Genomic DNA, 90,188 nt, shown 5'->3' on the forward strand with positions numbered 1-90,188 from the left:
ACACTCGTATTGTAAAATATTTTGACATACGTTAATTTAAATATTAGGTACAGGAACATTTAATAAAAACTCAGTACTAAAATACCCTTTAAACGTTTCACCCTAAGAACTTTTCTCAAGCACACTGAAGTTCATCCTTTGTTTCTGTGCCTTATTAGATAAAAATAACACAATAAATTATTAGAATGTGATAGTTAAAATTGTATTTTTAAATCTTTTCTATTTTTAAACCTTTTCTCTTTTCTTAAACATTAACAATTTCTTGATAATCTGTTTAAAGTAAGGAAATACAGGATAGAAAATAGCTATTAATAAAGAAAATACAGTTAAGCTAGATACCTTAAGTTATTTTATAAGTAATTAAGCGTTAGTTTGAATTAGTAGGGGTATTATATGTGTTTTAACCTCAAGTGTATATGTTTAAGGTTAAAGAATTTGTGAGTGGTATAAAAGTAGCGGAAGTCTGGAAGAAACGGATATAATCGGTTTCTTCTAGACTTTTTTGCTTTTTGTAATATAAAAAATTTATTTTTCCTACATGAGGAATTTTTTTGTTTTAATATTTGAATTTTTTGTGAAATTAAATGAAGTTTTTATTCTTCTTTTAATACATAATGTTACAAAATTGCTTAATTGTATTTACTTTATTTTTATAGGAGATTAAAAATAATAATAAATGTACCAATTTATGAGAGATATTAATATATTAATTGACGATTTGTTCGTTTATCCCTATATTGCTATTATATTAGCGAAAGCAATATATTGGGGGGACAAAAATGAAATTGAAATTAACATCTAAATTGGAAAGATTAAGAACAAGTAAAAAGGGGATTGGTGCTTGTGTTTTGGCTGCAGGCATGACAGCAATCACAATGACTCCTCAAAGTGCGTATGCACACGGGTTTGTTGAAAAGCCGAGTAGTCGTGCTGCTTTATGTAGTCAGAATTATGGGGCATTAAATTTAAATTGTGGAAATGTAATGTATGAACCTCAAAGTCTAGAAGCACCTAAAGGGTTTCCCGATGGTGGACCGATTGATGGTAAAATCGCTTCGGCAGGAGGACTATTTGGAGGAACTCTTGACCAACAAACAACAAATCGTTGGTTCAAAAACACAATTAAGGGTGGAGAAAATACATTTACATGGAAATATACAGCAGCACATTCTACAAGTAAATGGCATTATTACATTACAAAAAAAGGATGGGATCCTAATAAACCATTAACACGTGCGGAATTAGAACCAATTGGAACTGTAAAACATGACGGTTCGGCCGCATCAAATAATTTAACACATACAATTAATGTACCAACTGATCGTAATGGTTATCATGTTATTTTAGCTGTATGGGATGTAGCAGATACGTCAAATGCCTTTTATAATGTAATTGATGTAAATTTAGTAAATAATGAAACACCTGATACAGTAGCTCCAAGTCAACCAACTGAATTAAATGCCTCTAAAGTTTCTGCCAATAGTGTTGAAATAACATGGAAGGCCTCTACTGATAATATAGGTGTAAAAGAATATCAAGTGTTACGTAATGGAGAAGTAATTAATACGGTACCAGGTACAACTTTTATTGATAAAAAACTAAAAGCAGATACGGAATATACTTATACAATAAAGGCATTAGACTCTGCTGGAAACATATCAAAAGAAAGTGAAAAACTAAAGGTTAAGACAACACATGCAATCCCAGATATAGAGGCTCCAGCTCAACCAAAAGGATTACATAGTATGGGTACAACGGCGACAACTGTTGATTTGATGTGGAGTCCGTCAGAAGATAATGTAGGTGTTGACCATTATATTGTATATAGAGAAAGCGCTGGGGTTATGAATAAAATTGGGACGGCGGCTAATACATCCTTTATGGATAAAGATTTGAAGGCTAATACATCGTATAAATATGTAGTGACGGCGGTTGATTTAGCTGGAAATGAATCTAGTAGAAGTGATGTTTTGAATGTAACAACAAAGTTAGAGGATTCCGCATATGAAAAATGGGATGCAAGAAAAGCATATACTAAAGGTGATAGAGTAATACATGAGGGGAAAGTGTACGAAGCGGTTCAAAATCATCAAGGAAATGGCGACTCAAATTGGATTTTTGCTTTATCGCTTTGGAAGCCAGTTTTGAATAAATGATAAGCTGAAAAAGGTAGTTAACAAATTTGGATTGCTCTTTAAAAATTAAGGGCTGTTTCAAATATAATTATCTAATGGATTAAATAATATGTTAATAAAGTGAAATTTTAATCAGTGAAGGTTTTGTTCATCCCCCACTGATTATCATCCCTCACCAATCGGGCTTTTACGGGCGCCCGTTAATGCGGGATAAAATTTAAACGCCATCCTAATGTTTACGAAATGAAATTAAAAAAGAATCCCAATGGAATTCCATTGGGATTCTTTTTTTTTAATTTGTAATAGCGTATATTTTCACTGTGAATTTTCTAGTGGCACCAATTGGACTTGCAATATAATATTTAGTATTTGTGTAAGCTTCAGTCCTAGATTCATGTGAAATATTTTTCCAACGAGTAGAATCTATTCCTAGGGAAACATCAATCATTACATTGAAAGAAATAGTAGAAGGATAATCTTTTTCTGAAGGCTCAATAACCCATTTTAATTCTTTGGTACCTACAGGTAAACTATCAATTTTAAAGTTTTGGCTGGATCGATTTTGTTGCCCTGATAAAGGACTAGATTCAGATGATATTTGTGAAATTAATATTTCTTTTTCATTTGAATGTATACCATTTAATTTAATGATACTATCAATTAAACCTGGACCGGGAAAATCAGCTGCGATGATACCAGAATGTTTAATTGCGCCTTGTTGTAAGAGTTCGGTCCCAAGTGTATTCATCCCCCCATAGTATACTTGTCCGTTTCTATCACGAGGGAAATCACTCCACGCATTAGTGGAATTCGTTTGAATCAATTTAGGACTACTGTCAGTATTCCTGCTCTCTTTTCCGCTTGCAACAAACCAAGGATATACATTATTTAAAAATGCGGCTGCGCCTCCCGTACCACTAAAATGGTTGAGATAAATTTTTCCATTATTAAAATTAATATTTGTATTTTGTAGATGGTTTTTTATCGCAATCCATTTTGTATATATTTCGTCTGGTCCGCTTCCAATTTCAAATTTATCTTGTATATTTAAACCTTCGTAATCAATCCCGTACAATTGAGCGGATGTAAAGTTTTGTAAGATTACAATTTTTCCGCGGGTATCTCCTAAAGTAGGGTTATTTCTATCTGAAGTTGGTACGGAATTAGGATCCCAAAAATATGAAGCATTAACGTTTTTATATTTTAAAAATATCTCCTCAAATGATAGAGATCCACTTTCAGGATTAGTTTCTTCTTTTAAGCGCATTAATATTGTTTCTGTTGGATGATCTTTTAAAAATTGAATGGTCTCTTTTAATACATCTTCAAACACTGCTTTTTGATTTACAACGCCATGATACATTGCAAAAGAATCTTTTACACGTTTAACACGCATATCTACATATCGAATTCCGGAATTTAATTGTTGGGATAAACTCATAGTTTGATTTCTTGTCAAATTTTCATCAAGAAAACTCGCCCCATGTAAAGCCATCGTACCGTGAGTCCCTGGAATAGATATTTCACTTATTTTTGTTGAACCTTCTATTTTCGACATCCACGATGGATTTTGATACCCTATATTGGATTCATAGGAGTAACCTGGATGACTATCAGCTAAAATAGTAGATGGTGTACTTAAACTTGCTAGTGTAATACAAGTAAGGATGCTAATTTTAAAGAAATTTCTCATTTTTATTTTGTTCATTTTTTCTCTCCTGACCTTTAAACAATTGTTAGATGATTTTTTACTATATTTATTGTTTTTCATTCTTAAGATAATAAATTTTTGTATTTAAAAATAATTAACAATAGGAGGAGTAAGTTATTTGAGACTTTAATAATTTTTTATTATAAATTGTCCCTAATAGCCAAGCGGATTCTTGAAAACTCGAAGTATAGCCTCCAAAAAACAACTGTTTATCGTATTGAATACAAACAAAACAGAAGTCCTAAAAAAGACTTCTATTTTGTGACATATAATGAATGATAAGGTGGTAAACAAATCAAGATAATGTGATTGAGTGGTAAAAATTTATTAATAGCTGTTTTAGAATCTCTTATAACAAGGCTGATTACAAAAAGCGGATCTCTACACTGCTAATAAAAATTGAAAAATTCTACTCATTAAAACTTAGACTAACTACAGTTGCAATTGATTGGGCTGCATGTTCCCAGCTTCCATCTATAACTTTACCAATCTGCTGACCAAGTGTATTTAAATCATTTGGATTAACTGGAATTCCATTATACGCAGCAAGAATTGATAAAAGTGGAGCAGCAAATGGTGTCCAACCACCTCTATCAATATTAAATACAGGTTTATCTAGTACCTTTCCATCTTGTACTGTAAACTCATAATAAAATTGATCATCTGGACGAAAACTTAAATGATGAGAGATTTGCCCCTTAACATATTTTTTTCCTGCACCTAGATTTACTACTTCTATTTCCTTTACATTAAATTCATGTTCAAATACTTTGATTTTTTTGACTTCTGGACCATTTAAGGCAGCTTGAACGGCTGTTTCCAAATTGTTTTGTGCAAAAGGTTGAATACTTAATTGTGCCTCTTTTTGTTGAATAGGAGCCTCCTTTTCTGCAGCAAACACCGAGGTAGTAGGTAGTGCACCTGTAGCTAACGTAGCTGCAAGTGCCGTTGTCATCATGATTTTTCGTTTCATCTTCATAGTTTTCCTTCCTCTCTTAAAGTTATGATATATAATTTTTTAAGATTGACACGGTACAATTTTTTTCATAATGCACGCAAAAAACTGGTTTAAGAACTATGTGAAAAACGTGTCGGAAAATTAAAATTAATTATATATGTATTTTAAATGATATATATCTACACGTATTTTTTCAATTTTTAGATAAATTAAACAGTAATTACTGCATAAGAGTCAATTTAGTACTTTATTTATCTATACACTTCCTATAAACACATTTAGTTCATAGTAAAAGTAATATATTTGATATTAAATGTCTTGCATAATGCGATAAAATTTCACAATTTTTTATCAATATATACAGAAAAAAAGTAACGAAACTTAAGTGATATTTAATACTTTTCATATTTGTGAAGTATGTGAATTTGCCTATTGTAACATCTAAGATGTTAGATGTTGTTTTTTAAACATTACTTATCCGGATTCATGAAAAGTATTTTAATATATTATATTTATTTTATATAACAATATATAGTTTTAGTGTTAAAACTAAAATATGGAAGTAACATAGGGGATTTACGCATATAGTAATGTTGATGGTGAAATTGACAAAAATTTCATTTAAATCAGATAAATCTATGATGTTTTTAACTTATAATAATGTTACTACGATGAAAAAATGGCTACTAATTAGTTAATTTAAAAATCAATTTTAGATAGGAAGAGGATAATGAAGACCAGAGATACTTATAAAATTATTGTAATTGGTGCTGGGACTGCAGGAATATCTTCTACTGCACATTTATTAAGAAATATCCCCCTATTGAAAGAAAGTATAGCGATTATTGATCCGTCAAAAAAACATTATTTTCAGCCACTATGGAGTTTAGTGGGGGGAGGAATTGTTTCAAAGGAAAGTACAATGCGTGATCAAGAATCGCTTATTCCAAAAGGGGCAACGTGGATCCCTAAAAGTGTTGTTAAGTTATTTCCGGATGAAAATAAGATACTGTTAGATGACGGACTGCTGCTTGAGTATGAAATTCTTATTGTAGCAGCTGGTATACAAATAAATTGGGAAGGTATTAAAGGCTTAAAAGAATCTATTGGGACTAATGGGGTATGTAGCAATTATTCTTATACATATGTTGATTCTACTTGGAGAGAAATCGAAAAATTTAAAGGAGGAAATGCGCTTTTTACCCACCCTAATACTCCTATTAAATGCGGTGGTGCTCCACAAAAAATTATGTATTTAGCAGAGGAGTATTTTTGTAATAGTGGTGTAAGAAACAGAAGTGAAGTAATGTTTTATTCTGCAAACAGTAACATCTTTCAGGTTCCGCGATATGCAAATACTTTAGAACAAGTACTAGAAAGAAAGCAAATTATAACGAACTATAATAAAAACTTAGTAGAGATTATCGCTGAAAAAAGAGAAGCAATTTTTGAAGATATGCAAACAATGAAAAGAGAAACAGTACCATATAGTATGATACATGTTGTTCCACCAATGGGACCACCTAACTTTATCAAAGAAAGTGAGATAAGTGATCATCAGGGCTGGGTAGATATAAGTCCTTATACTTTGCAGCATGTACAGTATAAGAATATTTTCGGACTTGGAGATTGTACCAATTTACCTACCTCTAAAACTGGAGCAGCAATTCGAAAGCAAATACCTGTCTTAAAACAAAATATTATGGACGTACTTAACGGAAGAGACTTGCAGGCTAAATATGATGGATATACATCATGTCCGATTGTTACAGGATATAAAAGTCTTATACTCGCTGAATTTAACTATGAACATGAGCCACAAGAAACGTTTCCATTTAATCAAGCGAAAGAACGGTATAGTATGTTTTTACTTAAAAGATATATGTTGCCATATATGTATTGGAATTTAATGTTGAAAGGGATTATGTAAGGAAAGATAGAGAGTAGTTGTAAAAATTGAAAAGTAATTTGAAATAAGTATTCGGAGGGAATAGTTATGCTTTTAAAATATTTTTATGATGAAAAATTAGCTCATGCTTCCTATTTAGTTGGTTGTCAGAAGAAAGGCGTAGCAATTGTTATTGATCCTAGCCGCTATATAGAACAATATATAGAATTTGCTAAGAAAGAGGGGATGGAAGTAATTGCTGCGGCTGAGACTCATATTCATGCCGATTTTCTTTCTGGGTCTAGAGAACTTTCTTATCTTTATCATGCAAATTTATATGTATCTGATGAAGGAGATTGTGATTGGAAATATCAATATCTTAACGAAGGTCGATACAAATTAGTTAATGAAGGCACAGAGTTTAAAGTAGGTCATATAAAATTTAATGTAATTCACACCCCAGGGCATACGCCTGAAAGTATCTCTTTTTTAGTAACTGATACAAGTCAAAATAATTTTACGAATGATAAACCGATAGGGATTTTCACAGGTGACTTTATATTTGTAGGAGATATGGGAAGACCTGATTTATTAGAAACAGCTGTTGGTATGAAAGATACAGCACAAATAGGAGCGAAACAATTATTTGATTCTATACAAAAAGTAAAAATACTCCCTGATTATTTGCAAATATGGCCATCACATGGTGCAGGAAGCGCATGCGGAAAAGCATTAGGAGCAATTCCAACTTCTACATTAGGTTATGAAAAGATGTTCAATTGGGCATTTCAATGTAATGAAGAAAGTGATTTTGTATCGATTTTATTGACGGGACAGCCAGAGCCTCCAAAGTATTTTTCATTAATGAAGAATTTAAATAAGTATGGTCCTCCAATTCGTAAGAAGAGAAAGATTACTACTATTAATACAGTAGAAGAACTCCAAGAAGTTATGAGGAGTGTTCAGCAAATAGTTGATATAAGGGATGTAGAGAGTTTTGCTTCTGGTCACATTGAAAAATCAATTAACATACCTTATAACAATTCTTTTACAACTTGGTGTGGATGGTTACTAGATTATAAAACAGAGACTTTAATCATTCTAGATGAGGAAAAGGTTAAAGTGGAGGAAGTCATTAGGGACTTTGAATCTATTGGGCTAGATAATATTGTTGCTTTTGTACCTTTAAAAGTAATAAAAAAATTTGATATATTAGAAAGTTACAAGGAAAAAACATCAATTGAATTATATCGGCATATAAAAGATAGAAGTGTTAAGGTTATCGATGTGCGTAGTAAAAAAGAGTGGGAGGAAGGACACCTTCATGATGCAATACATATTACTTTAGGTAATCTATTTGAGAAGATAGATTCTATACCAAAAGATTGCCCAATAGTTTTACAATGTCGAACCGGGTTGCGTTCAGCTATAGCAGCTAGCATTTTACAAAAAGCTGGTATAAAGGAAGTAGTGAATTTAAAGGGGGGATTTATTGCATGGAAAAAAGAAGGGCTTCCTTATACAACATGCAATCTCAACGCGTAGGAAAATATTATATGACAGGTAAGAATAATTAAAAGAAGTTATAGATGACGTGTTAGACAAGGAAAGCATAATTGTTGCAGCTTCAGGAAATACATTAGGATTATTAATTGATTATCCAGTTAAATATGAAAATGTAATGTTTGTTTCAGCATTAAAGAATTTGACATTGGATCCATCTTTTATCGAATGGCAGTGTTGGAAGTACTTAGGTATTATCAATAAGAACCCAATCAAAAATTCTCTTGGATGCAAGAGAATTTTTTTATTGGGAATAGTAAGGGGGAGGGGAGGTGCATTACATATGGGAAAAGGTAGAAGTAATAATGCTGGTAAAAAGCAACCGAATTTTGATGATTCATCTAATTTTGCTAAACAAAGCCAACCGACAGAAAAGAAGAAGAAATAAGAACAGGAGCTCTCTTGATAAAGGGAGCTCCTGTTAAAAGTGGATTGACGTTTCAGAATAACATATCGATGGATTAACCCAATAGCCATAAATACAAGGTTTTAATTTTTACGAAGGGCACCTAATTTAATATTATTGTCCCGCTTTTTTATACTTATTGATGCGTTAAATCCATTTGAGATGCTCCTTAATGGCGTTGGGCGTGACCTTAATTAAAATTTTTTAAACCTAATGGGACTTACCATTAAGAGGGCGAGGATTAAAGTAATCCATGCATTACTATATGAAAACAATGCCATACCAGCCAATGATAATCCTGCAGCTGGAATAGGTAATCCCTTAAAATATCCAATAGTTGGTTTAATACTAAATTTAGCTAATCTTAAAGCACCCATTGTTGGGAATAGGATAAATGCCAAAGAAGTTAAAATAGAAGGTGTTGCTATCGTATGAAATAAAAGCGCAGGAGCGACGCCGAAACTAACAATATCAGCTAAGGAATCCAATTCTACGCCAAACTCACTGTTCACTTTTAATTTTCTCGCAATTCTTCCATCAAGAAAATCTAAAACAGCTGAAAAGAAAATGAAAATGGAGGCTACTCCCAAATATTCATTCATATTCAAGGTGATTGAGAAAACGCCGCACAATAAATTTCCAATCGTAAATAAATTCGGTATGATTTTTACAAGCTGATTAAACAAGTTTGTTCCTCCTAAATTAATTAAACTTCACATTTCTGTAGCAATTTCTATATATTCTTCCGTTATTCTTAAAAATATATGACCACTGTATTACTGTAAGCTAATTAAATTTCGATAAGAGAAAAATTGATTTCTTAAACGTTCCGCTGGTTTATAAAAATGTTTAATCATTTTCAGTACGCGTTATTGAATATTAGCACTTGATAGTTGATATTTCGAGTAGTCAGGGATTTTCCGGTTCTGGTGCAAAAAATTCAAGGTAATTAAAAATAATCTCTAAAAAGGAGACATAATGATACTATTATTTTAAAAAGGTTCGTGGTTGGTATCGAATATAAAAAAATTGGAATTTTTATATAAAAAGCACCCAAAAGGGTGCCTTTTGTACCTCTTAAAATGACTGAAGATGCGTTTACTTGAGTTCATTAGATAGTTAGAGGTTGATAGACTATCTTTAACGAAAATGTTGCGTAGTTCATCTACATTATATATCGATTTAATAATGAACGGGGATTTAGAAAGTTCCAAGGAAAGTACATATCAACCTGATTGGAAGATTGGAAATTTAATAACTGGTGATACATTTTACTTAACGCAATATTTTGGTGCGCAAATGAAAATTTTTAAAGTCCACACAAATGGTACCCTAGAACGATTTCAAACAATAGAACCAGAATTAAAATAAAATTTTTGCAGGATCAATTAAATTCATTCCTTGTTATGCAAACACATTTTCAGCAGAAATAACTTCATCACTATTTTGCGCTAGACAGACTTTATAAAAAATGGTTACATTTCCTGATCTTGAAATAATCCTCTCAAATTGCAATTCTACTTTTTTTGCAAATTTTACTGCATCAACAATATTTGTAGAAGTAAATGCTACAAAAGTTTTTCAAATGAAATTTATAAAAGCTTGATAGGCAATACCAAGGGAAAAGACCGTAGCTACCATATGTGCAGTCCATTTAGGCATATTTAAATTTAATACGGTATTGTACAAGATTCCATATACGATACAAATGATTAATACAAATGCAATGAATTGAAGAGCTAACAAAAATAGTGGTTGATCCATTTATTCTCACTTCCTTTGTTTAATATATTAATATAATTTATTTGAAAGTAGAAGTTTTATTTCTATAAAGTTCCAAAAATGTGATGTGAAAGGGATATTAGTAATCACAAGAATTGATGCAACTATGATGTAACTAAAAATAGTATTACAAAATCAATAAAATAGTAAAGAAGGTCGCCATTCACGGCGACCTTCTTTACTATGCGTTATACCCAAATAATTTTAAATCTTCTCCAGACCCTGAAATGATTTTCTCAAAGCGTAATCCTACTTTTTCTAAAAGCTTTCCTGAGGCGATGTTATCTATAGAAGTAATTGCTACAATTCGTTTCATGCCGAGCTTTTGTACACCGTATTCGATTATTGCAGAAGCTGACTCGTAGCCATATCCTTTTGAACGGAATGTTTCTAAAAAGGCAAATCCGATATCAACGTCTTCTAATGAATCTCTTTTAATAAGGCCACACATACCAAGTGGAGTGAGATCTTCTTTTCGTTCTACTAAGTAAAGGCCAAATCCGAGTTTGTTATACATATCGATGGGACCGTTTACAATATAATTTTTTGCATCTTCTAAGTTTCTAACCCCTTTGTCACCGATAAACTGAATCCATGCAGGATCGTTTACTAACTCAAGAATAAAAGAAGCGTCTTTTATATCAAACCAACGAAGATTTAGACGTTCGGTTTCAAGAACTATCAATTATTACACCACCTTTAAAAAGTTATAACAATTAGTATGGATTGTGTAAAACAAAAGTGCAACATATTTTAATGGGGGTGTTTGTTCACATAAAGTTCGTTTGTTTTGTATAGAGAGATATTTTATAATTAGGATTGATTGTAAAGAGTGAGATACTTATACAATGACTCCTAGGTGACTAGGAGTTTTTACTATATAACTATCATTATTACTAAATATGACACACTACACATTCTACTCAAGGAGGTACATAATGAAGAAATTATATAATGCATCGTTTACGTATTTGATTATCGGTTTATTATCAGGGATTTTCGCTAGGGAGTATGGTAAGTATAAAGGGATTTTAGGATCTACTTTGTTAAATCTTTTGCATACACATACACTTGTACTTGGCTTTTTCTTCTTTTTAATTGCTTTAGGATTAGCAAAAGTATTCGCGTTTCATGAAGTGAAAGGGTTTAATAAGTGGTTTGTTTTACATAACATTGCATTAACATTAATGTTAGGTTCGCTAGCAGTGAGAGGGCTTCTTCAGTTAAATGGAGCTGACTTTAAAGGGTTAACTTATATTGTAGGGTTTTCTCATTCGTTGATGGCAGTTACTTTAATTTGGTTTATGTTGTTAATAAAGAAATCGTTTAAAATGTAGTGAAAAAGAACTTGTAGCGTGTGCTGCGGGTTCTTTTTTGTATGTTCAGGTTAAATAATCTTATTTTTCTAATTATTTTGTATAAAGATGGTATACTTGTTTTAAAATTAAAAAGGAGAGTTGATTATGGAAATAACAATTGAACATGTAGTAAATGAATTAAGAGGCATACTTCCTGAAGATCGAGTAGTAATAAATATGACAGTACGAGAGTTACATAGTAAAGATGAATCTTACCACGTTAGTAGTTTACCTGATGTAGTTGTTTTTCCAAAAACGACCGAAGAAGTTAGCACGATAATGAAAATAGCGAGTCAGCACGGAACAGCTGTCGTTCCATTTGGAGTAGGATCCAGTTTAGAGGGACATGTAATTCCTTACGAAAAAGGAATTACAATGGACTTTTCTCTTATGAACAAAATACTTGAAATAAGAGAAAAGGATTTTCTTGTGAGAGTACAGCCAGGGGTGACGCGCTCTCAGCTTAATAAAGAATTGAAAAAGTATGGATTATTTTTTAGTGTAGACCCAGGAGCTGATGCAACGTTAGGAGGAATGGCTGCTACAAATGCGAGCGGAACGACAGCGGTAAAGTATGGTGTAATGCGTGATCAAGTTCGAGATTTAGAAGTCGTTCTTGCTGATGGAGGAGTAATACATACCGGGAATTTAGCGGCGAAGTCATCATCAGGTTATCATTTAAATGGTATTTTCGTAGGATCAGAAGGAACACTTGGATGTTTCACGGAGTTAACTTTAAAAGTATACGGTATACCAGAACATGTTATGGCTGCGAGGGCATCGTTTCCAACTATAAATGATGCAGTAGAAGCTGTAATTAACATATTACAAGCAGGTATTCCAATCGCGAGAATTGAACTCGTTGATGAATTATCTATGAAACAAGTAAATTATTATAATGAAACAAGTTACAGAGAAGAACCGACACTGTTTTTAGAGTTTCACGGCAATGAAGCAGGGTTAAAGCAAGATATTGAATTTACGAAAGAAATCGTTCTTGATCATAAATGTATAGAAATTACGTTTGAGACGGAAACAGCAGCGAGAAATAAACTGTGGGATGCAAGACATAACTTAGCGTACTCTTACGTGCATAGTTATCCTGGTAAAAAGCTAATGAGTACAGACGTATGTGTGCCAATTTCGGAATTAGCTGGAGCGATTCAACATGCGAAAGAGGTATTAGATAAAGTAGGGCTTATTGGCGGTATTCTAGGTCATGTTGGAGATGGGAATTTCCATGTACTCTTAATGATTGACACAAATGATAAAGAGGAAGTAAAGAAGGCGGACGAAATAAACGAAAGTATCGTTCTGTATGCTCTTAAACGAGGAGGAACGTGTACAGGAGAACATGGCGTTGGAATCGGAAAACGAAAGTATCAAGAAGAAGAACATGGGGCGGCATTATTTGTAATGGAGAAAATAAAGAAAGCTCTTGATCCGCAAAATATTTTGAATCCGAATAAGGTGTTTCAATTAAAAGATAGGGGCTGATTGGATGAAAGTACTAGAAGCGATAAGTAATATAGCTGGAAAGTATTTTGCATTTTGGACCGGCTGCTGCACTCCCAAGTGTATTAGCGGCAGTATGGCATAACATTGCAGGGCCAATATTAGCAACCATCTGGTCAAAAAATGCAAAGAACACTTTCAGCGATGAAAATGTATCAATAAATATAGAAAAATAGGAATGATAAATAATGCAAAAACGTATTGTACATTTTGAAGGAATGGTTGTATTTTTAGCCACGATTTATATGTATTCGATATATGAGTTTAGTTGGATTATATTTTTTGTATTCCTTTTAGCGCCGGATTTATCCATGTTAGCGTATGGGATCAATAATCACGTTGGTGCGAAAATATATAATGTATGTCACACATATATCATATCCATATTAATTGTTCTAATAGGTGTCTATTTTAAGATAGATACCGTTATAATGATTGGCTTAATATGGACAGCACATATTGGAATGGATCGAATGTTTGGATATGGATTGAAATATGAGACGGATTTTAAGGATACTCATATTCAACGGTTATAATTTGTTTTGAGAAGAGGGGTACGTTGAAGCAGAGAATTGCTATCGAAGAATATAATGTCAAATGGGAAAGTGAATTTAATAAAATACACACTCTTATTAACAATGTAATGGAAGACAGCATTGTATCTATTGAACATGTTGGGAGTACATCTGTTAAAGGGCTTGCATCAAAACCAATACTAGATATTGATGTTATAATAGAAGAGTTCGAAATTTTTTATGAGGTAGTAAAAAAACTTGAGAAGATAGGGTACTATCATCAGTTAGAATGGAGATTTAAAGGCAGAGAGGCGTTTTGAAGAAAGGATGCGTTAGTTCCATGGAACGAGGGAAATACAGTTTGGATGGAACATCATTTATATGTGTGTGATAAAAATAGTGAAGAGTTGAGAAGGCATATAGCGTTTCGAGATTACCTTCGTGAACATGACGATGTTGCTGCTGAATATGGACGTTTAAAGGAAGAGTTAGCGAGAGAGACGAAAAATCGATCTAGTTATATTGAAGGTAAGACCGTATTTATTACAAATATATTAGAAAAAATAAACTAAGGCAGCATGGAATACATGCTGCCTATTCTTTTGAAATAGAAAGCTGCCATTATAAAACAAATACAAACTGGCCCTGTTGATTGATGCGGTTACTAAATATAATAGGAAATAAAATAGAAAAGAGTGGAAAAGAGGGAGCTTATGTACATACCAAAATATTTCGCAATACAAGATGAAGAGATGAAGTACGAAATAATGGAACAAAATAGCTTTGCGACATTATTTTCTCAACATAACGGAGAACCATATGCAACGCACTTGCCGTTGTTGCTAAATAGGGAAACTCTTACTTTACATGGTCACTTCGCACGACCGAATGAACAGTGGAAAGATATTGGGACTCAGCAAGTACTAGCTATATTTCAAGGACCACATAGTTATATCTCTCCGTCATGGTATGAAACAAACAATGCAGTACCAACATGGAATTACGTTGCAGTGCATGTATACGGTGAATTAGAAATTGTTGAAGATGAGAAGACATTAGTAGATTCTCTTCAAGATTTAGTAAATAAATATGAAGATCCAGAGAGCACCTACTCACTTAATGATGTAGATCCAAATTATATGGGAGGATTAAGTAAGGGAATAGTTGGATTCAAAATAAAGATAAATAAAATAGAAGGAAAAGCGAAGTTAAGTCAAAATCATTCTGTAGAGAGACGAAATTTAGTTGTGGAGAAACTTGAGAAAGTTGGTAGTGAGGGGAGTAAGAGGATTGCGGAGTTGATGAGAAAATAAAGTCTACATGAAAGGAAAATATTCTAAATAAGCGTATTTAAAAAGACCTTCTTAATTGAAGGTCTTCCGTTTTTTAAAGTGCTTTTTCAGTTGTTGTTGAGTTGTAGTCTTTACTTACGTCAACGGATTGAACAAGGTCAGGTCTTTGGGGTGCAGGGGTGTCCCCAATGTTTAATGCTACATATCCTAACTGTGTTTTCGGTGTTTCTGAGGTGAAGCTTAATCCAAGAGTTGTGATGCTAATAACAGCTAAGCCAATGATGCTCAATTTAATCTTTTTCATTATATCAAAGCTCCCTTTTCTTCATGTTTTTTTCTTGCTTGATTGGCCATGTAAAAGTATTGACTAGCTTTTATATGGTCTTCTTTTTCATAAAACATATTTGCTAGAACATCAGTGTACTCTTGTATACATTCCAAAAGGTTTTCTGTTTTAAAGTAAGAAATTCCTTCCAAAATTATCATTTCTAAATCATTTATAGAAGTTTTATTATTTAGTTCTCTTAAAATCATGAAACGATATTGAAACTCTTTGTTTTCTAGTTTATTTGAGATGTTTAATCCTTTTTTTATAAGTTCTTTAGCCTGGGTATATTCTCCAAGCTTGTAGTATTCACGTGCTTCAACAAAAAGTGCTTTAAAGTGATTTGGTTGCTTAGTTGTAACCTCTGAAATATGACGCATTGCTAACTCTGAAAGGTTTTGACTTGCATATAGCCAAGCTAAATTATGTCGTACTCTTAATGATAAAGTCTCCTCTGAATACTTCTGTAGAATATTTAATGCTGAATCAAGTCTAATTTCAGCTTGTTCAAACTGTTTTAAATCAATACAAGATAAACCAAAGATGTTATCACACAAAGCAACATTAATTTCGCAGTTTATATGTTTTGAAAAAATCGCTTTAGCTTCATTTGCAGATTGGATTGCTACTAGTGGTTGATATGTTTGATAATAATAGGAAGCTAAGCGGTAGTTAAATTCAGCATTCTCTAGTTCGTCAGATACGTGTATTAGCAGCTTTTTAGCGTTCTCGAAAAGGTGTTTTGCTGTATTGTAGTTTCCAATAATTGTATTGTGAATAGCCTTAAAAAAATGATAATAATAAGAAAATAGCCCATTCTCTGGAAGTGGGAAAGAATCAATTTTATTAAAATCATCTTTATTAATATTTAAACCATCTGTTAAAATTTTGTATCTGAAATTAAAAAGTGAATAATACAATTGTAGGTTTGTATCTTCTTCTGAATTAGAGATGATATTTTCAATATCTTTTTTTATTTTTGTTGCATGGGTAGTTTGATGTTGTAACATAGCTCTATACCAGTCATTAAATAATTTTGTAATTTGTTCATTACCTTGTAGTTGAACGTTCATGAAATCCCCTCACTTTTTGAATATTCTTATAAAATATAGTATCAAAAATAAAAATATTTAGAAATGATGTTTTATATTTCTCAATATTTGTTTAACAAGCTTACGAGTAATTCTATTGGAATAGTGTAGAATTTATTTTGGATTAAAGAAATGGCATCGGGGGATGTGCATTTTAAAGTTTTAGTTGAGTGGGGGGATATAAAAAGGGTGCGTTCACACAATTTATATGAACGCACCTTTTTACATATTAAACAATCAAGTCCCACAAAAAGTACGATAAGGGCGATTCGTCGGTGCAGGCGGAATGCAGTATTCTTCTTGATCTGTAGAATACGCATAAGGGTTTGATAAAGCTTCAAGAAGTTGCTCCATTACGCTATAGTCTTCATTTGTAACAGCTGCTTCTAGTGCTTCTTCTACACGGTGGTTCCTCGGGATGATTGATGGGTTATTATTTTTCATCATCTCGTAGGCGTTTTCTTTTGATTGTTCTTGTCTTTCTAATCGAGATTGCCACAGTTTGTACCATTCTTTAAATTCAGGACTTTCAAATAGAGCTGTATTTTCGATAGCATCAAGAGTTAATGAACGGAATGTATTTGTATAATCCGCTTTATATTTCTCCATCATTTTTAAAAGTTGCTCAATAAGTGATTGATCTTGTTCTTCGTTGCTAAATAGTCCTAATTTCTTTTTCATTCCAAGGAACCAATTGTTTTCATACTGTACGCTAAATTTCGAAATTTCGTCTTGAGCGATTTTTAGTGCTTCTTCTTCATCTTCGTGCAGAATCGGTATTAAAGATTCTGCTAGTCGTGCGAGATCCCATGCGGCCATATATGGTTGATTTCCATATGCATAACGACCTTGTGTGTCAATAGAGCTAAATACGGTTCCTTGGTCGTAATTGTCCATAAATGCACAAGGACCGTAATCAATTGTTTCGCCACTGATCGTTATATTGTCAGTGTTCATTACGCCGTGAATAAATCCAACAAGTTGCCATTTTGCGATAAGACTGGCTTGTCTTTTAATGACTTCTTGTAGTAATGCAGTATATCGGTTTTTATGAGATTCAATTTCTGGGTAATGCCTTTTTATCGTATAGTCAGCTAGTGATTTCAGGTCCTCTATTGAACCACGAGCTGCAGCATATTGAAATGTACCGACCCGTATATGACTACTAGCGACTCTAGTTAAAATTGCTCCAGGTAATTTTGTTTCACGATAGGTTGGTTCCCCGGTTGTAACAACTGCTAAACTGCGAGTAGTCGGAATATCAAGTGCATACATTGCTTCACTAATAATATATTCACGTAGCATCGGACCGAGTGCAGCACGGCCATCTCCTCGGCGTGAATAGGGAGTAGGGCCAGAACCTTTCAGTTGAATATCGAAACGCTCACCTGAAGGAGTAATTTGTTCGCCAATTAAAAGAGCACGACCGTCGCCTAACATATTAAAATGTCCGAATTGATGACCAGCATATGCTTGAGCTAATGGATGAGCTCCTTCTGGAAGTCCATTGCCAGCGAAAATGGCAATTTCAGCTTCCTTTTTCAGTTCTTCAGGGGTTAAGCCAAGAGATATCGCTAATGAATGGTTTAGTTTAACTAACTCCGGTGAACTTACGGGAGTAGGGGGGATTTCTGTATAAAATGATTGTGGTAAAGTCGTATAACTATTATCTAAATTCCAACCTGTTTCATTATTTTTAGTCATTGTATCTCCTCCTTTTTGTATTTTAAATTATGTATTTGTACGTATATATTCTTTGTAAAGTTAACTAAAAGTATAATATAATATTTCCCCTTGCAATCTATTGTAAGGACTTCATTGCACTATGTCTATTTAACAGTAAATACAAAACTCCATTTTAAAAAAAATGGAGTTTTTATTATTACTTAATTTTTACAATTATCTTTCCTTTTGCTCTTCCAGACTCTGAATATTCCATTGCTTTTTGCGCATCTTCAAAAGGAAAAACTCGATCGATTACAGGTTTGATTTGTCCAGCTTCAATATAGTTTGCAATAGTACGTAATTGATCCCCGCTTGGCTTCATAAATAAAAATGAATATTGAGCATTATGCTTTTTTTCAAGTGCAGTAAGTTTTTTGCTGGCTAATGAAAATAAGAGAGTTTTAAAGAATCCTGAACCAAATTCTTTACCGAAGCGAGCGTTCGGCATGCCTGAAACGGAAACAATGTTTCCTCCGCTTTTTATAATATTGAATGATTTTTCAAGTGTTGCACCGCCGATTGTATCAAATACGGCATCATAATTTTTTAGTATATCTTCAAATTTCTCTGTTTTGTAATTAATAATTTCATCTGCGCCAAGAGACGTTACTAAATTCGCACCAGCTTCACTAGCAGTCGTTGTAACAATGGCACCCATTATTTTTGCTAGCTGAATAGCGAAAGTACCAACACCACCGGATCCAGCGTGAATTAAAATCTTTTGTCCTTTTTGTAATTGCATGATGTCATGTAATGCTTGATATGATGTTAAGCCAACGAGTGGAATCGAAGCAGCTTCCTCAAAATTTAAATTTTTCGGTTTTAAAGCTATATCATCTTCATGAATGGCTATATACTCCGCGAAAGTACCAATCTTATTTTTTCTTGGGCGTGCATATATTTCATCATCGACTTTAAAGTTAGTCACTTTTGCCCCAACCTTTACGATGACACCGGAAAAGTCATTACCAAGGATTAGGGGCATCTCATATTTAAGCAACATCTTCACTTTTCCATCGCGTATTTTAAAATCAATTGGATTAATACTAGCTGCATGAATTTCTGCGAGCACTTCATACTCATTAATTTCAGGAGTAGGTACCTCTGCCATACGCATTGGGACTTTTCCGTACTTATCAATTATCATTGCTTTCATTTCTTATACCTCCAAGTTTTAATAAAAGTTTTGCAATAGCTTCTCAATATCTAATACAAGATTTTTTAATAAACCTAATTTTGTACGTATATCAATATAATAAAAATTCTTTGTACCTTCTTTTCTCATTAAAATAATGCCAGCTTCTCGTAAAATCTTGAGGTGATGTGATACGGCTGGACGGGAAAGGTGTGTTTGCTTCGTGATTTCTCCTACACGTAATCCTGTTTGACATTCCGTTTCCATTAGCACTAATAAAATAGCTTGACGTGTTTCATCACCAATTGCCAATAATACTTTTTGAGAATCAATAAAATCTTTTTTTATAATATTTAATTGTTCTTGTTTATTCATTTCAATCACTTTGCCTCCAGGTAATTAGTCGAAAGGTTTAAGATGATGAACCATTACTTCGATACGGTAATGCTACATGATTGTTGTACGAGGTGCAATATTGAGAAAGAAAATCGAGACGAATGAATTTTTTATTGTTGAAAATTATAGGGAGATAGAAAAGGGATTGGAAGGATTACATAACAAAATAGATGAAGTTTAAAAAAATGATGTAACAATAAAATAAGCTGTCGTAACCTTGTATAATCCATAAGGTTACGACAGCTTATAATGTTTGTATTATTTTTGATTTTTACGATAGAACATGGTTCAACGTAAAGTACATTCTTTTGTTTTACACTTTCATACAGACACAATTCAGGTGGATTATAGATGTATGAAAAGGTAAAAGGAATTTTGGGGCGTAATCTATCTATATGATAATTCAAAATGAAATATAAGTCTATATTTTAATGTTTTTTTTGATTATATTTATGTCACTGAGCTCAGAACAATGATGTGGAGGGGAAATATATGAAATCGAATTATGTACCAGTTTTAATTGTTGGAGGGGGATTATCTGGGTTAGCGTCTGCGTTATTTCTTGCAAAACATAACATTGAGTACTTACTTATTGAAAGGCATCCGTCTACTGCCATTCATCCGAAAGCAGGCGGTCTTACTTTACGTACAATGGAGTTATTTCGAGAATTAGGCTTGGAAAAAAGAATTAAATTGGCAGGTAAAGCATTAGAGAACTGCCGAGGAAGAATAGCAGTTCATACAATAGCTGAGGCGAATAAAGAAGAATTGGAACAAATGAGAGCGACGCAATACGGAAACGATGAAGAGTTACTTCAAAAAATAGAAAAGATTAGTCCATCAAAACAAACTGCTTGTTATCAAATTATTTTAGAAGAGATGATGTTACAAGAAGCGAAAACATTAGGCGGGCAACTATCTTTTTATCATGAATTAGTTTCATTTGAACAAAATGAAAACGGGGTAAAAGCAACGATTCGAAATCGTGAAACAGAAAAAGAAAGTGTCATACATTGTGACTATGTAATTGCAGCAGATGGAGCGAAAAGTAAAATACGTGAGCAGTTAGGGATTAAAACTGAGGGGCGTGGAACCATTGGTGGCTATTATATGAATATTTATTTTGAAGCAGACTTAAGTGAGTTTATACAAGGAGACGCATTCGGTTTTTCTATGGTACTTCATCCAGAGGTTCTTGGTGCACTGATCCCAGTAGATAACGTAAAAAAATGGATTTACCATGTAGCCTACGATCCATTAAAAGGAGAGGGGCTAGAGGACTTCACTATAGAACGTTGTAAACAAATTATTCAAATAGCAATTGGAAGTACAAATGTTGAATCAGAAATATTAAGTGTTTTACCGTGGGAAGCGGCCGAAAGTACAGCGGTGAAATTTCAAGAAAATCGAACCTTTTTAGTTGGAGATTCAGCACATATTATGCCGCCAACAGGAGGACTTGGTTCAAATACAGGAATACAAGATGCACATAACTTAGCTTGGAAATTAGCGGCTGTTATAAAAGGGAAGGCAAAACCAAAACTGTTAGAAACATATCATGAAGAGAGACACTCTGTTGCAAAATTAACGACAGCTTATGCAAGTAGTTTACTGTTTCGTGCTGCGAATAGAGAGGAAGGCAGTTTGAATAATATGGATGGTTTAGCTGTTACAGTTGGATATCAGTATTGTTCAGAGGCGATTATAGATAATTCAGTCACTCCACATAGAATGGATAGCATAGAGTTGAACGGAAGACCTGGAACGCGAGCGCCACATTTATGGGGAACGTATGAAGGGAAGGAAGTTTCTATATTAGACTTATTCGGTAACAGTTTTGTATTACTTACAAGAGTAGAAAATAGTTCTTGGGCTGAAGCAGCACATACTGTTTCAGCCAAATTAGGAATAAATATAAAAGGGTATCGTGTTGGCTTAAGTGGAGACTTTGTTGCTCCAGAAGATATTTTTAGCAAATTATATGGTATAGGGAATGGAGGTGCTGTATTAATTAGACCAGATGGCTTTATCGGATGGCGTTCGGAAAAAACGGTAGTAAATCCAGATATAGTATTGGAAGAGGTAATGAGAAATTTATTATGTGATTTTTAAGTAACTACAGAAATATTGTTTTATGTACTTCACCGTACTGAAAAAAATATTCACAAATTTCAATAGGTTTGATATGATTAAATTCGACAAGTTAATAGAGGCCGGAGATATTTGAGAAAAGCCATAAATTTATTTAGGGATACAGGAGTGTAGCCTAAATAATTTATGGCTTTTTTTATTGAATGAACCGTACAAAATAGGGAGTTACATGTGAAAAGGAGGGCTATAGGAATTAAATAGGATAATACTAGTTTTTTATATTAATAATATAGAGAAAGTATATTTGTAAGAGTGGAATTTTAATATAGGTTTATAAAAATAATGAAAGTATATCTTCTATTTCGTGTAAATCTCATTAACTTGTTGAAATTTGCAACGTAGGAAGGGTTAGAAGGATGAGAAAAATTATTAGCGTTTTAGTTATTTTCTTTATGACGGGAAGTATCTTTGCTGGGGGAGCTGTTCATGCGAAAGCAGAAGGGAAGCATGAATGGAATACGAATAAGTTTTTAAATATTGCACATCGCGGAGCAAGTGGACATGCACCTGAGCACACTTTTGCTTCTTATGATTTAGTGAAAAAAATGAAAGCGGATTATTTAGAGTTAGATATTCAATTAACAAAGGATGGCCAATTAATTGCAATGCATGATACAGCGGTTGATCGCACTACAAATGGAACAGGCGAAGTACGTGATAAAACGTTAAGCGAAATAAAGAGTTTAGATGCAGGATCATGGTTTAATAAAGCGTATCCAGAAAAGGCTAAGCAAGAGTATGTTGGGCAAAAAGTTCCAACTCTTGAAGAAATTTTTCAAAAGTATGGAAGAAGTATGAAGTATTATATTGAAACAAAATCACCAGATGTGTATCCAGGAATGGAAGAGAAATTGTTGGCGTTGTTACAAAAATATAATTTAGTAGGTCAAAACATGTCTTCTAGCCGTGTTATGATTCAATCATTTAGTAAAGATAGTTTGAAAAAGATTCATAGTATGAATGAAAATATTCCGTTAGTTCAATTGCTTTGGTATTATCCAAATGAAAACAATGAAATTGTCGAATGGTCTGGCATTACACATGAACCGAAAAGTGTAACGAATGATGATTTTCAAGAAATTAAAAAGTATGCAGCTGGTATTGGACCAAACTTACGTAATGATAACGGAGAACTAATTATTGATGAGTCATATATGAAAATGGCTAGGAAAAATGGACTGTTAATTCACCCTTATACAATTAACGAGAAACCAGATATGAGACTGTTAATCAAATGGGGTGCTACAGGAATGTTTACAAATTATCCGGATCGATTACATAGTGTATTGAAGGAAAAATAAGTGGAAAAGGGTATACCAGTGTTTTAGGTATACCCTTTTTAATTTAATTCCCCGATAAACAGAATCTCTTTTTCATAGCATTCATCTTCATCATAAATAATTTCTTGAAAGCGAAGTGTTTGGAAGGAATGATAAACTGAAATTTCCCATGTCTCCCCAAAATCAATTTCATTTGAAAGAAGGATCCATTTTTGAAATTCACTATTTCTATTAAAGAAATTATGAAAATAGTCCTTATTTTTAAATATAATGATTTGCGAATCCCATAAATTATTTATAGAAATCAAAACAACAACTCGATATGTATGTGTATCGCTCGGTTTCATAGTTATTAAATGATTTGCTTGATTTAATAAGGTTTGAATACATAATCGTTTTACTTTTCTAGGTGTTTTACAAGAGGCAATAAAAGCTTGCGAAACTGGCAATAGCATATTCCAATATTCATCGTTATAGAAAGTAGAAGGGAATGTTTTTGTATGTTCCTCAATTCGCTTTATCATAGTGTTTGTTTTTCGTTTCATACCACGTATTTTCTTTTCACGCATTGAGAGTCATCTCCATAAATTTTTGTAATGCAGCAGAGTGATATATATCTTTTCTAGTAATAAAAGTAGTAGGAACTTTTTTGAAGCTATTTGGCAAAGGATTGAATGATATGTCATGTTTATGACCATTTAAAATAGACTTCATCATAATTGCTACGCCCATACCTGATTTTACACATGCGAGTATCGCTTCAATTGTTCCAAACTCTAATACTCGTTTAGGTGAAATTCCTTCTTCTTGAAGCCAATCTTCTAATAAATTTCTATAATAGCACCCGTGACTAAATGCAAGTAAATTCATGTCTCCTATGTCTTTAAAGGAAGATAAAGGCTTTTTGCTAATGAGAACTAATTCTTCTTCATGAAATATATTTGTATGAAGTTCAGCATGCTGAGTGGTTCCAGCGATAAACGCCCCGTCTAGTTTTCGTTCTAATACAAGTCTAATCAATTGTTCCGTCGTATTTGATTCTAAAATCAATTCGACTTTTGGGTATTCCTCATAATAGGCCGTTAATATAGATGGAAGTCTTACAGCTGTTGTAGATTCTGTACATCCAATTTTTAAAGTGCCCCTTGGTTCGATCTCATTACTTTGAACTGCTTTAATAGATTGATCCATTAAGTGGATAATTTGTTTAGCGTATGTTAATAAAATCTCACCGTTAGAAGTTAAAGTTACACCTTTTCCGTTTCGGTAAAATAAAGGTACACCTAGTTCGTTTTCTAGTTGTTTCATACGCATTGTTACGCCAGACTGTACATAGTTTAAATTTTTAGCTGCGTGAGATATGTTTTTTTCTTTCGCAACTTCGTAAAATACAGTTAAATCTTTTATATCCAAGTATCATCCCTCCATAAAAGGTATCATTTTTTTTGATGGATTACATGATAAATCTTTATTTTATATGATATCAGAACTTTCATACAATGGAAGGGGATGGAGGGATTATTGTGTTAATGGAAGAAGGGATGAATGGTACTTATAAGTGGGTTATGTTAATTTTTGCGACAGTTGCTCAAACAACAGCGACACTTATAACGTATGGTATTGGAGCATTTGCTTTATTTTGGAAAGAAGAATATGCACTTACGAATACGGAGAGTGGATTGTTAGTAAGTGTTGTAAATATAGGACCGCTATTTTGTATGCTTTTTGTTGGGCGGCTACTTGATCAATACAATGAAAAGTTGTTAATTTCGATAAGTTTATTTTTACTAGGGGGTTCGTTTTTACTGACTAATATGGTCAATGGATTTAATGGGTTACTCTTTGTACTTTTATTAGTAGGAACGTTTTATAGTGTTTCGCACCCAGGAGGAAGTAAGGTGATAATGAAGTGGTTCTCAAAAGAAAATCGCGGGTTAGCGATGGGGATTAGACAAGCCGGTATACCGATTGGTGGTACATTAGCGGGAGTATTGATCCCGTTTCTTACAATAAAATATAATATGGCCTATGCGGTAAATAGCATTGCATGCATTTGTATAATTGGAGGGTTTTTATTTTTTATATTTTATAAGGAACCATATATTCAAGAGAAAGTTAAACAAGAACGTAGTAAACTTTCTTTTTGGATGCAGTTAAAAGAAGTGATGTGTAAAAAAGAGTTGTATGCAATTTATATAACTGGCATTTGTATGATTTCATTGCAAATGGTGTTAGTTGCACACTTTATAAAATTTTTAGTATTGGAACAATCAATCACGCCAATTTTAGCTGGAAAAGTATTTTCCGTTATGTTCTTTTCTGGAATGGTTGGTAGGGTTATATTAGCAGCTACTAGTGATTTATTTTATAAGGGGAATAGGCGTACCCCCTTATTTATAACTGTTTGTATTTCTATTTTCTTCATTCTAATATTAGTAATGAGCATACATACAATAACGAATGTATTGTATGGCGTAAGTGCATTGTTAGGGTTCTTTTCAATTGGATGGTTTAGTCTTTTTATAACTGAAGTTGCGGAATCAGCAAGTGAAGAATCGGTAGGGATGACAGTGAGTTTTGCACTTACATTAAATCAAATTGCTATTATTGTTGCGCCTGCTTTATTTGGTTATATTGTAGATAAGAAGGGATATACCTACGCGTGGTTATGCATAGTTGTATTACTAACTATTTCAGCGGTTAGCTTATATAGGAAGTATAGAAAATGAAGGAATGTTAGCAATGTAAATTTTTTATGAAGAAAGTCTAAAGAAATGTTGAATGAGCGACATTTCTTTTTTATTTGTTGTATAATCAAAATGTAAATGAGATTCGTTTTCAATTTCGTTCATTACCTCTTTTGAAATTACCTGTAATTTTAGCCATAATTAGCTGTTTTTCTTTATCGTTATTTGCATGATTTATTTTATTTAAAAATTTTTCAGCATCATTTCCTTTTAATACCATAATCTGTTTTCTGTAATATTCAATTAATACCATGTTGTTTTTTATTATCCGATAATGAAACATTTTATCATCTAAACGATTGCGTTTATCGGTATTTTTCATATTACATCTCCATTCTTTTTAGTATGTAACAAATGTTACAAAAGAATTTGAAATTATAGTTTAATGCATCCGATTGTATGTTGGAAATTTTGCAAGAAAGAAATACAATAGAGAGTAGTAAAAATTGAAAATGAGAAAAAGGAATCTAGTTTTAACAGAGTGAATATTAAATAATATTATAATATACTTGATAATTAAAAGATATAAAATAGAATGGATGTACGTTAAGTGAAACTAGATAAAAGAGGGTTCCTAGTATGTTAAAGAAATGGTTAATCGTTTTCTTTATTTTTGCTGTTTTTTGTGGAAGTGTTGTTACACTAATACATGCAAATAAAGGAAAAAAATATGATACAAAGGCATTTTCTAATGTAAATAGTAAGCAAAAAGATGTTAAGCAGGAAGTTGATGCGAATGAGAAAAAGCGTTATGAAATTGCAGCTGGAAAACTAGATCAGTACTTAAAAGATAAAGGATTTAATGGGAGTGTTCTTGTAGCAAGTAAAGATCATGTCATTTTACGAAAAGGCTACGGTTATGCGAATGTGAAAGATCAAGTATTAACAACGCCAAGAACGAAATATCGCATTGGGTCTATTACGAAAACAGTAGTTGCAATATCTATTATGCAACTAAAAGAAAAAGGGAAGTTGAACATTGAAGACAATGTAAATAAATATATCCCATCGTTTCCAGCAGATAAAAATATTACGTTACGAAACTTGTTAACACATACGTCTGGATTACCAGAACAGGGACAAGGTAGTGTTGACGCAGCATCACGGTTAAAATTAGTAACGTGGATTGGGGCACAAACGTTACAATTTCCAGCAGGGACAGGATGGAAATATACAGATTATAATTATATGGTGCTTGCATATATTGTAGAAAAAATATCGAATAAACCACTTGCTGAATATGTGAAAGAAAATATTTTGACTCCTGTTGAAATGAATGAATCTGGAATGGGCGCAACACTCCCAGAAGATATTTTCTTAGCAGAAGGGTATACGAAAAAAGATAATAAGTTAATAGCCACGCCTCGCTTAAAAATGAACTGGCTGTATGGTTGTGGTGAAATGTATACGACTGTTGAAGATATGAAAAAGTTAGATGAAGCTATTATGGATGGTAAACTACTTTCCAAACAAAGTGTATCAGATATGTTTTCTGCATCACCTGCAAGAAAATATGGATTTAGTTTCTATATTTACCCAGATTATTATCATAACCACGGTGTATTAGCTGGCTGGAACACTTTTAATAATTTTAACTGGGATAAACGAACGTTTGTCATATTATTTTCTAACGTCCAAAATGGTATGAATGATGCATTTAATCAAGAATTTAGGAAAATGGCGAATGATTTAATAGAAGGAAAGTAATTATAAAAAAATCGGTATTGATATGTAATTATCAATACCGATTTTTTTATTTTGTAAAGTTTTACTTACTGAATAAAGTGAAACTTTAATCAGCAGGGCCCCACCTAACTTCTTTGCTTTCGCTGAATTTTGAGGTGGGGGTCTTACTGCCCACAAATGGCGGGATAAATAGGTAAAAAAGGTGATTGGCATTTGAATAAATCTAAATAGGTCGTTAAATGATAAGTAATGCAAAGAACAATTGGTAATTTTTACATTGATAAAAAAGCTTGAGCTTCACACTATGTGAAGCTTTACAGTATTGGAGACAAGAACAGGAGGTTGGAAAAATGAAAAAAGCAATAAAGTTTTGTTTAATAGCTACATTATCTACAACGATTATTAGTGGATGCTCTTTTGAGGGTAACAATGAAAATGTTAAAGGGAAAGAAGGAGAAAAAGTAGAGGTACAGAAAAATGCTGGGAAATATACGATGCCAGATGAAAAAGATAAACATGAAGGTACATGGCTGCAATGGCCACATGAATACACATATGGTGAAGAGTATAAGCAGGAAGTTGAACCTATTTGGGTTAAGATGGCAAGTGCTTTAACTGAGGGTGAGAAAGTTCACATTGTTGCATATGACCAGGAAGAAAAGGAGAGAATCAATAAGCTTTTAACAAATGAAGGGTTAAATATGGAGAAGATTGATTTCTTTATCGCGCCTACTGATGATGTATGGGCAAGGGATAGTGGACCAATTTTTGTTTATGACAGCAATAAAAATCTCAAAATATTAGATCCAGCATTTAATGGTTGGGGGAAGAAAACACCTTATAAAAATGATGCTCAAATACGTAAAAATGTTAGTAAACAATCAGGAATTGAAAGAATTGATTGGGGGAAATTTGTCCTTGAAGGCGGCGCAATTGAATTAGACAGCAATGGGACTGCGTTATTAACTCGAAGTTCGGTAACGAATAAAAATAGAAATCCTGATTTATCAGAAAAGGAAATTGAAAAATATATAAGTGACCTAGGGGTATCAAACTTTATTTGGTTAGACGGAGTACCTAATTTAGATATTACGGACTTTCATATTGATGGATTTGCTAAATTCCATAATAAATCTACCATTGTAACGATGAAAGAAGATGACCTAGCCGAATGGGGTTTATCTAATAAAGATATGGATACATTGTTAGATGCAAAAAATGCTTCAGGACAGAAATATAAGTATGAATACTTGCCGCTTAGTAAAGAAAAGGTTGCTTTAGAAAATGGAAAAACTCTCGATTATAAGGGATCGTATATCAATTATTATATCGGGAATACAGTTGTATTAGTGCCTAATTATAATGACTCGAATGATAAAATCGCAAACGATACGATTCAGAAGTTATACCCAGATCGTAAAGTAGTCGGTATTGATGTGAGAGAGTTGTATAAAAACGGCGGTATGATTCATTGTGTGACACAACAACAACCAATTGCATTGAAGTAATTAATTGTAATTTCGTTGTGCTGCTATATGGACAAAATAGGTGAAATCTTATCTTTACCTATTTTGTCGTTCCTTATTATTTGTAAAAATAAAATTTAAATATGATGATAATTGAATTGTAGTGTATGTTCGCTTTTCGTTTTATATGGTAAAGGAGAAAAATGTTTGTGTTAAAGAATTTTAAAATAGTGTTTTCGTATTTCCCTATCGTTTTACAGTACATTTTAAATGTAGCTTTAATTTGCTTAGGAGTTGTTCTAAGTGTGTTTCTTATGAAAGAAGTTATTCAGTTTATACAAGAACTGAAATTGGATGGTAATGAATCTAGTTATCATTTAATTGATAGTATCGTCGTATTCTTTTTGTACTTTGAATTCATCGTAATGATTATAAAGTATTTTCAAATGAATTTTCATTTTCCATTACGATATTTTATATATATAGGTATAACAGCTATTGTTCGTCTTATTATTATAGATCACGATAGTCCGTTAGATTTATTGTTATATGCCTGTGCAATCTTTGTATTAATTAGTGCGTTATTCATTGCGAATTCTAAAATGATGCGTCGGGATTTAGAATAGTGAACATTTGTTGTTGAATTAAATAAGATATTTTATCTTTTTGCCAAAAAGGAGTAACGGTATTGAAAGAAATAATCTTAACCAGCCTCATAATGATAGGGTTTATGATTCTATTATTTAATTGTATACTTTCGTGATTTAAAAGAATAAAAGGTTAATAGAGAAAGAGGTTTTTGTAAATATGGTTCATTACAATAATCAAAATAGTTTACATTTATAAGTTTTACATTCATAGGTATTGAAGCAATAGGGGTTGAAATTGAAGATCCCTTTGGTCAGGATCCAAATGATCTTCCGCTAGAAGGAATTTGTATAGGAGTAGAAGCGCATTTAGTGAATTTATATAATCAAAACGATCTATTAGAAGTAATGGGTTTGAATCTTGATAAAAAAATCATTTAATCATTTATTGTTGTTTTAAAATATGGTATTTAAAAAACTTGTCAAGAGTCAATTTAAGGCTTAATGTCAGCTTTATATTCTTTATATAAATATATAATATTTCTCCATGCTATAATCCATTCATGAAATATACGCGGTTCATGAGTTGTAATGAAAAGAGAAATGAATTGAGGAATAGTTGGCTTTGTGAAATCAGTTATGTAACTACTATTAAAAAGCGAGGTAAATAATATGGAACAAAAACATAATGGGATTATTTTTACTGCAATACCAGACGAATCGAATGAATATTATCAACCATTTTATGAAGACTTGATTTACTTTAATGAATGTTTAAATGAAAAGAAATCAATTGCGGATCAACTTATATCTTTATCTGTTGAAGAACAAGACTTTCATACGAGCTGTTTTGAGTATGATGATATATGGCTAAGAGATGTTGCACCGGTTGTCACAACTCATCTAGTTAAATTTAAATATAGACCCAATTATTTGCCAGATGATCAGGGGCGATATTTAGATCAACAGTTTAATAAATGGTTGAAAAAGAATGACTTTGAATATGTGAAATCCCCATTAATATTAGATGGTGGTAATCTTATTTGGAATAAAAAAGATACCGTAATATTAACAGAACGTATATTTGATGATAACGATGATTGGACAGAAGAGGAAATTATTGAGCAGTTAGAATGGGATTTAGATGTGAGCCGAGTTATTATTATTCCTGCTGAAGAAGGGGATGTACTAGCACACGCAGACGGAATGGTTAAATTTATTGATGAACATACAATGTTTATTAGTGATTTTTTAGGGGATCATGAATTTAGATATAGTGTTCAAGAGATTATTCAAGAACAAATGCCAGAAGCTGAATTTATAGTTGTTCCTTCATCATATACAGAGAAAGGACAATATGATCAAGAGATAGCATCAGCAAAAGGGTTGTATATAAATATGTTAGAATCATGTGATGCTCTTTATGTTCCTAAGTTTGGACTAGCTAAAGATGAGGAAGTTTTACGATATATTCAACAGTATACGGAGAAGCAAGTTATTCAAATTCATGTAGGAGAAATATCAACAATGGGAGGCGCAATGAATTGTTTAACGTGGTATTGTCCAAGCCATTTGTTACCTTCGAAAATGAGAAGATTGAAAAATCAGAATGAAGATTTTTCAATGAAGAAGATTTTTGATTGGTTTTAATAAATAAGTAATGAAAAGAAAATATATTCAAGGAGTATTGATATGTATACCATCGCTGAGTTTTCTCGGATTTGTAAAATGAGTACGCGGATGTTAAGACATTATGACAAAGAGGAGATATTAAAACCGGCATATGTGAATCCGGTTAATGGGTATAGGTATTATGAACAAGAGCAGCTGGAAGTAGCATTGAAAATAAAAAAGCTAAGGGAGTATAAATTTCCTCTTCCAAAAATTAAAATTGTTTTGCAGTCATCGGATCAAGATTCGTTTGTTCAACATATACAATCACAAATTATCGAGTTGTCTCATGAAGTGAAGCAAAATTTACAGGTTATTTCAGAAATGAATGAAATGGTAATGGTGAATAGTAGTCTAAATATTGCTCGCCATAGAAGTTACGATATATTAATGGGAATGAGGAACGAAGTAACGATAATTACTCAAAGAGTAAAAATAGATATAGATGATATAGATGATTATTTTTATGACTTATATGAAGAGGTACAAAAAAATAACTTTCAAATAGTCGGTTCGCCATCTGCAGTCTTTTATGATGAAGAATATATTCCAAGTAACAGTGATATTGAATTAAGAATCCCGGTTATGCAGGGGAATGATGAAGATGTAGTACAAGAATATGAAATGAAAAAACTAAGTCCACATCAAATCGTTACTACTATGCATTATGGAAGTTACGACTATATAGGTTACGCTTATATAGCGTTAGAAGAATGGGTTGAAAAAAATGGGTATGTAATAGTTAATTCGCCATATGAGGTTTATATAAAGGGACCTGAATGTGATTGTTTAGCAGAAGAGTATGTGACACAAATTTGTTTTTTAGTTACGAAAATAGAATGAGAATAAGGATTGACATTAACATTATGTCAATCCTTATTCTATGTACGAAAGCAATTTATCATAATAAAAAGGCGAAATAAAGAGTCACCTTATAAAGTTGCTACAAGTAAATGAAGATATTCCTGTTGACCTTAACACGATGTCAAAGTATAGACTGTACGTACATTCATATAAGGGGTGAACACGTATGAGAAATATAGAAAATAGTTTGTTTTATATGCCTGCGGAATGGGAGAAACATGAAGGTACATGGCTCCAATGGCCACATGATAAAGCACATAGAGGTGAAGGTTATAGAGCTAAGTTAGATGATATTTGGATATCGATGGCAAAGGAGCTTCACTATGGAGAAAATGTCCATATTGTTGTATGTGATGAAGAAGAGAAAATACATGTCCAATCGAAGTTAATGGAAGCTAATGTAAATATGGATAAAATTGATTTCTTAATTCAAGAAACTGATGATATTTGGATAAGAGATAACGGACCAATCTTTGTAACGGATAAGGAAGGGAATCGCTGCCTAACGCACTGGATATTTAATGGTTGGGGAAATAAATATCCGTACGAAAAAGACGCTAATATTCCGAATAAAATAAGTGAAATGTATCGCATTCCAAAAGTTGAATCTAGTGTCTGTCTAGAGGGCGGGGGAATTGAGATAAACGGAAACGGGACCTTAATGGCGGCGAAAACGTCTATTATAAATGAAAATCGAAATCCCACACTAAGTCAGAAAGAAATTGAAATGGAATTAACGAAATATTTAGGAGTAACGAATTTTATATGGATAACTGGTATACGCGGAGAAGATAATTATGATGAAGATACGGATTATCATATTGATGGCGCGGCACGGTTTGTAAATGAAAATACGATACTGTATGAATATGATCCTTTCGGTGAAGGAGAGCCATACCTTTTGGAGGCGTACGAAAAGCATTATCAAGAATTGCGACAAGCGAAAAATATAGATGGAAAGCCATTTCAGCTCATTCCAGTACCAGTAACAAGAAAAGTGGTAAAAGAAGCAGACTGTAAGGGTTCATATTTGAATTTTTATATTGGTAATGAAGTCGTATTAGTTCCTGTATATGGTGATGAACATGACAAGTTAGGGCTGCAAATTATTGAAGGTCAGTTTCCAGGAAGAAGAATTGTCGGTATTTATGTGAATGAATTGTATGCGTATGGTGGTATGATTCACTGTGTGACGCAGCAGCATATAGAATAGAGTAATTCAAATGAAAAAGCATGCAGAGCATATACTCTGCATGCTTTTTATAATGCTGAAAACTCCTCAACAAGTTGAGTGAATTGTTTCAATGCACTTTCAATCGGTTCTGGCGTAGTTAAATCAACACCAGCTTTTTTCAATAGGTTTAGTGGATAATCAGAACTTCCACCTTTCAGGAATTCAATATAATTTTTCTGAGCATTCGGATCACCGCTTAATAGTTTATCAGCGATTTGAATGGCAGATGCGAATCCAGTTGCATATTTGTATACGTAAAACGGGCGGTAGAAATGAGGGATTCTAGCCCATCCGTACTTTACTTCTTCATCAAATACAAGTGAATCACCGTTATATTCTTTAAATAGTTTTTCATAAATTTCACTGAAGACTTGTGCATTTAATGGTTTACCTTGTTCCGCCATTTCATGTGTGATTTTTTCAAATTCTGCAAACATAATTTGTGTAAAGAAAGTACCTTTGAATTTTTCAATAAAATGGTTAACTAAATGGTTACGCACGTTCGTTTCTGTTGCTTCTTTTAATAAATAGTGAATTAATAACACTTCATTTACTGTAGAAGCGACTTCTGCCACAAAGATAGAATAATGTGCAGAAATTCTTGGTTGGTATCCATGTGAATAGTGCGTATGCATACCGTGCCCGCATTCATGAGTAAGAGTGAACAGGCTATTTAAATCATCGTGATGATTTAAAAGAATGAAAGGATGAACACCATATACACCAAAGTTATAAGCGCCAGAACGTTTTCCTGGTGTTTCTCTTACGTCTATATATCGTTTATCTTTAAAACTTTTTAATGTCTCAATATATTCTTCTCCTAAAGGAGCTAGTGATGCAATCATAATGTCAAATGCTTCACTATATGGGATGTCTTGTTTTGCACCTTCTACTAAATCGACGCCTAAGTCGTATTGTCTTAGTTCATCTACGTTTAATTTTTCTTTTCGAATTTCATTGTATGTATGTAATGTTTGAATGTTTTTTTTCGTTGTATCAATAAGGTTTTCATATACTTCTTTCGGAACCATATCGCCAAATAATGATTTCTCTAGCGCTGATGGATAGTTTCTTAGCTTCGAAACGGTAACATTATTTTTAATAGCAGCGGATAAAGTAGATGCGATGGAATTCTTTAACTGAACATATGGTTTGTAATATGCTTTATAAGCTTCTTTACGCTTTTCACGATTCGTATCTTCTATTAACTTTGCATACATTCCGCGTGTTAAGTTCACTTTTTCTCCATCGTCAGTCGTCACTTCACCAAATAATATATCTGCATTGTTTAACATACCAAATGTGTGCTGTGGAGAAGAAAGAGCTTCACCCATCTGTGATAAAATTGCTTCTTGGTCCTTATTCAATACGTGTTTTTTATAACGATATAATTCAAATAAGTCTTCTTTATAATATTGTAAGCCTTCTGTTTCTTCTATGTAAGAATGTAATGTGCTTTCGTCTATGCTAAGTAAGAAGGGGGAAAAGAAAGATTTAGCTGCACTTACTTTCACGTGTAATTGTGATACTTTATCGACAAGAGATTGCGCGTCAGTATCGCGTGTATCAAGGTCAGATTGTAATCGTGCATAAGCGAACATTAAAGATATTATGCTAGAAATTTCTTCACTCTTCGTTAAATAAGCTAATAAACTATTGCCATCGTGAATATTGCCATTAAACTCGTGTAATTCCTTCGTTAATACTTCAATTTTATGAAAATCACTTTCCCAATCTTCAATTGTATGGTAAATGTCTGTTAAATCCCATTTTTCTATATCAGCTACTTGTAATCGATCTTTAAGTTCTGTCATAATCATTTCCTTTCTAAACATGTAGTTATATTTCTATATAACTATGAAATACAACAAATTGCAAAAAATCCCTGCTGAAAATTGAAAAGCCTTGCTAAAATAACAAGGCTTACATACTTATAGTGTAATTCCAAATTTTGAATGTAAAAGGTTTGTAAATTGCATGTCTGTAACGGTTTCTTTCGTTTTTTTACCATTTTTCGCTACTGTAAGGCTATCTTTCGTTAAAGAGGCATGCCCATCTTCAGTTAGTTTTACAATAAGAGGTAGTTTATTAAAGGGTGACCCTTCATGTTCAACGATAATTTTTTGTGCTGTATTTGCTTTTTCTTCATCCACTTCTTCTATATAAAATGCATAGCCTAACGTCCAATCATCAGCAGAAGATTGATCCAAGAACTCATTGTTTTTCCGCATCTCTAAAATGTAGTTTCCCTTTTCGGTCATTTCTTTACGAATACGATAATCTCCTGTAACAGAGTGAATGACTTCACCTGAGAAAGGGACAGGGGCAAGAGGTAAGTATGATCCGAATCCTACTTCAATTAAATAAAGTTCAGTATGATGTGTTAAAACGGTTGCAATATGGCCAGAATCAACAGCCCATATGGAGTTTGTAGCGTTATAAACTGTTCCTGAAACGAGATGAACATCGAATCCAGAATCTTTCAGGAAGTAATACATAGTAGGATTGAGTTCATAACAAAGACCGCCACGGTTATTTACTAAAATTTTCTCTTTCAAATTTTCTTTTGATATTTCTTTAAAATTCTTTTCGAGAATATTTAAGTTTTCAAAAGGAACAGTTTGTGCCATTGCGTACATAATGTTAGATAAATCTTCAAATGAAACTGTGTCTTTTTCTTCTATATATAATCGTGCGAAAAATTGTTTTTGAAAGTCTGTCATAGAAATCCCTCCGTTATGTTTTTATAGGTAAATTGTAAACAATCTTGAATAGGATGTGAAATTAAAACTACGTTGAATATTTGAAGTGAGATTAAAAATAATGTGGGAGAGTGAGAGATTGCTACTTTACTAACGGTGGAACGAATATTATAATAATTCTGATAAACTATGCAAACGCTTTCTTAGAAAGGGATGGTGTACAGATGTTTAAAAGAGTAACAATAGTCGGATTGTCAGTTGTTATGTTTTTACCTAGTATATATGAGGGGAGTAAAGCATATGCAGATACAGTTAACAATGGAACGTTAATGCAGTATTTTGAGTGGTATGCTCCGAATGATGGGGATCATTGGAATCGTTTGCGTACTGATGCTGAAAATTTAGCGCAAAAAGGAATTACATCTGTTTGGATACCACCTGCATATAAAGGAACTACGCAAAATGACGTAGGATATGGAGCATATGATTTATATGATTTGGGGGAATTCAATCAAAAGGGAACAGTGCGGACGAAATATGGGACGAAAGCACAATTGAAGTCTGCAATTGACGCTTTACATAAGAAAAACATCGATGTATACGGTGATGTAGTTATGAATCATAAAGGTGGGGCTGATTATACAGAAACTGTCACAGCAGTTGAGGTAGACCCAAGCAATCGAAATGTTGAAGTATCAGGTGATTATGAAATTAGTGCTTGGACAGGATTTAACTTTCCAGGGCGTGGAGATTCTTATTCTAATTTCAAATGGAAATGGTATCATTTTGACGGAACAGATTGGGATGAAGGAAAGAAATTAAACCGAATTTATAAATTTAGGGGCATAGGTAAAGCGTGGGACTGGGAAGTGTCTAGCGAGAATGGGAATTATGATTATTTGATGTACGCGGATCTTGATTTTGATCATCCAGATGTTGCGAATGAAATGAAAAAATGGGGAACGTGGTATGCGAAGGAATTAAATTTAGATGGCTTTCGTTTAGATGCTGTTAAACATATTGATCATGAATATTTGCGCGATTGGGTAAATCATGTTAGACAGCAAACGGGGAAAGAAATGTTTACAGTAGCTGAATATTGGCAAAATGATATCCAGACTTTAAATAATTATTTAGCGAAGGTCAATTATAATCAATCTGTGTTCGATGCACCACTTCATTATAATTTTCACTATGCTTCAACAGGAAATGGGAATTATGATATGAGAAATATTTTAAAAGGAACGGTAGTTGCGAATCATCCTACACTTGCGGTTACTCTAGTTGAAAATCATGATTCACAGCCTGGTCAGTCATTGGAATCTGTAGTGAGCCCTTGGTTCAAACCGTTGGCATATGCATTTATTTTAACGCGTGCAGAGGGATATCCTTCTGTTTTCTATGGTGATTACTATGGTACAAAAGGAAATAGTAACTATGAAATTCCAGCGTTAAAGGACAAAATTGATCCGATTTTGACGGCACGAAAAAACTTTGCATATGGTACGCAGCGGGATTATTTTGATCATCCAGATGTAATTGGCTGGACAAGAGAAGGTGATAGTGTACATGCTAATTCTGGTTTAGCAACATTAATCTCTGATGGACCAGGAGGGTCAAAGTGGATGGATGTTGGGAAGAATAACGCAGGGGAAGTATGGTACGATATTACGGGTAATCAAACAAATACTGTAACAATTAATAAGGATGGTGGGGGACAATTCCAAGTAAGTGGAGGATCAGTTTCCATATATGTTCAGCAGTAATTTGGTGATGAAAAAGAAGAGGTAGACTGAAATATAAGTTTTCCTCTTCTTTTTATATTGTGCATATTTATCCCGCTATTTGTGGTCAGTCCGATTGGTGAGGGCTTATTAAAGTTTCACTTTATTTTTCCTGAATCTTTATTGTAATAAAAGAGTTAGTCGACCTTTATAACAACAAGAGAGGCATTGGAGTATATAATGTCACCCGTGGCTTCTCTTATTCGTACTCGAAGAACATCCCCTTGATTTAAAGATAGTAAATCAGTTCTGGCGGATGTAGCTCTTATCCCAGAATCACCACCAACTCGCGTTTCGATTGCGAATTGAATGGAATCGTTTATTGTAAGATTTAATATACTAGACGATATAGCTTGTATTACAAATACAATTGAAAAGGATACAGAGTACACGCCAGTGGTATCAATTGTAATAGAATTATTTAATGGATTTATAGTAGTTCCACTAGCAGGTCCTGGAATGGTAAAATTAATATTTGTATTAACTACTGCTGAAAAACCGATTCCTACTTCAGAAGTTATTGTTCCAAATATGGGAAGAATCCCTAAACCGGTTGCGCCAGTAGAACCTGTACCCCCAGTAGGACCAGTTATTCCGATTCCAGTAGGACCTGTACCCCCAGTAGGACCAGTTATTCCGATTCCGGTAGAACCTGTACCCCCAGTAGGACCAGTTATTCCAATTCCGGTAAAACCTGTCGCACCGGTAGGACCTGTGATTCCAGTAGGTCCGGTGGGTAATGTAAATGGTGGAATTGATGGTAGTGTGGGACCGATTAAATTTGGTTCTAGAGCAGTTCCATGTAAAATACTATATTCTTCACTCATATAGTAAACCTCCTATTATTGCTTGTCATAATTATTAAATGTATTAGGGGAAGTAAATGACATTCGCAATAGCGGAGGCGCTTCTTATAATTTCTCTTCAGTGAATATAGACCTAATTTAAGCAATATTGAAATCTATAGTTACGTACTACTAAAGTATGACACCTTTACTTCTCACGTAACATATAGTATGATGATTTCAATAAATTAGATTTCAATGACTATAATATAAATTAATGAGAGGTGCTTTTTGTGAGTGCGGTAGGTATTAAATAGGAAAAATTTAATGAAATAAATCGGATAAGAACAGGGGATTTTTATGTATACCATACCCCTAGCTTTGTCATGGATTTATTTCAATACCTATGAAGATACCTACAATACTTTATAAAGCGTGTAATAAGGGGATTGCCATCTGTTTTTTTATGGCTTATTTCCTCATATGTTATTACTCATGCCTTGTAAATGTAAAAGCTGCGGTATCCCCGCAGCTTTTTTGTATATATTTTTAATGTATAAAAATGGTAATTAAATAATGTAGAGCTCATTGGAATCTAATGAGTAGGTATCTTCATTTATGATAAAAATCAATCATAGTGAGGAGAAACAAAATGAATACGATGACTTTTGAAAAGTTACAATATAACGAATTAAAGGATATAGTGAAATCTTATTGTGTAAGTGGATTAGGTAAGGAATTAGTAAACAAATTAGAGCCGAGTACGAGTATAAAAGTAGTGAGAAATCGCTTGAATGAAACGACAGAAGCACGAGCTATATTAGATGCAGAAGGGCATGTTCCTTTCTTCGGCATTTCTAATATTGCTAGTACAATTCAAAAATTAGAAAAAGGGATGATTTTAGATCCAGAAGAATTAGTAAGTGTTTCAGATTTTTTACGTGGGTGTAGAAAGATTAAAAAGTTTATGTTAGATAAAGAATTTTTTGCACCAGTATTAGCTTCTTATGCAAATTCAATGACTGAATATAAAAGTATTGAAGAGGAAATTAACTTTTCAATTAAAGGAAATAGTATTGATGTAGCTGCAAGTAAAGAGTTAAAACGAATTCGAAATAATATCGATTCTGTAGATGGGAAAATAAAAGAACGTTTAACGAAGTTTTTAAATAGTAGTGCAAATAAGAAATTCATTCAGGAATTCTTTATTAGTAAAAAGGATGACCGTTATACGATTCCAATTAAATCTTCCTATAAAAATCAAGTTGCTGGAAGTATTATTGAAGCCTCGGCAAAAGGTTCTACTGTATTTATAGAACCGCATACGGTTACGAAATTGAATGCAGAATTAGCAGGTTTGAAAGCAGAAGAAGCGGTTGAAGAGTATCAGATTTTAGCGACTTTATCAGGAATGGTCTTAGAAAACATATATAGTATAAAGATTAACATGGAGCTAATTAGTCAGTATGATATGGTATTTGCGAAAGCGAAGTTTAGTAAATCGATTGATGGAATAGAACCGAAGTTAAACGATCATGGCTACATTCATTTAGTGAATTGTAAGCATCCGCTTTTAACAGGGCAAGTTGTACCGTTACATTTTAAAATTGGTCAAGAGTATCGTAGTTTAATTATTACAGGGCCGAATGCGGGCGGAAAGACAATTGTGTTAAAAACGATTGGATTGTTAACATTAGCTACAATGTCAGGTCTTCATATTGCAGGAGATAAAGGTACAGAAATCGCTATTTTCGAAAATGTATTCGTAGATATTGGTGATAATCAAAGTATTGAAAATGCACTAAGTACATTTTCGTCTCATATGAAAAATCTTTCTGAGATTATGAGGATGTCAAATAATAATACGTTACTTTTATTTGATGAAATAGGGAGCGGTACAGAACCAAATGAAGGTGCAGCACTTGCAATTTCTATTTTAGAAGAGTTGTACTTTGCGGGATGTATTACCGTTGCGAGTACGCATTACGGAGAAATTAAACGATTCTCAGAAATGCATGATGACTTTATGAATGCAGCGATGCAGTTTAATAGTGAAACGCTAGAGCCGCTTTATAAATTAGTTATCGGAAAATCAGGAGAAAGTAATGCACTTTGGATTGCGAATAAAATGAGCGTAAAAGAACATGTACTGAAAAGAGCGAAAGAGTATATGGGAAATAAAGAGTACGCTTTAGAAAAAGTGAATGAAAGTAAAATTAGAAAACCGAAATTTGTACAAGAAAAAAGAGAATCTCATTATGAGTACAAAATCGGCGATCGTGTTAATTTATTGGATCATGATGATTTTGGTATCATCTATAAGGAAAAAGATAATTTTTATAACGTTGTTGTATATTATAACGGTGAATTCGTTGAAGTAAATGTAAAACGTATTACTTTAGAAGTAGCAGCGAAGGAGTTATATCCAGAAGGATACGATTTAAATACACTATTTGTTGATTATAAAGAAAGAAAAATGCAACACGATATTGAGCGCGGATCGAAAAAAGCACTGCGTAAAATTCAAAAAGAAATAAGAAAGAATAGAGGATAAGTTAAAATGGTAACGATTAGACAAGAACAAAAAAATGATTATAGAAAAACAGAAGAAGTCATAAAAGAAGCATTTTTAAAGGAAGAATTTAGTGATAAAACAGAACATGAACTTGTAAAACGTATTAGAGAATGTGACGCGTTTGTTCCAGAGTTATCAATTGTTGCGGTAGATGAAGATATAGTTGGTCACATTATGTTATCGAAAATTACAATAGAACAAGATGGAACTTCTGTAGAATCGTTAGCACTTGCACCAGTTTCAGTTGCTAGGGGTCATCAGAAAAAAGGAATTGGTGGAAACCTGATTGTAGCTGCATTAGAAAAAGCGAAAGAGCTTGGATACGGATCAGTTGTAGTATTGGGACATCCAGAGTACTACCCGAAATTTGGTTTTAAGAAAGCAAGTGAGTGGAATATAAAAGCACCGTTTGAAGTGCCTGAAGAGGTATTTATGATAATGGAATTAACAGAAAATTCTCTTCGAGGTGTAGAAGGAATTGTACAATATTCGAGTGCTTTTGCTGAGTAGGAGTAACGGTTAAGAAATGTAATCATAAAAGATGCTATCTTTTTGTATGGATATACAGAAAGATAGCTTTTTTATTAAGCGGATCTACTGACGTATATTTTGCTCAATGAATAATTGAGGTGGTAAAATTGATATAGAAACGTAAAGGGAGAGAATGAAATGAATAAGCGAGAAACAGATAGTAATGAGAATGCAGTTACTTTATATGTTACAAGACACGGTAAAACAATATTAAATACGAATCATCGCGCGCAAGGTTGGGCTGATTCTCCATTAGTAGAAAAAGGTGTTGAAGTTGCCACAAATTTAGGAACAGGATTAAAAGATATTCATTTTATGAATGCGTATAGTAGTGATAGCGGCCGAGCGATTGAAACTGCTAATTTAGTATTAAAATATAGTGAGCAATCAAAATTAAAACTTGAGCAAAGAAAAGATTTGCGAGAATTAAATTTCGGTATTTTTGAAGGTGAAAAACTTGAGAATATGTGGGATGTGGTTGGAAAAGCTGCAGGCGTTCCATCACCAGAAGAACTTATGAAGTTTTCTATTCAAGAAGTGATTAATCTTATTAGAGTAGCAGATCCTACAAAACAGGCGGAAGATTGGGAATTATTTTCTACTCGCATAAAAGCTGAGATAGATAAAATTAGTGAAGAAGCTGCTGGAAATGGTGGCGGTAACGTTTTAGTTGTCGTTCATGGGCTTTTGATTACTACCTTAATAGAAATGTTAGACAGTAGCAAAACAAAACTTGGGGTGGAAAATGCTAGTGTGACGAAGATTGTATACCAAGATGGAACATATACAGTCGAGTCGGTTGGAGATATGAGTTATGTTGCAAAAGGGAAAGAAAGTGTGGAAATATAATTAAATCTCAAATAGAAATAAGAAAAGGAAGGTAGAGAAATCTAGCTTCCTTTTCATTTTGTGAATTATGGGATTAATAAAATCTTCCCTGTGCTTTTACGGCTCTCTAATAATTCATGAGCAAGAGCACCGTCTTGTAAAGAGAATGTAGTAGGATTTGAAATGTTTAATTTTCCAGTTGCGATCCAATCGAATAATTGAGTAGATCGTTTTTTACGTTCTTCATAAGTGGTAAGCACGTTCCAAAGGTCTCCACCAGTTAAAGTTTTTGAAGTATCCATAAGCATACGCGGATCAACTGGCGCAGGATTACCACCAGCCATTCCGTAAAATACGACAGTACCGCCAATTTTAGTAGCGTTAAAACTTTCCCCTAATGTAGAACCTACTGATTCATACACAACATTTACTCCAGTTCCATTAGTCATTTCAAGTACTTTCGTATGCCATTCTTCGTTATATAAAGATACGTGATCGGCACCAGCTAATGTAGCTATCTTTGCTTTTTCTTTTGATGATGTAAGACCAATTACTGTTCCGCCCTGTAGTTTAATCATTTGAATAAGAAGTTGACCGACGCCACCAGCTGCAGCGTGTACTAAAGCTATATCACCTTGTTTTAGTTGATAGCTATCGTGCGTTAAATAATGTGCAGTTAATCCTTGTAATAAGACAGAAGCGGCTGTTTCAAAAGAAATAGAATCTGGTAGTGGGATTACTTTTTCAGATGGAACGGCAACTAGTTCTGCATTTGCAAATGGGACGTCCGCAAATGCAATACGGTCTCCTAGGTTGATAGTAGTAACGTCAGCTCCTACTTTTTCAACAATTCCAGCTCCTTCATAACCTAATACATAAGGCGGATTGCCAGCAAGATGATAATCGCCGCGGCGTCTATAAATATCAGCGAAGTTTAATCCGATTGCTATCGTGCGGACAAGAATTTCATTTGGACTTATGATTGGATCGTGTATTTCTTTATAGTGTAGAACATTAGCGTCTCCGAATGTTTCGAAACAAAGTGCTTTCATATGGAATACCTCCATTTATATTGTTTATAGATGTTCTTTATCATACAATACAAATATCAATAGACAAAGAGGATTATTTCGATGGAATCAATCGAAAATATCGATTGAAAAGAGGGATGATAAATGGAAATAAAACAGTTAATTACATTTAAAGTAGCGGCACATACTTTGAACTTTACACAAACTGCGAAGAAATTAAACTTTGCCCAATCGAGCGTTACAGCACAAATTAAAACATTAGAGGCTGAGCTCGGTACACCACTATTTGAGAGATTAGGGAAACGTCTTTTCTTAACTGAAGCAGGTAGGAAGTTTCAACTATATGCCGACAAGATGATTGCACTCAGTAACGAAGCGAAAATGGCTGTGAAAGATGATGAAGAAATAGCAGGTACGTTAATAATTGGTGCACAAGAAAGTCAATGTACATACAGACTGCCTTCTATATTAAAGAAGTTTAAAGCACAATTTCCTCAAATAAAACTTATATTTAAACCAGCACACTCCAATAAAGATGCGAAGGAACAATTGATGGAGGGGAAAGTAGATCTTGCATTTATTTTGGACGAATGTAAAACAGAAGATGTTTTACATGTGGAACCACTTATGAAAGAAGAATTAAAAGTAGTAGCTGCTCCTACGCATCGTTTACTTGAACAACCTTCAGTTTCTATAAAAGATTTAGAGAGTGAAACACTTTTACTAACAGAATTAGGCTGCTCGTATCGGACTTTATTTGAAGAGCTATTTCGCTGGGAAGATGTATATCCAGCAAATAAAATTGAATTTGTTAGTGTTGAAGCAATTAAACAATGTGTTATTGCAGATTTAGGTATAGCCGTTTTACCAGCGATAGTAGTAGAAAAAGATATACGGGAAGGGACGTTAAAGGAGTTAATGTTAAACGAAACAATATCTCCAATTTATACACAAATCGCTTGGCATAAAGACAAATGGATGACAGTGCCACTGCGACAATTTATTGATGTAACGAGGGAGTTTTTTGTAACGGATTAAGTGGAGAAATATTTATTTTATATAAAAGAAAAAATGGCAATTTTGTATAAAGAATCGATGCTTGAATATAACAAGTATCGGTTCTTTTATGTTTTAAATATAGAATGCTATAAAATGTGTATTTCTCAACTTTTTTTCTTACAAGGATAAGTAAAATTCTTCGTATATTCCAATAATCATAAGGGAATTTACAACGTTTATTCGTTTCTGTAAGATGCCTCTAGGAAGCGTGAAAGGAGGACTTACATAGCAGTATAGCTTGTCTTTAGTATACGTACTTATTGTGAGGAGGAATTTAAAATGTTTAAAAAGTTAATGAAAGTATGCGTGTTAAGTGCGGCAAGTATAGGTGTATTATTTAGTTTTCAAGGAAGTACATTTGCAGCTACTGATTTAAGTAGTTATTATGATGGGAAAAATCCAGCAACAACGAAAGTATACGGGGGAAGTACGACGTGTGATGCAGATGGATTTAATGCAAAATCTACAGCTGTATATGAAGGTAGTAAAAAAGTAGGGACAGTGTATTTACGTTACAGTAATAAATGTCATGCAGCATGGGCTAAGTTTGTTTTAGATCAACCAGCACCAGCTGTTTCGGGAGGAGTGTACGCGTACGCTGTTGTGAATAAATACAAAAATGGTGTATTCCAAAAATCAGTTACTTCTAATCAGGGGAACGGCACAATAAAAACAGGTCAAACGAGCACTTATACAGGAATGGTATTTGATTTAACTGCTGATTTCGGATACACAGCAGATGCTGAAGCAGTTACGTTTAATAACGGTTACGGGAAAACAGCACGTTATTAATAAAGGAGTGAAATGATATGAAACTTTTAAAAAAGACGAGTGCATGTTTATTGCTATCTTTACTCGTTGTAACTAGTATGTTTAGCGCGACTAATAGCGATAAAGTATACGCAGAAGACCATTCATATGATGGGAAAAGTCCTTATTATAACAGCTGTGATTAATCTGCAGTAACGAAAGAAAAGAAGTGGATTGACTCAAATTCTTATGTGGAATTAAAATTTAGCACGACGTGTAAGACAGCGTGGGCAAAAGTTACTGTAACTCGCCTGGCAGTTTATAATAACGAAGCTGATGCAAGGATTGTTAGAAAAACAGATGGAAAGGCATACACTTGTGGAAGTGCTGGAGGAAATGGTGTTGTAAATAAAGGGCAAACATCATGCTATACGCCAATGGTATATGACTTAGATCCAAGAAAGGCACAAGCGCAGGGGAAACATGCAATACCAAATAGTGATGCATATAATTATGCTGAGACTATTTGGTATTGATGAGGATATGGAGATTGTAAGATAGAATATTTTAAGAGCATGTTTTGATTGGATTTCAAAACATGCTCGATTTGTATTCATTCTAATTTTTTCGGTAATCATGGACCATTGAATTAACTAAGGTCTGTATCAGGAGGATTGTATCCAAGGTGACGAGCCATAGATACAATTTGTCCTTTATGGTGAAATTCATGCGTCTCCGTATGAGTTAAAAGCCATAGCGGAGTTGTGCTCCAAGGTTCTTTTTGCCATTTCACTTCATTTGCTATATTTTCGAGCCAACGGTCATTGTATTCATCTAAAAAACGTTGTACAGTTTCGTCTACTAACTTAAATCTAGCACGGACTTTTTCCACATCTGCATGCTCAATTTCGTAATCGCTAGCAAATGAAAAATCTGCTCTTTTTTGCTTGAATGCGAATGATCCAAGCCAGTATCGATAGCAATCGGCTACATGAATATGAGTCTTTATAATGCTACCGCTTCCGAAATTAGGAACTGTGCTATGTAATTTTTCTACTGGGATTTCTTCCAAAAACGAAAATAGAGTTTCTCTTGTAGAGCTAATAAGATTATATTGTTGTTTTAAAATATGTAACATGCAAGTACACTCCTCTTTTATTTACATAGTAAGTAATTCTATATTTACGAGGAGTGAACCTTTTTATTATTTTTAATAAGCATATTAGATGTATTTCTTATTTGTTTCTGATAGATTAAACAAGGTGAAACTTTAATAAGTTGAACATTATTAGTTCATAATAAATTGTACATCAAGAAGGGGAACGATAAAATGAATAGACTAGTGGGTTTAAAACAATTTGAAATAACGCGCGGGGCGTTACTTAAATTTATGGAAACGTTAGATGATAAAACTGCGGATACGCAGCCAGAGGGTTTTAACAATACAATTCGTTGGCATATCGGTCACGTGTTAACAGCAGCAGAAGTTTTCATGTTTGGAAAAGAATTCAAACAATTACCAACTGAATATCCAGGTATGTTTGGGTATGGATCACGACCATCTAAATGGAAAACAGAAGGACCATCGTTAGAAGTGTTAACGGCTCAATTAAAAGAACAAGCAAAACGTATTAACGAAATTCCAGCAGAAGCATTTGAAAATAAACTGCCAGAGCCATTCCTAGGATTGGAAACAGTAGGGGAGCTTTACGGTATGATGCTTTATCATGAAGCTGATCATATTGGGCAAATGAAAGCGATGGAACGTATTATGAAAGCTCTTTAGTCTTAATTGCATATAACAAGCGATACAGTTGTAATGTTAAATAATATATACAAAAAAGGTAGATAAATTATTATCTACCTTTTTTGTATAACTTCTTGAAGGATTAGGGATTATCATCGTGGTGCTGATGAAGAAGGATAAGAGAATTTTATAATTTTTATGGTGTGATTATTAATTGTAGTATTCCTAAATATGGAATATACGTATAATAATAGAGAAGAACTAGAAATAGGGGTGAATACTATGATTACATTAGAGCAAAAGTTGGAGCAATATAAACATACATATGTACAGTTAAAGGGAGAACTAAAATGGAAAACGAGTGATTCTCGAACAGGAATGATGATTGCTGCTATGTATGCAGGTAGTGATAAATTGTTTGATCTCGGACATTTTTTAGAAATTAGTAGTTATATTAAGAATCAGGTAGGGATGTTTTCATACTTAAAGTCTTATCATCGTTTTGTAGTGGCCGCAACATTAGATATTCACTTTACAGATTACAAGGAAGCTTTTCGGACGTTTTTAGATTTATATGAACAATTGGTCACTGGTGGCTTTAGCCGGAGTATATTTACTTATCTCGCAGCAGCTGTGCTTTTAACAGAAGAAAATGAACAGCATGGCACACATATTCAGCGTTCGATGCAAGTATATAAACGCATGAAAAAGGATCACCTCTTTCTTACAAGTACAAATGATTATCCACTCGCAGTTTTATTAGCAGGACAATCAGAGCATGTAGAAACACTTATGGACCGAGTGGAACGTCTTTATCAGAAACTAGCGACAGCTGGTTTGCGTAAAGGGAATGATCTTCAATTTTTGAGTCATATTCTTTCACTAAAGAAGGATGTCAGGGAAGAACTATTAGTTGCAAAATGTACAAATATATGGAATTTGTTAAAGCAAGAAAAGATAAAAGTAAAACAGATGCATTACCCAGCTATCGGGCTACTAGCGTTACTCGAGGACGGAGAAAAAGAGATTCATTCTATTCGAGCATTTATTGAAAAATTGCAGGGGGATAAATTGTTCCGTTGGCATACAGATACAAATATTCTTATTGCTATTCAACTGTTCGTAAGTCAGAAAGGTGAGGAAAGTAAAGCTACTAACACAGGTTTACAAACAATGATAGAAGTCCTCATACAAGCACAACAGGCAGCCATGATGGCAACGATTGCCGCTTCATCTGCAGCAACATCTTCAGCTAGTAGTAGTTCATAATGTGCAACTGCTTATGCCCTTGTAAAGTATAACTCCTTTAATAAGGTCGGTTTAAAAAATATTACTAAAAAAAGCCCATCACTTTCTAATGAGTGATGGGCTAACTGTTTTTACATAATCAGCATTATTTTTTTGATTCCTTCAAATGTTTGAGCTGCGTGACAATCATAATGCTAATAACAACGAGTAAAAACCATGAACTAATTTTGCTTAAGTGAACGAGACTCCATGCTTCCCGTTGATTTGGATATTGCCATGCTCCGAAAAATGTTGCGATGTTCTCTGCAATCCAAATGAAAAATCCGATAAGGAAAAAGGAGAGAACGAGTGGCATTTTATATGTAACGCCTCGTAATGAAAATTCTACAAATGTCCGAAAGAAAACGATGAATAAAAGTACAGTTAATACCCATCTAAAGTCATATAGAAAATGATGTGTAAAAAAATTAAAGTAAATCATTGCTCCTAAAGGTATTGCCAAAATAGCTTTTGGCCAATGATGCATTTGCAAATGCAATCTTCTCCACGCCTGGCATATGTAACTTGCAACACTTGCATACATAAAGCCACTATAAAGCGGAACTCCAAAAACTTTTGAATATGCCTCTTCCGGATAACTCCATGAACCGAAATGTATTTTATATATTTCTAGCAAGAGTCCGATGAGGTGGAAGATGGTAATTACTTTTAGTTCGTCTTTTGTTTCAAGACCAGTCTTGTACATAATCCACTGCATAAGAAGGCATACGATGAGTATGAAATCATAGCGGTATAATCCTGGGATTGAAACAATTTTTGAAAGGGCTAGTGTTAAGAAAATAATGACTGGGAATAAGCAAGATAATGCTTGTTCGTAAGTGAAATGTAGTAGTTGTTTTATATAGAACATTGTGTCACCTTCGATTTTTTATTTGAAAAATCAAAATAATCAATAAGTATACTACATTTAAAAAATAATCCAGTAGTCTATTTTGCATGTATTTGTAAGTTTTAGAAGGGAATTGTAATGAGTATTTTAATATTGTAGAAAAGTGAAAAAATAGTTTGCTATTTAAAAAAAGTGGGGATATAATATCTAAATGAAAATGATAATTATTATCAATAATAATTATAAATAAAAAATAATTACAAAAAACAACTGAATATAAAGGATGAAATGAAACATGTTACATAAGTCTACTGTACATGCTGGTAATAACCGCTGGATACATATTAAGTTCATATGTTTCATGAGCTTAACAATTTTATGTTTAATTGGATCTATATTTTTAGCCATTTCATTTGGTGCAAAGGATATTCATTTACAAACGGTGTGGACTGCGGTTTTGGATTACAATCCGAAATTAACGCAGCACCAAATTATTTATGAATTAAGGCTCCCGAGAGTAATTGGAGCAGCAGTTGTAGGGGCAGCTTTTGCGGTCGCTGGAGCGGTTATGCAAGGAGTAACACGAAATCCTTTAGCTGATGCAGGTGTACTTGGCATAAATGCAGGAGCGATGTTTGTAGTAGCACTTAGTTTTGCTTTTTTTCCGCATATGCCGTATTCCTATTTAATGATTGTTTCCTTTATTGGAGCAGTCTTAAGTACAGTACTTATTTTTGTTATTGGATCAGCAACATCAGGCGGGTTAACACCAATGAGGTTAACGATTGCTGGAGCGGTTATGGCAGCGCTTTTACATTCATTAAGTTCAGGTGTTGCGATTTATTATGATTTAAGCCAGGATTTAGCGTTTTGGTATGCTGGTGGTGTTGCAGGGGTTAAGTGGGAACACTTGAAATTTTTAGTCCCTATTATTCTTATAACGATTATTTTTGCAATAGTGTTAGGGAGATCTATTTCACTCATATCAATGGGGGATGATGTTGCTACAAATTTAGGAGTGAAAACGAACCGAACGAGAATACTAGGGATGATTATAGTAGTTATTCTAGCAGGTGTTTCTGTTTCAGCTGTTGGTTCTATTGGATTTGTAGGACTAGTTATCCCGCACATTGCTAGAAAATTAGTTGGTGTGAATTATAGACTCATTATTCCTATGTCAGCATTATTAGGAGCTATGTTATTAGTTGTAGCTGACCTAGGAGCTAGAACAGTAAATCCTCCTAAGGAACTTGCGATAGGGATTATGGTAGCTCTTGTTGGAGTTCCGTTCTTCCTCTATATAGCACGTAAAGTTGGGAGGGAGTTATAAGTGAAAGATCTTTTTAACACGGATAAAAAGAGAGCTATTACTGTAACTACAATATTCGGATGTGTAAGTATCGCTGTAATTTTAATCAGTCTAAATACAGGGACACTGAGTATAGAGCCACTTAAAGTAATTCAAACACTTTTTGGTTATGGTGATTTTGAGAGCGCAACCGTGCTATATGATTATCGTATGCCAAGAATTATAATCACAATGTTAGCCGGTATTGGCCTTGGGATTTCCGGTGCGATTTTGCAAGGATTATCCCGTAATGCACTTGCAGACCCTGGTATTCTTGGACTGCATTCAGGTGCATCTTTCGGGCTAATTATATTCGTTACATTCTTTCATTCTATTAATGAAAGTGCATCTATTTTAATACCGTTATTTACATTTGGCGGAGGAGTATTAGCTGCATTTCTTATTATTTTACTTGCGAGTGATCGGTCAAATGGTTTACTTCCCATTAGACTTATTCTCGTTGGTATTGCAGTTTCAGCTGGTTTTAGTGCAATTTCGTTATTTTTCTCTCTCAAGTTAAATGATGAGACGTATACATTCGCTTCTAGATGGCTAGTTGGTAACGTGTGGGGAAGGGATTGGATTCATGTCCTTGCATTATTACCTTGGATTTTCATACTAACCCCTTATGCGTGGCTAAAATCTAAAACGTTAAATGCATTGTCACTAGGTGATAGTGTAGCGGCAGGACTTGGTGTTTCTGTTCAAAAAGAACGGTTATTACTTTTAGCTACAGCGGTTGGATTATCTTGCGCAAGTGTATCGATGGCAGGAGGGATTGGTTTTATCGGTTTAGTTGCTCCGCATATCGCAAGGAAGTTAGTAGGTACTACATATCAACACTTTCTTCCTTTAGCTGGCATTATCGGAATAATTATTTTAGTGCTAGCAGATGCGATAGGTCGTTCTATATTTGAGCCAAACTCTATTCCAGCTGGTGTAGTAGTGGCGGCATTAGGAGCACCGTATTTTCTTTATTTACTTACAAAAACAAAATAAATACTTCAAAGAGGAGAACATATGAAAAAGAAACTTACTATTTTATTTAGCATGATGTGTATTTTAGTATTAGCAGCATGTGGTCAAACGAAAGCTAATGAAGAGGCAACGAAAAAAACGGAAAAAAGTAATGATCCAAAAATCGCCTCTATGTCCATTCATTTAACAAATAATTTACTTGCATTAGGAATTACACCAGTAGGTTCTGTTATTGGCGGAGATTTAAAAGATTTCTTACCGCACGCAAAAGAGCAGTTGAAAGATACGAAGAAACTTGGTGTTGTAACAGATCCGAATATGGAAGCGTTACTTCAATTGAAGCCAACTGACATTTATGTGGATGAAAAATACGCGGGCAAAGATTTAGCGAAATACGAAAAAATTGCAAAAACACATTCTTTCAATTTAGATGAAGGTACGTGGAGAGATCATTTAAAACAAGTTGGTAAACTTGTAAACCGTGAGAAAGAAGCAGATAAATATATTCAAGATTACGAAGAGCAATCAAAACGAGTAAAAAGTTTAATAGATAAAGAGCTAGGTAATAACGAAAAAGTAATGGCAATTCGCGTTACTGCAAAAGAATTACGTGTATTTAGTACAAAAAGACCGATGGGACCAATTTTATTCCAAGACTTAGGATTACAACCTGCAAATGGTGTAGAGAAAATTGATGGAAACCGTCCTTTCGAAGTCATTTCACAAGAAGTATTACCTGACTTTGATGCAGATGCTATTTTCGTTGTCGTTAACAGAGATGATAAAGCGAAAGCTGCATTTAAACAACTTCAAGAAACACCAATTTGGAAAGACTTAAAAGCTGTTAAAGGTAAGCACGTATACATTATTAATGACCAACCATGGCTTGACTATTCTGCTTTAGGTAACAAAATGGCAATGGATGAAGCGGAGAAAATGTTTACGAAATAATATAGTTTCGCTATTAGGAAAGGCCCTCTAAATTTGGAGGGCTTTTTATTATTGTTAGAATAAACGAAAAATTATACAATGAAGTTAATTTCGTGTAGAGGAGATGTGCCAATGTCAGCGCTTATTGTAAGTATCCCGTGTATAAAGCAGTTTATAGAATAAGGGGATAAATAGGCTAATAATTATCCCTGTTATTAAAAAAGGGGGAGTTTGAAATGACAATGAATCTTTTTCAAAATAAAACGATTAAATTATCAGCTATTAGAGAAGCAGATGCTGAAGTAATGGCTATGTGGCAAGAAGATAGTGAGTATTTAAGGAATGTAGATACAGATGTAGCATTCCCGCAATCGATACAAGAAATAGCAAGTGATGGGCTATTAAAGGGACGGAGATCGAATAGTGTTTCTTTCATGTTAAGGACAGTTCAAGATGATCGCTTAATTGGTTTTGTTGCAATTCATGGCATAGAGTGGAATAACAGAACGGGTTTATTAGCTATTGGTATAGGAGATGCGAATGATAGGGGGAAGGGATATGGAAGAGAAGCGATCTATCTTATCTTAAAATATGCTTTTTATGAATTGAATTTACACCGCGTCGGTCTTGATGTTATTTCTTATAATAAAGCTGCTATTGAGTTGTATAAAAAGATGGGTTTTCGGATGGAAGGCTGTATGAGAGAAGCGGTTCAAAGAGATGGGAAGTATTTTGATCGTATCATTATGGGGATATTGCGGGATGAATGGATAGAGCTGCAAGGTTAGAAAGTACATTCGAAATTATATATGTAGTATGCAGGAGATATAATGATAATTGGCGAATTTTTACAATGTACTGATTGAACTTATAAGGAGTCATGAAAAATGAATTTAGAAAAAAGTAAACCAGTAAATGAAGAGGTCGCTGAATTAAAGGAATTAATTAAAGAATTACACGGAAGTGTACATCAACTGCAAAGCGAAGTGCAGCAATTAAGGCATGAAAGACCGGTTGTTGAAGTAAGAAAAGGTGTTCAATTATCACCAGCAATCGTTGGACAAATTGGTGGTATGATATTGGGTGGATTAGCAATTATCGGTATATTTTGGTGATAAAAAAAGGTTTGCAGCACGATGCTGCAAACCTTTTGTATTTGACGATATAATTTCATGCAATACAACTTTTACATTAAATAACGTAAATATATATAAGCATGTGATAACAAGAGTGCAACAATAGTTAATGGTAAACCAATTTTTAAGAAGTCCATATAAGAGAAAGCATGTCCTTCACGTTTTGCAATACCAGCAACGACTACGTTTGCAGATGCTCCGATTAGCGTTCCATTTCCTCCTAAGCAAGCTCCAAGAGATAACGCCCACCATAGTACTTCGATTTGCGGAGAATCGACAGATAGTCCGAGTCCTGTAGCTAAGTCTTGAATAAGAGGAATCATCGTTGCGACAAATGGGATGTTGTCGATTGTCGCAGATGCGATGCCAGATACCCATAAAATAAGTATAGATGCAAATCCGATGTCACCGTTTGTTACGTCGATTACTTCTTTTGCAAGTGAAGAGATAAGTCCGATATCAATTAACCCGCCAACGAGAACAAATAATCCGGCGAAGAAGAAAATGGTTACCCATTCAACGTGGGCAAATACATCTTCAATATCATGTTCTTTCACACCGATTAACATAAGAAGTGTAGCGCCTGTCATCGCGATAACAGCAGCGTCTACATGAATAATCGAATGAAGTACGAAGCCTAAAATAGTTAGTCCTAAAATCGAAATAGATTTTAAAAGGAGGCTTTGATCTTTAATGTAATCTTTTTCGTTTAATGCCATTAGTTTTTCGATTTGTTCAGGTGTTGTTTTTAGTTTGTTACGATACATGAAGTAAATAATGCCAAGTGTCACGATAGAAATAATAATTACGATTGGAGCTAAGTTAAGTAAAAAGGCGTTAAAGTCTAAATGCTTGTTTGCTGATCCAATCATAATATTAGGTGGATCACCGATTAATGTTGCTGTTCCGCCTATATTTGAAAACAGCACTTCTGAAATCAAATAAGGCACAGGATTTACTTTTAAAATACGTGTAATGGATAATGTAACAGGAACGATTAATAAAACAGTCGTTACATTGTCCAAAAATGCTGATCCGACAGCAGTTAATAGGGATAGTAATAATAAAATGCGAATCGGTTTTCCGCCAGCTGCTTTTGCCGCTTTAATGGCCACAAATTCAAAGACGCCTGATTGACTCGTAATATGTACGAGAATCATCATCCCAATTAAAAGGGTAATCGTTTCCCATTGAATATGTGATGTGAAAGCAGTATGTAAATCTACAACTCCAAAAATAATCATAATAGCAGCACCGAATAGTGCGATTACAGCACGATTCAATTTCTCAGAAATAATAAATCCGTACGTGATTAAAAATACGGCAATTGCAAAATAATATTGCCAATTTGCTACTTCATGTGCTGACTGTTCCAATCATGTCACCTTCTTTAAATTATGTATTCAATTGTCGAAATGTATCTCGCTGCAATAATACGGGATAAAATATATTGTAGCAAATTCAAAAAAGAAAGAAAACTATTTAACAAAGTGAAGGAAAAAATGTATTTTTTACATATCATATAAAAAATATAAAAAACACAGTGCAAATTATTAGGAAAAGTGAGCGTTGTCCTCTAATATAGAGATAGCAATTTACATTATTTTTGCGTAAAATGGTTTAAAGAGGTGAATTCCGATGGAAATAGTAAAAGATAGTTCTCTTATTCAAAATGAAATTGAACGTTTTGTAAATAAAGATGTATATATTCATTTAGAAACGACAAACGGAGCGTATGCATCACACATAAATGAAAAGATGATGACAGTTGGTGCTTTCATTCGAAATGCAATTATCCGTTTTGAACGCGGGAAGATAACTGGAACAAATCCATACCGAGTTGGTCTGAAAATGGATCACGGTTGGGTATATGCTGAAGGTATTACGCACTGGGAAGTAGACGATCAAGAGCGTTTATTACTGGCTGGACATGATAATTTAGGTCGCTTAGCAGTTGCACTTGAGTTAAGCTTAACACCATTTAAGTAAGAAGGAGGGAAACTTATGGAGAGACATGTACTTGTTGTATTTCCGCATCCAGATGATGAAGCATATGCTGCGGGAGGAACAATTCGCTTATTAACAGATCAAGGAGTACCTGTAACATATGCATGTGGTACTCTAGGACAAATGGGACGTAACATGGGTAAGAACGTATTCGCTAACCGTGAAACGATTCCAAATATCCGTGAGAAAGAATTGAAAGATGCTTGTGAAGCGATGGGCATTAAAGATTTAAGAATGCTTGGCTTCCATGATAAAACGTTAGAATTTGAAGATGTTGATTTCGTTGCTGACAAAATTGAAGCAATCATTCAAGAAGTAAATCCATCTCGAATTATTACATTTTATCCAGAGCACGGTGTACATCCAGATCATAATGCATTTGGCCGCGCTGTCGTTCGCGCTGTATCACGTATGCCAAAAGAAGAGCGCCCAGTTATCCATGCTGTTGCGATTACGAAAAATCGTGAAGCAGTATTAGGAGAACCGGATGTTGTAAATAACATTAGTGAAGTATTTGATCATAAATTAACTGCATTAGGTGCGCACCGTTCACAAACAGAAGCAATGCTTGAAGACACGCATGCAAAAATAAAAAACAAAGATGCAGCAACATTAAAATGGCTGCAACTTGAACAGTTTTGGACTTATAAATGGGAGTAGGCTAGAAGGATACCTTCTAGTTGCTCTTACATAGAAAAAGCGCCGTCACTTGTGATGGTGCTTTTTCTTGTTGAAGACTATATATTTCTTAGGGTGCTTCAAAAATTTTAAATTAACGTGCAGTATAGCCTCCATCAACAAGAAGTGTTGTACCGTTAACAAAACTAGCATCATCACTTGCTAAAAACAAGACAGCTTTAGCGACTTCTTCTGGTGTTCCAAGTCTGCCTTGTGGATGAAGTGAAGCTAAATATTCTTTTTGTTGAGGATTAACACTACCTAGTAAAGGGGTGTCAATATAACCAGGGCACACCGCATTAATACGTATTCCATATTTAGCGTAGGCAGTACATAAATTTTGAGTTAATAGTTTCACACCACCTTTTGCAGAGGAGTATGCTGTTGGGGTAGGTAATGAAACAAAACTATGAATCGAACCAGCGTTAACGATGACACCACCTGTACCTTGTTTAAGAAATTGTTCAATCGAATATTTATCAGAAAGGAATACCCCAGACAAATTAATATCAATAGTTCTTTTCCACTTTTCATAGGATAATTCGTTTGCCGGTGCATCATCAGCAACGCCGGCATTTGCATACATAATATCTAATTTACCGTATGTACTTACTGTCTCATGAATTAGCTGTTTAATATCTGCCTCATTTGTTACATCGGTTTTAATAAATAACGTATTGTATCCATGTGCATTCAATTCATCTGATAGTTCTTTTCCACGTTCAGAAAAATCAGCAATAACTACTTTTGCACCTTCTTTGATAAAAAGACGAACAGTAGATTCGCCAATTCCACTTGCACCACCAGTTATGATTGCTACTTTGTCTTTTAATTTCATATAAACCTCTCCATTCATTAATGAATTTAAGTCGAATTTTTAAATCAGGTTATATCATTATTAACCTTAAATAGTAAGTAGATAGAAGAAACAGTTTGCGTTTACTTAATTGTGAGAGTGCTATTTTTTTATTGTAATTTTTTATACAGTGATGGAAGAAAATATTAATTAGGTCAATTTTATCATCAGATTGAATATTCAGTAAAGTATTCTTGAATAGAGTGAGTGCTGAAGTTAAACTACTAATTTACATAGATAGAACGAGAGAGACTACATATAGTTGCTCTTTTTATTTTATTAATTAACAAATTTTCAAACTTGCTGATGATGTAGTGGACTTAAATAAGTCACTTGTTTTTAAATTGAATCAAAAATAAAAAACAGTAAAAATAAAACGCTTAATAATAATTATTTATTGAAAAACAATAAAAAAATGATATTATCAAATTGAAAATTAGTAAGAGAGGTGTTTTTTATAAAATGTAAAACGAATGTTATGTATTAAAAAGAAATTGATGTAAATTAGATAAATTATATATATTAATAGAGAAATAAGAAAAGGGAGTTAGAGCATGATTAATAAAACAGTAAAGAAAGTTATCTTGATTGCAGGTGGTTTGTATATTACATATTTAGTAGGTGTAGTTATTTTAGCGGAATCTATACCGTATCCTACATCTCAACAACTTAAAGAAGCCGAAAGAGTAGTTGAACGCTATGTAGGTGAAAATAATGGAGTAAAAATGATAAATACATCTAGCAGCTTCACGGCTGAGATGTTCAATCATACAATTCATATTGAAGGAAATTCAAAAGAAAATCCGGAACAATTATATCGAATGAATTTAGATCAAGTTTCTAATGAAAGTGAAAAAATAACCGAAAAATCGATAAATACAGTTTGTAAATCAAATGATGGAGGAAAGAATTTTACGTGTGCTGATACTGAATAGCTAAAAGTAGGATCCGTAGCAGCATAGTAACAGTTGATAACCATTACTCTAGTTAAATAGGAAAAAGCCTCGCAGGGGGGCGAGGCTTTAAACAGGGTATTAAAAATTATCGATTCATTAAGAATAACTTCTTTTGAATAAGCTAATTTTAGCATGATAACTCATCTATATGTGTTACGAATTTATGAACAAAAAATCAATGATAAAAATACAGAAAAGACAATAATTTATTTGGAATCTGTATCATTACATAAAGTTTGAGTGAAAAAGAAAGTATACTTTTGTATTGAGGAATAAAGATATAGTCTGCCTACGGAAATAGGCAGGCTATTTTTTTATAAAGAAAAGACAACTTGAGGTAGAGTCCGTGTTAAGAAATAAGATCGTTCAAAAGATAAAGATATTGTATTGAAACACGTCATTATTCGTGGAATAAGTTATATTTTTGATAAAAAATCTTTAAAAAGCATTATAATCCCTAGAAGAGATAAGACTTCAATTGAAAACCAAAATACACTTTTTTGAGGTTTTTTAAACTCCATTAGTATGGAGAAAAATAAAAAGATAGCAATGAGAAATATAATTAAGAGACGAAGTATATCAAACATAAATAGCACTCCTAATAGTTAATTTGTTTTACTATATAGTTATTTCCAATATTACAGAATGTAAGAAGCAACTTATCAATATTAAAGCAAAAAGTTCTCAGAAGCTATGAATTAAAAATAAAAATTTTTTTGAATCACTGAGCACAGGGGGATTATCTATTAATTAGCTTGGTGATTGAAAGAGTAATTTTTTAATCTCTTAAATGTCCGATTGGTTTAACTAAATAATCAGCGGGGAATGGACAAACCACCTACTGATTAGAATTTCACTTTATTTGTTTTCTTTTTTATCTAAATCCTTAGAATTGATATTTAGTAGTGATTTATAAGAAACATATATTTTGAATTATTTAATAGAATAATATATATTTATATTGATTTAGTGATTTTAGTTTGTTAAAAATGGGGAAATCGATATGAAGGTTAAATTTGCCGTAATAAAAGATGAGAATTTTGATTGTAGTTTATTGGAAACAAAATTATTGAAAACTTTTAAAGAAGTAGATTGTGAAGCAGATATTGTAAAGGTTAAGGATGAAATTTTTGAAAACAATGATGTACAAACGCATTTATCAGAAATAACCATACATGTTACTGGAAAAAATATCGGATATAGATCTGTTTCAGCCAGTATATTTATTGTTCTAGAGAGTTTATCAATACAGCTATTTCATATTCATATTAGTATACTTTAAACAGTTCAAAAAGTGGATTTATATTGCGTTGTAAATATGAAAATGGTGATGAAAACAATAGAAATTATCGTATGTGCTCCCGAATGTTGGATTGCACTTTGTTTGTTGTTAAATAAGCAAGGGGTCCCTTTTTAAATTTTAATCTATCTTAACGCTAATTTATAAATAGAAGAATGGAAACATGTGAGTAATTCAATTAGATTGTACAAAAAATTTGGTACGCGGATATACGCAATGTATTCACAGGTAAGAGGGTTGTCTCATAATATATATAGATTTTTCTATTAAGATGAACAGAGGGTGTGAATATATGGAAGATGTTTACGCTAAAATTGACAGTCTCAAGGCGGAGCAAAAAGAAATGATGAGAGACATTCGAAATTTAGAAACGCGTACTACTATTAATGAGAAAGATATAGCAACAATCAATAAGCAATTAGAAAAAATAAGTACAAACACTACTTGGATTTTGCGAATTATTATTAGTGCGATAATAATGTCAGTTTTAGGATTGATATTAAAAGGGATGATTTAAAAGAAAGAGGGGAGCTCCCTCTTTCTTTTATGTAAATGAGAAACTATAAATTTTCCGTTTCCTTTTCGTCTGCATACTTATCCTCTAAGGAAATTAATAGAGGGATTGATATAGTTACAAGAATGATTAAAGTGGTGATAAAAGATTTAGAAAGAGAAAAAGAACCTTCAATTAAAGGTGATAAAAACTTGAATGAAAGTATACTTGTTATGAAGGAAATTACTAAAAAGCTCAAAAGAGATATATTTTTATTCTTTATAGATGTCTCTATAAAGTCTTTAACACAGGTTATTACGACAAATATAGTTAATATGATAAGAGAAACAAAATAATGTGTTAAATTCGTCATACTAATAGTAGGATCGTCTATTATGTAAGCAAGTAACTTAGATACTAATATTCCTCCAAACAATAAAATAATAAAAGCAAGTAATCCTTCCGATATATAAGTGCTTAAATTGTTTTTCTTGTCAAAGAGTTTATAGTTTAGAGTAGATTGGGTTATTTGAATTAGGAATAGGGTAATAATCCATACATAATATACAAATGGTAATTCTCCTGAGAATAGAGAAATTAGAAAGTTGACTACTGTCCTTAAAATTTCAATCATTACGAAAGTCCTCCTACTTGTTCAGCTTTATGACATTAGGAATATATGAGTATATCATTTTATAATTACGTTTACAGATTCAAACTATTTCTAATTATTCCATAATAAGGTGGTTATATCAAGTAGTTATCTTCTATGGCGTGTATTAGTTGTTCACTAATATAAAAAGAACATTTGAACGTTAATACTAGAAAAATAAAAGTAATATGTAATATAATTGAAAAAGTATATTTAAAAATCGATGTTAATATTACCCTCCTATAAGTATTAACATACGTAATTGAGGTGTTTTCTTTGTTGTTTTATGACCGGATTTCTATAATGGCCCCTCCTGTTCCGTAGCTAAGGAAAGTCTTTTTATTTCTGGGATTTTCAAAGTTATAGGAGGGTATGAAAAATGAAAAAAGTCTCAGTACCATCACTTTTGTTAATGATTGTTCTTGTCGCATTTCCGCAAATTAGTGAAACGATTTACACACCGTCTTTACCGGACATTTCAAAGGCGTTACATGTAAGTAATAATGAGGTGCAGTTAACGCTTAGTGTGTATTTTGCTGGATTTGCTTTAGGTGTATTTTTTATTGGATGGCTATCAGATATAATTGGCCGTCGCCCAGCAATGTTATTTGGAATTGTAATATATGGCGCTGGGAGTTTCTTATGCTATATTGCAAATTCCATTGAAGTTTTATTGGTAAGTCGTTTTATTCAAGCGTTTGGAGCAAGTGCAGGATCCGTGGTTACACAAACGATTCTTCGGGAAAGTGTAGAAGGGCATAAGCGGCATGTTATGTTTGCTCAAATCTCGGCAGTCATTGCTTTTACACCAGCGATAGGACCGTTAATTGGTGGCTTTCTTGATCAAATGTTTGGATTTAAAATAGTATTTTTAAGTTTAGTAGTTATGAGTATCGGTATTTTTCTGTATACGTTTGTTTCTCTTCCTGAAACAAAAACGGGCTCAGTAACGAATAAAATAAATGTATTTTCAGTCTTGAAGAGGTTAATTACAAATCCGAAAGTGGTAACATATGGGCTGTTAATTGGAGGAGCAAATGGTGTTTTATTTAGCTATTATGCAGAAGCGCCGTTTATCTTTATTGAATATTTTCAATTATCGCCTAGTATGTATGGATTTCTAGGAATTGTTGTTGCATCTGCTTCTATTGTTGGAGCGAAAATTTCAAAACGTTTACTTGCTACTTATAAACCAGAGAAAATTATATATATCGGTTGTCTCGTAATGACAGGAGGAGCTATCCTTTTATCTGTTATTACGTTTGTGGGATCAAATCCGAATGTAATATATATGGTTGTATTTTTAATAGCGATGTTTATATTGCTATTAGGAATTGGAGTAGCATTACCTAATTGTTTAAGTTTAGCGTTAGTAGATTTTCAAGATGTCATTGGTACAGCTGGAGCGTTGTTTAGCTTAGGATACTATGTAATTGTAACGATGACAATTTGGGGAATGAGTCAATTGCATACGGGCTCGTTACTGGTGATGCCACTTTATTTTCTAGTTATTGTAGTTATAATGGCAGTGTTTACTAGGATATTTATCTTTGGTAAGCAAACTTCGAAATCGATTTAAATATGAAATTGTAAAAGAGTCTCATTTTTTAATGAGACTCTTTTATATTTTGGCTGGGGTAAAGAAGTTAGTAGTTTATTAATATATTAAATTTCTCATTGGTATATAAATCGAATGTGTGGGAAATTACGTTATCAACTATAAAGGTTGAAGTATTTGACATATGAAACCGAGAAAGAAATGCTCTCCTCTGTTATTTATATTGTAATAATATACATGCCGGAATCATATTGAATAGATGTATTTTATTGTTAATTTAGTTAAAAATTAATCAGACTTATGTATAATAATTTATTGAAAAAATAATTGAATTTTTCAGATTAATGAATTAATATAAGGTAAGTAATTTTAAGATTTATAGAATATTGGAAGATGAAAGGTTTTGAGAATTTTATTAGGAGCGCAAAACGATTTTAGGATAGCTTTAAAGCTAGTGTAAAATGACGTTTGCTTCATCATTTTCAGAGCCGAAAGGAATTAGGCGAAAGCATCTTGTTTTAAAATGCGGCTATGAATCATCTAAGAGGGGGAAGTGAAGTGGCAAACAAAGAATTGAAAAGGGGTTTAGAAGCACGTCATATTCAAATGATTGCTTTAGGCGGAACGATTGGTGTTGGTTTGTTTATGGGGTCAGCCAGCACAATTAAATGGACAGGTCCGTCAGTAATGCTTGCTTATGCAATTGCAGGTATTTTCATCTTCTTCATCATGCGTGCCATGGGAGAAATGTTGTATATGGAGCCAAGTACAGGCTCATTTGCGACGTTCGGTCATAAGTATATTCATCCGCTAGCTGGTTATATGACAGCTTGGAGTAACTGGTTCCAGTGGGTTATCGTTGGGATGTCAGAAATTATCGCGGTTGGAGCGTATATGCAATATTGGTTCCCGGACTTACCAGCTTGGATACCAGGTATAATCGCAATGGTCATTCTTGGCGCAGCTAACTTAATTTCTGTTAAGTCATTTGGTGAATTTGAATTTTGGTTTGCGATGATTAAAATCGTTACGATTCTATTAATGATTATTGCGGGATTTGGTCTTATTTTCTTTGGAATTGGTAACGGTGGAGAAGCGATTGGCATATCTAATCTTTGGTCAAATGGCGGTTTCTTTACAGGTGGTTTTTCAGGATTCTTCTTTGCATTATCACTTGTAGTTGGAGCGTATCAAGGTGTGGAATTAATCGGAATTACTGCTGGCGAAGCGAAAAATCCGAAGAAGACACTTACAAGAGCGATTCAAAGTACAATTTGGCGTATTTTAATATTCTATATTGGTGCTATTTTTGTTATTGTAACTGTATATCCGTGGGATCAATTAAGTACAATTGGTAGCCCGTTCGTAGCGACTTTTGCGAAAGTTGGTATTACGGCAGCAGCTGGACTTATTAACTTCGTTGTAATTACAGCGGCAATGTCTGGTTGTAATAGTGGTATTTATAGTGCTGGACGTATGCTTTATACGTTAGGTGTAAATGGACAAGCACCGAAATATTTCACGAAACTTTCTGGAAATGGTGTACCTTTATTCGGTACAGTTGGCGTAATTATCGGTCTGGCGGTTGGTGTTGTTTTAAGTTACATCGCACCGAAAAATTTATTCGTATATGTATATAGCGCGAGTGTACTCCCTGGTATGGTACCATGGTTTGTCATTTTAATTAGTCAAATTAATTTTAGAAAAGAAAAGGGAGCAGAGATGAAAGATCATCCGTTCAAAATGCCATTTGCTCCTGTAACAAACTATTTAACGATTGCCTTTTTAATTATGGTATTAATCGGAATGTGGTTTAACGATGATACTCGTATTTCATTAGTTGTAGGTATTATTTTCTTAGCTATCGTTACAATTAGTTTCTATGCTTTTGGAATAGGAAAGCGAGCTCCGTTAGACGTTCAAAATAATAAAGAGATTTCAAGTAAATAAAGAAAAGGCTGTTCATCTGGAACAGCCTTTTCATATTGTTGCTATTTGTCGATAAATCGATATAATTTGATTTGTGATAGATATATTTGAAAAATCGTTGATATATTGTACGTTATGATAGATATATTCGAAAAATCGTTAATATAATTTCACATACTATCTGTCACTATCATGATTAAAATTTCTCTAATACGATTTTCCCAATGGTGTGCCCGCTTTCAAGTAGTGCATGTGCTTTCTTTAAGTTTTCAGCGTTAATCGGTGTTAATGTTTCATTTAAAGTAAGAATTCTTTACTTCTATATTATAGATGGTGGAATACTGCTATGTAAAAAAATACCCTCTTTTTTATGCAAGCTGTACTGATAGTCTAGAAGGAGTTTATTTCTAAAAAGAAGAATTTTTTAATGTATTACTTTATCCAAAACTAAATGTAAAGGTGGATACATAATGACAGTAAAGAAACTTTATTTCATCCCAGCAGGTCGTTGCATGTTGGACCATGCGTCTGTTAACAGTACGTTAACACCGGGGAAACTATTAAACTTGCCGGTTTGGTGTTATCTTTTGGAGACGAAAGAAGGTCCTATTTTAGTAGACACTGGTATGCCAGAAAGTGCAGTTAATAATGAAGGGCTTTTTAACGGTACATTTGTTGAGGGACAGATTTTACCGAAAATGACTGAAGAAGATAGAATTGTCAATATTTTAAAGCGTGTAGGGTATGATCCAGAAGACCTTCTATATATTATTAGTTCTCACTTACATTTTGATCATGCAGGAGGAAACGGTGCTTTTACAAATACACCGATTATTGTGCAGCGAACGGAATATGAGGCAGCACTTCATAGAGAAGAATATATGAAAGAATGTATATTACCGCATTTGAACTACAAAATTATTGAAGGGGATTATGAAGTGGTACCCGGTGTTCAATTACTGTATACGCCAGGGCATTCTCCAGGCCATCAGTCGTTATTCATTGAGACGGAGCAATCCGGTTCAGTTTTATTAACAATTGATGCATCGTACACGAAAGAAAATTTTGAAGATGAAGTGCCGTTCGCAGGATTTGATCCAGAATTAGCTTTATCTTCAATTAAACGTTTAAAAGAAGTTGTGACGAAAGAGAAGCCAATTATTTTCTTTGGTCATGATATAGAACAGGAAAAGGGTTGTAGAGTGTTCCCGGAGTATATATAGTGCAAAAAGTCATGAGTTCGCGTGCTCATGACTTTTTCGTTTAAATAATTTTTTTAAATAAATTATAAACTTTTTTTGAACTATCTTCGTTTAACTGATAGTACGTAAGGTTTACATCATCAGGAGTATCTTGCTGAGCAATCATCACTTCGCTGCTGTGATGATCAACTACCCATATGAAATATTTTTTATAAGTTCCATCCTCGAAAGTAATCCACATATCACAATCTATTAAGTCTGATCCTTCTTCATCTAATGTTAATTTCCCTTTTTTTGCGGTATTCATACTGTTAATAAACGTTTTTAATTCATCTGTTTTTGTGAGAAAGATATCCTGTTTTGTTTTAATTGATTCTACATGTATATCTTTTATTTCCTGTTTTCCTAAAAAAACAGGGGGCTCATTTGGATCTCGCGAGCTTGAAATAATAGTAGCTTTCTTTTTCGGTTTATTTGCAGTATAGAGATCTTGAATAGATTTTCCCGAGTTTATAAACCATGCAATTCCAGAAATAATTAATACGCTACCTAGCAATAAAATAATTTTTTTAATAGGATTTTCTCCTCTCTATTACTTCGTGTGAAGAGCTTTTCTATTAATATATGATAGGTAAGCGTAAAGTATTATAGTTGAACTTGGTTATGCTTCACAGTTTTTATCGGGCGATCTATGAGTAAATTGTAAGTGAGCCCAATTAATACGAAAATGCCACCGATAACTTTACCAATTGAGAGTTCATTTGTCAGGAAGAAATCAATAATAGTCCCCGCAAATAATTGTCCGATAAAGATGAGTAATGTTAAATAAAAGGCTGATATTTTAGGAGTAATATAGTTGGATAATGAAATAACGATAACTCCTACTAATCCGCCTAAGTATACGTCGATAGGAATAGATTGCAACTTATGAATAGGGATATACAATGAATCTGAACTGAAAATTAAAAATAACATAGAGAAAAATAATCCAGTAATATAATTGAAAAACGTGCCTTCCCAGTTTCCAATTTCCTTTGCTAAATTCGCGTTAATAATTCTAGCAACAACGATAGAAACACCAGCTAAAATAGCGATCGTAATATATAACATTTTCTTGCCCCCATTAATAAATTGTCATGATTATAATTCCAGAAGAGATGAAACATAATCCAATTAGTTTTTTCTTTTCAAACTTTGCAACTTTCATTCCTAATAAGCCGAAATGATCAATAATAATGGAAGCAATGGATTGGCCGAGTAAACTTAATGCGATCGTAATAGAGGCACCAAGGACGGAGAAACTTATATTGTTAAAAAGAACAGTGAATACTCCAATCGCTCCAGCGCTATATAAAAAAAGCGGAATACTTTTATCGAAATGAATTTTATGTTTGTTTAAGATTAAAATGAAAATAACTGCAATTAAACCGACAAGGTGAATGACAACGCTTGCTGTGTACTTGCCAATTAACTCAGATAAAATCCCATTCAATGGAAGCATAACGGCGATGAGCACACCAATAAAGACAGAAAGAAAGTTATACAATGTAATATCCCCTTTGTATTTCATATTTGTAATGACTGTATCATGCTGAAATTGTGTATTGTTATGACATATGTCATAGTGGAAGAAGAAAATTTTGATTACAATGGGGATGAGTTGTAAAGGTGGGGAACTATGAAGAAAGTATGTAATTCTATTAAATTAGCAGAGTATATGAAGAAAAATAATATTGATTCATTTTTTAGTCATGATATGAAGCCATATATGGAACTTATATTTTTTAAAAAGAATGAGTTTATTTGTAGAGAAAATGAAGAGATAGATTATTTATATTTCTTTGTTGAAGGAAAAGCGAAAGCGTTTAACACATTAAGTAACGGGAAATCCGTATTACTGTGTTTTTATGATAGTTTGCAGTTACTTGGAGATGTGGAGTTAATTCATTCCCAAAGGATTACTTCAAATGTACAAGTAATGGCAGATTCATATTGTGTTGGTTTACCATTAGGAAAAGTGAGAAATCAGCTATTTCATGATGCGAAATTTTTAAGATGTATTTGTGGATCGTTAGCACATAAGTTAAATCGACTTTCAAAAAATAGTACAATTAATTTATTGTATCCGCTTGAAAATAGACTTGCGAGTTACATGTTAGCAGCAGGGGAACGAGCAGTTCAGCATGAAAATAGAATTGTATTTAGTGGGAATTTAACGGAAATAGCGGAATTGTTAGGAACGAGCTATCGGCATTTGTTGCGAACATTAAATATTTTTTGTGATAAAGAGATAATAAAGAAGAACGATGGATGCTATGAAGTAGTAAACGTGGATGTTTTGAGAGAATTGGCAGCAGATGTTTATAAATAGGAGGAGAGTATAAATGATAACACCTATATTTAGAATTTTTGATATTGAAAAAGCAAAACTATTTTACTTAGGTTTTTTAGGATTTAAACTGGATTGGGAACATCGGTATGAGGAAAATATGCCATTATATTTGCAAATTTCGTTACAGGATGCTGTGATACATTTATCAGAACATCATGGTGATGCCTCACCAGGTGGTGCGATTCGGATTAAAATAGATGATGTAAAGGATTATCATTCTGTATTATTAAGTAAAGAATATGCTTATTCGAAGCCGAATATAGAAAAAACACCTTGGGGTACAATTGAATTAACTGTAATTGATCCGTTTTCAAATAGAATTACACTATACGAGGAAAAATTGTAGAAATGGAATGAAGAGTAGTTCATAGAGCAGTGAACTGCTCTTTTTTATTTTGAGTAGATATTGAATTATATAAAAATAAAATGTTATGATTATGGAAACGTATGAATATATGAACAAGTATTCATACGTTTAAGAGAAGGAGGGATTAGAATGATAGACCTAATTATTATTGGAGCGGGTCAAGCTGGATTAACAATGGGATATTACTTGAAGCAAGAAGGGTATAATTTTTTATTACTTGAGGCAGGAAAACAAGTTGGTGATTCATGGAGAAATCGATATGATTCTTTGCAGCTTTTTACCCCAAGGTCTTACAGTAGCTTGCCGGGTATGGCGTTAATAGGTGAAAAAAATGAATTTCCATATAAAGATGAAATTGCAACTTATTTAGAAGAATATGCAAGACATTTTCAATTACCGGTACAATTACAAACGGAAGTTCTAAAAATAAAGAAAGAAAAAGAAATATTTGAATTACATACTCCTACAGAAGTTTTACAAACGAAAAAAGTTATTATCGCATCAGGTGCTTTTCAGCAACCGTTTATTCCCTCAGTTTCAGCAAATCTATCATCACATATTTTTCAAATACATTCATCACAATATAAATCACCATCACAAATTCCTAAGGAAAAAGTACTAGTAGTAGGTGGTGGGAATTCAGGAATGCAAATTGCAGTAGAACTGGCAAAGACTCATGAAGTTACGGTGTCTATTAGTCATCCTTTAACGTTTTTACCGTTACAACTTTTTGGAAAAAGTATTTTTAATCTGCTAGAAAAAGTGGGTTTATTGTACGCTGAAATAAATACAAAGAGGGGAAGATGGTTCCAGAAGAGAAAGGACCCTATTTTCGGTTTTGAAGGTAAGAAACTTATTCGTAATGGAGCAATCAAACTGCAAGAAAAAGTAGTAAGTGCATCAGGAAATAACATTATGTTTCAGAATGGTGATACTTATAGTGCAGAAAGCATTATATGGTCAACTGGTTTTGTTCAAAATTATAATTGGATTGAAATTGAACAGGCAGTGAATGAGAAAGGATTTCCTAATCATATAAAGGGAATCAGTCCAGTAAAAGGATTGTATTATATCGGTTTACCATGGCAATCTCAAAGGGGTTCCGCACTTATTTGTGGTGTAGGAAAGGATGCAGAGTATGTACTTTCTGAAATCAAAAAAATAGATCAGTAGCAATAACTACTGATCATCCATATGTACATGAATTAGGAGAGGTCAAACATTTATTAACTTTATTATAATAGATTTTTATAGAATTAAAAACTGAAAATTCAAATTTAATGTTGAGAAAGTTTTTTGTATCGAAATATATGAAAAAATAGGGATTTTTATTAAAACAGAAAAAGATATTTCTATTTTAGTAAATTATGATATAGTCTAAATAAGCGTGTTTTTCCATAAATGTAATTATTTTCATTGTAATTTTGTTTATATGAGGGAAGGAGAAGTAATTATGAAGTTTGATGATCAACGCTTACTAGGAGTCCGATTAGGTTCTGTACTTGTGACAGAGGAAAATCAATATTTAGTAATTAAGAAAAAAGATCATTATGCACTGTTAAATATACATAATTTAGAATGCACTCATGTTGAAGTGCAGTTAGAACATTTGGAAGAAATGTTGCGGGAAGATTTCCAAGAAAGTATAACGGAGATTATCGCACCAGAACATATAAAAATTGTTGCGAAAAATGTTATATAGATAAAGAAGCTGGAAGGAACAGCTTCTTTATTTTCATTATAAGGATAACGTTTTTACAACCTCACCAATGATCCCTTCCATTTGATGAACACCTAAATCGGAATTAGTCATAATAACAGCACCATTCCCGCAGTATGGATAACAAACCATCATACATTGAAATCCAACGCCCCATCCGAGTGAATAAATCTGTAATTCTTCATTAGAATCATCTAGAAAAACACCTAATCCAGTCCATTTTGAGCAACCTTGAGGAGAAATCATGTCTATTACTAATTTTTGAGAAAGTTTTAGTTTGCCCTTTCCTTGTAAGGAATGAATGATTTCAATAACTAAAGCTGATAAGTCAGTTGGTGTTGTCCAAATACCTGAAGCAGCTGCGAATGGATAAAATGGATACTTCTCATTTGTTACAGTTCTATCTTTATTATGTCCGCAAGCAAAAACATCGGTTTTATCTATGTCTTTTGGAGAAAAAAGTGTACTATTTTTCATTTGTAATGGCTGGAAGATGTGTTCTTCTAATAACTGACTAAATAATCTTCCTGTAATATCTTCTAGTAGTAGTTCGATTATACAAAAGTTTGCGTCTGAGTAGTGAAATTCACTTTCTGGTTTATAAGTTACCTCTATAGGTACGGGGCAATATAGTGTTTTACCGGAAAGGAGCTCAGACATATTAGGTAAGCCTTTTGCAGGTGTATAATGTTCAAAACTATTAGGTGGATCAATGAGTCCAGATTGATGGCTTAATAAGTTTCTCAAAGTGATGCTTTTTTGTGAAGTAAATAGATTAGTAGGAATGTTCCAAGATGTGAGTTTATCATTTACGTCTTCGTCTAAATGCAAGATTTCTTGATCTGATAACATTAGTACGAGCATTGTAGTGATGAATTTGCTGATAGAACAAGAATTAAAGAGAGAATTTGTAGTAACAGCTCTAGTTGTTCCAGCTTCAAGTGTTCCAAAGGCAGTCGCTTCATCTAGTTTGCCATTACATATAACAGCGAGGCTTAAACCTGCAACGGAATATTGGTTCATTTTCTCGTATATATTGCTACTTTTTAAGTTCATGGTGACTCCTTTCTTTAAAGACAGAATAGTATTTTTATTATACAGTAGTAAAAAAAAGAAAACACTTCGTCATTCACCAATGAAGTGTTTTCTTTTTTAGTTAGTTTGAAGTGAACTTTTGAAAAAATTTGTCTCGGTACATGTACATAACCCATGAGATTGTTATTAAAGAAATGATGATTTGTTTGTTTTTAATTGGTGCATTGAAAACAAGCCAACCAACTATATCAAATAACGAATGTAGCACGATTGAAAGAACTACAAATTGAAGTAACGTATTTAAAAATCTTTTCATAAAGTGTCCCCTAAAATAATAGGTTTTATTAACAGTTTGATATAGTGATATTATACATTAAATGTTTATTGTGGTAAAATTTACATAAGTTAGTGGAATAAAGCAAATGAAAGTTAGTAAGGGGGAACATTCATGGAATTCTGGATGGTTATACTGATAGTAGCTGTTGGTTTCATTTATATCGCTGAAAAATTAACTACAATTGAAAAGAAAAATGATGCGCGTTTAAAGAGAATTGAAGATAGATTACAATTAATTACGAAAGAAATGGGAATTATAGAAAGAGAACCTGAAATTAATAAAGAACTACGCCAGCTTGTAGAAGAAGGCAAAAAAATTACAGCAGTTAAGAGAGTAAGAGAAGCTTTTGGTTTTTCCTTACTAGAAGCGAAGCAATATGTTGATAAATTATAAAAAAGATCATCCATTTGGGTGATCTTTTTTACTGCACCATGCGTGTATTTACATAAGCCGCGATTATAAAGTGTCCAATTAGAGTGATAGGAATAACGATTGTGACATTAGGCGTAGTGAAGACACTACCGATTGTCGCAATGACACCAGCAATTAAATTATAAAGACCTACTATTTTTGATAGTTTCACTTTATCAGGCACGCGGCGTTCGTTGAATCCTGATAAGAGCCAAGTGTACTGCTTTACTCCGATGAAATAAGCTAGTGCAAATGAAATGATTGCTACTATAAATAATGTTGGTGAAGCGAAGAGAGTCATTGCAAACACCTCCGTTAATGGGCTATAAATAAATTATAGTCCGAATGTTATAATTTAACAAAATATAATTTTGGTTTTAAGTGTAATAGAAAAATAGAAAAGAAAAGTATATTGATTTAAATGTATTTTATGGGAATGAGGAAGAGTTTGAGAATTATGGAATGAAAGATTAAGTTTTAAAGTGTACAAAATTTTGTACGCTTTTTTTGTTAATTACATAAAAGTATGCAAATGAAGATGGAACAAACATTTGAGATGAATTGTCTAATATAGGTAATAACTATTTGGCTTGAAAGAAAGGGTTGATGACATGAAAAAGAATACGTTGTTAAAAGTAGGATTATGTGTAGGTTTACTAGGAACAATTCAATTTGTTAGCACAATTTCTTCTGTACAAGCATCACAAAAGGTAGAGAAAACAGTAATAAAAAATGAGACGGGAACCATTTCAATATCTCAGTTAAACAAGAATGTATGGGTTCATACGGAGTTAGGTTCTTTTAATGGAGAAGCAGTTCCTTCGAACGGTCTAGTTCTTAATACTTCTAAAGGGTTAGTACTTGTGGATTCTTCTTGGGATGACAAATTAACGAAGGAACTAATAGAAATGGTAGAAAAGAAATTTCAGAAGCGCGTAACGGATGTCATTATTACACATGCGCACGCTGATCGAATTGGCGGAATAAAAACGTTGAAAGAAAGAGGCATTAAAGCGCATAGTACAGCATTAACCGCAGAACTAGCAAAGAACAGTGGATATGAAGAGCCGCTTGGAGATTTACAAACAATTACGAGTTTGAAGTTTGGCAATACAAAAGTAGAAACGTTCTATCCAGGGAAAGGACATACAGAAGATAATATTGTTGTTTGGTTGCCACAATATCAAATTTTAGCTGGAGGCTGTTTAGTAAAATCTGCGGAAGCTAAAGATTTAGGAAATGTTGCGGATGCGTATGTAAATGAATGGTCTACATCGATTGAGAATGTGCTGAAGCGATATGGAAATATAAATTCGGTAGTACCTGGTCATGGAGAAGTAGGAGACAAGGGATTACTTTTACATACATTAGATTTATTAAAATAAGAAATTGTAGAAATACAAAAGAGAGGAGAAATAATTTTCTCCTCTCTTTCTTCTAACTATATTTAAATGCTGAATCTGTCGATTACGTCAGCATATATTACTGAGATTTTAATTCCAAGTATACAAATACTAGTACTGTCATAATTGCAATAACAACGTAAGTAGCATCAAGCATTATAAGTGTTTTTAAAGTTTCAGTCATCGTAATTCACCCCTGTTATAAAAATATAACATGATCTTTTTATTGATTAGATTAGAGATCATAAAGATAAAATGTATATGAAATTTCTTAAGTAGCTTCTATATAAATATATCATATAAATAATGTAAGTAATGTTAAGATAGTGTAAATGTATTGTAAATAAAGAGGTTTACAATGAAGGCTTTAATAAAAAAATGATAGTTCCTTAAAATAAAAAATACGCTATTTTCATATGAGATGAATTGCAATTATTTGTATAAGGGATTCAAAAAATTTTTTTCGTTGTATATATTTCTCCAAATTAATTATTTAGCTATTTAAAAGTATCGAAAGATGTGTGCACACTAATGTATATTTTTTGGATGTCAATAAAAGTATTATGTCAACAATATGAACTGTCACAAATCTTTATATATTATTGTGATTGATATCACATCACTTTTTTTCAATGGGTATTATGCTTAAGATGTAATGAATGATTGGGAGAGGGTGGGATGATATGTTTTGTTATCAATGTGAACAAACGCCAACAGGCGGATGTAAAGTAATGGGTGTTTGTGGCAAGAATGAAACGATTGCGAGTTTACAAGATACGATTGTGTTTGGGCTAAAAGGAATTGCAGCTTATCGCACACATGCTGCTCAGCTAGGGTATACGGATGCATTTGTAGATGCTACAACACAAGAAGCTTTATATATGACATTAACAAATTCTAACTTTAACGAACAAGAGCATATTGATATGGCTATGAAAGTCGGGAAATCAGCTTTACGGGTGATGGAGTTATTGGATGAGGCACATACGAATCATTTTGGTGTGCCAGAGCCTGTACAAATTACACAAAATCGTGTAGAAGGTAAAGCAATTGTAGTTACGGGCCATAATTTATTTGCACTAGAAGAACTATTAAAGCAAACAGAAGGAAAAGACATTAATATTTATACACATTCTGAAATGCTACCAGCACACGGATATCCGCAGCTGAAAAAATATAAACATTTAAAAGGAAACATCGGCAAGGCATGGTATGATCAAAGACGCCTTTTTGAAAAATTTACTGGTGCCATATTAGCGACAACGAACTGTGTTATGCCAATTAAAGGATCATACTCTGATCGATTCTTTTCATATGATATTGCAGGTTTAGAAGGTGTACAAAAAATTGAAAATGATGATTTTATACCATTGATTCAAAAAGCACTAGAACTTCCAGAAGTACATATGGAGTCGGATGAACAGTTAGTGACAGGGTTTCATCATAATACAGTATTATCATTAGCTCCAGAAATTATTGATGCAGTAAAAGAGGGGAAAATAAAGCGTTTCTTTGTTATCGCCGGTTGTGATGCACCGGGAAAAGGCGGAGAATATTATCGTGAATTAGCAACGTCACTTCCGCCAGAAACGGTTATTTTAACAACTTCTTGCGGGAAATTCCGCTTTAATGATGTGGATTACGGTGTTGTACCTGGTACAGAAATTCCGCGTTACATTGATTTAGGACAGTGCAATAATTCAATTTCTACAGTGAAAATAGCGGCTGCTTTAGCTGATGCTTTTCAATGTGAAGTGAATGAATTGCCAGTAAGTATTGTACTATCATGGTTTGAACAAAAAGCAGTTGCCATTTTACTAGGGCTATTTAGTCTTGGGATTCAAGATATTCGCATCGGTCCAAAGGCTCCTGAATTTATTTCACCTGGCGTGCTTGATGTATTACAAGAAACATTTGGTTTAAAACTAATTACAAATGCAGCAGAAGATATGACTATGATGTTATCGTAATAAAAAATGATCTGTCTTATTAATAAGAAGAGCTAGCCATATTCATTAACTTTGGTATAGTATAGCGCCCCAAAATAAAAATGTAGAATTTTTGTTTTGGGGTAGTTTCTTTTCTTAGTGGGATAGGTATGGGGCAAAATAAAAAAAGAAAATAGGCTGGTATTGAATAGGTAATAGTTGATTTTAGAAAAAATATAAAAATCGAGTTGACATTCATCGCTACTTAGTCATACAATGTACTTGTAATAAGCAATACTGAGTAGTGTTGTTTCTCAAAATATTTTCAGTAGACAATAGGTAATAGCGGATTTTAGAAAAAATTTGAAAATCAGTTGACATCCATAACTACTTAGTCATACAATGTAGATGTAATAAGTGATACTGAATAGTTCGGATTCACAAAACTGTTCAGTAAAAAATTCGCCTTAGTACTCTGTGATACTGAATATAAGTCAGACAGAATAGGGGGTAAAGGAGGATCAGGACATGGAAAATTTAACTGAAATGCTGAAAGGTTCACTGGAAGGGTGTGTACTGGAAATCATTAGTCGCCGTGAAACGTATGGCTATGAGATTACCCGCCACCTGAATGATCTTGGGTTTACCGAAGTTGTGGAAGGTACGGTGTATACCATCCTCGTACGATTAGAGAAGAAAAAGCTTGTGAATATTGAAAAGAAACCATCAGATATGGGACCGCCTCGTAAGTTTTATTCATTAAATGAAGAAGGCCGCCAGGAGCTTGAATTGTTTTGGAAAAAATGGGATTTTGTATCGTCAAAAATTAACGTCTTGAAGTCAAAATAGGTTCATAAGATAAAATGTTCCGGCCGATATTTTGAGAATTTCTTGTTCGGTTTTATAAAAAAGGAGGAAAATAAGATGTTAGAAATGTTCAAAAAGTTAATTGGTGATAAAAAAGAGTACAAAATGATGATGGCACGAGTTGAGGCTCTGCCAGAGGACTACCAATTTGTATTTAAGAAAATTCAAAACTACATGTGGAATTTTTCAGCGGGTAACGGGATGGATATGTTACACATACAGTATGAATTAATCGATTTGTTCGAAGCGGGTGCAGCGGAAGGAAGACAAGTGCTTGACATTACTGGGGATGACGTGGCTTCCTTTGCTGACGAACTAGTGGCAAATGCTAAAACTTACGTCTCCAAGTATCGTGAAGATTTGAATGAAAGTATTATGAAGAAATTGAGAAAAAAATAAATGGAATAAGTAGTACCGACTGATTAGCTGGTTACACATATGAATTGCCATCATAGCTATTCAGTTATATTTTTAACTGGGTACTAAGTAATACAGAATATCAGTGATACTAAATAGATAGAGGTAAATAAATAGTCTTCGCAAAACATTTTTATAGGGAGGAAAAAAGTATGAGTCATGCAGCGATTTCTGTAAAAGGCTTGAAAAAATTCTTTAAAGACAAGGAAGTTTTAAAAGGGGTAGATTTTGAGGTGCAGCGTGGAGAAATTTTCGCGCTGCTAGGCTCAAATGGAGCTGGAAAGACGACAACGGTTAACATCCTTTCGACGCTAATGAAGCAAGATAGCGGTGAAGTAAGTATTTGCGGATTTGATGTACAGCGTCAACCAGACCATGTTCGTCAAAGTATCAGTTTGACAGGGCAGTTCGCAGCTTTAGACGGTATGCTGACAGGGAGGGAAAACTTGATAATGATCGCCAAATTACGTGGTGTTTCCAATCCCGCTCAAGTTGCTGACAATCTACTTGCAAGATTTAGCCTGACTGATGCGGCAAACCAAAGGGCAGATCAGTATTCAGGCGGGATGAAGCGCCGGCTTGATATCGCGATGAGTTTGATTGGGGCGCCAGCAGTTATTTTTCTTGACGAACCAACCACTGGACTTGATCCTGAAGCGCGAATCGAAGTGTGGGATACAGTCAAGGAACTTGCTGGTAGCGGTACAACTATTTTGCTTACGACTCAGTACTTGGAGGAAGCAGAACAACTGGCAGACCGTATCGCTATTTTGCATGGCGGAAAAATTATTACGACAGGTACTCTTGCTGAACTAAAAGAGATGTTCCCGCCAGCAAAAGTGGAGTATATCGAGAAGCAACCGACATTGGAAGAAATATTCCTTGCGATCATTGGCAAAAAGGAGGAGATGTAAATGAAAAGTAAAACAGGTGTATTACTAGGTCGTTTAATGCGTAACATTATGCGCAGTCCGGATACAATTATTACAGTAGCGATTACACCGATTATGATGATGCTATTATTTGTCTACGTGTTTGGCGGCGCAATAAAAACTGGAACGGAAAACTACGTTAATTATTTATTGCCGGGAATTTTGCTAATGGCTATCGCATCCGGTGTAGCTTACACTTCCGTGCGACTCTTTACGGATGTAAAGAGTGGGCTGATGGCACGTTTCATTACGATGCCTATTAAGCGCTCATCGATATTGTGGGCTCACGTTCTAACCTCTCTGGTTGCTAATGTACTTACTATCGTGGTGGTTATTCTTGTTGCACTCTTAATGGGTTTCCGTTCCAGTGCTAATATTCTAGATTGGCTCGCGGTAGCTGGAATACTTGGGATGTTTACGCTGGCGCTAACATGGCTAGCTATCATTCCAGGATTGAAAGCGAGGTCTATGGAAGGGGCGACTGCTTACTCGTACCCGCTAGTTTTTCTTCCATTTATTAGTTCGGCCTTTGTGCCTACCGAAACGATGCCAAAAATTGTTCGTGTGTTTGCAGAGAATCAGCCTGTAACTTCAATCGTGAATGCGATTCGTGCTCTTTTATATGAAGGAACTGTTGGAAACGATATTTGGATTGCGCTCGCTTGGTGCGTAGGTATAATGGTCATCTCTTACTTTTTCGCCAGTAAAGCATTTAAACGTCAGTTAGGGTAAGAAACGTGATAAACGAAACCTTCAGGAATAATATATATTTAGAAAAGCACGGGAGATTTTCCGTGCTTTTATTATTTATCATGCTCTCATTGTAGTAAATGAAATGGTATTTAAAAATAGGATAATTATCCAGTGATAAAGCTTAATATTTGAGGCTCACTGCTTATGGAATGTATAAGCACACTCGTTTTTGTAAATCTGCTAATACTTCATCGGGTATTTCTTTGATTTTAATATCCTTCCCTAGAAAAAGCAGCCAATTTATTATTTCCGTCACTTCATCGGGATTGTTAACATTGATAAAAGTTTTTAAAATGGCTGTGGATTGGTAAGGATTAGTATAAGATATTGAAATTTTTAAAGGATGGTATTTTTTGAACTGGGCAATTGCTGTCGGACCAAGTTCAAATACAAGGTTAATTGCTTCGTCCTTCTTACTTAGTTTTTCTAAAATCTTTTTCTTATTTAGCCTTTTGTTCGTCGTGTATGGTTCGATATTAATGAGATCATCGACAGGAAACATCATCTTCTTTTCTTTTTTTAAGTCAAACCCTTCAATGATCCAATGGCTTTTTTCTTGATAAAGGTGCAATAGATAAATTGGATAAGACTTGATTTCTTCATCTTCTTTCATAGTAATCAATAAATGGTTATCCAAAAGAAGGATTTGAATGAGTTTTTCTAACATAGGATGGGGGAGATCAGAAAGCTCAAGTAGATCGGGATTATGAGGGTTAGTCCCTTGGAAAAGCAAGAGTTGATTTAAAAGAACGAGGTCATCTTGCTGGGTTTCTGAGATGAGTCCTAGTAGTTTTTCGGCTAAAGATTGACGACTCTTTAGGTAGGGAAGTTGTTGATTCCTCGTAGCCATAAAGGCAATAAAAAGAGCTTTTACTTCATTATCAGTAAAGCGAACAACGGGCAGGATAGAATTATGCATAACAAAATATCCACCCGTTCTCCCAACTTCAGCGACCAGTGGCATTCCCATAGCTTCAATTTCTCTAATGTCTCTAATAGCTGTCGACCGTGATATGTTAAATTCTTGTATAATTTCAGAAATTGTAAAGTGAGAGCGGTTGTTGATATACCGCATAATTGTATTAATCCGTTCAACTTTTTTCATTTTGGTCTCCTAAACAGTATCATTTTTTGACATGGTTTAAAGGTATTATAAACGTATCAGATGAAAAGATAAATCGTTTGATTAATAAAAAAAGAGGCAGGTTTTGAATATGAAAAATTATACTATAGAAGAAAAAGATAGCTTTATTGTGTTAGGTATTGGAACTGAAATTAAGAGTGAATACACAAACTTTGCTGGAATAAATAAAGAAAAGGAAGACTTTTGGTCGGCTGTTAAAGAAGATGGAAGGCTGGACACTTTAAAAGCTTTAGCTACAAATGAATACATTTTTTCCGTGAGCGAAGCGGTGAATAACAAAATGATGTATTATGCGGGTGTCATGACAGAAGCACAAATAGAAGAAGAATCTAGAGTGATTCAGTTTCCGAGGGGAGAATACTTAGTAGTGAAAGGGGAAGACAAAACGGCTAAAGAGCTAAGTAATAAGCTTACTGGCATCGCCTTCGGTCAAGCTTTACCAGAAGCAAAGGATTTTGCCTATGTTGGTGGACCGAATACAACGGTTGAGATGGGACAGAGAAATGGCCTAGTATTTGGTGAAATGTGGATTCCGGTTGTTAGGAAGTAAAGTGATAAAAGGTGCGAATATGGAAAGTAGAGGCTAACGATCTTGTATTGTTGGCCTTTTTGAAATGAATATAATATTCATATACTGCTACACAGTATGTTCTGATAAAATGGAATAAAAGGGAATTGTTGTAAGGTGGTGGCAGATTGAATAAAAAAAGATTATTTGAGCTATTCATAGTAACGTTTGTTTTTCTATTCCTTCATGTAAGTACATTTACTAATGAAAAATTTAACGATAAATTGGGATCTTTTACTTTCATTGTGCTACTTCTTATGCTTTCTATTTACACTGCATTTATAGAAAAGTATTTTGATGATATACAAAAGTGGATTCGAAATATTACATGTTGCTTTGCTTTATTCGTAGTGGTTTTAGTAGCTCTATGGATAGGTTATTTTTAGTCCTTACTTAAGAGAATGAGAAATATGTGATTACACTACATTCGATCCGATACTATTACTTAGCTGCATCGGTTTATATTAATTTTTTCTCTCCTCAATCATGATAAAATGTACAATAGGAAATTTTATGTAACATAAAGAAGGAAGGTTTATGGTGAGCCTGAGTACTTTGCTAGCTTTTGCGCTTGTTTCACTTAGTATGGTTTGTTCACCTGAGCCTATTTTGATTTATCTTATTTCTCATTCCATTACGTAGGGGCGTATGGCAGGATTTATTTTTTTATTGAGCATCATGCTTGAATTTGTAATTCATATAAATGAAGCAACTTTAGTATTCACTCAAAAATCCATTGTCTATGAAACAACTAGATTTGTAAACGGCTTTAATAGAAAGATGTCTATTGTATTTTTTGCGGCAAGATTAAATAGCTTTTTTGTTACTTTACAATAAAGTATACTTAATATCAGTAATTCATGTAATTAGGGGTGGTTTCTATATTTAGAGAAAATACAAAAAGGATACTTCTGTCATTAGTAACAAATCCAATACTAATAATTGTATACGGGATTTTTTGTTATGAGTTGGCCTTATACTGTAAGTACGGAAGAATGAATTATAATATTTACATTTTGTTATTATGTATAGTACTTTTTATATCCATAACTACATTTACTACAATGCGGGTGATAAAAAATAGAGAATATGAATCTAAAAAATTAACAAATTCAATAGCATGGAGATCCATTTCTATTATCATTATTGTTGCAATTACATCATTTTATGGGATGCAGATTTATAAAAGTGCAATAAATTACAATGGTAAATTGGCATGGTTTATAGAAAAGTTAAAACATGAAAGGTCAGTTAAACTTAAACATAATAATATATATAAGTCTGGAGTAGAAGGTATTTTTGAAGATATAAATAAAAAATATCCTTTGCCAAAGAAATTGTATATGGCAACTGATTTTGATCTTACATTTCATTCAGATGGAACAATCACAGCGTTTGATACATTTGTTTATGGGAAAAATGATGATGGGAAAGAAGAAACTTATTTAATCTCTTATAATAAGAAGAAGTCAGAAGATATTACTATAATACGAGACGGATACGCAAAGCCTGATTATAATGATGATAAATTAGTAGAACCTTTAATTGAAACGGTTAAGGCGATTCCAGTTAAGCAAACGGTTAGAAAATGGAATGAAAGTAAGTATGGGTTGATTTATTATGGAAAAAGAAATTGGGGATCCAATACAGAGGGAATTATTAATATTACTGAGGATGGTAAGGGGCAGAGTCTTAAAAAAGCAGCTTCTGATATCATTGGATATACTGTATCTATATTTGTCCCTGGAAAAGAGCAAGAGCTAGTCCCTGCTAGATATAATTTAATAAGTGACGCAAGTTGGAGTAAATCAAAGACGCCTCCAAAAGAAGATATGCTTAAAGAGAAGAAACAACAAGATTTAAAGAATGAAAAAGAACAGTTTTTCCTATCGAAAGAAGTTGGTTATAAACTAAATATGACAGATAAAGCATTAGGGAGCGCCTTTTATTCATTAAGCAAGACTAGTGATGAAGGGAAAACATGGGAGGTTATCAATCCAGATCCATTTAATGGGGGGATTGGTAGTGTATCAGGAATCACTTTTATAAATGATAAACTTGGGTTTTTAGGAGCAATTAGGCCTTCTGGTAATGAAGGAGAGTTATATCGCACAGATGATGGGGGAGTATCTTTCAAAAAGGTAGAATATCCGCCGCATGAAGTGAAATTAGATCATACACAGTCCACAATAAGTCCTTTTGATTCACCTAGTATGCCATATGAGAAAGATGGGGTTTTTAATATGTTAGTGGGACAAGGGGCAGATGGAGACTACAATGGCGATAGTAGTGCACTTTATCAATCAAAAGATAACGGAGAGACATGGGAATTTGTAGAAGAAGTGAAAAAGAAATAATCAGAATTTTTTTGGGGAAATAAGGTAACTACTCAGCTATACATTTTATTTAGAAGTTTGGTAAGGGGTATAATTCCAGCCATGAAGATAAAAATGGACCTATACCTCGCTGCCTTTCTTTGTTTTATTTCTTATGCTTACTATCAACGCTATATATAGAAAGGTATTTTGGTGATATACAAAAGTGGATTCGAAATATCACATGTTGTTTAGCTTTATTTGTAGTGGTTTTAGTAGCTCTATGGATAGGGTACTCTTAGATCCTTACTTAAGAGAATGAGAAGTATGTGATTACAATACATTCGATCCGATAATATTACTTAGCTGCATCGGTTTATATTAATCTTTTCTCTCCTCAATCATGATAAAATGTACAATAGGAAATTTTATGTAACATAAAGGGGGAAGGTTTATGGTCAGCTTGAGTACATTGGTAGCTTTTGCAATTGTTTCGCTTAGCATGGTTTGTTCACCTGGGCCTAATATGATTTACCTCATTTCCCGTTCCATTACGCAAGGACGTATGGCGGGATTTATTTCTTTATTGGGCATCATGCTCGGATTTGTAATCTATATAATCGCAACTATGTTTGGACTTACAGTTCTATTCGTTGCTGTTCCCGCTGTATATGAAGCGGTAAAGTGGGCAGGTGCTGCTTACTTGCTCTGGCTCGCCTGGAATTCGATTAAACCGGGTGCTACATCTATTATGGAACCTCGTATGATTTCTAATGAGCCACCAAGGAAATTATTTCTGATGGGACTCATGACGAATCTTCTGAATCCAAAGATTGCTATTTTGTATGTATCACTTCTACCTCAATTTGAAGATCCAGAGAAGGGGTCGTTGCTTTTTCAAGGTGCAGTTTTGGGGCTTACGCAAATCACTGTTAGCTTTATAGTTAACCTTGTAATTGTATGTACAGCAAGTAAAATTGCAAAATGGTTTGGCACACGCCCGACGTGGCTACGAGTACAGCGTTGGCTTATGGCAAGTGTTTTAACGGGGCTTGCTGTACGTCTTGCTTTTGAACGTCGACAGTAAGAGCCTCTTTACCGTCAGTTTCTATAATATAACCTAATAAATATTAATATAATTTATGTATAGTAGATATTTACCTTATAAAATAAGGGGGGAATATTATGACTGAGACAAACGAATCTTCAGGAGTTAATTTGAAAAAAGATGTGAAGTTTTCTATTATAATTCCTGCGCATAATGAAGAAAAGTACATTAGAAAATGTTTAGATTCAATTGCAAAGGCATCAGAGGCATATAAAGAGCAAACGGAAGTTATAGTTGTTTTAAATCGTTGTACAGATAAAACAGAGGAAATAGCAAAATCTTATAATTGTGTTACATTGAAAAATAACGATAAAAACTTATCTAAAATTCGAAATGCAGGGGCTAAAATAGCTAGTGGAGAAATAATCGTTACTATAGACGCTGATACCATAATGACAGAGTCTATGTTGTTTAATGTAGATAAATATTTAGCTTCAGGTACATACATTGGTGGTGGGGTGAATGGTAAGTTTGAAAGAATATCTTTAGGAATATTTCTCTCCGCAATGTTAATCATAATCCCCTTACTTTTTAAGTACGGAGCTATATCTGTAGGGATTTTTTGGTGCTATAGAAAAGACTTTATGGCAATCAACGGATTTAATGAAAACATGCTTATGGCAGAAGATGCAGATTTCGCTAAACGTTTAAAAGAGTGGGGAAAGAAAAATAATAAGAAATTCGGTACTATTAAAAATGGAATGATAACTTCATGCAGAAGATTTGATACATATGGAGACTGGACTTTACTTAAAAATCCAAAAGTAATTTTAGCTTATCTAAAAGGAAATGATAGAAAATACGCAGATAAGACATATTATGATAACCAAGAAAGATGAAAATGGAGAAAATCGGCAGAGGATAGCTAGTACTTTTTTAGATATAATGAGAATCCAACTTAATTTAATAGATATTATAAGAAAACCATCAATTTGATTATCTTTTTTCAAATTGATGGTTTTTATTTTTGAAATAAATATGTATTTTTTTATGAAAATATTTTTTGACCCCCATAAAACTATGTATTCCTCCGAATATGTATAGTGAAGAAAATAAATAGAAGAAAAATGACTATGAAAGAATATAGAAGCATTAATAAAATTACTAGATTAAGTGGGCATCCAAAATGGAAGGATGAAATTACCAATTATATAAAGAAGAGTTATTCAAGGATTGCAGATAAAATAGAAAAAGAATAAGCAAAACGAACGATAGAAAATAAGAAAGTAGATAAAAATACAAACTTAACTGTAGTGCCGAGAGAAAAGGAAAAATCATTAAGAAAACGTTAGACTCTAAAAATATAACTAACAGCAAGAAAACAAGACCGAAGAAAAGTACCAAGAAAATCTGGTTAAATGGTCACTTGTGTAGTGGCCATTTTGCTATTTGAAGGAGGCTGGGAGATTACAAGTGTTGAGTTTAGTAATGAAGATCTTAAGAAAACCGAAAATAGAAGATATCGTATGTAACATACAAAACAACGAAGAAGATAAAGAAGCGTTTATCGTACAGTATCAGCCTTTTATTAGAAAATCAATCTCATCTGTCTGCCGCCGATATATTACAGAACAGGATGATGAATATAGCATTGGATTGTTTGCATTTAACGAAGCAATTGAACAGTATTCATATACAAAAGGAAAATCCTTTTTAGCGTTTGCTGATCTTCTTATAAAAAGAGATGTAATTGACTATATACGTAAGGAGTCTAAACATAACTTTGTCTTTTTAAAAGAAGATGAGCAAGAGGAAATGTTAGAAATGCAAGTGTCGCTTACAGAGTATATGAAAGAGATGGAAAATAGTAACCGTAAGGAGGAAATTCTTCATTTTCAAAGTGTGCTAGCTGAGTTTAAAATCACATTCTCAGAGCTTGCTAAAGAATCTCCTAAGCATCGTGATACGCGTGAGCACTTAATAGAAATTGTAAAAGTTATTATAAAAGAAGAGGAAATGATGGAAGAGCTGTTCCGAAAGAAAAAGTTACCGCTTAAACATATTGAACCGCGTGTTAGGGTAAGTCGTAAAACGTTGGAACGACATAGAAAATACATTATTGCAATGTGTATTATTTTTGCAAACAACTATACATATATTCTGGATTACATAAGAGGGGAAAAGCATGATGAATAAAGGAATTGTGATGGATATAAAAAAGCATAGCGTAGTTGTTTTAACACCAAATGGAGAGTTTATTACGTGTAAAAGAAAAGGGGATTCTTGCATGATCGGGGAGGAAATCTCATTTGATGAGCAAGAACAAAAAGCATCGCATTTTTCGATCCCTTCCTTTTTAAAACCTGCATCAATACTTGTTGCTTGTTTTCTATTTGCAGTGCTGTTTTTCTACAACCAACCAGAAGAAAAAGTATTTGCTTACGTCTCAGTTGATATAAATCCAAGTTTAGAGGTGAGCGTAACGAAGGATTTTCGTGTTATAGATTTACAGGCTTGTAATGATGATGGAAGGCGTATTTTAAAAGAATTGAAGCAATGGGAAAATAAACAATTACAAGAAGTAATACGTACTATTATAAAGCAAAGTCAAGAGGATAAGTATTTAACGAATGATAAGCAAGTTATGCTAACAGCTGTTGCAAAGGACAAGGCGCTAGAACCACAGTTAGAAAAGGCAATGAAAGAATTGAAGAAAGAATATGAGTTAAAACATATTACAGTTGAATATCAAAGTAGCACGATGCAAGTACGAGAGAATGCTAGAAAAGCTGGAATTGGCACAGGTGTCTATATAAAGCAAGAGAATGAGAAAAACAAATCGCTTACTCCTCCTGCCACGCCGCCTAATCCGGTGGAAAATGAAGAAGAGGTGCAATCACAGCCGGAGTCATCTCCTGATGCATCAATGGATTTATCTCCTGTAGACGAAAAAAAATATGAAAAGCAAGAGCAGAAAGAACAAAAGAAAACAGAGGAACAGCCATCGAAGCAAATAAAAGAAAACAATGGAAGAGGATCTCAGCAAGAAAATAGAGGGAATCAACAGGAGAATAAAAGTAGAGAAGCTCAACAAGGAAATAATGGGAATCAGCAAGGGAACAACGGAAGAGGATCACAACAAGGGAATAATGGAAATGGGCAAGGAAGCAACGGAAGAGGATCACAACAAGGGAATAATGGAAATGGGCAAGGGAACAACGGAAGAGGATCACAACAAGGAAATAATGGAAATGGGCAAGGGAACAACGGAAGAGGATCACAACAAGGAAATAATGGAAATGGACAAGGGAACAACGGAAGAGAATCACAACAAGGAAATAATGGGAACGAGCAAGGAAACAACGGAAGAGGGTCTCAACAAGGGAATAATGGAAATGGGCAAGGGAACAATGGAAGAGGATCCCAGAAAGAAAATGGTGGAAACGAGCAAGGGAACAATGGTAGGGGGTCTCAACAAGAAAATAGAGGCCACCAGCAAGGGAATGAAAAGAAGAATCAATAGAATATGGAAGTGAGAGATTCATTTCAAAGCTAAAAGGATTTCTCTCGCTATTGTGGGAGTTGGGCTGATAATCCGTGGGGGATGAACAAAGCCCTCACTGATTAAAGTTGCACTTTATTATTCTATAGTTCTATTAAGAAGGAGTATGTGAAAAATATAATGGAGAAAAACATTCAACAAGAGAAAGATAAAGAAAAACCTGTTTTTTATGATCCGAAAGGAAGGAGAAACATAGCCTTTATTTGGTTTCTATGTATCTCAATAGTTAGTGTAGGTGTTGTATTTTATTTTTTCTTTCAAAGTATTTTTTCAACACCAGAAATTCCAAATATGAATACCGCTGTACAACAAGATACTAAACTTGTACCAATTAATCAAAAACTTAGTGATCAGCAGTTAAAGAAGGAAGAATTTAACCTAAATACCGAAACGAAGGATAATAAAAATTTGGTGAATCCGCCGAAGGATAGTAAACATCCTAAAGAAGTGTATGGTTTTTATGTAAACTGGGATGAAAATAGTACCGCTTCTCTAAAAGAAAATATCGATTCATTAACTACGTTAGTACCAGAGTGGTATCATTTAAAAGCAGATTTAACGATTAGAAGTGAGATAAAACCTGAGATAGTAAAGTTGGCAGAAAAGAATCAAGTGAAGATTATGCCTTTGCTTACTAACTATACTGAGGAAGCTTCTGGTCCTGATAGTGGGCTAATTCATAAGTTACTGAATTCCTCAAATGATGTAAAGACAAAGTTTATTAATGATTTAGTAAGCCAAGTTAAAAAGAATCATTTTTCAGGAATCAATATTGACTTTGAGGCCGTACCTGAAAGTGATAGAGAAAACTTAACAAATTTTATGAAAGAACTTACTACGAAATTTCATGAACATGATTTGCTCGTTACACAAGATGTTCCAGCTAATGATAAGGCTTTTGATTATAGTGCGTTAGCAAAAATAATAGATCGAATGATTGTAATGATGTACGATGAGCACTATGGAACCGGGGAACCAGGACCAATTGCTTCAAATAAATGGTTCCAACATACATTGAAAGAACTGAATATTACGTCTAATAAGCTTATAGTTGCTTTCGGTAACTATGGATATGATTGGCAAGTAAATAGTAAAGAAGCTGCGAAGTCTTTAACTTTCTCAGAAGTTATGGCAATGGCTCATGATTCAAATATGAAAATTCAATGGGATAAAATGAGTGGAAACCCTTATTTTAGGTATAAAACAGAAGGGAAAGAACATACTGCTTGGTTCTTAGACGGTGTAACTCTTTATAATCAAGTGAAAATCGCAATGGACAATAATGCAAAGGGATTTGCGTTATGGAGACTAGGAGCAGAAGACCCTACAATATGGAAAGTTTTAAAAAATCCGATTGAGGCACAAAAAAATCCTAATGTATTACATAAAATCAATAGTTTAGATGAAGTAAATTATTCTGGACAAGGTGAAATTTTACAGATTGAGAATGAAAGAAAAAATGGATTGAGAGATTTTAAAGTAGGCAAAGATGGTTACCTTACAGATGAAGTATATCAATCCTTACCATCTGCATATGAAGTGCAACGATATGGAAAACCAAATGGGAAACAAGTAGTATTAACATTTGATGATGGACCAGACCCGAAATATACGCCAGAAATTTTAGATATATTAAAAGAGAATCAAATAAAAGCTGCTTTTTTTGTACTTGGTGAAAACGCACAACTAAATACTAGTATTGTAAAAAGAATATACGATGAAGGGCATGAAATTGGCAATCATACTTTCAAGCATCCTAACATAGCTGATACGTCTTTACTACGAACGAAAGTAGAACTTAATACGACGCAACGTTTAATTCAGGAAGTAACTGGACATTCTACGGTTTTATTTAGACCGCCATATGAAGCGGATGCTAACCCGGATTCATCAAATGAAATATTGCCTATTTTACGTGCACAAAATATGAACTATACAATGGTAGCGGAAAAAGTTGATCCCGAAGACTGGGCAACACCATCAACAAATGAATTAGTAAAGCGTGCTCTTAATCCCATTTATAAGGGAGAGGGAAATATTATTCTTCTCCATGATGCGGGAGGGAATCGTACACATACAGTAGAGGCGCTCCCAATCATTATTAAAGACCTAAAAAAGCATGGATATAGTTTTGTAACAATTTCAGATTTAATGAATAAAGAACGAGATGAAATTATGCCTCCTGTTTCTTCTGAGGGGAAGCAATATTTACTTTACAATAAAGCTGTCTTTTCAGGAGCTGGATATTTTAAGCATATATTAACAACTATTTTTTATATTGCTATTGGATTAGGGATTTTTCGATTTTTATTCTTAATTTATTTTGCATGGAAGCAGAAAAGACAGACGTTATCTCGCTATATTAATTCGTCTTATCAACCTTTTGTTAGTGTTGTCATAGCGGCATATAATGAAGAAAAGGTGATAGCCAAGACGATTCACTCAATTTTGGATAGTAATTATAGAGAATTTGAAGTTATTGTTGTGGATGACGGATCGACAGATGGTACGTCAAAAGTAATGAAAGAAACATTTTATAAACACCCTAAAGTTCGTTTCATTCAGAAAGAAAACGGCGGGAAATCATCGGCAATGAACCTAGGGTTTCAACAATCGCGAGGAGAAATCATTGTCACTTTAGATGCGGATACTATTATTGCGCAAGACGCTATTTCTTTAATGGTTAGACACTTTGAAGATCAGAATGTAGCTGCAGTTTCAGGTAATGTCAAAGTGGGGAATAGACGGAATTTGTTAACTACTTGGCAACATGTTGAGTATATTACAGGGTTTAATTTAGAACGTAGAGCTTTTGATGAGTTAAATTGTATTACAGTAGTTCCAGGAGCTATTGGGGCGTGGCGCAAGAAGAATGTAGTTGAATCTGGATATTTAAGCGAAGATACATTAGCAGAAGATACCGATCTTACTATTACATTTTTACGTCAAGGGCATAGAATTGTATATGAAGAAAAAGCGCATGCTTTTACGGAATCACCTGAGGATGTGAAAAGTCTCATTAAACAGCGATATCGTTGGTCATATGGTACACTTCAATGTCTTTGGAAACATCGAAAGGCGTTGTGTAATTCAAAACATAAAACGTTAGGGTTTATTGCACTGCCTAACATGTGGTTATTCCAATATGTTCTGCAATTCATTGCTCCTTTTGCAGATATATTAATGATTATAGGACTATTTAGTAGTAATCCGCTAAAAGTTTTAGGATTTTATTTTGTATTCTTTTTAATGGATCTTCTCGCTTCTCTGTTCGCATTTAAATTAGAGGAAGAAAATCCGAAACCATTAGTATGGTTAATTTTACAACGTTTTATTTATCGTCAATTTATGACTTATGTTGTCATTAAATCTATATTCTCATCGCTTCGAGGAGTAGCGGTAGGGTGGAATAAACTAAAGAGACTGGGGAGTGTTAAACATTCCACGGAACATAAGGAGGCATCATAAAAGAGCGGACTTGAAGTGACCCCTAAAAGTTAGACACGGTTATTTCATTAGGCAGCTTGATAAAAGTGAGTCCGGTATTGTACTGGGC

At 33.6% G+C, this 90,188-nt stretch carries 88 protein-coding genes and 8 pseudogenes; 66 read left to right on the forward strand and 30 right to left on the reverse strand.

Features of this window, described 5'->3' with window-relative positions:
• Window positions 1-779: 779 nt before the first annotated feature.
• Window positions 780-2,156, forward strand: coding sequence for a lytic polysaccharide monooxygenase (locus AC1Q51_RS25015; protein WP_025966609.1), 1,377 nt, complete (start codon window positions 780-782; stop codon window positions 2,154-2,156).
• Window positions 2,157-2,427: 271 nt separating this feature from the next.
• Here AC1Q51_RS25015 and AC1Q51_RS25020 read toward each other — a convergent pair whose 3' ends face one another.
• Window positions 2,428-3,843 (reverse strand): phosphatidylinositol-specific phospholipase C, encoded by a 1,416-nt coding sequence (locus tag AC1Q51_RS25020; RefSeq protein ID WP_065229160.1) that lies wholly within the window; start codon window positions 3,841-3,843, stop codon window positions 2,428-2,430.
• Between the two features lie 412 nt (window positions 3,844-4,255).
• On the reverse strand, window positions 4,256-4,825 hold the full coding sequence (locus tag AC1Q51_RS25025) for a methyltransferase (protein ID WP_090977465.1): 570 nt from the start codon (window positions 4,823-4,825) through the stop codon (window positions 4,256-4,258).
• Between the two features lie 709 nt (window positions 4,826-5,534).
• On the opposite strand from AC1Q51_RS25025, the gene AC1Q51_RS25030 reads away from it, so the two are divergent.
• From AC1Q51_RS25030 to AC1Q51_RS25040, 3 genes are all read left to right on the forward strand, one after another.
• On the forward strand, window positions 5,535-6,734 hold the full coding sequence (locus tag AC1Q51_RS25030) for an FAD/NAD(P)-binding oxidoreductase (RefSeq protein WP_061661125.1): 1,200 nt from the start codon (window positions 5,535-5,537) through the stop codon (window positions 6,732-6,734).
• Window positions 6,735-6,800: 66 nt separating this feature from the next.
• Window positions 6,801-8,237 (forward strand): MBL fold metallo-hydrolase, encoded by a 1,437-nt coding sequence (locus AC1Q51_RS25035; protein WP_492331786.1) that lies wholly within the window; start codon window positions 6,801-6,803, stop codon window positions 8,235-8,237.
• A gap of 49 nt (window positions 8,238-8,286) precedes the next feature.
• Window positions 8,287-8,643: a hypothetical protein gene (locus AC1Q51_RS25040; RefSeq protein ID WP_225988587.1), complete on the forward strand. Its 357-nt coding sequence runs from the start codon at window positions 8,287-8,289 to the stop codon at window positions 8,641-8,643.
• Window positions 8,644-8,855: 212 nt separating this feature from the next.
• On the opposite strand, the gene pssA is transcribed toward AC1Q51_RS25040, so the two are convergent.
• On the reverse strand, window positions 8,856-9,347 hold the full coding sequence (gene pssA / locus AC1Q51_RS25045; protein ID WP_071714627.1) for a CDP-diacylglycerol--serine O-phosphatidyltransferase: 492 nt from the start codon (window positions 9,345-9,347) through the stop codon (window positions 8,856-8,858).
• A 502-nt stretch (window positions 9,348-9,849) separates the two neighbouring features.
• Between pssA and AC1Q51_RS25050 the strand changes: the two genes are divergently transcribed.
• Window positions 9,850-10,032 (forward strand): DUF5065 family protein, encoded by a 183-nt coding sequence (locus AC1Q51_RS25050; RefSeq protein WP_043352867.1) that lies wholly within the window; start codon window positions 9,850-9,852, stop codon window positions 10,030-10,032.
• Between the two features lie 210 nt (window positions 10,033-10,242).
• On the opposite strand, the gene AC1Q51_RS25055 is transcribed toward AC1Q51_RS25050, so the two are convergent.
• Both AC1Q51_RS25055 and AC1Q51_RS25060 read right to left on the reverse strand, forming a co-directional pair.
• Entirely contained in the window at window positions 10,243-10,425 is a 183-nt protein-coding gene (locus tag AC1Q51_RS25055) for a hypothetical protein (protein ID WP_071714626.1), read from the reverse strand.
• A gap of 199 nt (window positions 10,426-10,624) precedes the next feature.
• A complete protein-coding gene (locus tag AC1Q51_RS25060) occupies window positions 10,625-11,128 on the reverse strand; it encodes a GNAT family N-acetyltransferase (protein WP_016512486.1) in 504 nt (167 codons plus the stop codon).
• A gap of 253 nt (window positions 11,129-11,381) precedes the next feature.
• On the opposite strand from AC1Q51_RS25060, the gene AC1Q51_RS25065 reads away from it, so the two are divergent.
• The 6 genes and pseudogenes from AC1Q51_RS25065 (at window position 11,382) to AC1Q51_RS25090 (ending at window position 15,144) form a co-directional block, all read left to right on the forward strand.
• Window positions 11,382-11,780 (forward strand): DUF2871 family protein, encoded by a 399-nt coding sequence (locus tag AC1Q51_RS25065; RefSeq protein WP_016512487.1) that lies wholly within the window; start codon window positions 11,382-11,384, stop codon window positions 11,778-11,780.
• Window positions 11,781-11,906: 126 nt separating this feature from the next.
• A complete protein-coding gene (locus AC1Q51_RS25070; protein ID WP_016512488.1) occupies window positions 11,907-13,298 on the forward strand; it encodes an FAD-binding oxidoreductase in 1,392 nt (463 codons plus the stop codon).
• Window positions 13,299-13,348: 50 nt separating this feature from the next.
• Window positions 13,349-13,492: pseudogene (locus tag AC1Q51_RS25075) on the forward strand (bile acid:sodium symporter family protein); the annotation flags it as partial.
• Between the two features lie 12 nt (window positions 13,493-13,504).
• Entirely contained in the window at window positions 13,505-13,852 is a 348-nt protein-coding gene (locus AC1Q51_RS25080; RefSeq protein WP_001172063.1) for a DUF4260 domain-containing protein, read from the forward strand.
• Between the two features lie 23 nt (window positions 13,853-13,875).
• Window positions 13,876-14,403, forward strand: a pseudogene (locus AC1Q51_RS25085) (GrpB family protein).
• Between the two features lie 141 nt (window positions 14,404-14,544).
• Entirely contained in the window at window positions 14,545-15,144 is a 600-nt protein-coding gene (locus AC1Q51_RS25090; protein WP_016512491.1) for an FMN-binding negative transcriptional regulator, read from the forward strand.
• Window positions 15,145-15,217: 73 nt separating this feature from the next.
• Here AC1Q51_RS25090 and AC1Q51_RS25095 read toward each other — a convergent pair whose 3' ends face one another.
• From AC1Q51_RS25095 to AC1Q51_RS25115, 5 genes are all read right to left on the reverse strand, one after another.
• The gene (locus tag AC1Q51_RS25095; RefSeq protein WP_000721431.1) at window positions 15,218-15,427 is read right to left on the reverse strand and encodes a hypothetical protein; all 210 of its coding nucleotides are present in this window, start codon (window positions 15,425-15,427) and stop codon (window positions 15,218-15,220) included.
• A complete protein-coding gene (locus AC1Q51_RS25100) occupies window positions 15,427-16,521 on the reverse strand; it encodes a response regulator aspartate phosphatase (RefSeq protein WP_065229156.1) in 1,095 nt (364 codons plus the stop codon). The genes AC1Q51_RS25095 and AC1Q51_RS25100 overlap by 1 nt, the downstream gene beginning before the upstream one ends.
• A 255-nt stretch (window positions 16,522-16,776) precedes the next feature.
• Window positions 16,777-18,243 (reverse strand): protein adenylyltransferase SelO, encoded by a 1,467-nt coding sequence (locus AC1Q51_RS25105; protein ID WP_075717385.1) that lies wholly within the window; start codon window positions 18,241-18,243, stop codon window positions 16,777-16,779.
• A gap of 178 nt (window positions 18,244-18,421) precedes the next feature.
• The gene (locus AC1Q51_RS25110; protein WP_075717383.1) at window positions 18,422-19,420 is read right to left on the reverse strand and encodes an NADP-dependent oxidoreductase; all 999 of its coding nucleotides are present in this window, start codon (window positions 19,418-19,420) and stop codon (window positions 18,422-18,424) included.
• Between the two features lie 18 nt (window positions 19,421-19,438).
• Complete coding sequence (locus tag AC1Q51_RS25115; protein ID WP_000571870.1) at window positions 19,439-19,783, reverse strand: ArsR/SmtB family transcription factor; 345 nt, start codon at window positions 19,781-19,783, stop codon at window positions 19,439-19,441.
• Window positions 19,784-20,287: 504 nt separating this feature from the next.
• Here AC1Q51_RS25115 and AC1Q51_RS25120 point away from each other — a divergent pair.
• Together AC1Q51_RS25120 and AC1Q51_RS25125 are read left to right on the forward strand one after the other, a co-directional pair.
• Window positions 20,288-21,907, forward strand: coding sequence for an FAD-dependent oxidoreductase (locus AC1Q51_RS25120; RefSeq protein WP_492331787.1), 1,620 nt, complete (start codon window positions 20,288-20,290; stop codon window positions 21,905-21,907).
• 395 nt (window positions 21,908-22,302) lie between these two features.
• Entirely contained in the window at window positions 22,303-23,247 is a 945-nt protein-coding gene (locus AC1Q51_RS25125; RefSeq protein WP_001226340.1) for a glycerophosphodiester phosphodiesterase, read from the forward strand.
• A gap of 38 nt (window positions 23,248-23,285) precedes the next feature.
• Here the strand turns inward: AC1Q51_RS25125 and AC1Q51_RS25130 are convergent, their stop codons facing one another.
• Both AC1Q51_RS25130 and AC1Q51_RS25135 read right to left on the reverse strand, forming a co-directional pair.
• The gene (locus AC1Q51_RS25130; RefSeq protein ID WP_097924138.1) at window positions 23,286-23,795 is read right to left on the reverse strand and encodes a DUF3916 domain-containing protein; all 510 of its coding nucleotides are present in this window, start codon (window positions 23,793-23,795) and stop codon (window positions 23,286-23,288) included.
• Window positions 23,788-24,639: a LysR family transcriptional regulator gene (locus tag AC1Q51_RS25135; RefSeq protein WP_097924140.1), complete on the reverse strand. Its 852-nt coding sequence runs from the start codon at window positions 24,637-24,639 to the stop codon at window positions 23,788-23,790. Before AC1Q51_RS25135 ends, AC1Q51_RS25130 begins: the two co-directional genes overlap by 8 nt.
• 86 nt (window positions 24,640-24,725) lie before the next feature.
• On the opposite strand from AC1Q51_RS25135, the gene AC1Q51_RS25140 reads away from it, so the two are divergent.
• The gene (locus AC1Q51_RS25140; protein WP_065229152.1) at window positions 24,726-25,955 is read left to right on the forward strand and encodes an MFS transporter; all 1,230 of its coding nucleotides are present in this window, start codon (window positions 24,726-24,728) and stop codon (window positions 25,953-25,955) included.
• 109 nt (window positions 25,956-26,064) lie between these two features.
• On the opposite strand, the gene AC1Q51_RS25145 is transcribed toward AC1Q51_RS25140, so the two are convergent.
• Window positions 26,065-26,295: a hypothetical protein gene (locus AC1Q51_RS25145; RefSeq protein ID WP_000798787.1), complete on the reverse strand. Its 231-nt coding sequence runs from the start codon at window positions 26,293-26,295 to the stop codon at window positions 26,065-26,067.
• Between the two features lie 257 nt (window positions 26,296-26,552).
• Between AC1Q51_RS25145 and AC1Q51_RS25150 the strand changes: the two genes are divergently transcribed.
• The 7 genes and pseudogenes from AC1Q51_RS25150 to AC1Q51_RS25180 all read left to right on the forward strand — a co-directional run bounded on the left by AC1Q51_RS25150 (window position 26,553) and on the right by AC1Q51_RS25180 (window position 33,460).
• Window positions 26,553-27,680, forward strand: a complete 1,128-nt coding sequence (locus AC1Q51_RS25150; RefSeq protein ID WP_000915203.1) for a serine hydrolase domain-containing protein — start codon at window positions 26,553-26,555, stop codon at window positions 27,678-27,680.
• A 329-nt stretch (window positions 27,681-28,009) separates the two neighbouring features.
• Window positions 28,010-29,167, forward strand: a complete 1,158-nt coding sequence (locus AC1Q51_RS25155) for an agmatine deiminase family protein (protein ID WP_110497827.1) — start codon at window positions 28,010-28,012, stop codon at window positions 29,165-29,167.
• A gap of 167 nt (window positions 29,168-29,334) precedes the next feature.
• Window positions 29,335-29,751, forward strand: coding sequence for a phosphate-starvation-inducible protein PsiE (gene psiE, locus AC1Q51_RS25160; protein ID WP_000916570.1), 417 nt, complete (start codon window positions 29,335-29,337; stop codon window positions 29,749-29,751).
• Between the two features lie 210 nt (window positions 29,752-29,961).
• Window positions 29,962-30,153: pseudogene (locus AC1Q51_RS25165) on the forward strand (bestrophin family protein); the annotation flags it as partial.
• A 231-nt stretch (window positions 30,154-30,384) separates the two neighbouring features.
• Entirely contained in the window at window positions 30,385-31,362 is a 978-nt protein-coding gene (locus tag AC1Q51_RS25170; RefSeq protein WP_000435524.1) for an agmatine deiminase family protein, read from the forward strand.
• 42 nt (window positions 31,363-31,404) lie between these two features.
• Complete coding sequence (locus AC1Q51_RS25175) at window positions 31,405-32,226, forward strand: MerR family transcriptional regulator (RefSeq protein ID WP_000287980.1); 822 nt, start codon at window positions 31,405-31,407, stop codon at window positions 32,224-32,226.
• Window positions 32,227-32,413: 187 nt separating this feature from the next.
• Entirely contained in the window at window positions 32,414-33,460 is a 1,047-nt protein-coding gene (locus AC1Q51_RS25180) for an agmatine deiminase family protein (protein ID WP_001244187.1), read from the forward strand.
• A 47-nt stretch (window positions 33,461-33,507) separates the two neighbouring features.
• Here the strand turns inward: AC1Q51_RS25180 and pepF are convergent, their stop codons facing one another.
• Together pepF and AC1Q51_RS25190 are read right to left on the reverse strand one after the other, a co-directional pair.
• Window positions 33,508-35,295 (reverse strand): oligoendopeptidase F, encoded by a 1,788-nt coding sequence (gene pepF, locus AC1Q51_RS25185; protein WP_097924144.1) that lies wholly within the window; start codon window positions 35,293-35,295, stop codon window positions 33,508-33,510.
• A 117-nt stretch (window positions 35,296-35,412) separates the two neighbouring features.
• Complete coding sequence (locus tag AC1Q51_RS25190) at window positions 35,413-36,204, reverse strand: arylamine N-acetyltransferase family protein (RefSeq protein WP_000129221.1); 792 nt, start codon at window positions 36,202-36,204, stop codon at window positions 35,413-35,415.
• A gap of 203 nt (window positions 36,205-36,407) precedes the next feature.
• On the opposite strand from AC1Q51_RS25190, the gene amyS reads away from it, so the two are divergent.
• A complete protein-coding gene (gene amyS, locus AC1Q51_RS25195) occupies window positions 36,408-37,949 on the forward strand; it encodes an alpha-amylase (protein WP_492331788.1) in 1,542 nt (513 codons plus the stop codon).
• Between the two features lie 155 nt (window positions 37,950-38,104).
• On the opposite strand, the gene betA is transcribed toward amyS, so the two are convergent.
• Window positions 38,105-38,794, reverse strand: coding sequence for a collagen-like exosporium glycoprotein BetA (gene betA / locus AC1Q51_RS25200; protein ID WP_098289789.1), 690 nt, complete (start codon window positions 38,792-38,794; stop codon window positions 38,105-38,107).
• A 610-nt stretch (window positions 38,795-39,404) separates the two neighbouring features.
• Here betA and AC1Q51_RS25205 point away from each other — a divergent pair.
• From AC1Q51_RS25205 to AC1Q51_RS25215, 3 genes are all read left to right on the forward strand, one after another.
• Window positions 39,405-41,306 (forward strand): endonuclease MutS2, encoded by a 1,902-nt coding sequence (locus AC1Q51_RS25205; RefSeq protein ID WP_001095203.1) that lies wholly within the window; start codon window positions 39,405-39,407, stop codon window positions 41,304-41,306.
• 6 nt (window positions 41,307-41,312) lie between these two features.
• Entirely contained in the window at window positions 41,313-41,837 is a 525-nt protein-coding gene (locus tag AC1Q51_RS25210; RefSeq protein ID WP_000256462.1) for a GNAT family N-acetyltransferase, read from the forward strand.
• Between the two features lie 159 nt (window positions 41,838-41,996).
• The gene (locus AC1Q51_RS25215; RefSeq protein ID WP_001042048.1) at window positions 41,997-42,707 is read left to right on the forward strand and encodes a histidine phosphatase family protein; all 711 of its coding nucleotides are present in this window, start codon (window positions 41,997-41,999) and stop codon (window positions 42,705-42,707) included.
• Between the two features lie 65 nt (window positions 42,708-42,772).
• Here the strand turns inward: AC1Q51_RS25215 and AC1Q51_RS25220 are convergent, their stop codons facing one another.
• Complete coding sequence (locus AC1Q51_RS25220) at window positions 42,773-43,738, reverse strand: quinone oxidoreductase family protein (RefSeq protein WP_098366128.1); 966 nt, start codon at window positions 43,736-43,738, stop codon at window positions 42,773-42,775.
• Window positions 43,739-43,861: 123 nt separating this feature from the next.
• Between AC1Q51_RS25220 and AC1Q51_RS25225 the strand changes: the two genes are divergently transcribed.
• The 3 genes and pseudogenes from AC1Q51_RS25225 to AC1Q51_RS25235 all read left to right on the forward strand — a co-directional run bounded on the left by AC1Q51_RS25225 (window position 43,862) and on the right by AC1Q51_RS25235 (window position 46,062).
• Window positions 43,862-44,755: a LysR family transcriptional regulator gene (locus AC1Q51_RS25225; RefSeq protein ID WP_097846592.1), complete on the forward strand. Its 894-nt coding sequence runs from the start codon at window positions 43,862-43,864 to the stop codon at window positions 44,753-44,755.
• Window positions 44,756-45,055: 300 nt separating this feature from the next.
• Entirely contained in the window at window positions 45,056-45,568 is a 513-nt protein-coding gene (locus tag AC1Q51_RS25230; protein WP_000473732.1) for a YjfA family protein, read from the forward strand.
• A 17-nt stretch (window positions 45,569-45,585) separates the two neighbouring features.
• Window positions 45,586-46,062: pseudogene (locus tag AC1Q51_RS25235) on the forward strand (DUF2690 domain-containing protein).
• Window positions 46,063-46,175: 113 nt separating this feature from the next.
• On the opposite strand, the gene AC1Q51_RS25240 reads toward AC1Q51_RS25235, so the two are convergent.
• Window positions 46,176-46,664 carry a DinB family protein gene (locus AC1Q51_RS25240; protein WP_000902403.1) on the reverse strand — a complete coding sequence of 163 codons (489 nt, stop codon included), beginning with the start codon at window positions 46,662-46,664 and terminating at the stop codon, window positions 46,176-46,178.
• Window positions 46,665-46,856: 192 nt separating this feature from the next.
• On the opposite strand from AC1Q51_RS25240, the gene AC1Q51_RS25245 reads away from it, so the two are divergent.
• Both AC1Q51_RS25245 and AC1Q51_RS25250 read left to right on the forward strand, forming a co-directional pair.
• Window positions 46,857-47,312, forward strand: coding sequence for a DinB family protein (locus tag AC1Q51_RS25245; RefSeq protein WP_492331789.1), 456 nt, complete (start codon window positions 46,857-46,859; stop codon window positions 47,310-47,312).
• Between the two features lie 192 nt (window positions 47,313-47,504).
• Complete coding sequence (locus AC1Q51_RS25250) at window positions 47,505-48,542, forward strand: DUF4003 domain-containing protein (protein ID WP_142238888.1); 1,038 nt, start codon at window positions 47,505-47,507, stop codon at window positions 48,540-48,542.
• 124 nt (window positions 48,543-48,666) lie between these two features.
• On the opposite strand, the gene AC1Q51_RS25255 is transcribed toward AC1Q51_RS25250, so the two are convergent.
• A complete protein-coding gene (locus AC1Q51_RS25255) occupies window positions 48,667-49,431 on the reverse strand; it encodes a DUF817 domain-containing protein (protein WP_265938743.1) in 765 nt (254 codons plus the stop codon).
• 274 nt (window positions 49,432-49,705) lie between these two features.
• Between AC1Q51_RS25255 and AC1Q51_RS25260 the strand changes: the two genes are divergently transcribed.
• From AC1Q51_RS25260 to AC1Q51_RS25280, 5 genes are all read left to right on the forward strand, one after another.
• A complete protein-coding gene (locus AC1Q51_RS25260) occupies window positions 49,706-50,740 on the forward strand; it encodes a FecCD family ABC transporter permease (RefSeq protein WP_000902727.1) in 1,035 nt (344 codons plus the stop codon).
• On the forward strand, window positions 50,741-51,757 hold the full coding sequence (locus AC1Q51_RS25265; RefSeq protein ID WP_492331790.1) for a FecCD family ABC transporter permease: 1,017 nt from the start codon (window positions 50,741-50,743) through the stop codon (window positions 51,755-51,757). It begins immediately after the preceding gene.
• Between the two features lie 21 nt (window positions 51,758-51,778).
• Window positions 51,779-52,687 (forward strand): iron-hydroxamate ABC transporter substrate-binding protein, encoded by a 909-nt coding sequence (locus AC1Q51_RS25270; protein WP_000728224.1) that lies wholly within the window; start codon window positions 51,779-51,781, stop codon window positions 52,685-52,687.
• A gap of 215 nt (window positions 52,688-52,902) precedes the next feature.
• Window positions 52,903-53,454: a GNAT family N-acetyltransferase gene (locus AC1Q51_RS25275; protein WP_000178473.1), complete on the forward strand. Its 552-nt coding sequence runs from the start codon at window positions 52,903-52,905 to the stop codon at window positions 53,452-53,454.
• 99 nt (window positions 53,455-53,553) lie between these two features.
• Window positions 53,554-53,781 carry a coiled-coil domain-containing protein gene (locus AC1Q51_RS25280; RefSeq protein ID WP_001047523.1) on the forward strand — a complete coding sequence of 76 codons (228 nt, stop codon included), beginning with the start codon at window positions 53,554-53,556 and terminating at the stop codon, window positions 53,779-53,781.
• Between the two features lie 71 nt (window positions 53,782-53,852).
• Here the strand turns inward: AC1Q51_RS25280 and AC1Q51_RS25285 are convergent, their stop codons facing one another.
• Window positions 53,853-55,178 carry an ArsB/NhaD family transporter gene (locus AC1Q51_RS25285; RefSeq protein ID WP_000437985.1) on the reverse strand — a complete coding sequence of 442 codons (1,326 nt, stop codon included), beginning with the start codon at window positions 55,176-55,178 and terminating at the stop codon, window positions 53,853-53,855.
• Between the two features lie 262 nt (window positions 55,179-55,440).
• Here AC1Q51_RS25285 and AC1Q51_RS25290 point away from each other — a divergent pair, with 262 nt between their 5' ends.
• Window positions 55,441-55,791, forward strand: coding sequence for a YojF family protein (locus AC1Q51_RS25290; protein WP_000407045.1), 351 nt, complete (start codon window positions 55,441-55,443; stop codon window positions 55,789-55,791).
• Between the two features lie 15 nt (window positions 55,792-55,806).
• The gene (bshB2, locus tag AC1Q51_RS25295; RefSeq protein WP_000439487.1) at window positions 55,807-56,469 is read left to right on the forward strand and encodes a bacillithiol biosynthesis deacetylase BshB2; all 663 of its coding nucleotides are present in this window, start codon (window positions 55,807-55,809) and stop codon (window positions 56,467-56,469) included.
• Window positions 56,470-56,581: 112 nt separating this feature from the next.
• On the opposite strand, the gene AC1Q51_RS25300 is transcribed toward bshB2, so the two are convergent.
• A complete protein-coding gene (locus AC1Q51_RS25300; RefSeq protein WP_000768026.1) occupies window positions 56,582-57,325 on the reverse strand; it encodes an SDR family NAD(P)-dependent oxidoreductase in 744 nt (247 codons plus the stop codon).
• A 572-nt stretch (window positions 57,326-57,897) separates the two neighbouring features.
• Between AC1Q51_RS25300 and AC1Q51_RS25305 the strand changes: the two genes are divergently transcribed.
• The 3 genes from AC1Q51_RS25305 (at window position 57,898) to AC1Q51_RS25315 (ending at window position 60,116) form a co-directional block, all read left to right on the forward strand.
• Window positions 57,898-58,278: a hypothetical protein gene (locus AC1Q51_RS25305; RefSeq protein ID WP_000608950.1), complete on the forward strand. Its 381-nt coding sequence runs from the start codon at window positions 57,898-57,900 to the stop codon at window positions 58,276-58,278.
• Window positions 58,279-59,302: 1,024 nt separating this feature from the next.
• Window positions 59,303-59,581, forward strand: a complete 279-nt coding sequence (locus tag AC1Q51_RS25310; RefSeq protein ID WP_071731231.1) for a hypothetical protein — start codon at window positions 59,303-59,305, stop codon at window positions 59,579-59,581.
• A gap of 310 nt (window positions 59,582-59,891) precedes the next feature.
• On the forward strand, window positions 59,892-60,116 hold the full coding sequence (locus tag AC1Q51_RS25315) for a hemolysin XhlA family protein (RefSeq protein WP_000390469.1): 225 nt from the start codon (window positions 59,892-59,894) through the stop codon (window positions 60,114-60,116).
• 43 nt (window positions 60,117-60,159) lie between these two features.
• Here the strand turns inward: AC1Q51_RS25315 and AC1Q51_RS25320 are convergent, their stop codons facing one another.
• Entirely contained in the window at window positions 60,160-60,726 is a 567-nt protein-coding gene (locus AC1Q51_RS25320; RefSeq protein ID WP_000570038.1) for a DUF5823 family protein, read from the reverse strand.
• Window positions 60,727-61,123: 397 nt separating this feature from the next.
• Here AC1Q51_RS25320 and AC1Q51_RS25325 point away from each other — a divergent pair, with 397 nt between their 5' ends.
• Both AC1Q51_RS25325 and AC1Q51_RS25330 read left to right on the forward strand, forming a co-directional pair.
• Entirely contained in the window at window positions 61,124-62,323 is a 1,200-nt protein-coding gene (locus AC1Q51_RS25325; protein WP_063245696.1) for a multidrug effflux MFS transporter, read from the forward strand.
• Window positions 62,324-62,860: 537 nt separating this feature from the next.
• On the forward strand, window positions 62,861-64,252 hold the full coding sequence (locus AC1Q51_RS25330; protein WP_001284410.1) for an amino acid permease: 1,392 nt from the start codon (window positions 62,861-62,863) through the stop codon (window positions 64,250-64,252).
• 175 nt (window positions 64,253-64,427) lie between these two features.
• On the opposite strand, the pseudogene AC1Q51_RS25335 reads toward AC1Q51_RS25330, so the two are convergent.
• Window positions 64,428-64,535, reverse strand: a pseudogene (locus AC1Q51_RS25335) (zinc-binding alcohol dehydrogenase family protein); the annotation flags it as partial.
• Window positions 64,536-64,701: 166 nt separating this feature from the next.
• Between AC1Q51_RS25335 and aiiA the strand changes: the two are divergent.
• The gene (gene aiiA / locus AC1Q51_RS25340; RefSeq protein ID WP_492331791.1) at window positions 64,702-65,454 is read left to right on the forward strand and encodes a quorum-quenching N-acyl homoserine lactonase AiiA; all 753 of its coding nucleotides are present in this window, start codon (window positions 64,702-64,704) and stop codon (window positions 65,452-65,454) included.
• Window positions 65,455-65,494: 40 nt separating this feature from the next.
• Here the strand turns inward: aiiA and AC1Q51_RS25345 are convergent, their stop codons facing one another.
• The 3 genes from AC1Q51_RS25345 to AC1Q51_RS25355 form a co-directional block, all read right to left on the reverse strand.
• Window positions 65,495-65,989, reverse strand: coding sequence for a hypothetical protein (locus tag AC1Q51_RS25345; RefSeq protein WP_000901701.1), 495 nt, complete (start codon window positions 65,987-65,989; stop codon window positions 65,495-65,497).
• A gap of 89 nt (window positions 65,990-66,078) precedes the next feature.
• A complete protein-coding gene (locus AC1Q51_RS25350; RefSeq protein WP_492331792.1) occupies window positions 66,079-66,543 on the reverse strand; it encodes a DMT family transporter in 465 nt (154 codons plus the stop codon).
• Window positions 66,544-66,556: 13 nt separating this feature from the next.
• Window positions 66,557-67,003: a DMT family transporter gene (locus AC1Q51_RS25355; RefSeq protein ID WP_009326661.1), complete on the reverse strand. Its 447-nt coding sequence runs from the start codon at window positions 67,001-67,003 to the stop codon at window positions 66,557-66,559.
• Window positions 67,004-67,111: 108 nt separating this feature from the next.
• Here AC1Q51_RS25355 and yeiL point away from each other — a divergent pair, with 108 nt between their 5' ends.
• From yeiL to AC1Q51_RS25375, 4 genes are all read left to right on the forward strand, one after another.
• On the forward strand, window positions 67,112-67,804 hold the full coding sequence (gene yeiL / locus AC1Q51_RS25360) for a transcriptional regulator YeiL (RefSeq protein WP_000754830.1): 693 nt from the start codon (window positions 67,112-67,114) through the stop codon (window positions 67,802-67,804).
• Between the two features lie 13 nt (window positions 67,805-67,817).
• Window positions 67,818-68,171: a glyoxalase superfamily protein gene (locus AC1Q51_RS25365; RefSeq protein ID WP_000632403.1), complete on the forward strand. Its 354-nt coding sequence runs from the start codon at window positions 67,818-67,820 to the stop codon at window positions 68,169-68,171.
• Between the two features lie 150 nt (window positions 68,172-68,321).
• Complete coding sequence (locus AC1Q51_RS25370; protein WP_000566228.1) at window positions 68,322-69,365, forward strand: flavin-containing monooxygenase; 1,044 nt, start codon at window positions 68,322-68,324, stop codon at window positions 69,363-69,365.
• 280 nt (window positions 69,366-69,645) lie between these two features.
• A complete protein-coding gene (locus AC1Q51_RS25375) occupies window positions 69,646-69,894 on the forward strand; it encodes a hypothetical protein (RefSeq protein ID WP_000666948.1) in 249 nt (82 codons plus the stop codon).
• A 36-nt stretch (window positions 69,895-69,930) separates the two neighbouring features.
• On the opposite strand, the gene AC1Q51_RS25380 is transcribed toward AC1Q51_RS25375, so the two are convergent.
• Both AC1Q51_RS25380 and AC1Q51_RS25385 read right to left on the reverse strand, forming a co-directional pair.
• On the reverse strand, window positions 69,931-70,968 hold the full coding sequence (locus AC1Q51_RS25380) for a serine hydrolase domain-containing protein (protein WP_075718543.1): 1,038 nt from the start codon (window positions 70,966-70,968) through the stop codon (window positions 69,931-69,933).
• Window positions 70,969-71,068: 100 nt separating this feature from the next.
• Complete coding sequence (locus AC1Q51_RS25385; protein ID WP_000819665.1) at window positions 71,069-71,263, reverse strand: hypothetical protein; 195 nt, start codon at window positions 71,261-71,263, stop codon at window positions 71,069-71,071.
• 132 nt (window positions 71,264-71,395) lie between these two features.
• Here AC1Q51_RS25385 and AC1Q51_RS25390 point away from each other — a divergent pair, with 132 nt between their 5' ends.
• A complete protein-coding gene (locus AC1Q51_RS25390) occupies window positions 71,396-71,677 on the forward strand; it encodes a hypothetical protein (RefSeq protein WP_000397724.1) in 282 nt (93 codons plus the stop codon).
• A gap of 28 nt (window positions 71,678-71,705) precedes the next feature.
• On the opposite strand, the gene AC1Q51_RS25395 is transcribed toward AC1Q51_RS25390, so the two are convergent.
• Window positions 71,706-71,996, reverse strand: a complete 291-nt coding sequence (locus AC1Q51_RS25395; protein ID WP_000171773.1) for a DUF3784 domain-containing protein — start codon at window positions 71,994-71,996, stop codon at window positions 71,706-71,708.
• A 92-nt stretch (window positions 71,997-72,088) separates the two neighbouring features.
• On the opposite strand from AC1Q51_RS25395, the pseudogene AC1Q51_RS25400 reads away from it, so the two are divergent.
• The 7 genes and pseudogenes from AC1Q51_RS25400 to AC1Q51_RS25430 all read left to right on the forward strand — a co-directional run.
• A pseudogene (locus AC1Q51_RS25400) lies at window positions 72,089-72,169 on the forward strand (GH25 family lysozyme); the annotation flags it as partial.
• A 137-nt stretch (window positions 72,170-72,306) separates the two neighbouring features.
• A complete protein-coding gene (gene bla2, locus AC1Q51_RS25405; RefSeq protein ID WP_098235114.1) occupies window positions 72,307-73,080 on the forward strand; it encodes a BcII family subclass B1 metallo-beta-lactamase in 774 nt (257 codons plus the stop codon).
• A gap of 701 nt (window positions 73,081-73,781) precedes the next feature.
• Window positions 73,782-75,068: a hydroxylamine reductase gene (gene hcp / locus AC1Q51_RS25410; protein WP_097924232.1), complete on the forward strand. Its 1,287-nt coding sequence runs from the start codon at window positions 73,782-73,784 to the stop codon at window positions 75,066-75,068.
• 486 nt (window positions 75,069-75,554) lie between these two features.
• The gene (locus AC1Q51_RS25415; protein WP_000429488.1) at window positions 75,555-75,875 is read left to right on the forward strand and encodes a PadR family transcriptional regulator; all 321 of its coding nucleotides are present in this window, start codon (window positions 75,555-75,557) and stop codon (window positions 75,873-75,875) included.
• Between the two features lie 75 nt (window positions 75,876-75,950).
• Window positions 75,951-76,292, forward strand: a complete 342-nt coding sequence (locus AC1Q51_RS25420) for a DUF1048 domain-containing protein (protein WP_000891986.1) — start codon at window positions 75,951-75,953, stop codon at window positions 76,290-76,292.
• Between the two features lie 170 nt (window positions 76,293-76,462).
• Window positions 76,463-77,224, forward strand: a complete 762-nt coding sequence (locus AC1Q51_RS25425) for an ABC transporter ATP-binding protein (RefSeq protein ID WP_097924165.1) — start codon at window positions 76,463-76,465, stop codon at window positions 77,222-77,224.
• Complete coding sequence (locus tag AC1Q51_RS25430) at window positions 77,225-77,974, forward strand: ABC transporter permease (RefSeq protein WP_000837818.1); 750 nt, start codon at window positions 77,225-77,227, stop codon at window positions 77,972-77,974.
• A gap of 163 nt (window positions 77,975-78,137) precedes the next feature.
• Here AC1Q51_RS25430 and AC1Q51_RS25435 read toward each other — a convergent pair whose 3' ends face one another.
• Window positions 78,138-79,100, reverse strand: coding sequence for a helix-turn-helix transcriptional regulator (locus AC1Q51_RS25435; protein ID WP_065212056.1), 963 nt, complete (start codon window positions 79,098-79,100; stop codon window positions 78,138-78,140).
• 109 nt (window positions 79,101-79,209) lie between these two features.
• On the opposite strand from AC1Q51_RS25435, the gene AC1Q51_RS25440 reads away from it, so the two are divergent.
• From AC1Q51_RS25440 to AC1Q51_RS25490, 11 genes and pseudogenes are all read left to right on the forward strand, one after another.
• Window positions 79,210-79,689, forward strand: a complete 480-nt coding sequence (locus AC1Q51_RS25440) for a GyrI-like domain-containing protein (protein ID WP_000801052.1) — start codon at window positions 79,210-79,212, stop codon at window positions 79,687-79,689.
• Window positions 79,690-79,835: 146 nt separating this feature from the next.
• On the forward strand, window positions 79,836-80,093 hold the full coding sequence (locus tag AC1Q51_RS25445) for a DUF3963 domain-containing protein (RefSeq protein WP_001036208.1): 258 nt from the start codon (window positions 79,836-79,838) through the stop codon (window positions 80,091-80,093).
• A 151-nt stretch (window positions 80,094-80,244) separates the two neighbouring features.
• Window positions 80,245-80,410: pseudogene (locus tag AC1Q51_RS25450) on the forward strand (LysE family translocator); the annotation flags it as partial.
• Between the two features lie 169 nt (window positions 80,411-80,579).
• A complete protein-coding gene (locus AC1Q51_RS25455; protein WP_074048016.1) occupies window positions 80,580-82,064 on the forward strand; it encodes a WD40/YVTN/BNR-like repeat-containing protein in 1,485 nt (494 codons plus the stop codon).
• Between the two features lie 106 nt (window positions 82,065-82,170).
• Window positions 82,171-82,324: pseudogene (locus AC1Q51_RS25460) on the forward strand (DUF3963 domain-containing protein); the annotation flags it as partial.
• A gap of 152 nt (window positions 82,325-82,476) precedes the next feature.
• The gene (locus tag AC1Q51_RS25465; RefSeq protein WP_023522590.1) at window positions 82,477-83,109 is read left to right on the forward strand and encodes a LysE family translocator; all 633 of its coding nucleotides are present in this window, start codon (window positions 82,477-82,479) and stop codon (window positions 83,107-83,109) included.
• Window positions 83,110-83,207: 98 nt separating this feature from the next.
• Window positions 83,208-83,969, forward strand: a complete 762-nt coding sequence (locus tag AC1Q51_RS25470) for a glycosyltransferase family 2 protein (RefSeq protein WP_000141007.1) — start codon at window positions 83,208-83,210, stop codon at window positions 83,967-83,969.
• A 228-nt stretch (window positions 83,970-84,197) separates the two neighbouring features.
• On the forward strand, window positions 84,198-84,329 hold the full coding sequence (locus AC1Q51_RS25475; protein WP_454483813.1) for a hypothetical protein: 132 nt from the start codon (window positions 84,198-84,200) through the stop codon (window positions 84,327-84,329).
• A gap of 214 nt (window positions 84,330-84,543) precedes the next feature.
• A complete protein-coding gene (gene sigI / locus AC1Q51_RS25480) occupies window positions 84,544-85,266 on the forward strand; it encodes an RNA polymerase sigma factor SigI (RefSeq protein ID WP_002094101.1) in 723 nt (240 codons plus the stop codon).
• Complete coding sequence (locus AC1Q51_RS25485) at window positions 85,256-86,593, forward strand: anti-sigma factor domain-containing protein (protein WP_492331793.1); 1,338 nt, start codon at window positions 85,256-85,258, stop codon at window positions 86,591-86,593. Before sigI ends, AC1Q51_RS25485 begins: the two co-directional genes overlap by 11 nt.
• 159 nt (window positions 86,594-86,752) lie before the next feature.
• Complete coding sequence (locus AC1Q51_RS25490) at window positions 86,753-90,100, forward strand: trifunctional glycoside hydrolase family 18/polysaccharide deacetylase/glycosyltransferase family 2 protein (protein WP_492331794.1); 3,348 nt, start codon at window positions 86,753-86,755, stop codon at window positions 90,098-90,100.
• Window positions 90,101-90,188: the final 88 nt, after the last annotated feature.

The organism is Bacillus sp. MT94, from assembly GCF_058792475.1.

Coding starts and splice junctions, on each gene's coding strand:
- AC1Q51_RS25430 (WP_000837818.1), top strand. CDS start 77,225: ATGAAAAGTAAAACAGGTGTATTACTAGGTCGTTTAATGCGTAACATT.
- AC1Q51_RS25095 (WP_000721431.1), bottom strand. CDS start 15,427: ATGAAAAAGATTAAATTGAGCATCATTGGCTTAGCTGTTATTAGCATC.
- AC1Q51_RS25355 (WP_009326661.1), bottom strand. CDS start 67,003: ATGAAATACAAAGGGGATATTACATTGTATAACTTTCTTTCTGTCTTT.
- bla2 (WP_098235114.1), top strand. CDS start 72,307: ATGAAAAAGAATACGTTGTTAAAAGTAGGATTATGTGTAGGTTTACTA.
- AC1Q51_RS25425 (WP_097924165.1), top strand. CDS start 76,463: ATGAGTCATGCAGCGATTTCTGTAAAAGGCTTGAAAAAATTCTTTAAA.
- AC1Q51_RS25270 (WP_000728224.1), top strand. CDS start 51,779: ATGAAAAAGAAACTTACTATTTTATTTAGCATGATGTGTATTTTAGTA.
- AC1Q51_RS25490 (WP_492331794.1), top strand. CDS start 86,753: ATGGAGAAAAACATTCAACAAGAGAAAGATAAAGAAAAACCTGTTTTT.
- AC1Q51_RS25440 (WP_000801052.1), top strand. CDS start 79,210: ATGAAAAATTATACTATAGAAGAAAAAGATAGCTTTATTGTGTTAGGT.
- AC1Q51_RS25220 (WP_098366128.1), bottom strand. CDS start 43,738: ATGAAAGCACTTTGTTTCGAAACATTCGGAGACGCTAATGTTCTACAC.
- AC1Q51_RS25385 (WP_000819665.1), bottom strand. CDS start 71,263: ATGAAAAGATTTTTAAATACGTTACTTCAATTTGTAGTTCTTTCAATC.
- AC1Q51_RS25180 (WP_001244187.1), top strand. CDS start 32,414: ATGAGAAATATAGAAAATAGTTTGTTTTATATGCCTGCGGAATGGGAG.
- AC1Q51_RS25390 (WP_000397724.1), top strand. CDS start 71,396: ATGGAATTCTGGATGGTTATACTGATAGTAGCTGTTGGTTTCATTTAT.
- AC1Q51_RS25325 (WP_063245696.1), top strand. CDS start 61,124: ATGAAAAAAGTCTCAGTACCATCACTTTTGTTAATGATTGTTCTTGTC.
- AC1Q51_RS25470 (WP_000141007.1), top strand. CDS start 83,208: ATGACTGAGACAAACGAATCTTCAGGAGTTAATTTGAAAAAAGATGTG.
- AC1Q51_RS25145 (WP_000798787.1), bottom strand. CDS start 26,295: ATGAAAAATACCGATAAACGCAATCGTTTAGATGATAAAATGTTTCAT.
- AC1Q51_RS25420 (WP_000891986.1), top strand. CDS start 75,951: ATGTTAGAAATGTTCAAAAAGTTAATTGGTGATAAAAAAGAGTACAAA.
- AC1Q51_RS25475 (WP_454483813.1), top strand. CDS start 84,198: ATGACTATGAAAGAATATAGAAGCATTAATAAAATTACTAGATTAAGT.
- aiiA (WP_492331791.1), top strand. CDS start 64,702: ATGACAGTAAAGAAACTTTATTTCATCCCAGCAGGTCGTTGCATGTTG.
- AC1Q51_RS25485 (WP_492331793.1), top strand. CDS start 85,256: ATGATGAATAAAGGAATTGTGATGGATATAAAAAAGCATAGCGTAGTT.
- AC1Q51_RS25100 (WP_065229156.1), bottom strand. CDS start 16,521: ATGAACGTTCAACTACAAGGTAATGAACAAATTACAAAATTATTTAAT.
- AC1Q51_RS25130 (WP_097924138.1), bottom strand. CDS start 23,795: ATGCGTGAAAAGAAAATACGTGGTATGAAACGAAAAACAAACACTATG.
- AC1Q51_RS25225 (WP_097846592.1), top strand. CDS start 43,862: ATGGAAATAAAACAGTTAATTACATTTAAAGTAGCGGCACATACTTTG.
- AC1Q51_RS25050 (WP_043352867.1), top strand. CDS start 9,850: ATGAACGGGGATTTAGAAAGTTCCAAGGAAAGTACATATCAACCTGAT.
- AC1Q51_RS25055 (WP_071714626.1), bottom strand. CDS start 10,425: ATGGATCAACCACTATTTTTGTTAGCTCTTCAATTCATTGCATTTGTA.
- AC1Q51_RS25315 (WP_000390469.1), top strand. CDS start 59,892: ATGGAAGATGTTTACGCTAAAATTGACAGTCTCAAGGCGGAGCAAAAA.
- AC1Q51_RS25205 (WP_001095203.1), top strand. CDS start 39,405: ATGAATACGATGACTTTTGAAAAGTTACAATATAACGAATTAAAGGAT.
- AC1Q51_RS25015 (WP_025966609.1), top strand. CDS start 780: ATGAAATTGAAATTAACATCTAAATTGGAAAGATTAAGAACAAGTAAA.
- AC1Q51_RS25030 (WP_061661125.1), top strand. CDS start 5,535: ATGAAGACCAGAGATACTTATAAAATTATTGTAATTGGTGCTGGGACT.
- AC1Q51_RS25125 (WP_001226340.1), top strand. CDS start 22,303: ATGAGAAAAATTATTAGCGTTTTAGTTATTTTCTTTATGACGGGAAGT.
- AC1Q51_RS25120 (WP_492331787.1), top strand. CDS start 20,288: ATGAAATCGAATTATGTACCAGTTTTAATTGTTGGAGGGGGATTATCT.
- AC1Q51_RS25190 (WP_000129221.1), bottom strand. CDS start 36,204: ATGACAGACTTTCAAAAACAATTTTTCGCACGATTATATATAGAAGAA.
- AC1Q51_RS25020 (WP_065229160.1), bottom strand. CDS start 3,843: ATGAACAAAATAAAAATGAGAAATTTCTTTAAAATTAGCATCCTTACT.
- AC1Q51_RS25155 (WP_110497827.1), top strand. CDS start 28,010: ATGAAAAAAGCAATAAAGTTTTGTTTAATAGCTACATTATCTACAACG.
- AC1Q51_RS25375 (WP_000666948.1), top strand. CDS start 69,646: ATGAAGTTTGATGATCAACGCTTACTAGGAGTCCGATTAGGTTCTGTA.
- AC1Q51_RS25320 (WP_000570038.1), bottom strand. CDS start 60,726: ATGATTGAAATTTTAAGGACAGTAGTCAACTTTCTAATTTCTCTATTC.
- amyS (WP_492331788.1), top strand. CDS start 36,408: ATGTTTAAAAGAGTAACAATAGTCGGATTGTCAGTTGTTATGTTTTTA.
- pepF (WP_097924144.1), bottom strand. CDS start 35,295: ATGACAGAACTTAAAGATCGATTACAAGTAGCTGATATAGAAAAATGG.
- AC1Q51_RS25465 (WP_023522590.1), top strand. CDS start 82,477: ATGGTCAGCTTGAGTACATTGGTAGCTTTTGCAATTGTTTCGCTTAGC.
- AC1Q51_RS25230 (WP_000473732.1), top strand. CDS start 45,056: ATGTTTAAAAAGTTAATGAAAGTATGCGTGTTAAGTGCGGCAAGTATA.
- AC1Q51_RS25395 (WP_000171773.1), bottom strand. CDS start 71,996: ATGACTCTCTTCGCTTCACCAACATTATTTATAGTAGCAATCATTTCA.
- AC1Q51_RS25245 (WP_492331789.1), top strand. CDS start 46,857: ATGAATAGACTAGTGGGTTTAAAACAATTTGAAATAACGCGCGGGGCG.
- yeiL (WP_000754830.1), top strand. CDS start 67,112: ATGAAGAAAGTATGTAATTCTATTAAATTAGCAGAGTATATGAAGAAA.
- AC1Q51_RS25140 (WP_065229152.1), top strand. CDS start 24,726: ATGGAAGGGGATGGAGGGATTATTGTGTTAATGGAAGAAGGGATGAAT.
- AC1Q51_RS25350 (WP_492331792.1), bottom strand. CDS start 66,543: ATGTTATATATTACGATCGCTATTTTAGCTGGTGTTTCTATCGTTGTT.
- AC1Q51_RS25215 (WP_001042048.1), top strand. CDS start 41,997: ATGAATAAGCGAGAAACAGATAGTAATGAGAATGCAGTTACTTTATAT.
- AC1Q51_RS25250 (WP_142238888.1), top strand. CDS start 47,505: ATGGAATATACGTATAATAATAGAGAAGAACTAGAAATAGGGGTGAAT.
- AC1Q51_RS25035 (WP_492331786.1), top strand. CDS start 6,801: ATGCTTTTAAAATATTTTTATGATGAAAAATTAGCTCATGCTTCCTAT.
- AC1Q51_RS25280 (WP_001047523.1), top strand. CDS start 53,554: ATGAATTTAGAAAAAAGTAAACCAGTAAATGAAGAGGTCGCTGAATTA.
- bshB2 (WP_000439487.1), top strand. CDS start 55,807: ATGGAGAGACATGTACTTGTTGTATTTCCGCATCCAGATGATGAAGCA.
- AC1Q51_RS25305 (WP_000608950.1), top strand. CDS start 57,898: ATGATTAATAAAACAGTAAAGAAAGTTATCTTGATTGCAGGTGGTTTG.
- AC1Q51_RS25255 (WP_265938743.1), bottom strand. CDS start 49,431: ATGTTCTATATAAAACAACTACTACATTTCACTTACGAACAAGCATTA.
- AC1Q51_RS25150 (WP_000915203.1), top strand. CDS start 26,553: ATGTTAAAGAAATGGTTAATCGTTTTCTTTATTTTTGCTGTTTTTTGT.
- AC1Q51_RS25435 (WP_065212056.1), bottom strand. CDS start 79,100: ATGAAAAAAGTTGAACGGATTAATACAATTATGCGGTATATCAACAAC.
- AC1Q51_RS25240 (WP_000902403.1), bottom strand. CDS start 46,664: ATGTTACATATTTTAAAACAACAATATAATCTTATTAGCTCTACAAGA.
- AC1Q51_RS25175 (WP_000287980.1), top strand. CDS start 31,405: ATGTATACCATCGCTGAGTTTTCTCGGATTTGTAAAATGAGTACGCGG.
- AC1Q51_RS25080 (WP_001172063.1), top strand. CDS start 13,505: ATGCAAAAACGTATTGTACATTTTGAAGGAATGGTTGTATTTTTAGCC.
- betA (WP_098289789.1), bottom strand. CDS start 38,794: ATGAGTGAAGAATATAGTATTTTACATGGAACTGCTCTAGAACCAAAT.
- AC1Q51_RS25365 (WP_000632403.1), top strand. CDS start 67,818: ATGATAACACCTATATTTAGAATTTTTGATATTGAAAAAGCAAAACTA.
- AC1Q51_RS25110 (WP_075717383.1), bottom strand. CDS start 19,420: ATGAAAGCAATGATAATTGATAAGTACGGAAAAGTCCCAATGCGTATG.
- AC1Q51_RS25275 (WP_000178473.1), top strand. CDS start 52,903: ATGACAATGAATCTTTTTCAAAATAAAACGATTAAATTATCAGCTATT.
- AC1Q51_RS25170 (WP_000435524.1), top strand. CDS start 30,385: ATGGAACAAAAACATAATGGGATTATTTTTACTGCAATACCAGACGAA.
- AC1Q51_RS25260 (WP_000902727.1), top strand. CDS start 49,706: ATGTTACATAAGTCTACTGTACATGCTGGTAATAACCGCTGGATACAT.
- AC1Q51_RS25300 (WP_000768026.1), bottom strand. CDS start 57,325: ATGAAATTAAAAGACAAAGTAGCAATCATAACTGGTGGTGCAAGTGGA.
- AC1Q51_RS25415 (WP_000429488.1), top strand. CDS start 75,555: ATGGAAAATTTAACTGAAATGCTGAAAGGTTCACTGGAAGGGTGTGTA.
- AC1Q51_RS25105 (WP_075717385.1), bottom strand. CDS start 18,243: ATGACTAAAAATAATGAAACAGGTTGGAATTTAGATAATAGTTATACG.
- hcp (WP_097924232.1), top strand. CDS start 73,782: ATGTTTTGTTATCAATGTGAACAAACGCCAACAGGCGGATGTAAAGTA.
- AC1Q51_RS25370 (WP_000566228.1), top strand. CDS start 68,322: ATGATAGACCTAATTATTATTGGAGCGGGTCAAGCTGGATTAACAATG.
- AC1Q51_RS25065 (WP_016512487.1), top strand. CDS start 11,382: ATGAAGAAATTATATAATGCATCGTTTACGTATTTGATTATCGGTTTA.
- AC1Q51_RS25290 (WP_000407045.1), top strand. CDS start 55,441: ATGGAAATAGTAAAAGATAGTTCTCTTATTCAAAATGAAATTGAACGT.
- AC1Q51_RS25310 (WP_071731231.1), top strand. CDS start 59,303: ATGAAGGTTAAATTTGCCGTAATAAAAGATGAGAATTTTGATTGTAGT.
- AC1Q51_RS25380 (WP_075718543.1), bottom strand. CDS start 70,968: ATGAACTTAAAAAGTAGCAATATATACGAGAAAATGAACCAATATTCC.
- AC1Q51_RS25090 (WP_016512491.1), top strand. CDS start 14,545: ATGTACATACCAAAATATTTCGCAATACAAGATGAAGAGATGAAGTAC.
- AC1Q51_RS25210 (WP_000256462.1), top strand. CDS start 41,313: ATGGTAACGATTAGACAAGAACAAAAAAATGATTATAGAAAAACAGAA.
- AC1Q51_RS25070 (WP_016512488.1), top strand. CDS start 11,907: ATGGAAATAACAATTGAACATGTAGTAAATGAATTAAGAGGCATACTT.
- AC1Q51_RS25025 (WP_090977465.1), bottom strand. CDS start 4,825: ATGAAGATGAAACGAAAAATCATGATGACAACGGCACTTGCAGCTACG.